At 70.6% G+C, this 114,341-nt stretch carries 104 protein-coding genes and 3 tRNA genes (1 of these 107 running past the window's edge); 81 read left to right on the top strand and 26 right to left on the bottom strand.

The annotated features are described in order from the left end of the window. The 3 genes from ASG95_RS15075 to ASG95_RS15065 form a co-directional block, all read right to left on the bottom strand. Window positions 1-932, bottom strand: the start of a protein-coding gene (locus ASG95_RS15075; protein WP_082593244.1) for a multifunctional oxoglutarate decarboxylase/oxoglutarate dehydrogenase thiamine pyrophosphate-binding subunit/dihydrolipoyllysine-residue succinyltransferase subunit. It extends 2,929 nt beyond the left edge of the window; only the first 932 of its 3,861 coding nucleotides appear in the window; its start codon is at window positions 930-932; its stop codon lies beyond the left edge, outside the window. A gap of 251 nt (window positions 933-1,183) precedes the next feature. Further along, window positions 1,184-1,993 (bottom strand): ABC transporter permease, encoded by an 810-nt coding sequence (locus ASG95_RS15070; RefSeq protein WP_056922403.1) that lies wholly within the window; start codon window positions 1,991-1,993, stop codon window positions 1,184-1,186. Beyond that, window positions 1,990-2,988, bottom strand: a complete 999-nt coding sequence (locus tag ASG95_RS15065; RefSeq protein WP_057377967.1) for an ABC transporter ATP-binding protein — start codon at window positions 2,986-2,988, stop codon at window positions 1,990-1,992. The genes ASG95_RS15070 and ASG95_RS15065 overlap by 4 nt, the downstream gene beginning before the upstream one ends. 89 nt (window positions 2,989-3,077) lie before the next feature. Here ASG95_RS15065 and ASG95_RS15060 point away from each other — a divergent pair, with 89 nt between their 5' ends. Together ASG95_RS15060 and ASG95_RS15055 are read left to right on the top strand one after the other, a co-directional pair. Then, window positions 3,078-4,493 (top strand): hemolysin family protein, encoded by a 1,416-nt coding sequence (locus ASG95_RS15060; RefSeq protein ID WP_057377966.1) that lies wholly within the window; start codon window positions 3,078-3,080, stop codon window positions 4,491-4,493. Beyond that, on the top strand, window positions 4,490-5,524 hold the full coding sequence (locus tag ASG95_RS15055) for a hemolysin family protein (RefSeq protein WP_056922405.1): 1,035 nt from the start codon (window positions 4,490-4,492) through the stop codon (window positions 5,522-5,524). The genes ASG95_RS15060 and ASG95_RS15055 overlap by 4 nt, the downstream gene beginning before the upstream one ends. A gap of 170 nt (window positions 5,525-5,694) precedes the next feature. On the opposite strand, the gene ASG95_RS15050 is transcribed toward ASG95_RS15055, so the two are convergent. Next, a tRNA-Arg gene (locus ASG95_RS15050) sits at window positions 5,695-5,766 on the bottom strand. A gap of 60 nt (window positions 5,767-5,826) precedes the next feature. On the opposite strand from ASG95_RS15050, the gene ASG95_RS15045 reads away from it, so the two are divergent. The 14 genes from ASG95_RS15045 to prmC all read left to right on the top strand — a co-directional run bounded on the left by ASG95_RS15045 (window position 5,827) and on the right by prmC (window position 22,719). After that, a complete protein-coding gene (locus tag ASG95_RS15045) occupies window positions 5,827-6,231 on the top strand; it encodes a response regulator (protein ID WP_057378939.1) in 405 nt (134 codons plus the stop codon). A gap of 10 nt (window positions 6,232-6,241) precedes the next feature. Further along, window positions 6,242-7,888, top strand: coding sequence for an arginine--tRNA ligase (gene argS, locus ASG95_RS15040; protein WP_057377965.1), 1,647 nt, complete (start codon window positions 6,242-6,244; stop codon window positions 7,886-7,888). A 3-nt stretch (window positions 7,889-7,891) separates the two neighbouring features. Further along, window positions 7,892-9,328, top strand: coding sequence for a diaminopimelate decarboxylase (gene lysA / locus ASG95_RS15035; RefSeq protein WP_057377964.1), 1,437 nt, complete (start codon window positions 7,892-7,894; stop codon window positions 9,326-9,328). A 111-nt stretch (window positions 9,329-9,439) separates the two neighbouring features. Beyond that, complete coding sequence (locus ASG95_RS15030; protein ID WP_235543911.1) at window positions 9,440-10,807, top strand: homoserine dehydrogenase; 1,368 nt, start codon at window positions 9,440-9,442, stop codon at window positions 10,805-10,807. Next, complete coding sequence (gene thrC / locus ASG95_RS15025; RefSeq protein ID WP_057377963.1) at window positions 10,807-11,892, top strand: threonine synthase; 1,086 nt, start codon at window positions 10,807-10,809, stop codon at window positions 11,890-11,892. The genes ASG95_RS15030 and thrC overlap by 1 nt, the downstream gene beginning before the upstream one ends. Then, complete coding sequence (locus tag ASG95_RS15020; RefSeq protein ID WP_057377962.1) at window positions 11,892-12,839, top strand: homoserine kinase; 948 nt, start codon at window positions 11,892-11,894, stop codon at window positions 12,837-12,839. Before thrC ends, ASG95_RS15020 begins: the two co-directional genes overlap by 1 nt. A gap of 235 nt (window positions 12,840-13,074) precedes the next feature. Beyond that, window positions 13,075-15,159 (top strand): transcription termination factor Rho, encoded by a 2,085-nt coding sequence (gene rho / locus ASG95_RS15015; RefSeq protein WP_057377961.1) that lies wholly within the window; start codon window positions 13,075-13,077, stop codon window positions 15,157-15,159. A 192-nt stretch (window positions 15,160-15,351) separates the two neighbouring features. Beyond that, window positions 15,352-15,753 (top strand): response regulator transcription factor, encoded by a 402-nt coding sequence (locus tag ASG95_RS15010; protein WP_056922412.1) that lies wholly within the window; start codon window positions 15,352-15,354, stop codon window positions 15,751-15,753. Beyond that, window positions 15,750-16,802 carry a HEAT repeat domain-containing protein gene (locus ASG95_RS15005; protein ID WP_056922413.1) on the top strand — a complete coding sequence of 351 codons (1,053 nt, stop codon included), beginning with the start codon at window positions 15,750-15,752 and terminating at the stop codon, window positions 16,800-16,802. Before ASG95_RS15010 ends, ASG95_RS15005 begins: the two co-directional genes overlap by 4 nt. Next, window positions 16,799-18,247, top strand: a complete 1,449-nt coding sequence (locus ASG95_RS15000; RefSeq protein WP_082592658.1) for a glycosyltransferase family 2 protein — start codon at window positions 16,799-16,801, stop codon at window positions 18,245-18,247. Before ASG95_RS15005 ends, ASG95_RS15000 begins: the two co-directional genes overlap by 4 nt. Continuing rightward, window positions 18,244-20,313 carry an ATP-binding protein gene (locus ASG95_RS14995; protein ID WP_057377960.1) on the top strand — a complete coding sequence of 690 codons (2,070 nt, stop codon included), beginning with the start codon at window positions 18,244-18,246 and terminating at the stop codon, window positions 20,311-20,313. Before ASG95_RS15000 ends, ASG95_RS14995 begins: the two co-directional genes overlap by 4 nt. Before the next feature lie 110 nt (window positions 20,314-20,423). Beyond that, complete coding sequence (rpmE, locus tag ASG95_RS14990; protein WP_056922415.1) at window positions 20,424-20,648, top strand: 50S ribosomal protein L31; 225 nt, start codon at window positions 20,424-20,426, stop codon at window positions 20,646-20,648. Window positions 20,649-20,779: 131 nt separating this feature from the next. Then, window positions 20,780-21,865, top strand: coding sequence for a peptide chain release factor 1 (prfA, locus tag ASG95_RS14985; protein ID WP_056922416.1), 1,086 nt, complete (start codon window positions 20,780-20,782; stop codon window positions 21,863-21,865). Further along, window positions 21,862-22,719 (top strand): peptide chain release factor N(5)-glutamine methyltransferase, encoded by an 858-nt coding sequence (gene prmC, locus ASG95_RS14980; protein WP_057377959.1) that lies wholly within the window; start codon window positions 21,862-21,864, stop codon window positions 22,717-22,719. Before prfA ends, prmC begins: the two co-directional genes overlap by 4 nt. Before the next feature lie 88 nt (window positions 22,720-22,807). Here the strand turns inward: prmC and ASG95_RS14975 are convergent, their stop codons facing one another. Next, complete coding sequence (locus ASG95_RS14975) at window positions 22,808-23,878, bottom strand: bifunctional 2-polyprenyl-6-hydroxyphenol methylase/3-demethylubiquinol 3-O-methyltransferase UbiG (protein WP_057378938.1); 1,071 nt, start codon at window positions 23,876-23,878, stop codon at window positions 22,808-22,810. Between the two features lies 1 nt (window position 23,879). Then, a complete protein-coding gene (locus ASG95_RS14970; protein ID WP_056922418.1) occupies window positions 23,880-24,605 on the bottom strand; it encodes a helix-turn-helix domain-containing protein in 726 nt (241 codons plus the stop codon). A 232-nt stretch (window positions 24,606-24,837) separates the two neighbouring features. On the opposite strand from ASG95_RS14970, the gene ASG95_RS14965 reads away from it, so the two are divergent. The 5 genes from ASG95_RS14965 to ASG95_RS14945 all read left to right on the top strand — a co-directional run bounded on the left by ASG95_RS14965 (window position 24,838) and on the right by ASG95_RS14945 (window position 29,286). Then, on the top strand, window positions 24,838-25,662 hold the full coding sequence (locus tag ASG95_RS14965) for a class I SAM-dependent methyltransferase (RefSeq protein WP_056922419.1): 825 nt from the start codon (window positions 24,838-24,840) through the stop codon (window positions 25,660-25,662). Window positions 25,663-25,690: 28 nt separating this feature from the next. Further along, entirely contained in the window at window positions 25,691-25,927 is a 237-nt protein-coding gene (locus tag ASG95_RS14960) for a hypothetical protein (RefSeq protein ID WP_056922420.1), read from the top strand. A gap of 111 nt (window positions 25,928-26,038) precedes the next feature. Beyond that, window positions 26,039-26,875 (top strand): L-threonylcarbamoyladenylate synthase, encoded by an 837-nt coding sequence (locus ASG95_RS14955; protein WP_056922421.1) that lies wholly within the window; start codon window positions 26,039-26,041, stop codon window positions 26,873-26,875. After that, window positions 26,865-28,145, top strand: a complete 1,281-nt coding sequence (glyA, locus tag ASG95_RS14950; RefSeq protein WP_056922422.1) for a serine hydroxymethyltransferase — start codon at window positions 26,865-26,867, stop codon at window positions 28,143-28,145. The genes ASG95_RS14955 and glyA overlap by 11 nt, the downstream gene beginning before the upstream one ends. Window positions 28,146-28,170: 25 nt before the next feature. Then, the gene (locus ASG95_RS14945; protein WP_056922423.1) at window positions 28,171-29,286 is read left to right on the top strand and encodes an MraY family glycosyltransferase; all 1,116 of its coding nucleotides are present in this window, start codon (window positions 28,171-28,173) and stop codon (window positions 29,284-29,286) included. 79 nt (window positions 29,287-29,365) lie between these two features. Here the strand turns inward: ASG95_RS14945 and ASG95_RS14940 are convergent, their stop codons facing one another. Further along, window positions 29,366-29,989 carry a GNAT family N-acetyltransferase gene (locus tag ASG95_RS14940; protein WP_056922424.1) on the bottom strand — a complete coding sequence of 208 codons (624 nt, stop codon included), beginning with the start codon at window positions 29,987-29,989 and terminating at the stop codon, window positions 29,366-29,368. Window positions 29,990-30,190: 201 nt separating this feature from the next. Here ASG95_RS14940 and ASG95_RS14935 point away from each other — a divergent pair, with 201 nt between their 5' ends. The 11 genes from ASG95_RS14935 to ASG95_RS14885 all read left to right on the top strand — a co-directional run bounded on the left by ASG95_RS14935 (window position 30,191) and on the right by ASG95_RS14885 (window position 38,794). Next, window positions 30,191-30,640 carry a hypothetical protein gene (locus ASG95_RS14935; RefSeq protein ID WP_057377958.1) on the top strand — a complete coding sequence of 150 codons (450 nt, stop codon included), beginning with the start codon at window positions 30,191-30,193 and terminating at the stop codon, window positions 30,638-30,640. 18 nt (window positions 30,641-30,658) lie between these two features. Then, on the top strand, window positions 30,659-30,916 hold the full coding sequence (locus ASG95_RS21825; RefSeq protein WP_200961920.1) for an AtpZ/AtpI family protein: 258 nt from the start codon (window positions 30,659-30,661) through the stop codon (window positions 30,914-30,916). Between the two features lie 103 nt (window positions 30,917-31,019). Next, on the top strand, window positions 31,020-31,832 hold the full coding sequence (gene atpB / locus ASG95_RS14925; RefSeq protein ID WP_057377956.1) for a F0F1 ATP synthase subunit A: 813 nt from the start codon (window positions 31,020-31,022) through the stop codon (window positions 31,830-31,832). Between the two features lie 121 nt (window positions 31,833-31,953). Next, window positions 31,954-32,184, top strand: coding sequence for an ATP synthase F0 subunit C (gene atpE / locus ASG95_RS14920; RefSeq protein ID WP_057377955.1), 231 nt, complete (start codon window positions 31,954-31,956; stop codon window positions 32,182-32,184). Between the two features lie 65 nt (window positions 32,185-32,249). Beyond that, on the top strand, window positions 32,250-32,825 hold the full coding sequence (locus ASG95_RS14915; protein ID WP_056922710.1) for a F0F1 ATP synthase subunit B: 576 nt from the start codon (window positions 32,250-32,252) through the stop codon (window positions 32,823-32,825). Beyond that, window positions 32,825-33,637 carry a F0F1 ATP synthase subunit delta gene (locus ASG95_RS14910; protein ID WP_056922429.1) on the top strand — a complete coding sequence of 271 codons (813 nt, stop codon included), beginning with the start codon at window positions 32,825-32,827 and terminating at the stop codon, window positions 33,635-33,637. Before ASG95_RS14915 ends, ASG95_RS14910 begins: the two co-directional genes overlap by 1 nt. 121 nt (window positions 33,638-33,758) lie before the next feature. Further along, window positions 33,759-35,396 (top strand): F0F1 ATP synthase subunit alpha, encoded by a 1,638-nt coding sequence (gene atpA, locus ASG95_RS14905; protein WP_057377954.1) that lies wholly within the window; start codon window positions 33,759-33,761, stop codon window positions 35,394-35,396. A gap of 136 nt (window positions 35,397-35,532) precedes the next feature. Continuing rightward, window positions 35,533-36,432, top strand: a complete 900-nt coding sequence (locus ASG95_RS14900; protein WP_057377953.1) for a F0F1 ATP synthase subunit gamma — start codon at window positions 35,533-35,535, stop codon at window positions 36,430-36,432. Window positions 36,433-36,450: 18 nt separating this feature from the next. Next, window positions 36,451-37,908, top strand: coding sequence for a F0F1 ATP synthase subunit beta (gene atpD, locus ASG95_RS14895; RefSeq protein WP_057377952.1), 1,458 nt, complete (start codon window positions 36,451-36,453; stop codon window positions 37,906-37,908). Window positions 37,909-38,034: 126 nt separating this feature from the next. Further along, entirely contained in the window at window positions 38,035-38,304 is a 270-nt protein-coding gene (locus tag ASG95_RS14890; RefSeq protein WP_056922433.1) for a F0F1 ATP synthase subunit epsilon, read from the top strand. A 61-nt stretch (window positions 38,305-38,365) separates the two neighbouring features. Beyond that, on the top strand, window positions 38,366-38,794 hold the full coding sequence (locus ASG95_RS14885) for a DUF2550 family protein (RefSeq protein ID WP_057377951.1): 429 nt from the start codon (window positions 38,366-38,368) through the stop codon (window positions 38,792-38,794). Here ASG95_RS14885 and ASG95_RS14880 read toward each other — a convergent pair whose 3' ends face one another. Beyond that, window positions 38,795-39,424 carry a cob(I)yrinic acid a,c-diamide adenosyltransferase gene (locus tag ASG95_RS14880; protein WP_056922435.1) on the bottom strand — a complete coding sequence of 210 codons (630 nt, stop codon included), beginning with the start codon at window positions 39,422-39,424 and terminating at the stop codon, window positions 38,795-38,797. It abuts the gene before it with no gap. A gap of 80 nt (window positions 39,425-39,504) precedes the next feature. On the opposite strand from ASG95_RS14880, the gene murA reads away from it, so the two are divergent. The 4 genes from murA to ASG95_RS14860 all read left to right on the top strand — a co-directional run bounded on the left by murA (window position 39,505) and on the right by ASG95_RS14860 (window position 47,498). Then, window positions 39,505-40,788, top strand: a complete 1,284-nt coding sequence (gene murA / locus ASG95_RS14875; RefSeq protein WP_056922436.1) for a UDP-N-acetylglucosamine 1-carboxyvinyltransferase — start codon at window positions 39,505-39,507, stop codon at window positions 40,786-40,788. Between the two features lie 128 nt (window positions 40,789-40,916). After that, window positions 40,917-41,282 (top strand): STAS domain-containing protein, encoded by a 366-nt coding sequence (locus ASG95_RS14870; RefSeq protein WP_057377950.1) that lies wholly within the window; start codon window positions 40,917-40,919, stop codon window positions 41,280-41,282. A 216-nt stretch (window positions 41,283-41,498) separates the two neighbouring features. Continuing rightward, window positions 41,499-43,493 carry a protein meaA gene (locus tag ASG95_RS14865; RefSeq protein ID WP_056922711.1) on the top strand — a complete coding sequence of 665 codons (1,995 nt, stop codon included), beginning with the start codon at window positions 41,499-41,501 and terminating at the stop codon, window positions 43,491-43,493. A gap of 285 nt (window positions 43,494-43,778) precedes the next feature. Further along, entirely contained in the window at window positions 43,779-47,498 is a 3,720-nt protein-coding gene (locus tag ASG95_RS14860) for a S8 family serine peptidase (RefSeq protein WP_235544222.1), read from the top strand. A gap of 154 nt (window positions 47,499-47,652) precedes the next feature. Here ASG95_RS14860 and ASG95_RS14855 read toward each other — a convergent pair whose 3' ends face one another. Further along, entirely contained in the window at window positions 47,653-48,855 is a 1,203-nt protein-coding gene (locus ASG95_RS14855; RefSeq protein ID WP_082592652.1) for an N-acetylglucosamine-6-phosphate deacetylase, read from the bottom strand. Next, a complete protein-coding gene (locus ASG95_RS14850) occupies window positions 48,852-49,763 on the bottom strand; it encodes an SIS domain-containing protein (protein ID WP_056922439.1) in 912 nt (303 codons plus the stop codon). Before ASG95_RS14850 ends, ASG95_RS14855 begins: the two co-directional genes overlap by 4 nt. Before the next feature lie 277 nt (window positions 49,764-50,040). On the opposite strand from ASG95_RS14850, the gene ASG95_RS14845 reads away from it, so the two are divergent. From ASG95_RS14845 to ASG95_RS14810, 8 genes are all read left to right on the top strand, one after another. Continuing rightward, window positions 50,041-51,309, top strand: a complete 1,269-nt coding sequence (locus ASG95_RS14845; protein ID WP_235543909.1) for an extracellular solute-binding protein — start codon at window positions 50,041-50,043, stop codon at window positions 51,307-51,309. Between the two features lie 134 nt (window positions 51,310-51,443). Continuing rightward, the gene (locus ASG95_RS14840; protein ID WP_056922714.1) at window positions 51,444-52,319 is read left to right on the top strand and encodes a carbohydrate ABC transporter permease; all 876 of its coding nucleotides are present in this window, start codon (window positions 51,444-51,446) and stop codon (window positions 52,317-52,319) included. Continuing rightward, window positions 52,316-53,200 carry a carbohydrate ABC transporter permease gene (locus ASG95_RS14835; protein WP_056922440.1) on the top strand — a complete coding sequence of 295 codons (885 nt, stop codon included), beginning with the start codon at window positions 52,316-52,318 and terminating at the stop codon, window positions 53,198-53,200. The genes ASG95_RS14840 and ASG95_RS14835 overlap by 4 nt, the downstream gene beginning before the upstream one ends. Further along, on the top strand, window positions 53,197-54,009 hold the full coding sequence (locus ASG95_RS14830) for a DeoR/GlpR family DNA-binding transcription regulator (protein WP_235543908.1): 813 nt from the start codon (window positions 53,197-53,199) through the stop codon (window positions 54,007-54,009). Before ASG95_RS14835 ends, ASG95_RS14830 begins: the two co-directional genes overlap by 4 nt. A gap of 17 nt (window positions 54,010-54,026) precedes the next feature. Beyond that, window positions 54,027-54,929 carry an ROK family protein gene (locus ASG95_RS14825; RefSeq protein ID WP_082592650.1) on the top strand — a complete coding sequence of 301 codons (903 nt, stop codon included), beginning with the start codon at window positions 54,027-54,029 and terminating at the stop codon, window positions 54,927-54,929. Next, window positions 54,926-55,849: a 1-phosphofructokinase family hexose kinase gene (locus ASG95_RS14820; RefSeq protein WP_057377949.1), complete on the top strand. Its 924-nt coding sequence runs from the start codon at window positions 54,926-54,928 to the stop codon at window positions 55,847-55,849. Before ASG95_RS14825 ends, ASG95_RS14820 begins: the two co-directional genes overlap by 4 nt. A 1-nt stretch (window position 55,850) precedes the next feature. Continuing rightward, on the top strand, window positions 55,851-56,684 hold the full coding sequence (locus ASG95_RS14815; RefSeq protein ID WP_057377948.1) for a class II fructose-bisphosphate aldolase: 834 nt from the start codon (window positions 55,851-55,853) through the stop codon (window positions 56,682-56,684). Between the two features lie 90 nt (window positions 56,685-56,774). Next, window positions 56,775-57,398 carry a histidine phosphatase family protein gene (locus ASG95_RS14810; protein ID WP_057377947.1) on the top strand — a complete coding sequence of 208 codons (624 nt, stop codon included), beginning with the start codon at window positions 56,775-56,777 and terminating at the stop codon, window positions 57,396-57,398. A gap of 44 nt (window positions 57,399-57,442) precedes the next feature. Here ASG95_RS14810 and nucS read toward each other — a convergent pair whose 3' ends face one another. Further along, the gene (gene nucS, locus ASG95_RS14805; RefSeq protein WP_056922445.1) at window positions 57,443-58,138 is read right to left on the bottom strand and encodes an endonuclease NucS; all 696 of its coding nucleotides are present in this window, start codon (window positions 58,136-58,138) and stop codon (window positions 57,443-57,445) included. 80 nt (window positions 58,139-58,218) lie between these two features. Here nucS and ASG95_RS14800 point away from each other — a divergent pair, with 80 nt between their 5' ends. The 4 genes from ASG95_RS14800 (at window position 58,219) to ASG95_RS14785 (ending at window position 61,362) form a co-directional block, all read left to right on the top strand. Continuing rightward, window positions 58,219-58,623, top strand: a complete 405-nt coding sequence (locus ASG95_RS14800; protein ID WP_056922446.1) for a hypothetical protein — start codon at window positions 58,219-58,221, stop codon at window positions 58,621-58,623. A gap of 142 nt (window positions 58,624-58,765) precedes the next feature. Beyond that, complete coding sequence (locus tag ASG95_RS14795; RefSeq protein WP_056922447.1) at window positions 58,766-60,544, top strand: 3-hydroxyacyl-CoA dehydrogenase family protein; 1,779 nt, start codon at window positions 58,766-58,768, stop codon at window positions 60,542-60,544. A gap of 51 nt (window positions 60,545-60,595) precedes the next feature. Beyond that, window positions 60,596-60,895 carry a hypothetical protein gene (locus ASG95_RS14790; RefSeq protein ID WP_056922448.1) on the top strand — a complete coding sequence of 100 codons (300 nt, stop codon included), beginning with the start codon at window positions 60,596-60,598 and terminating at the stop codon, window positions 60,893-60,895. A gap of 107 nt (window positions 60,896-61,002) precedes the next feature. Further along, window positions 61,003-61,362 (top strand): hypothetical protein, encoded by a 360-nt coding sequence (locus tag ASG95_RS14785; protein WP_056922449.1) that lies wholly within the window; start codon window positions 61,003-61,005, stop codon window positions 61,360-61,362. A 2-nt stretch (window positions 61,363-61,364) separates the two neighbouring features. Here the strand turns inward: ASG95_RS14785 and ASG95_RS21425 are convergent, their stop codons facing one another. The 4 genes from ASG95_RS21425 to mce form a co-directional block, all read right to left on the bottom strand. Continuing rightward, a complete protein-coding gene (locus ASG95_RS21425) occupies window positions 61,365-61,901 on the bottom strand; it encodes a hypothetical protein (RefSeq protein WP_157582114.1) in 537 nt (178 codons plus the stop codon). 102 nt (window positions 61,902-62,003) lie between these two features. Next, window positions 62,004-63,362 carry an AI-2E family transporter gene (locus ASG95_RS14775; RefSeq protein ID WP_057377945.1) on the bottom strand — a complete coding sequence of 453 codons (1,359 nt, stop codon included), beginning with the start codon at window positions 63,360-63,362 and terminating at the stop codon, window positions 62,004-62,006. 48 nt (window positions 63,363-63,410) lie between these two features. After that, window positions 63,411-64,751, bottom strand: a complete 1,341-nt coding sequence (ccrA, locus tag ASG95_RS14770) for a crotonyl-CoA carboxylase/reductase (protein ID WP_057377944.1) — start codon at window positions 64,749-64,751, stop codon at window positions 63,411-63,413. A gap of 178 nt (window positions 64,752-64,929) precedes the next feature. Then, complete coding sequence (gene mce, locus ASG95_RS14765; RefSeq protein WP_056922453.1) at window positions 64,930-65,370, bottom strand: methylmalonyl-CoA epimerase; 441 nt, start codon at window positions 65,368-65,370, stop codon at window positions 64,930-64,932. Window positions 65,371-65,588: 218 nt separating this feature from the next. Between mce and gatC the strand changes: the two genes are divergently transcribed. From gatC to gatB, 3 genes are all read left to right on the top strand, one after another. Further along, window positions 65,589-65,885, top strand: a complete 297-nt coding sequence (gene gatC, locus ASG95_RS14760) for an Asp-tRNA(Asn)/Glu-tRNA(Gln) amidotransferase subunit GatC (protein WP_056922454.1) — start codon at window positions 65,589-65,591, stop codon at window positions 65,883-65,885. Between the two features lie 64 nt (window positions 65,886-65,949). Further along, the gene (gene gatA / locus ASG95_RS14755) at window positions 65,950-67,467 is read left to right on the top strand and encodes an Asp-tRNA(Asn)/Glu-tRNA(Gln) amidotransferase subunit GatA (RefSeq protein ID WP_056922455.1); all 1,518 of its coding nucleotides are present in this window, start codon (window positions 65,950-65,952) and stop codon (window positions 67,465-67,467) included. 2 nt (window positions 67,468-67,469) lie between these two features. Continuing rightward, the gene (gatB, locus tag ASG95_RS14750; RefSeq protein ID WP_057377943.1) at window positions 67,470-69,005 is read left to right on the top strand and encodes an Asp-tRNA(Asn)/Glu-tRNA(Gln) amidotransferase subunit GatB; all 1,536 of its coding nucleotides are present in this window, start codon (window positions 67,470-67,472) and stop codon (window positions 69,003-69,005) included. 107 nt (window positions 69,006-69,112) lie between these two features. Here the strand turns inward: gatB and ASG95_RS14745 are convergent, their stop codons facing one another. Together ASG95_RS14745 and ASG95_RS14740 are read right to left on the bottom strand one after the other, a co-directional pair. After that, on the bottom strand, window positions 69,113-69,685 hold the full coding sequence (locus ASG95_RS14745) for a DUF937 domain-containing protein (RefSeq protein WP_057377942.1): 573 nt from the start codon (window positions 69,683-69,685) through the stop codon (window positions 69,113-69,115). Between the two features lie 79 nt (window positions 69,686-69,764). Then, window positions 69,765-70,949 carry a sorbosone dehydrogenase family protein gene (locus ASG95_RS14740; protein ID WP_057377941.1) on the bottom strand — a complete coding sequence of 395 codons (1,185 nt, stop codon included), beginning with the start codon at window positions 70,947-70,949 and terminating at the stop codon, window positions 69,765-69,767. Between the two features lie 62 nt (window positions 70,950-71,011). Between ASG95_RS14740 and ASG95_RS14735 the strand changes: the two genes are divergently transcribed. After that, window positions 71,012-71,938 carry a 2-hydroxyacid dehydrogenase gene (locus tag ASG95_RS14735; RefSeq protein ID WP_057378937.1) on the top strand — a complete coding sequence of 309 codons (927 nt, stop codon included), beginning with the start codon at window positions 71,012-71,014 and terminating at the stop codon, window positions 71,936-71,938. 2 nt (window positions 71,939-71,940) lie between these two features. On the opposite strand, the gene ASG95_RS14730 is transcribed toward ASG95_RS14735, so the two are convergent. After that, complete coding sequence (locus ASG95_RS14730) at window positions 71,941-72,750, bottom strand: glycoside hydrolase family 16 protein (protein WP_057377940.1); 810 nt, start codon at window positions 72,748-72,750, stop codon at window positions 71,941-71,943. Window positions 72,751-72,802: 52 nt separating this feature from the next. Between ASG95_RS14730 and ASG95_RS14725 the strand changes: the two genes are divergently transcribed. Together ASG95_RS14725 and ASG95_RS14720 are read left to right on the top strand one after the other, a co-directional pair. After that, window positions 72,803-73,912 carry a sialidase family protein gene (locus ASG95_RS14725; RefSeq protein WP_057377939.1) on the top strand — a complete coding sequence of 370 codons (1,110 nt, stop codon included), beginning with the start codon at window positions 72,803-72,805 and terminating at the stop codon, window positions 73,910-73,912. After that, entirely contained in the window at window positions 73,909-74,193 is a 285-nt protein-coding gene (locus tag ASG95_RS14720; RefSeq protein WP_057377938.1) for a MoaD/ThiS family protein, read from the top strand. Before ASG95_RS14725 ends, ASG95_RS14720 begins: the two co-directional genes overlap by 4 nt. A 74-nt stretch (window positions 74,194-74,267) precedes the next feature. Here the strand turns inward: ASG95_RS14720 and ASG95_RS14715 are convergent, their stop codons facing one another. After that, window positions 74,268-75,377: a PLP-dependent cysteine synthase family protein gene (locus ASG95_RS14715; protein WP_057377937.1), complete on the bottom strand. Its 1,110-nt coding sequence runs from the start codon at window positions 75,375-75,377 to the stop codon at window positions 74,268-74,270. Window positions 75,378-75,526: 149 nt separating this feature from the next. Here ASG95_RS14715 and ASG95_RS14710 point away from each other — a divergent pair, with 149 nt between their 5' ends. The 6 genes from ASG95_RS14710 to serA all read left to right on the top strand — a co-directional run bounded on the left by ASG95_RS14710 (window position 75,527) and on the right by serA (window position 83,537). Then, window positions 75,527-76,051 carry a histidine phosphatase family protein gene (locus ASG95_RS14710; protein ID WP_057377936.1) on the top strand — a complete coding sequence of 175 codons (525 nt, stop codon included), beginning with the start codon at window positions 75,527-75,529 and terminating at the stop codon, window positions 76,049-76,051. Window positions 76,052-76,143: 92 nt separating this feature from the next. Continuing rightward, window positions 76,144-77,871, top strand: a complete 1,728-nt coding sequence (ilvD, locus tag ASG95_RS14705) for a dihydroxy-acid dehydratase (protein WP_057377935.1) — start codon at window positions 76,144-76,146, stop codon at window positions 77,869-77,871. A gap of 328 nt (window positions 77,872-78,199) precedes the next feature. Then, a complete protein-coding gene (locus ASG95_RS14700; protein WP_082592647.1) occupies window positions 78,200-80,086 on the top strand; it encodes an acetolactate synthase large subunit in 1,887 nt (628 codons plus the stop codon). Between the two features lie 5 nt (window positions 80,087-80,091). After that, entirely contained in the window at window positions 80,092-80,604 is a 513-nt protein-coding gene (gene ilvN / locus ASG95_RS14695) for an acetolactate synthase small subunit (protein ID WP_056922718.1), read from the top strand. 47 nt (window positions 80,605-80,651) lie between these two features. Beyond that, the gene (gene ilvC / locus ASG95_RS14690) at window positions 80,652-81,680 is read left to right on the top strand and encodes a ketol-acid reductoisomerase (RefSeq protein WP_056922465.1); all 1,029 of its coding nucleotides are present in this window, start codon (window positions 80,652-80,654) and stop codon (window positions 81,678-81,680) included. 270 nt (window positions 81,681-81,950) lie between these two features. Further along, window positions 81,951-83,537, top strand: a complete 1,587-nt coding sequence (serA, locus tag ASG95_RS14685; protein ID WP_056922466.1) for a phosphoglycerate dehydrogenase — start codon at window positions 81,951-81,953, stop codon at window positions 83,535-83,537. Window positions 83,538-83,632: 95 nt separating this feature from the next. Here the strand turns inward: serA and ASG95_RS14680 are convergent, their stop codons facing one another. Beyond that, window positions 83,633-84,172, bottom strand: coding sequence for a GNAT family N-acetyltransferase (locus ASG95_RS14680; RefSeq protein WP_056922467.1), 540 nt, complete (start codon window positions 84,170-84,172; stop codon window positions 83,633-83,635). Between the two features lie 545 nt (window positions 84,173-84,717). On the opposite strand from ASG95_RS14680, the gene ASG95_RS14670 reads away from it, so the two are divergent. From ASG95_RS14670 to ASG95_RS14615, 12 genes are all read left to right on the top strand, one after another. Then, window positions 84,718-85,785, top strand: coding sequence for a 3-isopropylmalate dehydrogenase (locus ASG95_RS14670; RefSeq protein ID WP_057377934.1), 1,068 nt, complete (start codon window positions 84,718-84,720; stop codon window positions 85,783-85,785). 105 nt (window positions 85,786-85,890) lie between these two features. Then, window positions 85,891-87,000 (top strand): branched-chain amino acid aminotransferase, encoded by a 1,110-nt coding sequence (locus ASG95_RS14665; protein WP_057378936.1) that lies wholly within the window; start codon window positions 85,891-85,893, stop codon window positions 86,998-87,000. A gap of 158 nt (window positions 87,001-87,158) precedes the next feature. Then, entirely contained in the window at window positions 87,159-88,751 is a 1,593-nt protein-coding gene (locus ASG95_RS14660) for an amino acid permease (protein WP_057377933.1), read from the top strand. Beyond that, window positions 88,748-89,653, top strand: a complete 906-nt coding sequence (locus ASG95_RS14655) for a choline/ethanolamine kinase family protein (protein ID WP_057377932.1) — start codon at window positions 88,748-88,750, stop codon at window positions 89,651-89,653. The genes ASG95_RS14660 and ASG95_RS14655 overlap by 4 nt, the downstream gene beginning before the upstream one ends. Beyond that, on the top strand, window positions 89,650-92,121 hold the full coding sequence (locus tag ASG95_RS14650; RefSeq protein ID WP_057377931.1) for an FAD-dependent oxidoreductase: 2,472 nt from the start codon (window positions 89,650-89,652) through the stop codon (window positions 92,119-92,121). The genes ASG95_RS14655 and ASG95_RS14650 overlap by 4 nt, the downstream gene beginning before the upstream one ends. A 62-nt stretch (window positions 92,122-92,183) precedes the next feature. Next, window positions 92,184-92,915 carry a FadR/GntR family transcriptional regulator gene (locus tag ASG95_RS14645; protein ID WP_369820386.1) on the top strand — a complete coding sequence of 244 codons (732 nt, stop codon included), beginning with the start codon at window positions 92,184-92,186 and terminating at the stop codon, window positions 92,913-92,915. Between the two features lie 70 nt (window positions 92,916-92,985). After that, window positions 92,986-94,353 carry a glutamine synthetase family protein gene (locus ASG95_RS14640; RefSeq protein WP_057377929.1) on the top strand — a complete coding sequence of 456 codons (1,368 nt, stop codon included), beginning with the start codon at window positions 92,986-92,988 and terminating at the stop codon, window positions 94,351-94,353. Further along, a complete protein-coding gene (locus ASG95_RS14635; protein ID WP_057377928.1) occupies window positions 94,350-95,738 on the top strand; it encodes an aldehyde dehydrogenase in 1,389 nt (462 codons plus the stop codon). Before ASG95_RS14640 ends, ASG95_RS14635 begins: the two co-directional genes overlap by 4 nt. Before the next feature lie 27 nt (window positions 95,739-95,765). After that, the gene (locus ASG95_RS14630; RefSeq protein ID WP_057377927.1) at window positions 95,766-96,533 is read left to right on the top strand and encodes a 3-oxoacyl-ACP reductase; all 768 of its coding nucleotides are present in this window, start codon (window positions 95,766-95,768) and stop codon (window positions 96,531-96,533) included. A 7-nt stretch (window positions 96,534-96,540) separates the two neighbouring features. Next, window positions 96,541-97,278: a gamma-glutamyl-gamma-aminobutyrate hydrolase family protein gene (locus ASG95_RS14625; protein WP_057377926.1), complete on the top strand. Its 738-nt coding sequence runs from the start codon at window positions 96,541-96,543 to the stop codon at window positions 97,276-97,278. A gap of 331 nt (window positions 97,279-97,609) precedes the next feature. After that, a complete protein-coding gene (gene cimA, locus ASG95_RS14620) occupies window positions 97,610-99,190 on the top strand; it encodes a citramalate synthase (protein WP_057378935.1) in 1,581 nt (526 codons plus the stop codon). Window positions 99,191-99,327: 137 nt separating this feature from the next. After that, window positions 99,328-101,637, top strand: a complete 2,310-nt coding sequence (locus ASG95_RS14615; RefSeq protein ID WP_057377925.1) for a bifunctional diguanylate cyclase/phosphodiesterase — start codon at window positions 99,328-99,330, stop codon at window positions 101,635-101,637. Window positions 101,638-101,686: 49 nt separating this feature from the next. On the opposite strand, the gene ASG95_RS14610 is transcribed toward ASG95_RS14615, so the two are convergent. After that, window positions 101,687-102,370: an RNA polymerase sigma factor gene (locus ASG95_RS14610; protein ID WP_057377924.1), complete on the bottom strand. Its 684-nt coding sequence runs from the start codon at window positions 102,368-102,370 to the stop codon at window positions 101,687-101,689. An 86-nt stretch (window positions 102,371-102,456) separates the two neighbouring features. Continuing rightward, window positions 102,457-103,875, bottom strand: coding sequence for an argininosuccinate synthase (gene argG, locus ASG95_RS14605; RefSeq protein WP_056922480.1), 1,419 nt, complete (start codon window positions 103,873-103,875; stop codon window positions 102,457-102,459). A gap of 251 nt (window positions 103,876-104,126) precedes the next feature. Here argG and ASG95_RS14600 point away from each other — a divergent pair, with 251 nt between their 5' ends. Beyond that, a complete protein-coding gene (locus ASG95_RS14600; protein WP_235544220.1) occupies window positions 104,127-104,819 on the top strand; it encodes a PadR family transcriptional regulator in 693 nt (230 codons plus the stop codon). Here ASG95_RS14600 and ASG95_RS14595 read toward each other — a convergent pair. Together ASG95_RS14595 and ASG95_RS21420 are read right to left on the bottom strand one after the other, a co-directional pair. Continuing rightward, the gene (locus ASG95_RS14595) at window positions 104,756-105,688 is read right to left on the bottom strand and encodes a hypothetical protein (RefSeq protein ID WP_057377923.1); all 933 of its coding nucleotides are present in this window, start codon (window positions 105,686-105,688) and stop codon (window positions 104,756-104,758) included. The genes ASG95_RS14600 and ASG95_RS14595 overlap by 64 nt on opposite strands. Before the next feature lie 45 nt (window positions 105,689-105,733). Further along, a complete protein-coding gene (locus ASG95_RS21420) occupies window positions 105,734-105,910 on the bottom strand; it encodes a hypothetical protein (protein WP_157582110.1) in 177 nt (58 codons plus the stop codon). Between the two features lie 82 nt (window positions 105,911-105,992). On the opposite strand from ASG95_RS21420, the gene ASG95_RS14590 reads away from it, so the two are divergent. The 5 genes from ASG95_RS14590 to ASG95_RS14570 all read left to right on the top strand — a co-directional run bounded on the left by ASG95_RS14590 (window position 105,993) and on the right by ASG95_RS14570 (window position 109,914). After that, entirely contained in the window at window positions 105,993-106,946 is a 954-nt protein-coding gene (locus ASG95_RS14590) for a GlxA family transcriptional regulator (protein ID WP_057377922.1), read from the top strand. 76 nt (window positions 106,947-107,022) lie between these two features. Beyond that, window positions 107,023-107,799, top strand: a complete 777-nt coding sequence (locus ASG95_RS14585) for a fumarylacetoacetate hydrolase family protein (protein WP_056922484.1) — start codon at window positions 107,023-107,025, stop codon at window positions 107,797-107,799. Window positions 107,800-107,979: 180 nt separating this feature from the next. Beyond that, on the top strand, window positions 107,980-109,503 hold the full coding sequence (gene gltX / locus ASG95_RS14580) for a glutamate--tRNA ligase (RefSeq protein WP_057377921.1): 1,524 nt from the start codon (window positions 107,980-107,982) through the stop codon (window positions 109,501-109,503). Between the two features lie 155 nt (window positions 109,504-109,658). Continuing rightward, window positions 109,659-109,730: transfer RNA gene (locus tag ASG95_RS14575), tRNA-Gln, on the top strand. A gap of 108 nt (window positions 109,731-109,838) precedes the next feature. Further along, window positions 109,839-109,914, top strand: a tRNA-Glu gene (locus ASG95_RS14570). A gap of 63 nt (window positions 109,915-109,977) precedes the next feature. Here ASG95_RS14570 and ASG95_RS14565 read toward each other — a convergent pair. Together ASG95_RS14565 and ASG95_RS14560 are read right to left on the bottom strand one after the other, a co-directional pair. Then, window positions 109,978-110,574 (bottom strand): MerR family transcriptional regulator, encoded by a 597-nt coding sequence (locus ASG95_RS14565; RefSeq protein ID WP_057377920.1) that lies wholly within the window; start codon window positions 110,572-110,574, stop codon window positions 109,978-109,980. A gap of 102 nt (window positions 110,575-110,676) precedes the next feature. Then, window positions 110,677-111,420, bottom strand: a complete 744-nt coding sequence (locus ASG95_RS14560; RefSeq protein ID WP_056922488.1) for an IclR family transcriptional regulator — start codon at window positions 111,418-111,420, stop codon at window positions 110,677-110,679. 119 nt (window positions 111,421-111,539) lie between these two features. Between ASG95_RS14560 and leuC the strand changes: the two genes are divergently transcribed. From leuC to ASG95_RS14545, 3 genes are all read left to right on the top strand, one after another. Further along, the gene (gene leuC, locus ASG95_RS14555; RefSeq protein ID WP_056922489.1) at window positions 111,540-112,991 is read left to right on the top strand and encodes a 3-isopropylmalate dehydratase large subunit; all 1,452 of its coding nucleotides are present in this window, start codon (window positions 111,540-111,542) and stop codon (window positions 112,989-112,991) included. Next, complete coding sequence (gene leuD, locus ASG95_RS14550) at window positions 112,991-113,584, top strand: 3-isopropylmalate dehydratase small subunit (RefSeq protein WP_057377919.1); 594 nt, start codon at window positions 112,991-112,993, stop codon at window positions 113,582-113,584. Before leuC ends, leuD begins: the two co-directional genes overlap by 1 nt. A gap of 393 nt (window positions 113,585-113,977) precedes the next feature. Continuing rightward, a partial coding sequence (locus ASG95_RS14545; protein ID WP_162259411.1) for an HU family DNA-binding protein occupies window positions 113,978-114,341 on the top strand: 364 nt, incomplete at its 3' end.

The raw sequence follows: 114,341 nt of genomic DNA, 5'->3' as shown, positions 1-114,341 counted from the left end.
CCCGGGTTGGTCAGCGTGAGGGTGGTGCCCTGGAAGTCCTCGACGGTGAGCTTGCCGCCGCGCGCCTTGCGCACGATGTCCTCGTAGGCGGTCCAGAAGTGCGCGAAGTCCATCGACTCGGCCGACTTGATCGAGGGCACCAGGAGCTGGCGGGTGCCGTCGGGCTTGGCCATGTCGATGGCCAGCCCGAGGTTGACGTGGCCCGGGATGACCAGGGCGGGCTTGCCGTTCTCCTCGGTGAACCCGTTGTTCATCTCCGGCATGTGGCCCAGCGCCTTGACCAGGGCGTAGCCGATCAGGTGGGTGAACGACACCTTGCCGCCGCGGGAGCGCTGCAGGTGGTTGTTGATCACGACCCGGTTGTCGATGAGCAGCTTGGCCGGCACGGCGCGGACGCTGGTCGCGGTGGGGACGGTCAGCGAGCTCTCCATGTTGGTCACCGTGCGGGCGCTGGCGCCACGCAACGGCTTGACCTGGTTCTCGTTGGTGGCCTCGGTCTGCTTGGGGGCCTGGGGCTCGCGCGGCTTGGGAGCCTCCTTGACGCCGCCGGTCTCGCCGCCGGTACTGGCCTCCTTGTCCTCGGGCTTGTCGGCCACCGCCTTGTCGGTGCTGCCGTCCGGCTTGTCGGTGGTCTGTCCGGAGGTGGTCGACGGCGCGGCCGGGGCTGCGGCCGGGGCCGGCGTGGCGGCCGGGGCCGGGGCAGCAGCGGGAGCCGGCGGGGTGGCAGGGGCGGGCGCGGCCGCGGACGCGACCGGAGCGGCAGGGGCGGAGGTCGGGCTCCCGTTGGAGCCGGACCCGTTGGTCGTGGAGCCGTCGGACGGCTGGTAGTCCTCGAACAAGGACCACCACGCCTTGTCCACGGAGTTCTTGTCCTTCTGGAACTTCTCGTACAGCTCGTCCACGAGCCACTCGTTCGGCCCGAAAGCCGCCATGGGGTCGTTGGTCGGGGACTGGTCGGGCACGGCGGATACGCCTCTTTCGTAGCGTCGACAATGACGGGCAAATAGGTGCTCCCAGCCTATCCCCGTGCGTCGCGCCGCGCTGCGGCGGGCGAGAGGTTTCCGGAGCGACCTTCGCCACGTCGCTCGCCGGCCCTCCCGCAGGCGCTCCAGCGCCCGGCCCGGGTATGCCGCGGGGCCGGGTTCCGTGCTGGAACCCGGCCCCGCGGCATACCCTTGGCGACCTAGCTGATGTCGCTCCGGATGGTGCGCCACGAGCCGAACCCGGCAAGCACCGCGGCATAGGCGGCCAGGACGAGCGCGCCGGCCCACCAGGCGAGCGGCGTCACGGCGTTCTCGCCGCCCTGGTTGACCCCGTTGACCATGGCCTGCGTCGCCGCAGAGGGGAGGTACTGGACGATGTGGTCCCGACCCCAGTCCCAGAACGACAGCCCGAAGCCCGCCAGGGGCTCGACGATCCAGGCCACGCCGACCGAGATCAGCAGGGCCGCGACCTGGTTGGGGATGAGGATCCCCGCACCGAGCCCGATCAGGGCCCACAGGCCGAGGACGAGCAGGCTCAGGGCGAGCGTCCGGAACACGCCGGACGTCGGGAACGGTGCGAACCCGCGTGCGTTCAGGACGATGGCCCCGGCGATGATCGACCCGGCCAGCGAGATCAGCCCGTAGATGGCGCCGATGCCGAGCAGGGCGATGACCTTCGCGCCCATCACCTTGGCTCGCTTGGGGGTGCCGAGGAAGGTGCTCGTGATGGTCTTGTGGCGGTACTCGGAGCCGATCTGCATCACGCCGATGGTCAGGGTGAGCAGGTAGCCGATGCTGAGGCCGCTCGTGTAGACGCTGTTGGCGACCTGCTCCGGCGTGCCGGTCGGGACGCCTTGGCCGGGCGCGGCGCTCGGGTCGGGGGCCTGGGTGAAGAGGAAGCCGAAGAGGACGGCGAGGCCCGCCCCCGCGACGAACATGGCGATGGCCAGCCCCCACCACATGCGCGTGGTGAAGAACTTGCGGAACTCGGCCTTGATGGCGTTGGTCATTCGTTGCCCCCTTCCTGTCCGGCGATGGCATCCCGCTCGGCAGCCGCCGTCGGCCCGGAGGCTCCGTCGCCGAGGTTGCGGTTGGTGCCCTCGGTGAGCTCGAAGAAGAGTGCCTCGAGGTCGGTGGTGGCCTGGCGCAGCTCGTAGATCGGCAGGCCGGCGCGCAGGGCGACGTCGCCGATCAGGCGCAGGTCGTGCGTCTCGGCGAGCAGGGTGCCGTCCTCGACCGTGCTGGTGACGTCGGCGACCCGCAGGGCCCCCGCCAGGGCGTCGAGGTCGGTGCTGCGGACGATGGTGTGGGCCTCGCCGTGCAGGTCGTCCATCGCCCCCTGCTTGATCAGCCGGCCGTTGTTGATGATGACGACGTCGTCGACGGTCTGCTCGACCTCCTGGAGCATGTGGCTCGAGATCAGGACCGTCTTGCCCTGGGCGGACAGGTGGCGCAGGAACCCGCGCAGCCACCGGATGCCCTCGGGGTCGAGGCCGTTGGCCGGCTCGTCGAGGATGAGGACCTGGGGGTCGCCCAGCATCGCGGCGGCGAGGCCAAGCCGCTGGCGCATGCCCATCGAGTAGCCCCCGGCCCGCTTGCGTGCGGCGGCGGGGATCCCGACCAGCTCCAGCATCTCGTCGACGCGCTGGGCTCCGACCCCGGCCGTGTCGGCCAGGACGCGCAGGTGGTCGCGACCGGTGCGGCCGGGGTGGAAGTTGGTGGCCTCCAGCGCCGACCCCACGACCGACATCGGCTGCGTGATCTCCTGGTAGCTGCGCCCGCCGATGGTCGCGACACCGCTGGACGGGTTGACCAGGCCGAGCAGCATGCGCAGCGTGGTCGTCTTGCCCGCCCCGTTGGGGCCGAGGAAGCCGGTGATCCGGCCGGGCTCGACGGTGAAGGAGAGGTTGTCGACGGCGGTGAAGCTGCCGAACCGCTTGGTCAGGTCACGCACCTCGATGCGGGCGCCCTCGGTGGGGCGCGGCGGTGCTGTGGTCGTGGTCATCGTTCCCCCGGAATCGGTGTCATGACGGCATCCTGCCAACTGACGTGGGGTCAGGGTCAACCGGGTTGCGGCCCTAGGATGACCGGACTATGACCGAATGGTTGCTGGTCCTGACCGGCGTGGGGCTGACGATCGGTACGGCCGTCTTCGTGGCCACCGAGTTCTCGCTGGTCGCGCTCGACCGGCCGACCGTGCAGAAGGCCGTGGACGCGGGGGACGCCCGCGCCGAGGTGGTGCTCGGGTCGCTGCGCCGGCTCTCGACACAGCTCTCCGCGGCCCAGGTCGGCATCACCTTGACCACGCTGATCCTCGGGTTCCTCGCCACCCCTTCGCTCGGGGTGCTGCTCGAGACCCCCCTGAGGGCCGTTGGCCTCAGGGGCTCCACGCTGGACTCGGTCGCCGCCGCCGTCGCCCTGCTCATCGCCACGGTGTTCTCGATGGTGTTCGGCGAGCTGCTGCCGCAGTTCCTCGGCATCTCGGCACCGCTCGCCACGGCCAAGGTCGTGGCCATGCCGGTGCGGGGCTTCGCGCTGGTCGCGAGGCCGCTGATCTTCGTGCTCAACGGTTCGGCCAACCTCTTCCTGCGGGCGCTCGGCATCACCCCACGGGAGGAGCTGTCCGGCGCCCGGACCCCGCAGGAGCTGGCCTCGCTGGTCCGCCGCTCCGCCGAGGCGGGCACGCTCGACGAGGGCACCGCCCGGCTGGTCACCAAGTCCCTGGGCTTCGGTGAGCAGACCGCGGCCGACGTCATGAGCCCCCGCGCCCGGGCGTCGTCCATCGAGCGCACGGCCACGGCCGAGGACGTCGTCCGGCTGGCCCGGCGCACCGGGCACTCGCGCTTCCCGGTGACCGGCGAGGACTGGGACGACATCGACGGCGTCGTGCACGTGAAACGGGCCATCGCGGTCCCGCACGAGCGCCGCGACGACGTGCCGGTGTCGGCGCTCATGGTGCCGCCGCTGCTGGTGCCGGAGACGATCCGGCTCGACCCGCTGCTGCTGATGCTGCGCGAGCACGGTCTCCAGCTGGCCATCGTCGTCGACGAGTACGGCGGCACCGCCGGCATCGTGACCCTCGAGGACGTCGTCGAGGAGATCGTCGGCGAGGTGTCCGACGAGCACGACGTCTTCCGCACGACCGGGCGTGAGTTCACCGACGGTTCGTGGACGGTGCCAGGCCTCTGGCGTCCCGACGAGGTGCGGGAGCGGCTGGGTGCCGTCGTGCCGGACGGCCCCGCCTACGAGACCACCGGTGGCTTCGTGATGGCCGAGCTCGGCCGGATCCCGACCGTGGGCGACACCGTCAACATCCCCGGTTGGGCGATCACGGTCCTCGCCATGGACGGCATGCGAGCCGACCGGCTGCGGTTCGTCCCGACCGACGAGGGCGACGACTCGCACGAGGGGACCTCGGTCGAGGGTTCCCCGCGGGGCCAGGCCGCACCAGGTCGTGACAGCGGTCGCTCGGTGACTGCCGGCGGCCGCGACGCGGAGGGCGCGAAGTGAGCGCCGGTGCCGTCTGGGTCACGGTCCTGCTCCTGCTGCTCAACGCGTTCTTCGTGGGGGCCGAGTTCGCGGCCATGGCGGCGCGCCGGTCGACGCTGGAACCCCTGGCCGCCAACGGGTCCCGCCGCGCGCAGGTCTGCCTCGACGCCCTCGAGCAGATGGGCTCGCTGCTCGCCTGCGCCCAGCTCGGCATCACGGTCTGCTCGGTGCTGCTGGGTGCCATCTCCGAGGCCGCCCTGCACCACGCGCTCGAACCCGTCGTCCACCACCTCGGGCTGCCCGAGGGGGTGACCGACGGCCTGGCGCTCGCGCTGGCCCTGCTCGTGGTGGTCTACCTGCACGTGGTCGTCGGCGAGATGATCCCGAAGAACCTGGCCCTCGCGGGACCCGAGCGGTCCGCGCTGATCCTCGTGCCCGTGCTGCTGTTCATCACCCGGGCCCTGCGCCCGATCATCTCGGTCATGGAGTCGCTCGCGAAGTCGCTGGTGCGGCTGTTCCGGGTCGAGCCCAAGGACGAGATCACCTCGACCTTCACCGTCGAGGAGGTCGAGCACATCCTCGCCGAGAGCCGCCACGAGGGACTGATCGAGGAGGGCCAGCACGGGCTGGTCGGGGCGGCGTTGGAGTTCAGCGACAAGGACGCCGTCGATGTCGCCGTCGCCCTGTCCGACCTCGTGACCCTGCCGCTGACGGCCACCCCCGACGACGTCGAGCGCCTCGTGGCCAAGCGCGGCTTCTCGCGCTACCCCATGCTCGACAAAGCCGGTGAGCTCACCGGCTACCTGCACCTCAAGGACGTCCTCTACGCCGACGACACCGAGCGTGACATCGCGGTCCCGGTCAAGCGGGTCCGCAAGCTGGCCACGGTGCAGGCCGCGGACGAGGTCGAGGAGGTGCTGCGGACCATGCAACGCACCGGCTCGCACCTCGCCCGCGTGGTAGACCCCGAGGGCGCCGACATCGGCGTCGTCTTCCTCGAGGACGTCATCGAGGAGCTCGTCGGCGAGGTCACCGACGCCTCCCAACGCTGACCCCGCGGCATACCTGTCCCAACTTTATCGGGTCAGGCAACAAGGTTGACCTTCGCACGACTTCAGAACCGGTGTCAGGGTCAACGTTCCTGCTAGACCCGATAAAGCTGGGGTAGGTCGGAGACGAAAAGATGGCCTGGCGCTTGACGCCAGGCCATCTCGACCGTGGGTGCCCCCGGCAGGATTCGAACCTGCGCTCCCGCCTCCGGAGGGCGGTGCTCTATCCCCTGAGCTACGGGGGCCGACACGTGCGCTTCCGTGAAGGAGGCGCCCGCAGAGGTTAGCAGCCTAGGGTGGCCCCCATGGAACGCGGGGGACTCGTCTACGTCTGCGACGACACCGAGCAGATCAGGCGCCTCATCCGGGTCAACCTCGAGCTCGAGGGCTACGAGGTGCGTGAGGCGCGGGACGGCGAGGAGCTGATCGCCGCCCTGCACCAGCTCGACCCGCTCCCGGGGGTCGTCACGATCGACGCCCAGATGAGCCCGCGCGACGGCTGGTGGACGATCTCCCAGATCCGGGCCGACCCGAGGCTGGCGGACATTCCGGTCATCATGGTGACGGCGTCGGTGCAGCAGCACGACCGGGTCCAGGCGCAGGGTTCGGGACTCGACGCCTTCGTGTCCAAGCCGTTCGATCCCGACCACCTGATCGAGCTCGTCTCGGGCTTCATGGCCGACGGACGGCAGCACTCACCGGCGCCCTAGACTTGACCGGGTGACTCCCGAAGAGCTCTCCGAAGCCATCCGCACCGCCCTCACCGAAGCCGTCGCCGCCGACGAATTCGCCGTGGACGTGCCCGCGGAGATCCGCGTGGAGCGACCGAGGAACCGGGACCACGGGGACTGGTCCACGAACGTCGCGCTCCAGCTGGCCAAGGGAGCCGGTATGCCGCCGCGTGACGTCGCGACGCGGCTCGCCGAGCGCCTCGGCCGGGTCCCGGGTGTCAAGGCCGTCGACATCGCCGGACCGGGCTTCCTCAACATCACCCTCGACGCGGCGTCGGCCGGGGAGCTGGCCCGCAGCATCGTCGAGGCCGGGGCCGCCTACGGTCGCAACGACTCCGAGGCCGAGCACGTCATCAACGTCGAGTTCATCTCGGCCAACCCGACCGGGCCGCTCCACCTCGGCCACACCCGGTGGGCCGCGCTGGGCGACGCCATGAGCCGCCTGCTCAAGACGTCGGGTGCGACGGTCACGACCGAGTACTACATCAACGACGCCGGCGCCCAGATGGACAAGTTCGCCGCCTCGGTCCTCGCGAGCGCGAAGGGGGAGCCCACCCCCGAGGGCGGGTACCCCGGCGCGTACATCGACGACCTCGCTGCCCAGGCGCTCGCCGCCCGTCCCGACCTGCTCGAGCTCCCGGCCGACGAGGCCCTGGCCGCGGCGCGCTCGGTGGCCTACGACGCGCAGCTGCAGGACATCAAGGACACCCTCGCCGACTTCGGCGTGCACTTCGACGTGTGGTTCTCCGAGGCTGCCCTGCACGACTCCGGCGCGGTCGAGCAGGCCGTCGAACGGCTTCGGGAGCAGGGGCACGTCTTCGACGAGGGTGGCGCGATCTGGTTGCGCACGACCGACTTCACCGACGACAAGGACCGCGTCCTCATCAGGGCCAACGGGGAGCCCACCTACTTCGCCGCCGATGCCGCCTACTACCTGTCGAAGAAGGACCGCGGCTTCGACGAGAAGATCTACCTCCTCGGTGCCGACCACCACGGCTACATCAACCGGCTCAAGGCGATCGCGGCGTGCGCGGGCGACGACCCCGAGCACAACATCGAGGTCCAGATCGGCCAGCTGGTCAACCTCGGCGGCGCCAAGCTGTCCAAGCGGGCCGGCAACATCATCGAGCTTCGCGACCTGATCAACTGGATCGGCACCGACGCGATCCGCTACTCCCTGTCGCGCTACCCGGCCGACAGCCCGCTGTCCCTCGACGGCGAGGAGCTGCGCAAGCAGACCAACGACAACCCGGTCTTCTACGTGCAGTACGCCCACGCCCGCACCTCCAACGTGGCCCGGCTGGCGGGGGAGGACGGTGTCGACCGCGGCGACGGCTTCGACCCGTCGCTGTTGACCGACCCGACCGAGGCGTCGCTGCTGGCCATCCTCGGCGACTTCCCCCGCGTCGTCGCCCAGGCGGCCCACCTGCGCGAGCCGCACCGGGTGGCCCGCTACCTCGAGGACCTCGCCGGTCACTTCCACAAGTGGTACGACACCTGTCGCGTGCGCCCGATGACCGCCGACGAGGAGATCACCGACCTGCACCGGACCAGGCTGTGGCTCAACGACGCCACCCGCCAGGTCTTGGCCAACGGACTGGACCTCCTGGGAGTCTCCGCACCCGACAGGATGTAGCCCATGCGCGCGCACGAGGCGGGAGCCCTCCACGCTGAGGGGTACGGCGGACCACCCCACTGGCTGCCCTGGCCCACCGACGTCATGGAGCTGCTGCCGCAGCTGTGGCCGCAGACGGTCGACCGTGACGACGAGGGTCGCCTGACCGTCGGTGGGCTCGACGTGGTGAGCATCGCCCGCGAGTTCGGCACCGCGGCATACGTGGTGGACGAGGCTGACTTCCGCGCCCGGGCGCGGGCGTTCCGGGACGAGTTCGGCGCCCCCTTCGCGGCCCTCGGTGGGGTCGACGTGTTCTACGCCGGGAAGGCCTTCCTCTGCACCGAGGTGGCCCGCTGGGTGGCCGAGGAGGGGCTGTGCCTCGACGTCTGCTCCGGCGGTGAGCTCGCCGTGGCGCAGCGCGCTGGGTTCCCCGCGGCGCGGATCGGCCTGCACGGCAACAACAAGTCCCTCGCCGAGATCCGTCAGGCCCTGGCTTATGGCGTGGGGCGGATCGTCGTCGACTCCTTCGAGGAGATCGACCGGGTGGCCGCGGTCGCCGACGAGCTCGGGGTGCGCGCCCCGGTCATGGTCCGCGTCACGGTGGGCGTGGAGGCACACACCCACGAGTTCATCGCGACCGCGCACGAGGACCAGAAGTTCGGGTTCTCCCTGGCCGGCGGCCAGGCCGCGGAGGCGGTCGCGCGCATCGTCGAGCGGAGTGCCCGGCTCGACCTGCTCGGGCTGCACTCCCACATCGGCAGCCAGATCTTCGACACGTCGGGGTTCGAGGTGTCCGCGCGACGGCTGATCGGGCTGCACGCGGAGGTGGCCCGGGTGCACGGGATCCACATGCCCGAGCTCGACCTCGGGGGCGGCTACGGCATCGCGTACACCTCGGAGCACACGCCCCTGCACCCTGGCGAGCTCGGCGAGCAGATGGCCGACCTGGTCGAGCGCGAGCTGAAGGCCGTCGGCGACGGTGGTCAGGACACCCCGACCCCCCGGATCTCGATCGAGCCCGGCCGCGCCATCGTCGGACCGAGCACGTTCACCCTCTACGAGGTGGGCACGGTCAAGGACGTCGACCTCGGCGGGGGAGCCAAGCGCACCTACGTCTCGGTGGACGGCGGCATGAGCGACAACATCCGCACCGCGCTCTACGACGCCGACTACTCCTGCACGCTGGCCAGCCGGCACTCCGACGCGGCGCCGCGGCTGGCCCGCGTGGTCGGCAAGCACTGCGAGAGCGGCGACATCATCGTCATGGACGAGTACCTGCCGGACGACATCTCGGCCGGCGACCTCGTCGCCGTGCCGGGCACCGGTGCCTACTGCCGGAGCATGGCCAGCCAGTACAACCACACTCCGCGGCCGCCGGTCATCGCGGTCCGGGACGGGCGGGCGAGGGTGCTGGTGCGCCGCGAGACGGTGGACGACCTGCTGGCCCTCGACGTCGGCTGACGCGATGACCGGGCTAAGGTCCGGATGGCGGAACAATGGCGTCCACGAAGTGGTCACCCGTCACGATGGTCCGGACCGTGAGACAGCCCCACGAGGGCGCGAGGAGCAGGTGTGAGTGAGAGCCAGCAGGTGACGGCGGGAGAGCCCCTGAGGGTGGCCCTGCTCGGGTGCGGGGTCGTCGGCTCGTCCGTGGCCCGGATGCTCACCGAGCACGCCGACGACCTCGCCGCACGGGTGGGCAGGCCCCTCGAGCTGATCGGCATCGCGGTGCGCCGGCCCGGCAAGGACCGCTCCGACCTGCCGGTCGACCCCGCCCTGTTCACCACCGATGCCGAGTCGATCATCACCCGGGCCGACATCGTCATCGAGGTCATCGGTGGCATCGAGCCGGCCCGCAGCCTGATCGAGCTCGCGATGAAGAGCGGCGCCTCCGTGGTGTCGGCCAACAAGGCGCTGCTCGCCGAGGCCGGTCCGGCGCTCTACGCCGAGGCCGCCGAGCACGGGGTCGACCTCTACTACGAGGCGGCCGTGGCCGGGGCGATCCCCATCCTGCGCCCGATCCGCGAGTCGCTCGCCGGCGACGAGGTGCGCAAGGTCATCGGGATCGTCAACGGCACCACCAACTACGTCCTCGACAAGATGGACACGACCGGCCAGGGCTTCGCCGAGGCGGTCGAGCAGGCCCAGGCGCTCGGCTACGCGGAGGCCGACCCGACCGCCGACGTCGAGGGCTTCGACGCCGCTGCCAAGGCCGCGATCCTCGCCTCCCTGGCGTTCCACACCCGGGTGTCGAGCGACCAGGTCTACCGCGAGGGCATCACCGAGGTGAGTGCCGCCGACGTACAGGCCGCGCGCGAGATGGACTGTGTCGTCAAGCTGCTCGCCATCTGCGAGCGCACCGAGACGGTCGGTGCCGACGGCACGACGACGGCCGGGGTCAGCGTCCGCGTGCACCCGGCGATGATCCCGCGCTCGCACCCGCTCGGTGGCGTGCGTGACGCGTTCAACGCCGTCTTCGTCGAGGCCGACGCCGCGGGCCAGCTGATGTTCTACGGCAAGGGCGCGGGCGGCGACCCCACGGCCAGCGCGGTCCTCGGAGACGTCGTCGCGGTGGCCCGTCACCGGGTCGGCGGTGGTCGGGGGCACGGTGAGTCCGCCTACGCCGACCTGCCCGTCCTCGAGATGGGCCAGGCGCTGACGCGCTACCACATCAGCCTCGACGTGGCCGACCGTCCGGGCGTCCTGGCCCAGGTCGCGACGTCGTTCGCCGAGCACGGGGTGTCGATCGAGACGGTGCGCCAGCACATCATCGCCGCGGAGCCCGAGGGCCCGGACGGCGAGGTCGGCGAGACCCGTGCGAACCTCATCGTCGTGACCCACACCGCCCCCGACGCCGCGCTGTCCGCCACCGTCCAGGCCCTCGTGCGGCTCGACACCGTCCGCGAGGTCGTGTCCGTGATGCGGGTGGAGGGCGCCTGATGGCCACCCTCTGGCGCGGCGTGATCCGTGAGTATGCCGACCGCCTTCCGATGCTCGCGGGTGCACCGGTGGTGACGCTCCAGGAGGGTGGCACCCCGTTGATCCCGGCAGCGCACCTGTCGGAGCTGACCGGGGCAGACGTCTTCGTGAAGTACGAGGGGCTCAACCCGACGGCGTCGTTCAAGGACCGCGGCATGACAGCGGCGATCTCGATGGCGGCCAAGAACGGTGCCAAGGCGGTGATCTGCGCGTCGACCGGCAACACCAGTGCCAGCGCCGCGGCATACGCCACCAAGGCAGGCATGGCCTGCGCGGTCCTCGTCCCCGACGGCAAGATCGCCATGGGCAAGCTCAGCCAGGCCATCGCGCACGGCGCGACCCTCCTGCAGGTGGACGGCAACTTCGACGACTGCCTCACCCTGGCGCGCAAGCTCGCCGAGTCCTACCCGGTCGAGCTGGTCAACTCGGTCAACCCGGCCCGCATCGAGGGGCAGAAGACGGCCTCGTTCGAGGTCGTCGACGCGCTCGGTGACGCTCCTGACATCCACTGCCTCCCGGTCGGCAACGCCGGCAACATCACGGCCTACTGGAAGGGCTACCGCGAGTACCACCGCGGCAGCGAGCAGCCCGGTCCGGCGACGAAGCTCCCCCAGATGTGGGGCTTCCAGGCGGCCGGCGCGGCGCCGATCGTCCTCGGCCACCCGGTTGACGACCCCGACACCATCGCCACAGCCATCCGCATCGGCAACCCCGCCTCGTGGAAGCAGGCCGAGGCGGCCCGGGACGAGTCCGGTGGCCGCATCGAGTCCGTCACCGACGAGCAGATCCTCACCGCCCACCGCATCCTCAGCGCCCGCGAGGGCATCTTCGTCGAACCCGGCTCCGCGGCCTCGGTCGCGGGTCTGTTGCAGGCCGCAGAGGCGGGCCAGGTCCCGCGCGGCGCCACGATCGTGTGCACCGTCACCGGACACGGCCTGAAGGACCCGCAGTGGGCGCTGCGCAACGCCGACGGCTCCGACGTCACCCCGACGCGGGTCCAGGTCGACGCGTTCACGGCGGCGCAGGCGCTGGGTCTGCAGGACTGATGGCCGAGCTCGTCGTCGGCAGCTCCGTCACGGCGCGGGTGCCGGCCAGCAGCGCGAACCTCGGGCCGGGCTTCGACTCGGTCGGCCTCGCCCTCGGGCTCTGGGACACCTGCGTCGCCACGGTCACCGAGGAGCCGGGCATCACGGTCGACGTCGAGGGGGAGGGGGCCGCAGACGTCCCGCGGGACGCCACCCACCTCGTCGTGCGCACCATGCTCCGAGCTTGGGACGAGCTCGGCGTCGCGCCGCCGCGCGGCCTGCACCTGAGCTGCGTCAACGAGGTGCCGCACGGCCGCGGCCTCGGCTCGTCGGCGACCGCGATCGTGACCGGAATCGTTGCGGCACAAGGACTTCACCAGGTATGCCGCGGGGTCACCGACGGTCCCGACCTCACCTTCGCCAACGACCTCGCGGCCCGCCTCGAGGGGCACCCCGACAACTCGTCGGCCTCCGTCTATGGCGGGCTCACCCTCTCCTGGTCCGACTCGCCGGACGACGGGACGCGCACCCTGCGGCTCCGTCCACACCCCGACCTGCACGCGCTGGTCCTGGTGCCGGCGACCCAGCTCTCGACGGCCAAGGCCCGGTCGGTGCTGCCGACCCAGATCCGGCACGGTGATGCCGCGCTGAACTCGGCCCGCGCCGCCCTGCTCGTGCAGGCGCTGACCAGCCACCCGGAACACCTGCTGGACGCGACCCGCGAGTGGCTCCACCAGGAGGCCCGACGCGACTCCTTCAGCGCGTCGATGGACCTCGTCGACAGGCTGCGCGGCGCCGGCCACGCGGCCGTGATCTCCGGGGCCGGGCCGTCGGTGCTGGTGCTCACCCGCGGTGACGCGTCAGCCGCCATCAGGTCCCTGACGAGCAACGACTGGACGGTGCTGGACCCGGGCATCCCGGCGACCGGGGCGCAGCTCAGCGACCTGGTGCGCGGCGAGGACACGTGACGGCGATCTGGCCACAGTGGACTGACCCAGCACCCAACGGTGTTACATTGTGAGCGCACTCGCAGCCGATGCCTCCTCTTGCGCATCCAGCAGCGATCTGCACCCACCACATGTCGGCGGCCTCGGCGCTGCCACGCCTCGCTGTGCTGCATGTGGCTCCATTGGTCAGCACCTCTGACCCAAGCACCGGTCCGGGATCTGAACACCGGCCGCGAACGAGGGGGAAGGATCCTTCGTGACAGACACCACCACTCTCGACACTGCGGGTACGCAGGACGAGAAGCCGCGTCGCTCCGGCGCGCTGGGCACCATGAAGGTGGCCGAGCTCCAGGGCTTGGCCGCGAGCATGGGCATCACCGGCACCGCCAAGATGCGCAAGGGTGACCTCGTCACCGCCATCAAGGACCGCCAGTCCGGAGCAGGGGCGCCCGCCCGCCGCAGCGCACCGCAGCAGGAGCGCCCGGCGCAGGCCGAGGCACCCGCCGCCACCGAGCCGCAGCAGTCCCGTGGCGACCGCCAGGACCGCGCCCAGCGTGCCGAGCGGGCTGACCGTGCGGTCCGCGAGCAGGTCGACCAGGCCGAGGGCCGGGCGGCGGAGGCTCGCGAGGCCGGCGCGGACGACGCGCGGCAGGACCGCGGCGACCGTCTGCAGGGTGACCGCCAGAACCGCACCCGGGCCGACCGCCAGCAGGACCGCCAGGACCGGCAGGACCGGCAGGACCGGCAGCAGGGCGAGCGTTCGCTGCGCGACCAGCAGGACCAGGCCGCGTCGGACCGGGACGACCGCCAGCAGGACCGCCAGCAGGGCGACCGCCGCGAGCGCCAGAACCGCGACGAGCGCCAGCCGGACCGGCAGGACCGGCAGGACCGCCAGCAGGGCGACCGCCAGAACCGCGACGACCGTCCGCAGCACGACCGGGACGACCGCGACGACCGGGACGAGCGTGGCGGCCGCACCCAGGGCCAGGGCAACCACAGCGCCCAGGGCCAGCAGGGCGGCCAGAACCAGCAGGGTGGCCAGGGCGGTCAGGGCTACGACGACGACGGTGAGGGTCGTGGCGGACGCCGCCGCAACCGCAACCGCAACCGCAACCGCGACAAGCGGGGCCAGCGCGGCGACTACGGCAGCGACTACGAGAACGAGCCCATGGTCGAGGAGGACGACGTCCTCGTGCCGGTGGCCGGCATCCTCGACGTGCTCGACAACTACGCCTTCGTCCGCACCTCCGGCTACCTCCCGGGTCCGGGTGACGTCTACGTCCCCCTGGGCATGGTGAAGAAGAACGGCATGCGCAAGGGCGACGCAGTCACCGGCGCCGTCAAGGCCCAGCGCGAGGACGCCCAGCAGAACCAGCGGCAGAAGTTCAACGCGCTGGTCCGCCTCGACACCGTGAACGGCATGTCGCCCGACGACGCGCGTAAGCGGGTCGAGTTCGGCAAGCTCACGCCGCTCTACCCGCAGCAGCGGCTGCGGCTCGAGACCGACCCCAGCATCCTGACCACCCGGGTCATCGACCTGGTCGCCCCGATCGGCAAGGGCCAGCGCGGCCTCATCGTCGCGCCCGCCAAGGCCGGCAAGACCATGGTCATGCAGGCCATCGCCAACGCGATCACGACGAACAACCCCGAGTGCCACCTCATGGTCGTCCTGGTGGACGAGCGGCCCGAAGAGGTCACCGACATGCAGCGGGCGGTCAAGGGTGAGGTCATCTCGTCGACCTTCGACCGCCCTGCCGAGGACCACACCACGGTGGCCGAGCTGGCCATCGAGCGGGCCAAGCGGCTCGTCGAGATGGGGCACGACGTCGTGGTGCTGCTCGACTCGATCACCAAGCTGGGGCGCGCGTACAACCTCTCGGCCCCGGCGAGCGGCCGGATCCTGTCCGGTGGCGTCGACTCCGCGGCGCTCTACCCGCCCAAGAAGTTCTTCGGCGCGGCGCGCAACATCGAGAACGGCGGCTCGCTCACGATCCTCGCGACCGCCCTCGTCGAGACCGGCTCGCGGATGGACGAGGTGATCTTCGAGGAGTTCAAGGGCACCGGCAACATGGAGCTCAAGCTCGACCGTGGCCTGGCCAACCGCCGGATCTTCCCCGCGGTCGACATCAACAACTCGGGCACCCGCAAGGAGGAGATCCTCCTGTCCGGCGACGAGCTCAAGATCATGTGGAAGCTCCGCCGGGTGCTGGCCGCCCTCGACCAGCAGCAGGGCATCGAGCTGCTGATCGACCGGATCAAGAAGACCAAGAGCAACATCGAGTTCCTCATGCAGGTCCAGCAGAACTCCTCGATCCGCATCGACGACGAGGACAAGGACTGACGTCCGACCCTGATCCGATCCGAGCGGGGGCCCGGCGCCGAACAGGTGCCGGGCCCCCGTCGTGTCGTCCGCCCTGTGGGACGACTGGCAGCGGGAGGTCCGTGGGTTTGCTGAGCAGTGCCGTCGGAGTGCCCGATGAGCGCGAAGAACGGGTCCCGAGCCCGTACATTTGGTCCAGGCTCATCCATTTGCATGACGAGAGGACTGGCAGTGACCGCGGCTGAGGGAATCCGAGTGCTCGTCGCCGACGACGACCCGGACATTCGCGACCTGGTGGAGTTCAAGCTCACCCAGGCCGGGTATGCCGTGGAGGCGGTGGGTGACGGCCTGAGCGCCTGGGAGGCGTTCCAGACGGAGCCACCGGCGCTGGTCATCCTCGACGTGATGATGCCCGGGCTCTCCGGGATCGACGTCCTGCGCAAGATCCGCGAGAGCGGCGCGGCCACGGTGCCGGTCCTGATGCTGAGCGCCAAGTCGCGCGACAGCGACGTGGACACCGGTTTCGCGGTGGGAGCCGACGACTACGTGATCAAGCCCTTCAGCCCCCGTGAGCTCCTGCACCGCGTCAACGGGATCCTGGCCCGCGTCAGGTGAGCGCCCGCGGCATTCTCTGGGGCTCCACCGCCCTGGTCCTGCTGGCGTGCCTGGTCCTCGTGCTGCTGATCGTCGCCACGAAGGTGACGCGCACGCTGCGTGACCGGCGGACCTCGGCCCTGGTCGCCCCCCACCGAGCCGACCTGCTCGCCGTCGGCTCCGGCGAGGACGAGGACGGCACCCACCGTGACGCGCTGATCGCCGTGGAAGGACCGGCGCGTGAGGCGTTGGACGACGCGCTGGTCGACCTGCTCGCCAAGGTGCGCGGCGTCCCCGCCGAGGAGCTCGCGGCGGTTCTCCTGGCCCACGGCGCCGTCGACCGGGCGCCCCACGACCTCAAGCACCGGAGCACCGTCCGCCGGGCCCGCGCGGCCCACCTCCTCGGGCTCTGCCACGTGGGTGCGGCCCTGCCCCTGGTCGTCGACGCCCTGCGTGACCCCGCCGCGGAGGTGCGCGTCGCGGCGACCCGGGCCCTCGGCCTCCTCAGGGAGCCCAGCGCCGCACCCCCGCTCCTCGCCGCGGTCGGCGCGGACCGCGCCGTCCCCGCCGGCCCGGCCGGCGACGCCTTGGAGCAGCTGGGAGTCGGCATCGCCGACGCGCTGCGCGACGGACTCCTGGCGACCAGCCCCACGACCCGCACCGTCGCGGCATACCTCAGCGGTGAGGGGACCTTCACGCGGTCCATCGACCTGCTGCGGCTCTCGCTGAGGACCGACGAGGACCCGGTCGTCCGGGCCACGGCGGCCGTCGCCCTCGGACGGATGGGGCGCACCGCCGACGTCGCCGTGCTCCTGGAGGGCACGCAGACCCATCAGCCCATCGAGCTGCGGCGCGCCTGTGCGGCGGCACTGGGTGACCTCGGCGACCCGTCGGCCGTCGACGGGCTGCGTGCCCTGCTGGCCGACCCTGACCCGCGGATCGCCGAGATCGCCGCCACCTCGCTGCTCAGGCTGGGGCCGATCGGCCGCGCGGCGGTGGACGGCGCGCCCACGAACGCCTCGATCGAGAGCGCGCGGGCCGTGGCCCGGCTGCAGGGGAGCCTGTCGTGAGCTGGGACGGCCTCGTCGACGGGCTGCGGTCGACCGTGGCGTGGCTCATGCACATCACGTCGACGCCGATCCTCATCTACTTCACGGTCATCAACCTGTCCTACCTGGCGCTGATCGTGCTGGCCTTCGTCGACTTCCGGGCGCAGCACCGACGTCGAGAGGCGATCGTCGAGACCTTCGGCGGTGCGCTGACCCCCGGGGTGTCGCTCGTCGTGCCCGCCTACAACGAGGAGGCCGGGATCGTCACGGCCGTGCAGGCGCTGCTCTCCCTGCGCTACCCGCGGCACGAGGTCGTGGCGGTCGACGACGGCAGCACCGACGCGACCTTCGAGCGGCTGCGGGACGCCTTCGACCTCGTCCCCATCCCGCGCGAGATCCCGCAGGACGTGCCCACCCGAGCCCGGGTCATCGACGTGCACGTGCCTCGCGACGGCCGCACCCGGCTGATCGTCGTGCGCAAGGAGAACTCGGGGCGTTCAGAGGCCATCAACGTCGGGGTCAACGCCGCGACCGAGCCCTTGGTCACGATGGTGGACGCCGACTCCATCCTCGAGCCCGACGCGCTCCTGCGCGTCACCCAGCCGTTCGTCGACGACCCGAACCGGATGGTCGCGGCAGGTGGCGCGATCCGCCCCGTCAACGGGAGCCGGGTGGTGTCGGGCCGCATCGTCAAGGTCCAGATGCCCACGTCGTGGCTGGCCAGGATCCAGGTCGTCGAGTACCTGCGGGCGTTCCTGCTCGGGCGCACCGGGTGGGCCCGGTTCGGCGCCCTGATCCTGATCAGCGGGGCCTTCGGCATCTTCCGTCGCGACGTCATCGTCGAGGTGGGTGGGCTCGACCCCGACAGCATCGGCGAGGACTTCGAGCTGGTCCTGCGGATCCACCGCAGACTGCGCGACGAGGACCGTGACTACCGCGTGGCATTCGTGCCCGAGCCGGTGCTGTGGACCGAGGTCCCCTCGACCACCTCGGTCCTGCGCAGCCAGCGCCGGCGCTGGCACCGGGGCCTGTGGGAGACCTTGTGGGCCTACCGCGGCATGCTCTTCCGGCGGCGCTACGGGCGGGTCGGGTTCGTCGCGCTGCCGTACTTCTGGATCTTCGAGCTGTTCGCGCCCCTGCTGGAGATGTTCGGCATCATCATCGTCCCGCTGGCCCTCGCCCTCGGGGTCGTGAACGTCCCCTACGGCATCCTCTTCCTCGTGCTGGCCTACGGCCTGGCCGTCCTCGTGACGCTGTCGGCCATGGCTGCCGAGGAGTGGGCTTTTCACCGGCACGAGCGCTGGCGTGACCTGGGCCTGAGCCTCGCGGCCTCGGTCCTGGAGAACTTCGGCTACCGGCAGCTCACCGTGTGGTGGCGGCTGGAGGGCTGGTGGGCCAGCCTGCGGCGCAAGAAGCAGGTGTGGGGTGTCATGACCCGGACCGGCTTCGACGAGGCTGGCGGGTGACCAAGCTCGCGAGCCGATCGGTCTCCGGCCAGCTCAAGGTCCTCGGTCTGGCGCTGGTGGTGTTGATCCCTGTCGTGGCCGCGGCATCGCTGTGGAACCTCACCGGCCAGAGTAGGGACATCCACGTGCTGACGACCTCATACAGCCCGGCCCTCGACGCCAACAACGCCGTCCTCATCGACATGACCGGGGCCTATGTGACGTGGAGCCAGCTCCTGGGCGGCTCCGCCCCACTGACCAGCTACCGCGGCACGCAGAACCGGGTTTCCGTGGAGCTCGCCACCATGGAGCGTGCCCTGACCTCGAGCTCGCTCCCGGCCGAGGACCGCACCCGGTATGCCGCCCTGCTGGACACCCAGCGAACGGCCATCGCCGCCTGGTTCAGGTCGGCAGAGGCCGCGGACGACGGCATGCGGCGCAGCCAGCCGCAGCGCGAGGTCCTCGAGACAGACGCGATGGACCGGTTCCGTGCCTTCCGCGACAGCAACCGCGGCCTGTACGACGTGCTCCGGCTCGAGCGTGACGCGGCCCGCGACAGGGCGCGGCGCTCCGTCCAGCTGCTCGTTGGCACCGCGGCCGCCACGGTGCTGCTGGCGATGGTCATCGTGCTCAGGGGGTGGCGGCTGCTGGCGCGCTCGGTCAGTGGTCCGCTGGAGCGGCTCCGTTCGGTCGTCGAGCGTCAGCGTGACGGTGACCGCGACGCCCAGGCAGACACCGGGACGGGGGCCGCGGAGATCCGGGCGCTGGCGGCCGACTTCAACGGCCTGACCCGCTCCAACCAAGTGCTCCAGGAGCAGCAGTCGGTCGTCCTGCTGGCGCACCAGCTCGCCCTGGACGTCGCCCGGGTGGTGCACGGGGCGCCCGACATCGACACCGCCCTGCACACGGTGTGCACGATGCTCGGGGAGGGTCTGTCGGTCGACCGGATCATCCTCTACACCCACGACGAGTCGGGGGTGATCGACCAGCGGACCCAGTGGCATCGTCACGACCTTCCCGACCTGCCGGTCCTCCCACCCTCGCTGGCCGGTGAGGTCAAGGACGTGGGCGACGAGCTGCGGCGTCAGGCGACCTTCTTCGTGGTCTCGGACTTCCTCGCCCCGGAGGTGCAGGCCCAGGACCGGGCCCAGCGCTTCTACCGCGCGACCGGCGCCACGTCGCTCCTCATGGTGCCCGTGGGCATCGGCGAGCAAGGGCTCGGCGTGTTGTCGCTGATGACCGTCGACGGCCCGCGTCGGTGGCGTCGCTACGAGATCCAGGCCGTGCAGCAGTGCGCCGGCTACGTCGCCCAGTCGATCGTCGACCTGCGGCTCCGCGAGATGCGCGAGGCCCAGGTCGACCAGCTGACCGCGCTGGACCGGCAGAAGACCGACTTCATGGCGACCGTGTCGCACGAGCTGCGCACCCCGCTGACCTCCATCAACGGCTACCTCGAGCTGCTCCAGGACGGCGACTACGGAGACCTCACGAGCAGTCAGCGCGGCGCACTCGACATCATCGGTCGCAACGCCCACCGGTTGCGTGGCCTCATCGAGGACCTCCTGGTCCTCAACAAGATCGAGGTCACCGGCCTCCAGTCGTCGACCGAAGAGGTCGAGGTCGTCTCCCTCGTCGCCGGCGTCGCCGACCTGCTCCGCCCCGTGGCCGACGCCGCGGGGGTGTCCCTCGTGGTCGACGCCGTCGACCCGGAGCTGACCATCCGGGTCGACCGCGGCCAGCTCGAACGCAGCCTGATCAACCTCGGTTCCAACGCCGTGAAGTTCACCCCCGCGGGCGGCCGGGCGACGATCGCCGCCAAGCAGGTCGACGGCCGGGTGGTGATCACGGTGACCGACACCGGTATCGGGATCCCCGAGAAGGACCTGCCCGACCTGTTCGACCGGTTCTTCCGTGCCTCCAACGCCACGGCCGCCGCGATCCCCGGCACCGGGCTGGGCCTGGCGATCGTGCGAGCGATCGTCGAGGGCCACGGCGGAGAGCTCCAGGTCGACTCGGTCGAGGACCAGGGAACGGTGATGACGGTGGTGCTCCCGGCGGGGAATGGCACGGCGGTCCACGCCGTTTAGGAGATGTGCGCCGCTCTCTGGCACACTTGACTGCTGACCGGTTCACGGCATGGACACCTCCAGGGCAGCCCGCCCAGCCGACCCGGCCACATTGACTCAAGGAGCACGCTTTGCAGAAGGACATCCACCCCGAGTACGTCGAGACCACGGTGAGCTGCACCTGTGGGTCCACGTTCACGACTCGCAGCACCGCGACCTCCGGCGTCATCCGCGCCGAGGTGTGCTCGCAGTGCCACCCGTTCTACACCGGCAAGCAGAAGATCCTCGACACCGGTGGCCGCGTGGCCCGGTTCGAGGCCCGCTACGGCAAGAAGGCCGCTGCCGAGAGCAAGTAGCTTTCCCGATGCGCCGGTCCTGACCCCCTGGGGTCGGGGCCGGCGCACTGCTTTCCCCGCCCCAGGGCACCACCCCCGCGCCACCCCCGCGCCACCCCCGCGCCACCCCCGCACCACCTCAGGGAGCCCTCATGTTGGAGTCCGCCGCAGCCCTCGTCCAGGAGCACGCCGACCTCGAGAAGCAGCTGGCCGACCCCGAGGTGTTCGGCGACCAGGACCTCGTCCGCAAGCTGAACAAGCGGTATGCCGCGCTGGCACCCACCGTCGCGGCATACCACGCGTGGCACGCGGCGACGGACGACCTGGCGGCCGCCCGCGAGCTCGCCACCGAAGACGCGGGCTTCGCCGCGGAGGTGCCCGGTCTGGAGGCCCGGCTGGCCGAGACCGAGGACGTGCTCCGGCGCCTGCTCATCCCACGCGACCCCGACGACGACCGCGACGTGATCCTCGAGGTCAAGGCGGGGGAGGGTGGCGAGGAGTCGGCGCTGTTCGCCGGTGACCTGCTGCGGATGTACCTGCGCTACGCCGAGCGACGGGGCTGGAAGACCGAGGTCATCGACGCGACCGAGTCCGACCTCGGTGGCTACAAGGACGTCCAGGTGGCCGTGAAGGCCAAGGGCACCCCCCAGCCGGGCGACGCCCCATGGGCACGGCTCAAGTACGAGGGCGGCGTCCACCGGGTGCAACGCGTCCCCGTGACCGAGAGCCAGGGGCGCATCCACACCTCGGCGGCAGGCGTGCTGGTGATGCCGGAGGCCGAGGAGGTCGAGATCACCATCGACCCCAACGACCTCAAGATCGACGTCTACCGCTCGTCCGGCCCCGGTGGCCAGTCGGTCAACACCACCGACTCGGCGGTGCGGATCACCCACCTGCCCACCGGAGTGGTGGTCTCGTGCCAGAACGAGAAGAGCCAGCTCCAGAACAAGGAGTCGGCGATGCGCGTGCTCCGGGCCCGGCTGCACGCCCTGGCCAAGGAGGCCGCCGACGCCGAGGCCAGTGCCGCCCGTCGGTCGCAGGTCCGCACGGTCGACCGCAGTGAGCGGATCCGCACCTACAACTTCCCGGAGAACCGCATCTCCGACCACCGCACCGGCTACAAGTCCTACAACCTCGACACCGTGCTCGACGGCGACCTCGAGGCGGTCGTGCAGTCCGCGGTCGACGCCGACGAGGCCGCGCAGATGGCGGCAGTCGCCGAGGGCACCGGTCAGTGACGACCCTCCGTTCGGAGGTCGTGCGGGCCACCGGGGCGCTCGCTGGGAGCGGGGTGCCGTCCCCCGAGGCGGACGCCCTCGCCCTCGCGGCGTTCGCCCTCGGTAGCGACGTCGCCGACGTCCGGCGCCGCATGGTGATGCTCGACGAGGCCGACGTTGCCTTCCTCGATCGCTACGCGGACCTCGTCGCGGAGCGTGCGGCGCGGATTCCCTTGCAGCACCTCACCGGTCGCGCCGGGTTCCGCAGGCTGGAGCTGAGCGTCGGGCCGGGGGTCTTCGTGCCGCGGCCCGAGACCGAGTTCGTGGCCGGGCTGGCGATCGAGGCTGCGCTGGGCCTCGAGGCGCCGGTCGTGGTCGACCTGTGCACCGGCTCGGGTGCCATCGCCCTCGCGGTCGCCGACGAGGTGCCGAGCGCGACGGTGTATGCCGTGGAGCTGGGACGTGAGGCGCACGCCTGGGCCGTCCGCAACGTCACCGACTCGGGGCTCCCCGTGGAGCTGCGGCTCGGCGACGCCACCGAGGCCTTCCCGGAGCTGGAGGGTGAGGTCGACATCGTCGTGTCGAACCCGCCGTACATCCCGGCGGGGATGGTGCCGCTCGACCCCGAGGTGCGCGACCACGACCCGGAGCTCGCGCTCTTCGGCGGAAGTCCGGATGGGCTCGCCATCCCGCTCGCCGTCGCGCGACGGGCCGCCCAGCTGTTGCGTCCCGGCGGCCTGCTCGTGATGGAGCACGCCGACAGCCAGGGGGCCAGCATGCCGCACGGACTCGGCCGCACCGGCGAGTGGACCGAGATCCTCGACCACGACGACCTGACCGGACGACCGCGCGCCACCACCGCCCGGCGCGCCTGAGCCCGCCCCCTCCCCGGGTCTTTGACGGGTCGACCACGCCAGGGCGGGGTCAACCCGTCAAAGACCCGGGCTCGGCGTCCGGGCCGGGTCAGCTCAGCAGATAGAACCGCCAGAAGCCGAACTCCTCGATCGGGAGCACCTCGAACCCGGTGAAGCCGGCCTCCTGCGCGTAGCGACGCAGGGTCGCCGGGCGCATCACGGTGCCGGTCCCCACGCTGCCTGGAGCCGACATCCCGTCGGGCAGGCAGACCAGCAGGCTGAAGCCGTACATGACCCGCTCGAGCTCGTCGCCGTGCGGAGCGAAGTCCTCCGCGACGGCCTCGTCCATGACGACCATGAACGCTCCCGGTGCCAGTGAGGCGCGGGCCGCCCTGAGCACCCCGACGGGGTCGGGCATGTCGTGCACGCACTCGAAGGCGAACGCGGCCGCGAACCGGCCGGACGGCATACCTGCCGCATCGCCCCCGGTGAAGCGCACCCGGTCGTCGACGCCCTGCGCCGCGGCGTTTGCCGTGGCCATCGCGACCGAGGGTGCGTCGATGTCGAAGCCCTCGACCGTGGCGTCGGGGTAGGCCTTCGCGAGGGCGATGCTCGACCAGCCCGCCCCGCACCCGACGTCGGCGATCACTGCTCCCGGCGCGGACAGCGCCTCGTGCACCTGCGGGACGCCGGCGAGGGCTTCGGCCAGCCGGTGCTGGTACCACGGCCGGTTGCCATCGGCCTGGGACTCACGTGCCTCGGTGCCGAGCTGGTCCCAGCTCACCCCACCGCCGGTGCGGTAGGCCCCGAGCAGGTCGGGCAGCTGCGGACCGACGGCGGCGAACATCCGGGCGAAGGGGGCGAGGTAGCTGAGGCTGGTCTCGTCGGTCATCACCTCGGCGGTGGCCGACGGGATCGAGTAGACCCTCGCGTCGGGGTCGTCGTCAGGGTGGTCGAGGGCGAGGAAGCCGGTGACCGCCTGCTGCTCCAGCCACTCGCGGGCGTAGCGCGCATGGGTGGCGGTGCGGTCGGCGAGCTCGAGTGGGGTCGCCGGCCCGTCGGAGGCCAGGCTGCGGTACCACCCGAGGCGGTCGCCCAGGAAGACCGACAGGATGTCGACCGTGCCCAGGAGGGCGCCGAAGATCCGTTCGGCCAGCTCGTCCGTGGTGGGGGCAGCCATCTCAGCCGGCTGTTGCCGCGACGGACAGCGCACGCTGGCGCCGGTGGTCGGCACGGCGGAAGTCCTCGATGAAGTAGCTCATGTCGAACCACGAGGCGAAGGCGCGGCCCAGCCGACTCGGTCCCAGCACCCGAGCGTCACCCCGGCGGACCAGCTCGGCGAAGGAGGTGCGGCCCAACAGCCAGCGGTGCATCTGCGCCGTGTCGGCCTCGATCGCGAGGTCGACGTCGTGACCCTGGTCGTCCTTGCAGACGGTCGCACCCGACCGGCTCAGCTCGAGCCAACCCTCAGCCGCACCGTGGCCGGTGAGGACGATGTGCACGATCGTCCGCTCGACGGGCAGCTTGCTGGGGATGGCGTGCTGGTGGAGCCGCCAGATCAGCGACAGCCCGTCGCAGTCGGCCTCGCTGGGGTCGCCGAAGACCCACTCCGCCGCCCAGTGCCCCATCGCCCAGACGACCGGTGTCAGGCCGTGGCCCGCCTCGGTCAGGTGGTACCCGCCCGGGCGTCCGCGCGGCCCGACGGTGCGCTCGACCAGACCCATCCGCTCGAGCAGGCGCAGGCGCTGGGCGAGCAGCGTGCGGCTGACTCGGGGGATGCCGCGGTGGATCTCGTTGAAGCCACTGGCGCCGACCATCAGCTCCCGGATGACCAGGGGCGTCCACCGGTCGCCGAGCACGTCGACCGCCATCGAGATCGGGCAGTAGTCCCCGCCCCGTTCACTCATGGACCCATGGTGCACCGACGGTGCGCGCGAGGGTAGTACGAACTTTGTACCCGTCACCGTGCGTGGGATCCCGTCGTCGAGTCGGGTTTGCCCTGTTCTGCGGCGCCCGGATGGGCAGCGAAAGGCCCTCCGGGCGGTACGAGATCGCCACTCGTTGCGGCCCTTGCGGTCCACGCATCCTCGATGCAGACGACGGCACGGTGCCGTCGCACGACGAAGGAGCAACACCACCATGTCTACAACCACCACCCTGGTCGATCTGGCGGCAGTCAAGGCGAAGCAGCAGAAGACCTGGTCCAGCGGCGACTTCTCCGTGGTCGCCTCCCGCATCGTCCTGGTGAGCGAGCAGCTGGCCGAGACCGCGGACCTGCGCGCCGGCTGGAGCGTGCTCGACGTGGCCTGCGGCAACGGCAACGCGACGTTGGCCGCAGCGCGGTCCGGAGCCCACGCCATCGGCGTCGACTACGTGCCGGCGCTGCTGGAGGACGGGCGGGGCCGGGCCTTGGCCGAGGGGCTCGATGTCGAATTCCGGGACGGCGACGCCGAGGCGCTGCCGATCCAGGACCACTCGGTCGACGCGGTCCTCAGCGTGTTCGGGACGATGTTCGCGCCCGACCACCAGCGCACCGCCGACGAGGTGGTGCGCGTGACCAAGCCGGGTGGCACGGTCGCGCTCGCCTCTTGGACGCCGGGAGGCTTCATCGGGCAGATGTTCCGGGTGATCACCTCGCACGTCCCTGCACCGGCCGGAGTCGCCTCGCCCCTCCTGTGGGGGACCGAGGAGCACCTCGTCGAGCTCTTCGGCACGGCGGTCGACACGATCGAGTCGCGGGAGCGCGAGTGCGTCTTCCGCTTCACGACGGCCGAGGAGTTCGTGACGTTCTTCCGACGCTGGTACGGCCCCACCCTCAAGGCCTTCGAGGCCCTCGACGAGACGGGGCAGGCAGCGCTGGCAGCCGACCTCGCGGAGCTGGCCGGCCGCTACGACCGCAACCAGGACGGCGGCAGCGTCAGCATCCCGTCGACCTACCTCGAAACGGTCATCTCGCTGCGCTGAGGCGCCGGTAGACGAAAGGAGAGAAGACATGACGATGGTCACCTTCCAGGTCCTGGGCGGCGTCGCGATCGTGCTGGGCCTGCTGGGCACCTGGGTGGCGGCCAGGAGGCGCAGCGGCTGGCTGCTCTGCATCGCCTCAGCCGGACTGTGGGCCCCGACCCTGGTGTCGGGCGAGCAGTGGGTCGCGGTGGCGAACTGCTGCCTCACGGTCGGGATCTGCGTGCGGAACTTCCGCGCGCAGGACGACAGCGCCACAGCAGCCTGACCTGCAGTCCTCCTCACCCGAGTCTTTGCGTGATCCAACGGCCCCTGGCCCGCCGGATCACGCAAAGACTCGGGTGAGAGGGCTGTCAGCGGGGGTCCTAGGCTGGCCACCATGAGCCCGGTCTACGACTGCAGCACCGACGAGGGTCGCCGCGAGGGGGTGGCGAAGGCGGTCGAGGCCGTCCGCGCCGGCGAGATCGTCGTCCTGCCGACCGACACCGTCTACGGCGTGGGCGCCGACGCCTTCTCCGCCGAGGCCGTCGCCTCGCTGCTGGCCGCGAAGGGCCGGGGACGCGAGATGCCGCCACCCGTGCTGGTCCCGAGCGTCCGCACGGTCGACGGCCTCGCCACCGACGTACCGGCTTGGGCCCGCGACCTGATCCGCGAGTTCTGGCCCGGGCCGCTGACCCTGGTCTTCAAGGCACAGACCTCGTTGATGTGGGACCTCGGGGAGACCAACGGCACCGTCGCCCTGCGCATGCCACAGGACGACATCGCGCTCGCGGTGCTGAGCGAGGTGGGCCCGATGGCCGTGACCAGCGCCAACCTCACCGGCCAGCCCGCGGCCACGACGGCCACGGATGCCGCCTCACAGCTCGGTTCGGCGGTGTCGGTCTACCTCGACGGCGGGCCGACCACCAGCACGGAGGTGTCGACGATCGTCGACTGCACGGGCGAGGAGTTCGTCGTGCTGCGGGCCGGGGCGGTCACCGAGGAGCAGCTCCGGGCCGCCCTCGAGCCCAAGGAGCCCGAGCGGCCCGCTGAGCCCGATCAGCCCGAGCAGCCCGGCGAGGCCGAGACCACGGACGAGGCCACCACCCTGCCCGGCGAGGCGTCGGGCACCCCCGAGACCGACGGGACGCAGGCAATAGAGTTGCCCGCGGATCCCGCCACTGACCGCAACGACGGCACCGACAGCACCCTCCCAGGAGACCCGCATGAGCGCTGACACCTTCTACGGCTCCGACTTCGGCGCCCTCGAGTCGTTCGACCCCGAGATCGCGGGGGTGCTCGTCTCCGAGCTCGACCGCATCCGCGGCGGCCTCCAGCTGATCGCCTCGGAGAACATGTCCAGCCCCGAGGTGCTCACCGCCCTCGGCTCGACGCTGTCGAACAAGTATGCCGAGGGCTACCCCGGACGCCGCTACTACGGCGGCTGCTCGGAGGTCGACAAGGCCGAGACGCTCGCGATCGAGCGGTGCAAGTCGCTCTTCGACGCCGACCACGCCAACGTCCAGCCGCACTCGGGAGCGAGCGCCAACCAGGCCGTCTACGGCGCGTTCATGCAGCCCGGCGAGACGATCCTCGCGATGGCCCTGCCGATGGGTGGCCACCTGACGCACGGCACCAAGGTGTCCTTCTCGGGCAAGTGGTTCAACGCCGTGCACTACGGCGTCGACAAGCAGACCGAGGACATCGACTACGCCGAGGTGGAGCGGCTCGCCAAGGAGCACCGCCCGAAGGTGATCCTCGCCGGCGGGTCGGCGATCCCGCGGCTCATCGACTTCGAGTTCTTCCGCAAGCTGGCGGACGAGGTCGGGGCGATCTTCTGGGTCGACGCTGCGCACTTCATCGGCCTCGTGGCCGGCAAGGCCATCCCCAGCCCGGTGCCCTACGCCGACGTCGTCACGTTCACGACCCACAAGGTGCTGCGCGGCCCCCGCTCCGGAGCGCTGGTCTGCAAGGAGGAGCACGCCGCCAAGCTCGACAAGGCGGTCTTCCCGATGATGCAGGGCGGCCCCCAGATGCACACCATCGCGGCCAAGGCGGTGAACTTCAAGGAGTGCGCCACTGCTGAGTACCAGGACTACGCCAAGCGGGTCGTCGAGAACGCCTCGGTGCTGGCTACCGCCTTGGGGGAGAAGGGCATTCGTCCCACCACCGGCGGCACCGACACCCACCTCTCGCTGCACGACCTCCAGGGCGTCGGCGTGACCGGTGCCGACGCGGAGGCTCGGTCCGACGCGGCCGGCATCGTCCTCAACAAGAACGCCATCCCGTTCGACCCGCAGAAGCCCAACATCGCCAGCGGCATCCGGGTCGGCACTCCCTGCGTCACCACCCAGGGCATGGGCACCGACGAGATGCGCGAGGTCGCCGAGCTCATCGCCACGGCGGTCATCCGCGGAGACGCGGACCCCGACCACGCCGTCTCCAAGGAGGTCCGCGCGGGGGTCACGGACCTCGTGACCCGCTTCCCGGCATACCCTCGAGGCTGAGTCCCCCACTCGAGAGGCGCCATAAGTGCGCGAGTACCTCCTCGTCCTGATGGTCGCCGCGGTGATCACGTATGCCGCGACGCCCCTGATGCGTGCCGTCGCCGTACGCACGGGCGCGTTCACGCCGGTCCGTGACCGCGACGTCCACTCGACGCCGATCCCGCGCCTCGGGGGAGTAGCGATCTACCTCGGCTTCGCGGCCTCTATGATCGCGGCGAGCCACCTGCCGTTCCTGGGCCAGGTGTTCAGGCTCGGCCCGGAGCTGCAGGGGGTGCTGGTCGGCGCCGGCATCGTCTGCCTGATCGGCGCGATCGACGACATCCGCGAGATGGACTGGCTGACCAAGATGGGCGGCCAGATGATCGCCGCCGGGATCATGGCGTTCAGCGGGGTGTTGCTCTACCAGCTGCCGATCGGCGGCGTGACCGTGCTGCCGCAGCCGATCATGGTGGGGCTCACCGTGTTTGCCGTGGTGCTGTTCACCAACGCGGTCAACTTCATCGACGGCCTCGACGGTCTCGCGGCCGGCGTCGTGGTGATCGCGGGCACGGCGTTCTTCATCTACAGCTACGGCATCTCGCGCACCTTCGACCCACCGAACGTGTTCTCGTCGGCGACCCTCATCTCGGCCGCCCTGATCGGCTGCTGCGTGGGCTTCCTGCCGCACAACTACCACCCGGCCCGGCTCTTCATGGGTGACTCCGGGGCCTTGCTGCTGGGCCTGCTGCTCGCCGCTGCGACGATCTCGACGACCGGCAACGTGACTCCAGCGCAGGTCAGCACCAACCCGGTCGCCGCGACCCTGCTGCCCCTCGTCGTGCCGGCCGCGATCATCCTGCTCCCGCTGGTCGACATCCTCCTGGCGGTGGTCCGGCGGACCGCGCGCGGGGAGCGCCCGTGGCACCCCGACAAGCAGCACCTGCACCACCGGATGCTCCAGCTCGGTCACGGCCACCGACGGGCCGTGCTGCTCCTGTGGCTCTGGGCGGCGGTCGCGGCGCTCGGCTCGGTGAGCTTCATCTTCGTGGACGACGCGCGAGTGGCCGGCGCGGGCGTGCTGGCCGCCGTCGTGGTGATCGGCGTGCTCACGCTGTGGCTGCCGCGCTGGTCGGTCCCGGGCCACCGCCCGCGCTCACACTGACCGGGCCCGCGGCGCAGCTGTCGGCTTCGGGCGCAGACATGACTGCGCCCACGGCCAACGACTGCGCCACCGCTCGGCTTCAGCCGTCGCCGAGGCCGATCCGCTCGCGGAGGCCGGCCCGCACGGTGGGCCACTCGTCCTTCAGCACGCTGAAGACCACGGTGTCGCGGAAGCTGCCGTCCGCCCGCCGGGTGTGCCGCCGCAGGACACCCTCGCGGGTCGCGCCCAGCTTGGCGATCGCGGCCTGCGAGCGCTCGTTCACCGCGTCGGTCTGGATCTTGACGCGCCCGAAGCCGCAGTCGAAGGCGTGCCCCAGCAGCAGCAGCTTGCACTCGGGGTTCACCGGGGTGCCCCACCACCGCGAGCCGTACATGGTCCAGCCGAGGTGGATCCGCTCGTTCTCGAGGTCGACGTCGCCGAGCGACGAGGTGCCCACGACGGTGCCCGCGTCACCGAGGCCGCCCTCGCCAGTGAGCCGGACCGTGTATGCCGTGCGGCCCCTGGCGCCGGCCGCGATGTCGTCCTCGGTGTTGGCGCGCGTGGCAGCGAGGTTCTCCGGCGGCGGGCGCATGATGAAGCCCTGCGTGTAGACGGCCGGGTCGGTGTAGACCGCGTGCAGGCCGGGGGCGTCCTCCATGGTCATCACGTCGAGCCGGACGAACCGGCCCCTCAGGGGCGCGCCGGTCGGGGGAGTGGCTGGCATGGCGGAAGGCTACCCGTGCCCGAATTTCCGCTTTCCCGGTCCTGGCGGCAGGGTCGTCCGACCCCCGGTGGCGGGGCTTTCGGTACCCCCGGTGGCACCGCCCAAACCGCTTGTGATACCTTTCACAAGCACCCCAAGGTGGGTGCAGACCACCCCGTTCGCCAGGCACCGCAGCCCCGACGAATCAGGCAGGCCAGACCGATGAGCGCAACTCCGCACACCGACCGCGACCCGTTCGCGGTGATGCTGCGTGGAGCCTTCCTCCCCACCGTCGCGGTGGGTCCGGTCGCCGTGGTCGTGGCCGCGATCTTGGGTGGCGGCAAGGCCGCCCTGGGTGCCGCGCTCGGCTTTGTGATCGCCCTGGCCTTCTTCGCCCTCGGCCTGATCATCATGCGCAAGCTCGGGGGTGCCTCCGACCCGTTCCGCTTCCTCGCCAGTGCGCTGGCCGTCTTCATGGGCCAGATGATCTTCCTGCTGTTGGTCATCATCGCGCTGCAGGGTGCGAGCTGGCTCGACGGCACGGCCTTCGGCCTGACCATCCTGGCTGTCGCTCTCGTGTGGCAGGTGTTCCAGGTGATCGCCTTCGTCCGCTCTCGTCGCCTTGCTTTCGACGAGCCGCAGGAAACGCGGCAGGATGGGGGCTCGGCCTGATGACCATTGGAGCTCACCGTGACCACACCGTCCTCGCGACCGTCGCCGGAGGCCCGGCAGACGCCGTTGCAGAAGGCCGACTCGGGTCATCAGCGGCTCGACGAGGCGAGGATGTGGAACGTCGTGTCCTACCTCATCACGGGACCGGCGATGTTCGGCGCCGTGGGCTGGGGACTCGACCACTGGCTGGGCACGACCTGGCTCGTCGCGGTGGGGATCGTGGGCGGGATGGCACTGTCGCTGTACCTCGTGTGGTTCCGGTACGGTACGCAATGACTTCCGCAGGTCAGCTCCCCCCTCTGTACGCCGGGCCCACGTGTATGGGTGCTGCCCCCGTTGGCCCGTGGACTGTTTCGAACGCAAAGCTCAAGGAGAACCTGTGAGTCTGAACGTGCTGGGCGCCATCAGCCTGGCTGCCGAGGGCGGCGAAGGCGAGGGCTTCCACGCCCCCGAGCCGTCCGAGTTCTACCAGCCGCTGATCGGCCACGGTGACTTCGCGATCACGCGCCCGATGGTCGTCCTGGCCATCTCCGTCGCCCTCATCGCCTGGTTCCTCGTCGCGACCACCAAGCGCGCGGCGGTCGTCCCGGGCAAGGGCCAGTGGGTCACCGAGAACGCCTACAACTTCGTGCGCAACGGCGTGGCCCGCGACATCATCGGCAGCCACGACTTCCTCAAGTTCGTGCCCCTGCTGTTCAGCATGTTCATGCTGATCCTGGTCAACAACCTGTTCGGCATCATCCCGCCGATCCAGTACCCGACCATGAGCCGCATCGGCTTCCCGATCGCGTTGACCTTGTTGGTCTTCGTGATCTACCACGCCGTCGGCATCAAGAAGAGCGGTGCTTGGGGACACATCAAGCACATGATCCCGCCGGGCCTGCCCAAGGGCATCTACGTGCTGATCATCCCGCTCGAGCTGCTGACCTACTTCGTCACCCGCCCGCTCACCCTCGCACTGCGACTCTTCGGCAACATGTTCGCCGGACACATGCTCCTGCTGCTGTTCATCACCGGTGGCGAGTACATGGTGATCCACGGCGGGCTCGGCCTGAAGGTCGCCGGCGTCGGCTCGTTCGGCATGGCCTTCGTGCTGACCGCCTTCGAGGCACTGATCGAGTTCCTGCAGGCCTACATCTTCACGCTGCTGGCAGCGACCTACATCGCCGGCTCCCTGGCCGACGAGCACTGAGACGTCCGGGTCCCGCAAGGGCCCGGTGCTGGATCGCTACACCCACAACTGAATACACACCCGAACTTCCGGACGGCGTTGGGCCGCTCGGATCACTGAAGAATCGAAAGAGGACCCTCCCATGGAAGGCACCATCAACATCGGTGGCAACATCGCCATCCTCGGCTACGGCCTGTCTGCGATCGGCCCCGGTGTCGGCATCGGCCTGATCTTCGCCGCCTACATCAACGGTGTCGCGCGTCAGCCCGAGGCCCGTGGCGTGCTCCAGGGCATCGCCATCCTCGGCTTCGCCCTCGCCGAGGCGCTGGCCATCTTCGGTCTGGTGCTCGCGTTCGTCTTCCGTAGCGCCTGACGATCTGCCACCAGCCCACCCCGGCACCACAGCACTAGGAGAACCCCGTGCAGCACTTCACCGGCATCACGCAGGTGGTTGTCGCGGCCGCCGCCGAGGACAAGACCGGCGAACGCCTGCCGATCCTGCCCCTCTGGGGCGAGCTGATCTTCGGCATCATCGCGTTCGCGATCCTGTACTGGGTCGTGGCCACCAAGGTCGTGCCCAACCTCGAGAAGGCGTACGCCGAGCGCACCGCCGCGATCGAGGGCGGGATGCAGCAGGCCGAAGAGGCCCAGCAGCAGGCCCAGGCTGCCCTGGAGCAGTACCAGGCCCAGCTGACCGAGGCCCGTGCCGAGGCCGCCCGGATCCGCGAGGAAGCTCGCGAGCAGGGTGCGGCCATCGTCGTGGAGATGCGCGGACACGCGCAGGCCGAGGCGGCCCGCATCACCGAGGCGGCCCACAAGCAGATCGAGGCCGAGCGCCAGCAGGCGGTCGTCTCGCTCCGCTCCGAGGTGGGTCGCCTGTCGACCGACCTGGCCAGCCGCATCGTGGGTGAGTCGCTGCACGAGGAGACTCGTCAGAAGGGCATCGTCGACCGCTTCCTGGCCGAGCTCGAGGCCGGCGAGATCCAGCCCGAGAAGGTCGGGGAGGACGCCTGATGCGTGGGTCCTCGCGCGCGGCCGCGATCGCCGGAGGCAAGGCGCTCGACGCCGCGCTCGCCGGTGGGGTCGACCGTCGCGTGCTCGGTGACGAGCTGCTGGCTGTCGTGGCCGTCATCGACGGCTCGGCCACCCTGCGCCGCGCCCTCGCCGACCCGTCCCGGGAGGGCACGGAGAAGCAGGCCCTCGCCGAGGGGCTGCTCGGCGGCAAGGTCTCGGCCGAGGCGATCGTCGTGGTCAAGAACCTCGTCGGTCAGCGCTGGGCCACCGAGCGCGACCTCTCCGACACCCTGGAGGACCTGGCCGTCACGTCGATCCTCGCCGGTGCCGAGAAGGCCAACCGGATCGACCGGGTCGAGGACGAGCTGTTCCGGTTCGAGCGGATCGTCGCCGGCAACCCCGAGCTGCGGGACCGCCTGACCAACCGCCAGGGTGACGTCGACGCCAAGGCCGGCGTCGTCAGCGAGCTGCTGGAGGGCAAGGCCTCCGAGGAGACGGTGCGGCTGGCCCGCCAGGCCGTGCTGGCCCCGCGGGGTCGCAAGCTCGACCGCACCCTCGAGCGCTACCTCGGCCTCGCGGCCCAGCGGCGCGAGCAGATCACGGCGGTCGTCACCGCCGCCACCGAGCTCACCCCGCAGCAGCGGGAGCGGCTCGCCGCAGCCCTGCAGGGCATCTACGGCAAGCCCGTCCTGCTCCAGGTCGTCCTCGAGGACCAGGTCCTCGGCGGTATCCGGGTGCAGGTGGGCGACGAGGTCGTCGACGGCACCGTGCTGCGACGCCTCGACGAGGCCCGTCGGCACATCGCCGGCTGACCGCCGGCACCCAGCCACACGGCACCAGCAGCAGGGCACGCGCACCACAACTGAAGATGCAGGACCACACCACAGACTTCGGTTCGACTCATCGGGCCGGTTATCGAGGAGAAGAGATCAGATGACGGAGCTTTCGATCCGTCCGGAGGAGATCCGGGACGCGCTGGACAACTTCGTTCAGTCCTACGAGCCCGGCACGGCCTCCCGCGAAGAGGTCGGCCGCGTCAGCGACGCCGGAGACGGCATCGCCCACGTCGAGGGCCTGCCCTCGTGCATGACCAACGAGCTGCTCGAGTTCGAGGACGGCACGCTGGGCCTCGCGCTCAACCTCGACGTCCACGAGATCGGCGTCGTCATCCTCGGTGACTTCTCCAAGATCGAGGAGGGCCAGGAGGTCAAGCGCACGGGAGAGGTCCTCTCCGTGCCCGTCGGTGACGCGTTCCTCGGCCGCGTGGTCAACCCGCTCGGCCAGCCGATCGACGGCCTCGGCGAGATCGACACGTCCGAGCGTCGCGCCCTCGAGCTGCAGGCCCCCACGGTGGTCCAGCGCAAGTCGGTGCACCAGCCGCTGCAGACCGGCCTCAAGGCCGTCGACGCCATGACCCCCATCGGTCGCGGCCAGCGCCAGCTCATCATCGGTGACCGCCAGACCGGCAAGACCACGGTCGCGGTCGACACGATCATCAACCAGAAGCAGAACTGGGACTCGGGCGACCCGGAGCAGCAGGTCCGCTGCATCTACGTCGCCATGGGCCAGAAGGGCTCCACCATCGCTGCCGTCCGCGGCACCCTGGAAGAGGCCGGCGCGCTCGAGTACACGACCATCGTCGCGGCCCCCGCGTCCGACTCGGCCGGCTTCAAGTACCTCGCGCCCTACACCGGCTCGGCCATCGGCCAGCACTGGATGTACCAGGGCAAGCACGTCCTCATCGTGTTCGACGACCTGTCGAAGCAGGCCGAGGCCTACCGCGCCGTGTCGCTGCTGCTGCGTCGTCCGCCGGGCCGCGAGGCCTACCCCGGTGACGTGTTCTACCTGCACTCCCGTCTGCTCGAGCGTTGCGCCAAGCTCTCCGACGACCTGGGCGCGGGCTCGATGACCGGCCTGCCGATCATCGAGACCAAGGCCGGTGACGTCTCGGCGTACATCCCGACCAACGTCATCTCCATCACCGACGGCCAGATCTACCTCCAGGCCGACCTGTTCAACGCCAACGTGCGTCCCGCGATCGACGTGGGTGTCTCCGTCTCCCGAGTCGGTGGCGCCGCGCAGATCAAGGCCATGAAGGACGTCTCCGGTCGTCTGAAGCTCGACCTCGCGCAGTTCCGCGCGATGGAGGCCTTCGCCATGTTCGCCTCGGACCTCGACCCGGCCTCGCGGGCCCAGCTCGCCAAGGGTGCCCGGCTCGTCGAGCTGCTCAAGCAGAAGCAGGCCGCGCCGTTCCCGGTGGAGGAGCAGGTCGTCTCGATCTGGGCCGGCACCAGCGGCCAGCTCGACTCGGTCGCCGTGGAGGACGTCTCCCGCTTCGAGACCGAGTTCCTCGACTACCTGCGCCGCGAGAAGTCCGGTCTCCTGGACGCGATCCGCGAGTCCAAGAAGTTCGAGGACGAGACCCGCTCCGGCCTCGAGGAGGCCGTGGGCAAGTTCAAGGAGCAGTTCGCAGCGTCCGGCTCGGAGAAGACCCCGGTCGGCCACGAAGCGGACCCGGGTGCCCTCGAGCACGACGTCGCGCAGGAGAAGATCGTCAAGCAGAAGCGCTGACCGGTATGCCGGGTGCCCACCTCGGTGGGCACCCGGCACCGCAGCGAACGTGCCGGCCACACGGCATACCCACAGCGCCCAACCAAGGCGCGCAGCACACCACAACGTAGAAACAGACTGAGAGAGGCGGCTTCATATGGGAGCGCAGATGCGGGTCTACCGCCAGCGCATCCGGTCCGTCCAGGCGACCAAGAAGATCACGCGCGCGATGGAGCTCATCGCAGCCTCTCGCGTGGTCAAGGCGCAGCAGCGGGTGCGGGAGTCCTCGCCCTACGCGCGTGCCCTGACCAGGGCGGTCTCGGCCGTCGCGACCTTCTCGAACGTGGACCACCCGCTGACCACCGAGCACGACGACGTCCGTCGCGCCGCGGTCCTCGTGGTGACGTCCGACCGCGGGCTGGCCGGCGCCTACAGCTCCTCCGTCCTCAAGGAGAGCGAGCGTCTGATCGGCGACCTGCGCTCCGCCGGCAAGGAGGTCGTCCCCTACCTCGTGGGTCGCAAGGCCGTGGGGTTCTACAAGTTCCGCAAGCGCGAGTACGCGGACGAGTGGACCGGGTTCACCGACCAGCCGACCTTCGACGCCGCCCGCGAGATCGGTGAGGCCCTGGTCGCCGCGTTCAACCGCGACTACGAGGACGGTGGCGTGGACGAGGTCCACATCGTCTTCACGCGGTTCGTGAACATGGTGACCCAGGAGCCCGACGTCATCCGCATGCTGCCGCTCGAGGTCGTGGAGGGCGAGGACGCGCCCGCCGAGGACGACGTCCTGCCGCTCTACGAGTTCGAGCCGAGTGCCGAGCAGGTGCTCGACGCGCTGCTGCCCAAGTACGTCACGGCGCGCATCTACAACTGCCTGCTGCAGGCCGCCGCGTCCGAGCTGGCGTCGCGCCAGCGGGCCATGAAGTCGGCGACGGACAACGCCGAAGAGCTCATCAAGAAGTACACCCGGCTGGCCAACCAGGCTCGCCAGGCCGAGATCACCCAAGAGATCAGCGAGATCGTGGGCGGCTCCGACGCCCTCGCCGACGCCAGTTGAGAAGGTAGAGAGAAACCAATGACTGCCACTGTCACTGAAGAGACCAAGGCCGCCACCCCCGGTGGCATCGGCCGCATCTCCCGCATCATCGGCCCGGTCGTCGACGTCGAGTTCCCCGCGGACGCGATGCCCGAGCAGTACAACCTGCTCACCACCAGCGTCGAGCTGGCCGGCGAGAAGAAGAACATCAACCTCGAGGTCGCCCAGCACATCGGCGACAACATGGTCCGGGCCATCTCGCTGCAGCCCACCGACGGCCTGGTCCGCGGCACCCAGGTGCAGGACACCGGTGGCCCGATCTCGGTGCCCGTCGGCGACGTCACGCTCGGCAAGGTCTTCAACACCACCGGTGAGGTCATGAACCTCGCCGAGGGCGAGAAGTTCGAGGTCAACGAGCGCTGGGGCATCCACCGCAAGGCGCCGGCCTTCGACCAGCTCGAGTCCAAGACCCAGATGTTCGAGACCGGCATCAAGGTCATCGACCTGCTGACCCCCTACGTGCAGGGTGGCAAGATCGGCCTGTTCGGCGGCGCCGGCGTGGGCAAGACGGTCCTCATCCAGGAGATGATCGCCCGTGTCGCCCGCGACCACGGTGGTGTGTCGGTGTTCGCCGGTGTCGGTGAGCGCACCCGTGAGGGCAACGACCTCATGGTCGAGATGGAGGAGGCCGGGGTCCTCGGCCAGACCGCCCTCGTCTTCGGCCAGATGGACGAGCCGCCGGGCACGCGTCTTCGCGTCGCGCTCTCCGCGCTGACCATGGCGGAGTACTTCCGCGACGTGCAGAAGCAGGACGTGCTGCTCTTCATCGACAACATCTTCCGCTTCACCCAGGCCGGTTCCGAGGTCTCGACCCTCCTCGGCCGCATGCCGTCCGCCGTGGGTTACCAGCCCACCCTCGCCGACGAGATGGGTGTGCTCCAGGAGCGCATCACCTCCACGCGTGGTCACTCGATCACCTCCATGCAGGCGATCTACGTGCCGGCCGACGACTACACCGACCCGGCCCCGGCCACCACGTTCGCCCACCTCGACGCGACCACCGAGCTGTCCCGTGAGATCGCCTCGCTGGGCATCTACCCGGCCGTGGACCCGCTCACGTCGACCTCGCGCATCCTCGACCGCCGCTACATCGCCGAGGACCACTACAACACCGCGGTGCGCGTCAAGCAGATCCTCCAGCGCAACAAGGAGCTGCAGGACATCATCGCCATCCTCGGCATCGACGAGCTCTCCGAAGAGGACAAGATCCTCGTCAACCGCGCTCGTCGCATCCAGCGCTTCCTGTCGCAGAACACCTACGTCGCCAAGCAGTTCACCGGCATCGAGGGTTCGACGGTCCCGCTGGTCGACAGCATCGAGGCGTTCACCAAGATCGCCGACGGCGAGTACGACCACGTGCCCGAGCAGGCGTTCTTCATGTGCGGTGGGCTCGACGACGTCGAGCGCCAGGCCGCCGAGATCGAGAAGAACCTCTGAGCAGGCGCACCACCGCGTGACCCGTGGGGCCGGCCGGACACGGCTGGCCCCACGGCATACCACCGGCCCGCAGGGCACCACCCCGCAGGCCGATAGACTGCAAGCACCGCACCACTGGAGGACACCGTGAGCACCCTGCAGGTTGAACTCGTCGCAGCAGACCGCAAGGTCTGGGAGGGCGAGGCCGACATGGTCGTCGCCCGTACCGTCGACGGCGAGCTGGGCATCCTGCCCGGGCACACGCCGCTGCTCGGGGTCCTCGTGGAGGGTGAGGTCAGGATCAAGTCGGGGGAGGGCTCCCAGAGCGCCACCATCGACAGCGGTTTCCTGTCCGTCGACCGCGACAAGGTGATCATCGTCGCCGAGGCGGTCGACGCCTCGCAGTTCTCGGCCTAGCCGCGGGCTGGTCGCGGCAGGCCCACGACCAGCTCACGGCTACCTTTCGAAAGGGGTGAGCATGTCGCCCGTCGTCTCCGCGGAGATCGTCGCTGGCGCCCTCATCCTGCTTGCGCTCCTGGCGCTGACGTACATCTTCGTGCGCCGGCGCCTGCTCGCCTCCGGAGCACCGCTCATGCTGTGTGCCCTCCAGCCCCACGGTCGGTCCCAGTACCGCCTGGGGCTGCTGCGGTTCTCGGGCAGCGCGCTGGAATGGTTCACCCTGATCGGGCCCTCGCCCCGCCCTGCCCGCACCTGGGAGCGCCCCCGCCTCGAGCTGGGTCCGCCGGGGCTGCCCCACGCGGCCATCGCCGGTCTCCCCGAAGCGGTGACCGTCGACTGCCACTACGGCAGCGACACCTTCTCGCTCGCCCTGGCGCCCTCGGCCTACACCGCGATGCGCAGCTGGCTGGAGAGCTCGCCCCCGGGCTTCAACGTCAACGTCGCGTAGCTAGCTGCTGCGGCCGGGAGGTCCTTCGGCGCGCCCGCCCCCGGGCTGCCAGAGGACGTCGCCACCGATCGGCAGGTTGGCCACGCGGGCCAGCACGAACAGCAGGTCCGAGAGCCGGTTGAGGTACTTCGCGGTGAGCAGGTTGACGCCGCCCTGGCCCTTGGCGGAGCCGGGCTGGTCGCCGTAGGCCTCGATGGCCGACCAGGCCTGTCGCTCGGCGCGGCGGACGACCGTGGTGGCCACGTGCAGGTGGGCCGACCCGACGGTCCCGCCGGGGAGGATGAACGAGCGCAGCTTCTCGACCCGTGCCAGGTAGCGGTCGCAGTCGGCCTCGAGCTCGTCGATCCAGGCCGCTTCGACCCGCAGCGGCGGGTAGTCGTAGCTCTCCTGCAGCGGCGTGCACAGGTCTGCGCCGACGTCGAACAGGTCGTTCTGCACGCGCAGCAGGGTGGTCCGCAGGTCGTCCGGCAGGTCACCCGCCGCCAGGGCCACGCCGATCGCGGCGTTGGCCTCGTTGACGTCGGCGTACGCGAGCAGCCGGACGTCGGTCTTGCTGGTGCGGCTCATGTCCCCGAGGTGGGTCTGGCCGTCGTCACCCGTGCGGGTGTAGATGCGCGTGAGGTTGACCATGCCACGAGGGTATGCCGCGGGGTGCGCGGGCGTGCCGGTGGTGTGTCAGGGGTCTCCGCGAGCCTCGATAGGGTGGTGCGGTGGCTGAACGTTTCCGGGTCGTCGGAGGGACCGCGCTGCACGGTGAGGTCGCCGTGTGGGGCGCCAAGAACAGCGCCCTCAAGCTCATGGCGGCGGCCCTGCTCGCGGTGGGCCGCACCCGGCTGACCAACGTGCCGGCCATCCTCGACGTGACGATCATGGCCGAGCTGCTGCGCAGGCTCGGCTGCACCGTCGACTACGACGCCCCGAGCGGGGTCGTGGAGATCGACGTGCCGGAGCAGATCGGCCACCGGGCCGACTACGACCTGGTCCGGGCCCTGCGCGCGTCCACGGCGGTGCTCGGTCCGCTCGTCGCCCGGTGCGGCGCCGCCGACGTGGCCGTCCCGGGCGGTGACGCGATCGGCTCACGGGGGCTCGACCTGCACGCAGCAGGCCTGGAGGCCCTGGGGGCCCGGGTGCACGTCACCCACGGGTTCCTCGTCGCCGAGGCCCCGAGAGGGCTCGACGGTGCCGAGATCCGACTCGAGTTCCCGAGCGTCGGGGCGACCGAGAACGTCCTGACCGCCGCGGTCCTGGCCCGGGGCGTCACCCGGCTGGAGAACGCCGCCCGCGAGCCCGAGATCGTCGACATCGCGGAGATGCTCATCTCGATGGGCGCGCGGATCACCGGTGCGGGCTCGTCCGTGGTCGAGATCGAGGGCGTCGACCGGCTGGCCCCCACCGAGCACGCCGTGGTCCCCGACCGGATCGCCGCGGGCACCTGGGCGTTCGCAGCGTCCGCCACCCGGGGTGACGTCGAGGTGGTGGGAGCCCGCCCGGAGCACCTCACCAGCGCGCTCGAGCTGGTGCGGGCCAGCGGTGCCACCGTGACGACGACCGAGCGCGGCTTCCGGGTCGACTCCGGTGGCCGCCGCCCCAAGGCCTTCGACGTCGCCACGCTGCCCTACCCGGGTTTCCCGACCGACCTGCAGCCGTTCGCCCTCGCGTGCAACGCCGTCGCCGACGGCTCGGCGATGATCACCGAGAACCTCTTCGAGGCCCGGTTCCGCACCGTCCAGGAGCTGAACCGGCTCGGGGCGGAGACCAGGATCGACGGTCACCACGTGATGGTCCACGGGGTGGAGACGCTCTCCGGGGCCCCGGTCGAGGCGAGTGACATCCGCGCCGGTGCCGCCCTGGTGATCGCCGGGCTGGTGGCCGACGGGATCACCACCGTCAGCGGGGCCCAGCACATCGACCGTGGCTACGCAGGGTTCGCCGAGAGCATGCAGGGACTCGGTGCCGACGTCACCCGCGAGCCCGACGACGCCCCGTTCCTCTGAGCCGGACCGCCGGCCGGCCCCAACCCCCGCGCAGACCTTTATCAGATCTTGATCTGGACGCCGACAACCGAAACCCCCATCCCGTGCGTCCGTGTGAGTGAATGTCTGTCACGGACGAGGGGGTTCGCATGTCGATCAGCACCATCGGGGCTCTGCCCGTGCAAGTGCTTGCCACGCACACGGGGCAGGAGGTCGCGATCATCGGCCGGATCGACGTGCACACCGTCCCGGATGTGCGGCTCCTCCTCCACGAGATCATCGACACCGGCTGTGGTGACGTGCACATGCGGCTCGCCGGGGCCGAGATCGGCGACGCCACGGGGCTCGGGGTCCTGGTCGAGGCCTACAACCGGGCCCGGCGCGCGGGCCGCCGACTGGCCGTCATCGACATGACGGAGCGCACCGGGCGGCTGTTGCGTGCATCACGCCTCGACCGCGCGCTGGTGCTCCGGGAGGACGTCGCGGCGTCGACTGTGGCGGCTGTCACCGCCTGAACGCCTGCCTGACCCTGCTCCTGCGCAGGTACCTTCGGCCCTATGGCCGAGCACACCGACGTCCAGGCGCCTGACCTCGCCACGCCCGCCGCCACGGAAGCCGTCGCGGAGCCGGTCGTGGACGCCGTCCCGGCGCCCGTCACGGAGGCGGCCGCACCGGTGCCCGTCACGGAGGCGGCCGCGCCCGCGCGCCCGGAGCGCGACCGCCCGTGGGTGATGCGCACGTATGCCGGTCACTCCAGTGCCGCGGCGAGCAACGAGCTCTACCGCCGCAACCTCGCCAAGGGACAGACCGGGCTCTCGGTCGCCTTCGACCTGCCGACCCAGACCGGCTACGACCCGGACCACCCGCTCGCGCGGGGCGAGGTCGGCAAGGTGGGGGTGCCGATCTCGCACCTCGGCGACATGCGTGCGCTGTTCGACCAGATCCCGCTCGACCAGATGAACACCTCGATGACCATCAACGCCACGGCGATGTGGCTGCTGGCGATGTACCAGGTCGTCGCAGAGGAGCAGGCCACCGCGGCCGGCGCCGATCCCGCCGAGGCCGTCCGGGCGCTGGCCGGGACGACCCAGAACGACATCATCAAGGAGTACCTGTCGCGCGGGACCTACGTCTTCGCACCGGGGCCGTCGCTGCGGCTCATCACCGACATGGTCGCCTACACCGTCTCGGACATCCCGAAGTGGAACCCCACCAACATCTGCAGCTACCACCTGCAGGAAGCCGGGGCCACGCCGGTCCAGGAGATCGCCTACTCGATCTGCACGGCGATCGCCGTCCTCGACGCCGTCCGCGACTCCGGGCAGGTGCCACCCGAGCGGTTCGGTGAGGTGGTCGCCCGGATCTCGTTCTTCGTCAACGCCGGCGTGCGGTTCGTCGAGGAGATGTGCAAGATGCGCGCCTTCGTCCAGCTGTGGGACGACCTGACCCGGGAGCGCTACGGCGTCACCGACGCCAAGCAGCGTCGGTTCCGGTACGGCGTGCAGGTCAACTCGCTCGGGCTGACCGAGGCCCAGCCCGAGAACAACGTGCAGCGGATCGTGCTCGAGATGCTCGCGGTGACGCTGTCCAAGGACGCCCGCGCCCGCGCCGTCCAGCTGCCCGCCTGGAACGAGGCGCTCGGGCTCCCGCGTCCGTGGGACCAGCAGTGGTCGCTGCGGATGCAGCAGGTGCTCGCCTTCGAGTCCGACCTGCTCGAGTACGACGACCTGTTCACGGGGTCGAGGGTCGTGGAGGCCAAGGTGGCCGAGCTCGTCGCCGGCGCGCAGGCCGAGATCGCCCGGGTGCAGGAGATGGGCGGTGCCGTGCCCGCCGTGGAGAGCGGCTACATGAAGTCCGCGCTGGTGGCGTCGCACTCGTTGCGGCGCCAGCGGATCGAGTCCGGCGAGGACGTCGTCGTCGGCGTGAACCGGTTCGAGACCACCGAGCCCAACCCGCTCACCGCCGACCTCGATGCCGCCATCCAGACCGTCGACCACGACGTCGAGGCCAAGGCCGCCGCAGCCGTGCGCGCGTGGCGCGACCGACGCGACGCCGACCCCGAGGGCCGCGAGCGGGCAGCAGCAGCGCTCGCCGCCCTGACGGCTGACGCGCGCAGCGGCACCAACCTCATGCCGGCCTCCCTCGAGGCCGCCCGGGCCGGGGTCACGACGGGGGAGTGGGCCCAGGCCCTGCGCGAGGAGTTCGGGGAGTTCCGGGCGCCGACCGGCGTCTCCGGGTCGGTCGGTGTCGCCAGTGGCGGCAGCGACGAGCTCCAGGCCGTGCGGGCGGAGGTCCGTCGCACGGAGGAGGAGCTGGGGGAGCGACTGCGCGTGCTGGTCGCCAAGCCGGGTCTCGACGGGCACAGCAACGGTGCCGAGCAGGTCGCCGTCCGCGCTCGCGACGCCGGCTTCGAGGTCGTCTACCAGGGGATCCGGCTGACCCCGGAGCAGATCGTGGCCGCCGCGGTGGCCGAGGACGTCCACCTGGTCGGGATCTCGATCCTCTCCGGCTCCCACATGGAGCTGGTGCCCGAGATCCTCGCGGGGCTGCGCGACGCCGGTGCTGGTGACGTCCCCGTCATCGTCGGCGGGATCATCCCGGACACCGATGCCCGCGCCCTGCGCGAGCGCGGCGTGGCCGCGGTCTTCACCCCGAAGGACTTCGGGCTCAACGACATCATGGGCCGGTTCGTCTCGATCATCAGGGCGTCGCGCGGGCTGGCCTGAGACCGGACGGACTCCGGCGCCGGCCTCACCTTGGCTGGGTCGAGCCCGCCCGGACGGGCGGGGAGATCCCCCGTCAGGGGCGGCAGAGCCATTTCGGGGGCAAACACCCGAAACCTAGGCAAATTTCTGGTTCTGGTCTCGGCGAATCCCTGTCCATCCCGGCCCGGGATGGCTTACCTTCAGCGACGGCGTGGTGAACCGGTGGGGGAGTGTTTCCTCCGCGAGCCTCGGGCGATCCCCGAGGCGAGTGGTTGTGCGGCCACGTGCGAAGGAGACCTCGTGTCGATGGAATCTCGGGGAAGGCGTCGTCGGGGCTACACAGCCGTCGTCGGAGTCAGCGCCCTGTCGATCGTGGCGGCAGCTGCAATGAGTGCAGCGCCCGCCATCGCGAGCACCACGCCGAGCCCGGTCAAGCACCGCGGCAAGGCCTTCACCGCCCCCGAGGGTCTGACCGGTGGTGGATCCTTCCGGCTGGGCACCCAGCGCTCGCAGGCGGAGAAGGTCGACCGGTCGCTCGAGGGTGTCAAGGGCGCCGTTGACGTGATGATCGAGCTCGACGCCGTTCCCGCGTCGACCGCCTACACCCGGGCCAAGGCCCGCGGCGGTGCGGCAGCGACGCTCGCGTCCCGCAACCAGACGGCCACGATCAAGCGCGCCCAGGCGGCCGTCGAGGCCCGGTTCGGCGCCTCGGCGACCAGGGCCCAGACCCTCTACCGCGCCCACGCCCTCTACTCGGGTGTCGCCGTCCGCACCGACGCGAGCAAGCTTCAGGCACTGGCAGCGATCCCGGGCGTCAAGGCGGTCCACCGGATCACGCCCAAGTCCCCGTCCAACTCCTCCTCGGTGCCGCTGATCGGCGCCCCCGCCGTCTGGAAGGCCAAGGGCGAGACCGGCCAGGGCGTCCGGGTCGGCGTGATCGACACGGGGATCGACTACACCCACGCCGACTTCGGCGGCCCCGGCACGACCGCGGCATACAACACCGCCAAGGCCTCCAACACGTTCACCCCCACCGCCAAGGTGGTCGGTGGCTACGACTTCGCGGGTGACGCGTACAACCCCAGCGAGGGCGTCACGAAGCCGGTGCCGGACCCGAACCCGCTCGACTGCGAGGGCCACGGCTCCCACGTCGCCGGCACCACCGCGGGCCTCGGTGTCACCAAGGCCGGTGCCACCTACACCGGCGGCTACAACGTGACCATCAACCCCGCGAACATGGCCATCGGGCCCGGTGTCGCGCCGGGCGCCAAGCTCTACGCCCTCAAGGTGTTCGGCTGCGAGGGTGACACCAGCGTCGTCGGCCAGGCACTCGACTGGGCCGCCGACCCCAACGGTGACGGCAACCTCTCCGACCGCCTCGACGTGGTCAACATGTCGCTCGGCTCCAGCTACGGCTCCCCGGACGACCCGGACTCGGTGGCCTCCAACAACCTCGCCGCCCTCGGCACCGTCGTCGTCGCCTCCATGGGCAACAGCGGCGACGTCTACGAGGTCGGTGGCGCTCCCGGCAACGCCACCCGCGTGCTGGCCGTGGCCGCCTCCGACGACCGTGACTCGGTCGTCGACGGCCTCAAGGTCGACAGCCCCACCGGCATCGAGCCGGCCAACACGGTCGACAAGACGCAGGACAACATCTTCGCCGCGCTGAAGTCGGTGGCCTACGACTGGGCGACCAAGCCCGGCCTGACCGACACCGACGTCGTCACGATCGGTGACTGGAGCCAGGCAGCCAGCCCGACCAACAACACCGACGCGTGCTCGACCCTGTCGGTGGGCGACGCGGCCAAGGTGGCCGGCAAGATCGTGATGACCAAGTGGTTCGACGGCACGGGACGTCGCTGTGGCTCGGCCGCTCGCGCCCAGCTCGCCGAGGACGCCGGCGCCATCGGCGTCATCTACGGCAGCGACGTGAACTCGTTCTCGGCCGGCGTCACCGGTGACGCGGACATCCCCGCGATGCTGACCGTCAACCAGGCCACCGTCGCCATCAAGGCCCAGCTGGACAACAGCGTGCCGGTGAAGGTCACCATGACCAACGCCCTGCGCAACAGCGTGACCGTCGTCAACTCCGGTGCGATCGACCAGGTCGCCGGCTTCTCCTCGCGGGGTGTCGGCATCGCCAACAACGTCAAGCCTGACGTCGCGGCCCCCGGTGTGACCACCTTCTCCGTCGCCGTCGGCACGGGCAGCGAGGGCATCGCCGAGAGCGGCACCTCGATGGCCTCGCCGCACGTTGCCGGTGAAGCCGCCCTCGTGCGTGGCGCCCACCCCAACTGGACCTCCGAGGAGGTCAAGGCCGCCATCATGAACACGGCGACCCAGGACGTCTTCGTCGGTGCGAGCCACACGGGTGACGTCTACGGTCCGGAGCGGGTCGGCTCGGGTCGCGTCAAGGCCGACGCGGCTGTCGACACGACCACGCTGGCCTACGTCAAGGACACCCCGGGTGCCGTCAGCGTCTCGTTCGGTCCGGTGGCCGTCACGGCGGCGACCACAACCCTGACCAAGACGGTCAAGGTCGTCAACAAGCGCCCGACCGGCACGTCTTCGTACACGATCGCCTACAAGGCGGCCCACCCGACCCCGGGTGTGACGTACTCGTTCACCCCCAGCCAGATCAGCCTCCCGGCTGGTGGCTCGGCGGACGTCAAGGTCACGGCGACCATCACGCGTTCGTCGCTCCGGGCGGTCACCGACCCGACCACGCCGACCGACCCGCTCGGACTCGAGATCCAGACGAACCACCGCGCTGACGCCAGCGGCCGCATGGTCCTGACGCCGGCCGGCACCACCCCGGGCTCCAAGCTCCGGGTGCCGGTGTGGTCGGCTCCGCGTCCGGCCTCGGTGATGAAGGCGGCCGCCACGGCCACCGTCACGGGTGGGACGGTCAAGACCGGCTCGCTCGCGCTGTCCGGCACGGGTGTCTCGCAGGGCAGTGGCAACACCGGCTACGAGTCGTCGGTGTCCACGTTCCAGCTGCAGGGCAACAGCCCGAAGATCCCGAGCTGCTCGTCCACCCTGGTGGTCAAGTGCATCGCGTTCGCCGACGACCGTTCTGCCGACCTGCGTTTCGTCGGCACCGGCTCGGACGCACCGAAGTACGCGGCCGCGGACCTGGACCACTCGTTCATCAGCTTCGGGGTCACCAGCTTCGGACCCTGGCGCACGCCGGCGTCCTACACCGAGTTCGACGTCTGGCTCGAGACGGACGCGACGAAGCCGGGACCCGATGCGGTCGTCTACAACACCCGGTTCGTCACCACGGACGACTACGACTACTTCCTCTCGGAGCTGGTCGACCTTCGCCCCGGTGTCGACCAGTACTCGGTGATCGATGACCAGCTGCTCAACGGCATCGACGGCTCCTTCGACACCAACGCCTTCAACAGCGACTCACTGGTCCTCCCGGTGTCCGTCGGTGTGCTGCAGGACGCGGGTCTCATCACGGGTGCCGCGCCGAAGATCAAGTACTGGGTCGAGTCCTCCACCGCGGAGGCCGGTCTGGTCGACACGGTGGGCTCGCAGGCCGCTCCGTTGACGCTCAGCGTGGCTTCGCCCGCGCTGGCCGCCTACGGCGACTACCTGACGATGCTCAACACCGACCTCCCGGGTGCGAAGCTCACGGTCCGTCGCGCCGACGCGTCGATGGCGTCGGACAAGCCGCAGGGGCTGCTGCTCATCCACCACCTGAACACCAATGGTGCTCGGGCCCAGGTGGTGCCGGTCCGGCTCCCGACCAAGACCACGATCACCGCCAACGACCGCGACTTCAGGTACGGCTACCGCCCGACCTTGACTGCCACGGTCAGCCCGTCCGCCGCGACTGGATCGGTGACGTTCCTGGACGGCAGCCGGGTGCTCGGGTCCGCCACGCTCAGCAACGGCAAGGCGGTCCTGAAGGCGCCCGTCCTGTCCAAGGGCACGCACAAGCTGACGGCGAGGTACACCGCTTCGACGGCGTACGCTCCGTCGACGTCGGCGGCCATCACGGTGGTCGTGCGCTGAGCCTGATCCACCCTGCGTGACCTCTGGGCCCCTGCCATCCGGCAGGGGCCCAGAGTCGTTCCCGCCGACTTCTGGCCACCCATGCCCCCTTGGCACCGACATCCCGGGCCTGCGTGCGGCACCGGTGGCCAGAAGTCGGGGAAGGGGGGTGGGGTCAGAGCCAGCTGCCGTGGCGCAGGACCCGCTGCAGGACCAGCTGGGAGTCGACCACCAGCAGGTCGGCGTGCTGTCCGGGTGCCAGGCTTCCCGACCCCGCCAGGGCGAGGGCCCGGGCCGGCGTGGCGGAGGCTGCCGCCACCGCGTCGACCAGGGGGATGCCGAGGTCGTGGACCAGCCACCGCACCTGGTCGAGCAGCGTGCTCACCCCACCGGCCAGGCTGCCGTTGCCGGTCAGTCGCACCGCCCGACCGCTGAGTGTCACGTCGAGCCCACCGAGGGTGTAGGCGCCGTCGGGCAGGCCGCTCGCGGACATCGCATCGCTGACCAGGGCGAGGTGCTCGGGGCCGACCGTGTCGAAGAGCATCCGCACCGTGCCACCGTCGAGGTGCACTCCGTCGGCGATCACCTCGACGACCGCCCGGCCGCGGGCTGCGGCAGCGATCGCGGCACCCGCGGGGCCCGGGGAGCGGGACAGCAGCGGCGGCATACCGTTGAAGAGGTGCGTCGCGAGGGGCAGGCCACCCCGCACGCCGGACGCGGCCACCGCGTCGAGGGCTCGGGCGGTGGCGTCGAAGTCGGCGTCGGTGTGACCGACCGCCCCCACGGCGCCGACAGCAGCGAGGGCCGCCGGCACCTCGTCCCCGCCGGCCCGCTCCGGGGCCCAGGTCATCTGCGCGAAGGCCCCGTCGCCCGCGGCGTCAGCGAGGGCGTCGATGAGCGCGACGTCGGCGTCGACCAGCGCGGCGGGGTTCTGCGCCCCGCACCGCGCGGTCGAGAGGAACGGCCCTTCGAGGTGTATGCCGGCCAGCTCGCCGCTGCGCACGAGGTCACCGAGCGTCCGGGCACCCTCGAGCAGCGTGGTCGCCGGCGCGGACACGAGGGAGCCCACGATCGTGGTGGTGCCGTGTTGGTGGTGGTGCCGGGCGGCCCGGTGCGCGCTCGCAGGGTCGGGACCGAACTCGCCTCCGTTGCCTCCGTGGCAGTGGAGGTCCACGAGCCCGGGCAGCAGGGTCAGGCCGGCCTGCCAGCCGTCCGGCTCGGCCACGTCGACCCACGCCGGGGGCAGCGAGGCCCGGGCACCGGCATACGCGACGCGGGCGCCCTCCACCGCGACCGCCCCGTCCCCGACGACCCCCTCGGGGGTGACGACTCGCCCGGTCAGGAGCAGTCGGCGGGGGTCGGCAGCGGAAGGGGTCACGTGAGGATGATGGACCGAGACAGGTGTCGGGGTCGATCCGGGTCCACGCCGGCCTGCTCGGCCTTGGCCAGGCAGAGCCGGTGCACCCGCAGCAGGTCGGCGAGCGGGTCGATGGCACGGTGCTCGAAGTGTGCGCCGGTCGCCCGGACGTCCTCGTCCAGGCCGGCAGGGACCTCACCGAAGGCCCACGTCGCCCGCCCGGTCGTCGCGATGCTGATCGGGCCGTGCCGGTACTCCATCGCGGGATAGGACTCCGTCCAGAACTGGGCCGACTCGCGCAGCTTCAGGGCGGCCTCGTGGGCCAGGCCCACGGTCCAGCCCCGGCCGACGAAGGTGACCTGCTCGGCCTCGCGGACACCCTCGAGCGCCGTGGAGCCGTCCTCGGCGAGCACGGCCTCGGCGTCGGCGATGGCGGCGCTGAGGTCCTCGCCCAGCGTGGCTCGCAGCAGCGCGAGGGTCGTGGTGGCGAACCGGGTCTGCACCACGGAGTGCTCGTCGACCTCGGGGAGCAGGAGCGCGTGGGTGGCCAGGTCGGGGATGGCGGTGCCCGCCGTGGCGACGAGGGCCGTGGTGGTCGGGCCGTCGGAGCGCTCACGCAGCCGTTCGAGCAGGTCGATGACCTCGGTCGTGGTGCCCGAGCGCGAGATGGCCACGACGTGGTCGTAGTCGCGCCCGAGCGGGTACTCGCTGGCCGCGAAGGCATCGGTGGGGCCGGTGCCGGAGGTCTCTCGCAGCGTGGCGTAGGCCTGCGCCATGTAGAAGGACGTGCCACAGCCGGTGACGGCCACCCGGGCACCGCGGGGTGGGAGGACGGCCAGCGCCTCGTCGACGCGGGCCAGCACGGCCCGCCAGTCACCCGGCTGGGTGGCGATCTCGGCGGCCAGGTGGGCAGCGGGGCGGTCAACCACGACATGACTCCTTGGATGAGTGAAGACGACTGTTACGAATCTTTAACCATCAGATTCGATCAGTCAAGACCAGGCCGGTTTGATCCGCATTTCGCCCGGTTGATCAGGGCAACTGCACGAAAATGTCGCTGCAGACCCCTTGACGAGCGCCGATCACCGGGGCCACTGTGGCTGTCGAACCTCGCAGTTGTGAGCGAACAACGCGGCAACCGCTACGAAACGATCACGGCCACGAGGCCGGGTCGACACGAGAACCGACAGAGATCGAGGTAGACACGTGAGCACGAGACGACACCTCCGGGGAGCGGCGCTGGTCGCGGCGACCGCGGCAGCCGGCCTTGGGCTGGCTGCCTGCGGCGGCGGGCAGGGAGCCGGTACCGCCGACGGCGGCGGATCGGGGGGCAAGGCCACGACCATCAAGCTGGTCGCGGCCGAGTACTCCAAGGACCACACGAAGGCCTTCTGGGACCAGTTCGCCCAGGCCTACAAGACCAAGACGGGCAACACCCTGCAGGTGCAGATCGTCAGCTGGGACGACATCGACCAGCAGAGCTCCACCATGGTCCAGAACAACAACCCGCCGGACATCCTCAACCTCAACGCCTACGCGAGCTACGCGAAGGACGACCTCCTGTACAGCTCCGACGAGGTGCTGTCCGACTCGGTGAAGTCCGACCTGCTCGAGGCCTTCGTGAAGTCGGGCACCTACAACGGCAAGATGTACGGCATGCCCGACCTGAGCTCCGCCCGGGCCATGTTCTACAACAAGACCCTCTTCAAGGAGGCCGGCATCGCCGAGCCGCCGAAGACGTGGGCCGAGTTCGAGGCCGACGCCCAGAAGATCAAGGACCTGGGCAAGGGCAACATCGGCTACGGCCTCCCGCTGGGCCCCGAGGAGGCGCAGGGCGAGTTCTCCATCTGGCTGTTCAACAACGGCGGTGACTGGAAGAAGGACGGCAAGTGGTCGATCAACAGCCCTGAGAACGTCGAGACGCTGACCTTCCTCAAGACCCTGGCCGCCAAGAAGCTCACCCAGAACAACCCCGGCAAGACCAACCGCCAGGACGCCTTCGACCTGTTCGCGTCAGGCAAGGTCGGCATGGTCGTCGGCTTCTCTCCGCTCGCGGGCACCCTCGACAAGGACAAGAAGGTCGACTACGGCGTCGCCCCGATGCCGACCAAGGCCGAGGGCGGCGAGCCGCAGACCTTCGGTGTCACCGACTACCTGATGGCCTTCAAGAAGAAGGGGAACCAGGACGCGGTCAAGGCGTTCTACGACCTCTACTACCAGAAGGACCAGGTCAACCAGTTCATCAAGGCCGAGGGGTTCTTGCCGGTCACCAAGTCCGGCATCCAGGAGTTCTCCTCCGACGCCGCGCTCAAGACCTACCTCGAGACCCTGCCGAACGCGCACCTGACGCCCACCGACGACCCCACGTGGGACAAGGTGAAGCTCGCCGTGCAGCAGAACCTCGGCACGGCCATCACCGGTGACCCGAAGGCGGTGCTGGACAAGCTGCAGCAGTCCGCCGAGGCCGGCGGCTGAGCGTGACCCAGCCCATCGGCGCAGGGGCGGGTGCGGTCGGAGGTCCGGCCGCACCCGCCCCGGCGGCCCCCTCCTCGCCGGCCGAGCCGGTCGGTGGCCGGCGACGCACAGCGCGGCGGCGACACACCTCCGGCGTGTCCGGGTGGATCGCCCTGCTCTGGCTGGCCCCGGCACTCGCGCTGGTCCTCGGCGTGGTCGTGTGGCCGGCGGTCGAGCTGGTCCGTGCCTCCCTGTCGCGCTACTCGATCACCGGGCTGCGCAAGGGCGACGCCGGCCTCGACAACTTCCGCAACGTCCTGGCCAACGACAGCCTCACCACGGTGCTCACCAACACGGTCGTCTGGGTGGTCGCGGTGGTCGCGCTCACGATCCTCATCAGCCTGGGTGTCGCCCAGTTCCTCACCAAGGAGTTCTGGGGACGGCGCATCGTCAGGTGGGCGGTGATCGTGCCCTGGGCCGCGTCGCTCGTGATCACCGCCCGGCTGTTCAGCCTGATCTACAGCTACTACTACGGCACGCTCAACGCCGTGCTCCTCAAGCTGCACGTCATCGACACCCCGATCGACTTCATCGGCAGCGACCGGCTGATCATGCCGTCGATGATCGTGGTGGGGGTGTTCGTCTCCATCCCGTTCACCGCCTACGTCTTCGTCGCCGGGCTCAACGCGATACCTGGCGACGTCTACGAGGCGGCGCGCATCGACGGTGCCTCGGCCTGGCAGACCTGGCGGCAGATCACGCTGCCCCTGCTGCGACCCGCGATCCTCGTCGCGACCGTCCTGAACATGATCTACGTGTTCAACAGCTTCCCGATCATCTACACGCTCAACGAGTCCAACCCCGGGTTCGGTCACGACACGACGATCACGTTCATGTACAAGCTCGCCTTCAAGAGCGCCGAGAAGGACGTGGGCCAGTCCGCGGCAGCCGGGTTGTTCAACGTGTGCCTGATCCTGGTGGCGGTGCTCGTCTACCTCCGGGTGTCCAGCTGGCGCGAGGAGGAGTCATGAGCAGCACGTCCACCGGCCTGCCGGCCGCCCCCACCGTCCGTCGTCCGCGACCGGGTGGGTGGCGGGGCGTCCGGCCGTGGGTCATGCCGATCATCGGCCTGGTCGTCGCCTTCGCCTTCCTGTGGCCCTACCTCGTGATGCTGCTCGACGCGTTCCGCCCGAGCAGCGACGTGGTGAAGACGCCGCCGTCCCTGCTCCCGGAGCAGTGGAAGTGGACGACGTTCTCCGAGGTGCTCGGTGACGAGCGCTTCCTCGCCTGGCTGAAGAGCTCGCTGGTGATCTCGCTGTCCTCGACCGCCATCGTCGTGGTGGTGGCGATCCCGGCGGCCTACTTCACCGCGCGGTTCCGGTTTCGCGGCCGGATGGCGTTCCTGTTCCTCGTGCTCGTGACCCAGATGTTCGCCCCTACCTCGCTGGTCGTGGGCATCTACCGCGAGTTCTACGCCCTCACCCTGGTCGACACCTACCAGGCGCTGATCCTCACCAACGCCGCCTTCAACCTGGCTTTCGCGATCTGGATCCTGCACGGCTTCTTCGCCTCGATCCCGCGCGAGATCGAGGAGGCCGCCGAGCTCGACGGTGCGGGCCGGCTCGGTCGGCTGTGGCGGGTCATGCTGCCACTGACGCTGCCGGGCCTGGTCACGGCGACGATCTTCACGTTCATCGCGGCCTGGAACGAGTACGTCGTCGCGCTCACCCTGATGCTCAGTGACGACAAGAAACCCCTGACCGTCGGCATCAACTCCTACGTCACCGGCTATGAGCAGAACTGGGACCAGCTGTTCGCCGCCTCCATCGTCGCGATCGTCCCGGTCGTGGTGTTGTTCGCGGTCATCGAGAAGCACCTCGTCGGCGGGCTCACGTCGGGGGCGGTCAAGTGAGCGAGCTCGAGGTGCGCGGCGGCATGGATCGCGGCGCCCGCTGGGGTGCCCTGCTCGCCCTCCTCGCCGAGCACGGCCGGCTCAGCGTGGCCCAGGTCGTGGAGGCGCTCGGTGTCTCGGAGGCCACGGTGCGGCGCGACTTCGGCGAGCTCGCCGCCCAGCAGCTGGTGACCCGCACCCACGGCGGGGTCGTGGCCAGCGCGGTGGCGTACGAGCTGCCGGCCCGCTACAAGCTCGCGGGGAGCGACTCGGCCAAGGAGCGGGTCGCAGCCCATGCGGCCGACCTCGTGCCGGAGGGCACCGTGGTGGGCTTCAACGGGGGCACGACGACCAGCGCGACCGCGCGACGGCTCGCGGCCCGAGCCGACCTCGCGGCCAGCTCGAGGCGCCCCGCGGTCACCGTCGTGACCAACGCGCTCAACATCGCCACCGAGATGGTGCTGCGACCCTTCATCCGCTGCGTGTCGCTGGGGGGCGTGGCGCGGCAGGAGTCCTACGAGCTCTCGGGTCCGCTCGCCGCCATGGTGCTGGGCGAGCTGTGGCTCGACACAGTCGTCCTCGGCGTCGACGGGGTCTCCAGCGCGGGCGGGGCCACCTGCCAGCACGAGGGGGAGGCCGGCATCAACTCGCTCATGGTCCAGCGCGCGGACCGGGTCGTCGTCGTCGCGACGGGCGACAAGGTCGGCCGCCGGGCGTTCGCGCGGATCTGCCCGACCGAGCGGATCTCGTTGCTGGTCACCGATTCCAGCGCTCCCGACGATGCTGTCTCCGACCTGCGGGCCGCGGGTGTCACGGTGCAGGTGGTCTGAGGGTGGATCGTCCTGTCGTGGCCGCGATCGATGTGGGCGGCACGCGGATCAAGTCAGCCCTGGTGACCCGCGAAGGAGTCGAGGTCGTGGCCCTCACTCGACCCACTCCCGAGCGCCTCGACGTCGACGGCGCCCTGGTGGACGCCGCGGTCGACACCGTGGGCGCGCTGCGGGACGCCGCGACCCGGGACGGCCACGAGGTCGCCGTCGCCGCGGTGGGACTGGTCGTGCCGGGGATCGTCGACGACGGCAGGGGCCTGGCGCGATGGTCGGCCAACCTGGGCTGGCGCGACCTGCCCGTCGCCGAACCGCTGGAGCGGGTCCTCGCGCTCCCGGTCGCGTTCGGCCACGACGTGCGTGCCGGGCTGGTGGCCGAGGCCAGGTTCGGCGCCGCCCGGCTCGCCTCGAACGCCGTCTTCGTCGCGATCGGCACGGGAGTGGCCGGCGCGCTCCTGCTCGACGGACGGGTCATCTCGGCCGACGGCTGGAGCGGCGAGCTGGGTCACCTGGTCGTCGAGCCCGGCGGTCCCCGCTGTGGCTGCGGAGGGCGGGGATGCCTCGAGGCCGTCGCGTCGGCCGCAGCGGTCGAGTCGGCCTACGCGGCCAGCACCGGCACCCGGCGTGACGCCGCTGCCGTCGCGGAGCTCGTGGCGGGCGGAGACCTGCCGGCCACCAGCGTGTGGCAGGGGGCCGTCGACGCGCTGGCCCGGGCGGTCGTCGCGACGGTCACCCTGACCGGGGTCGAGCGAGTCGTCGTGGGTGGCGGACTGAGCCGCAGCGGTGAGGTGCTGCTGCGCCCGCTGCGCAGCGCGGTCGAGTCCGCCCTCACGTTCCAGCGGCGCCCCACCATTGTGCAGGCCGCGCTCGGGGACCGCGCCGGATGCCTGGGCGCCTCCTGCCTGGCGTGGGATCGCACGTGATCGTCACCGTCACGCCCAACCCGGCCCTTGACGTCACGTATGCCGTCGAGCGCCTCACGGTCCACCGCAGCCACCGCGTGCTCGAGGTCCGCGAGGTGGCGGGCGGCAAGGGGCTGAACGTCTCGTCGGTTCTCACCGGCCAGGGACAGCCGGTGCTGGCGGTGGGCCTGGTCGGGGGAGCCGCCGGCGAACGGCTGCTCGCCGACCTCGACGCACGCGGCATACGGCACTCGTGCCTGACGAGCCCGGTCGAGACCCGGCGCACGGTCACCGTCGTCTCGCGGGCCGACGGCGAGGCGACCGCCTTCAACGAACCCGGTGCGCCCTGCGCCCCCGGCCAGTGGGACTCGGTCGTCGCGCACACCGGTCGGGTGCTCGTCGAGCACGGTGCCGCGGTGCTGGTCGCCTCCGGCAGCGTCCCACCGGGCTTTCCGCCCGACGGGTACGCCCAGCTCGTGGCGGCCGGTCACGCCGCCGGCTGCCGGGTGGTCCTCGACGCCTCCGGCGACGGGTTGCTCGGTGGGGTCGCCGCTGGTCCGGACGTGGTCAAGCCCAACCGCGACGAGCTCGCCGAGGCGACCGGGAGCGACGACCCGGTCGCGGGTGCCCGTCTGCTCCAGGACCGCGGGGCCGGGGACGTGCTGGTCTCGCTGGGGCCGGACGGCATGGTCTGGGTCCCAGCGCAGGGTCCGGTGCTGCGGGCTGCACTCCGCCACGCACTGCGCGGCAACCCCACCGGGGCCGGCGACGCCGCCGTGGCCGCGGTGGCCGCGGGCTTGTTGGCGGGGGAGCCGCCCGAGCTGGTGCTGCGCAACGCCGTGGCCTGGTCCGCGGCGGCGGTGCTGCAGCCTGTCGCGGGCGTCGTGTCGGCCGATGACGTCGCCCGCCTGGGTTCCGACGTGACGATCTGGAGGGACTGACGTGCTGGCTGATCTGGCAGGGGTGCTCGCGGAGGCGCGGGCGCAGGGGCGCGGGGTGGCGGCCTTCAATGTCATCCACCTCGAGCATGCGCAGGCCCTGGTCGGGGCGGCCGAGGACGTGGGCCTGCCCGTCGTCCTGCAGGTCAGCGAGAACACCGTGCGTTTCCACGGAGCCCTGGCCCCGCTCGCGGCGGCGGCCCGCGTGCTGGCCGAGGCGGCCACCGTCCCCGTGGTGCTCCACCTCGACCACGCCGTGAGCACCGACCTGGTCGAGGAGGCGCTCGGTGCGGGCTTCACGTCGGTGATGTTCGACGGGTCGACCCTCGAGGACAGCGAGAACCGTGCCGTCACGCGGGCGGTCGTCGACCGCTGCCACGCCGCGGGGGTGAGCGTCGAGGCAGAGCTCGGCGAGATCGGGGGCAAGGACGGCGTGCACGCCCCGGGAGTCCGGACGCGACCGGACGAGGCGGCCCAGTTCGCCCGCGACACCGGCGTGGACGCGCTGGCGGTGGCCGTCGGGTCCTCCCACGCGATGACCCACCGCACCGCGGTCCTCGACCTCGACCTGATCGCGGCGATCGCGGCGCAGGTGCCCGTCCCACTGGTGCTGCACGGCTCGTCGGGGGTGCCTGACGACGGGATCCGGGCGGCGGTGCGCGCGGGAATGACCAAGATCAACATCGCGACGCACCTGAACGCCGTCTTCACCGCAGCCGTGCGTGAGCGGCTGGCGGCCGACGACGCACTGGTCGACACCCGCAAGTACCTCGGGCCGGCGCGCGCTGCCGTGCGCGCCGAGGCGGCCCGGCTGCTGGTGCTGGTCGCGCTGCGCTGACGGGTGTCCGCGGCACGGCGAACCCGCCGCACGGCGCGAACGGCCCGGCCGCGCGGCAGGGAACGGGCTTGCCCGGCATACCCTCGACGCATGAGTGACCTGCAGTGTGCCGCCACGCTCCTCGTCGCCCGCCACGGCGACGCGGAGTACGGACACCCCTCGGTGCTGTCCGACGAGGGAGGGTGGCTGTCGCCCAAGGGGATCGAGCAGACCACTGCCCTGGCCGAGTCCCTGGTCGGCCGAAGGGTGGCCGCGGTCCGCACCAGCCCGCTGGTGCGCGCCGTCCAGTCCGGCGCGGTCGCGGCCGAGGTCCTGGGGGTCGACTCGCGCGCGGTCGAGGGGCTCGAGGAGTTCTCGGTCGGTGCCCTGGCGGGCCGGCCGCACGACGACCCCCAGCTGCACTCGGTCTTCAAGGCCTGGCTGCACGGCGACACCAGGCGCTGCATCCCCGGCGGGGAGACGGGGGAGGAGGTCCTCACCCGCTACCGGGAGGCGCTGCTGTCGATCGCCGACCAGTTCCGCGGCGAGACCGTCCTGGTCTTCTCGCACGGTGGCGTCATGTCGTTCGCCCTGCCGCGGCTGTCCAGCCACCTCCGCGGGGACCTCGCCGGCGCCAAGTTCCTGCCCAACTGCGGGGTGGCCGAGGTGGCGGTCGACGGTGACGGCTTCGACGTCCGTACCTGGCCGGGCTCGACCGACCGCGCGGTCGTCTGACCCCGGCGCCACCTGCACAGGGTGTGCCAGCGCCGCCCCGACGACTAGAACAGCCGGTGCTCGCTGTTGTCGATGCCCTTGAGCGCGTCGTAGTCCAGCGTCACGCAACGGATGCCCCGGTCGGTCGCCAGCGTGCGCGCCTGCGGCTTGATCTCCTGCGCCGCGAAGACCCCGGTCACCGGTGACAGGTGCGGGTCGCGGTTCATCAGCTCGAGGTAGCGGGTGAGCTGCTCGACGCCGTCGATGTCACCCCGCCGCTTGATCTCCACGGCCACCGAGGCCCCGGCGGCATCACGGCACAGGATGTCGACCGGTCCGATGGCGGTCATGTACTCGCGACGCACCAGGCTCCAGCCGTCGCCGAGGGTGTGGATGTGCTCGGCCAGGAGCTTCTGGAGGTGGGCCTCGACCCCGTCCTTGACCAGCCCGGGGTCGACCCCGAGCTCGTGCGACGAGTCGTGCAGCACCTCGTGGATGAGCACCCGGAGCCGGTCCTCCGACTTGGCGTGCTGCACCAGCCAGACGGCCGTGACGCCGTCCGCGGTCTCGTGCTCCTCGGGGGACACCTCGGCCATCGCGCACGGAGGAGACATCCAGTTGAGCGGCTTGTACGAACCACCATCGCTGTGGACCAGCACCGACCCGTCCGCCTTGACGAGGAGCAACCTCGTCGCCAGGGGGAGGTGGGCCGTCAGCCGGCCCTCGTAGTCCACCGAACACTTCGCTATGACCAGCCGCACGAGGGGTCACTCTACGGGCAGCCAACCGTTGCGTCGTGCGGGGTCGGTGGCGCACACTCGGAGCACAGAGGTGAGCTGGTATGCCGAACGTCCTGGGCAACGTCGCCGGTCTCGTCCTCGTGATGGGCACCCTCGTGAGCGGGGTGCGTTGGCTCACGACGGGCCAGCCACCCCGGCTCGTGCAGCCAGCCGTCACGAGGTACCAGGCACGGCGCGACCTGCGGCGCCCTGTGCCCGAACCCATCCCGCCCATCCTGCTGGCCATGGAGCTGAGCCGGCTGGCCGCGCACATCCGCCGCGTCGAGGCGGGCGACCAGCCCCGCAAGGCGGAGCGGCTGATGGCGGCCAGGCTGGCCTACGACCACGCGCTGCGGGACTACTGCCGGGCCGTCGGCATCCCGGTGCCCGTGGCGATCCGCGGCCTGTCCCGCGAGCAGCGGTTCCACATGGAGTCCGCCCTGATCGGCGCCGGCCACGACTGGTGACCCGGCTTCCCGCAGGTCTTTGATGGGTTGGCCACACCAGGGTGTGGTCAACCCATCAAAGACTCGGGCTTCGGGGCCGGGGTGGTGACCGTCACGCTGCCCAGGGGTCCACGCGGCATACCCGCTCTGCCAGACTCGCCGCATGGCTCGTGAGTTCAGCAAGGTCGGAGTGATCGGTCTCGGCACCATGGGTGCCGGCATCGTCGAGGTGTTCGCCCGCAACGGCATCGACGTCGTCGCCGTCGAGGTCGACGAGGCGGCGGTCGAGAAGGGCCGTGGGGTGCTCGAGCACTCCACCGGCCGGGCCGTCAGCCGCGGCAAGCTGAGCGAGGAGGACCAGGCGGCGCTGCACTCGCGCGTGCTGTTCACCTCGAGCCTCGACGACCTCGCGGAGTGTGAGCTGGTCGTCGAGGCCGTCCCGGAGCACCTCGACCTCAAGAAGGACGTCTTCGGCAAGCTCGACGCGATCGTCGGCCCCGACGCCATCCTCGCGACCAACACCTCGTCGCTGTCGGTCACCGAGATCGCGGTGGCCACCGGCAACCCCAAGCGGGTCGTCGGCATGCACTTCTTCAACCCCGCGCCCGTGCTGCAGTTCGTCGAGGTCATCCGCACGGTCGTCACCGAGGACGAGGTCTTCGAGGACGTCAAGGCCCTGGCCCTGCGGCTCGGCAAGCAGCCGGTCATCGTCGGCGACAAGGCCGGGTTCATCGCCAACGCCCTGCTCTTCGGCTACCTCAACCACGCCGTCTCGATGTTCGAGTCGCGCTATGCCAGCCGCGAGGACATCGACGCGGCGATGAAGCTCGGCTGCGGCTACCCGATGGGACCGCTGGCGCTGATGGACCTCATCGGCCTGGACACCGCCTACGAGATCCTCGACACGATGTACAAGCAGGGCCGGGACCGGCTGCACGCCCCCAGCCCGGTCATCAAGCAGATGGTCAGCGCCGGCCTCAAGGGCCGCAAGAGCGGGCGCGGGTTCTACACCTACGCCGAGCCGGGCAGCAGCCAGGTCGTCGACGACTCCCTCACGCCGCGCCCCGCAGGTGACGCGGGCGTGGCCCTGCGCGAGGTCCGCACGGTCGGGGTCGTGGGCTCCGGCACCATGGCCACCGGCATCATCGAGGTCTTCGCCAAGGCCGGCTACGACGTCACCTACGTGACCCGCAGCCAGGCCAAGGTCGACGCCGTCACCGCGGCGATCACCAAGTCGCTCGAGAAAGCGGTGCAGCGCGGCAAGCTCGAGGAGTCGGCCCGCGCCGAGGCGCTGTCCCACCTCACCGGCACCACCTCGCTGGACGCCCTGGCCACCGTCGACCTCGTGGTCGAGGCGGTCGTCGAGGACCTCGCCGTCAAGAAGGCGTTGTTCGAGAACCTCGACGAGATCTGCAAGCCGGGCGCGATCCTGGCCACCACCACCTCGTCGCTGCCCGTCGTCGACTGCGCGGCCGCCACGACGCGGCCCGAGGACGTCATCGGGATGCACTTCTTCAACCCGGCCCAGGTCATGAAGCTCGTCGAGGTCGTCCACACCGTCTCGACCGCCGCCGACGTCGTGGCCACCATCCAGGACGTGTGTGCCAAGGTCGGCAAGCATGCCGTGACCTGCGGTGACCGCTCGGGCTTCATCGTCAACGCGCTGCTGTTCCCCTATCTCAACGACGCCGTGAAGATGCTCAGCGCCAACTACGCCACCGCCGACGACATCGACACCGCCATGAAGACCGGCTGTGGCCTGCCGATGGGGCCGTTCGAGCTGCTCGACGTGGTCGGCAACGACGTGTCCCTGGCGATCCAGCGCGAGCTCTACCTCGAGTTCCGCGAGCCCGGGTTCGCCCCGGCGCCGCTGCTCGAGCACATGGTCACGGCCGGCTACCTCGGTCGCAAGACCGGTCGCGGCTTCCGCACCTACGCCTGAGCCGGGTCGGGTGCGGCCTTCGGGCCGTGCGGCCTCTGGGAGACTGGACCCATGCCCCGCGCCAACCGGCGTCGCCGTGACGACGCCCCGCTGAACCTCGACCGAGCGGTCGGGGGCACCGCGCGGCGGGAGCTGTATGCCGGTGCCGAGTGGTTCGTGCGCCGCGTCACCGGCAGTGGGGCGAGCCGGGCGTACCTGTGCCCGGGTTGCCAGCAGAACATCCCGATCGGCACGCCCCACGTGGTCGCCTGGCCGGCTGAGGGCATGGGCGGTCTCGACGACCGACGGCACTGGCACACGCCCTGCTGGGAGGCCCGCGACCGCCGCCACACCCGCGGCGCCACCCGCTGACCGCTGACTCGGCGCGCCAGGGGGGCCAGCCGCGCGGCACGCGTGCCCAATGACGACTCGGCGCGAACCTGTTTCGCGGGGACCGACGTGCGGAGGATGCTGGCTCCATGAGAGTGGCGGCGGCGGTCTGTTCGCTCGTGCTCGGCCTGGGGTTCGGCCTCCCCGGCGTCTTCGGCGCGCTGCACCTTGCCCGCACCGGTGAGGTCTGGACGTTCGTCGGTTTCCCGACCTACGGTGGCGGCCCGTTCGAGCGCTGGGGCATCCCAACCTCGGTGGCGCTGGTGGTGGGCTTCGTTCTCGTGTGCGCTGCCGAGGTGGTGCTGGGCGTCCTGATCCTGGCTGACGCCCCCGGCGCGAAGGCCCTGTCGATCGCCCTCCTGCCGTTCGAGCTCGCCTACTGGGTCGGGTTCGCGTTGCCCTTCGGCCCACCCCTCGGCATCGCCCGCACTGTCCTGCTGTTCCTCTGAGGTCAGCCCGGCGCGCCACCGCCCGCCTCGACGAGGACCTTGACCCTGGTCACGTACGCGTCGAGCGCCTCCTGGAGCTTGGTCCCCACTTTCCGAGTGAAGCCGACGGGGACCTTTGACTCGAAACGGACGACATAGCGGCACCCGCCGGCTGCGTCGGTCAGTTCGTGACGTTCGATCGTCGACACCCGTTCGGTCCGTGACCGGCGGACGGACAGGCTCGGCGGGAGCTGGGTCAGGACATCCGACTCGAGCACGGCAAGCTGTCCCTGATCGGTCGTGCGGAACACGAAGAGGGTCCTGTCGTGACCGTCCACGGCCGTGCCAGGGACGGTGAACAGCTTCACGCGATGGCCCTCCAGGAGAAGCGCTTCAACGCCGTCTGCCTCGACCAGATCCCAGACGGCTTGACCGGTGGCACGGATGTGAACCTCGGACTGCGCCTCGAAGAGCTCGCCGAAGAGCTCGTCGTCGCGCCGCTCGTCCTGCCGTCGTGACCAGCGCTGCTCAAGACGCCCCAAGAACCCCGTCCCCTGCATCCAGCCAGTATCACTGACGGCGCCAGGTCGCGAGTGGCATTGGTCTCAAGGGGCGATCAGTGGCTGTGGTGGCGCAGATGCCCGCGGGCCCGTCGCTTCAGGTCAGTGGCGGCGCTGGCGGGGCAGCAGGACCTCTTCGTAGAGGAGCAGCAGGCCGGCGGCGACCGGGATCGCCAGCAGCGCGCCGAGCACGCCGAGCAGCGTGCCGCCGGCGAGGGCGGCGACGACCGTCACCGCGCCAGGCACCGAGACCGTGCGCTGCATGATCCTCGGTGCCACGACGTAGTTCTCGAGCTGCTGGTAGACGACGTAGTAGATGAGGGCGATGACCGCCTTCTTGGGCTCGTCGAAGATCGCCACCAGGCACACGACGGCCGCGCCGGCGGTCGCACCCACCATGGGGATCAGGCCGAGGAAGCCGACCGCGACGGCCAGCACCGCGGCATACGGGATGCCGACGATCATCATCATGATCCACGAGCAGATGGCATTGATCGTCGCGACGGCGACCTGGCCGATGGCGTAGGAGCCGGTGCGTCGCATGATCTCCTCGGACAGCGAGATCACCCGCGGACGACGCGAGGCGGGGACGATCGCGTAGGCGCCCTGCTTCACGCGGGGGAACGACGCGAGCAGGAACAGCGTGAGGACCAGCACCGTGAAGGCCTGGAAGATCCCGCCGATGACGGCCGCGCCGACGCCGAGCACGCCGCCGAAGACCTGGCTGAGGAAGTTGCCGTCGGTGATCCGCTTGTTGAACTCGGCCTGGATCTTGTCGACCACGCCGTAGTGCTGGTCGAGGTCCTTCACGAAGCGGCTCTGGAGGATCTGGTCGAGGTAGTCGGGCGCCTTCTGGGCGAGGTCGGTGCCCTGCGAGATGACCGGCGGCACCACGACGAGCCCGAGGAGCGTGAACACCGCCACCACCCCGGCGAAGACCAGGGCGACCGCACCTGCGCGGTTGAGCCCGTGGCGGGTGAGGAACTCGACGAGCGGGTTGAGCGTGAGGGCCAGGAAGAACGCGATGACGACGAGGGTCAGGACGGTGGTCAGCCGGCCGAGCGTGTGCCAGAGGAGCACGGCCGTGAGCACGCCGATCGCGCCGACGAAGCCCATGTAGAACGGCGACTGGCGGTTGAGGGGGCGCCCGGCGCGCCCGTAGCGACGGCCGTCGTCATCGGGCGAGCGCTCGGCGTCGTCCTCGCGCTCGCGGACTCCCACGCCCAGGTCGGCGTGGCCCGATGGGGACGTCGTGCCGTCGGTGGGCACCCCGTCGGGCTGGTCGCCGGGCTCGCTGGCCGCGCCGGTCGCTCCCGCTGGCTGACGGCGCGAGGGCAGGATGTCGGCGAGCAGCTCACCCCACTCGCCGGACTGCTCGGAGCGGTCGTGGGGGTGGTTGCTGGCCCGCAACGCGTCCCGCTGGGCGCGCCGGAACTCTCTCCACCGGTCGAGCACTGACATGCGACGACCCTATGGCACCGACACCCGCCCAGCCCGCGAAGGCGCAGGTCAGGCGTTGCGGAAGCGGTTGATCTGCGGGAGCAGGGCCGCGCGCTTCTCGGTGTCCGTGACGCCGAGGCCAGCCTCGGGCGACAGGGTGAGGACGCCGACCTTGCCCTGGTGGGCGTTGCGGTGGACGTCGAGGGCCGCCTGGCCGACCTCGTCCATGCCGTAGGTCTTCGACAGCGTCGGCTGGATGAGCCCGCGGTTGATCAGCTCGTTGGCCTCCCACGCCTCGCGGTAGTTGGCGAAGTGGCTCGAGATGATCCGCTTGAGGTTCATCCACAGGTAGCGGTTGTCGTACTCGTGCATGTATCCGGAGGTGGACGCACAGGTGACGATCGTGCCGCCCTTGCGTGCGACGTAGACGCTCGCACCGAAGGTCTCCCGGCCGGGGTGCTCGAAGACGATGTCGACGTCGTGGCCGCCGGTCAGCTCGCGGATCTTCTTGCCCAGCCGCTGCCACTCCCGCGGGTCCTGCTGGGTGTTGCCGTCGTTCCAGAACCGGTAGCCCTCGGCGTTGCGGTCGATGATGAGCTCGGCACCCATCTCGCGGCAGATCTGGGCCTTCTCGGGCGACGAGACGACGCAGATGGGGGTCGCCCCGCCGGCCAGGGCCATCTGGGTGGCGTAGGACCCGAGGCCGCCGGAGGCGCCCCAGATGAGCACGCGGTCGCCGAGCTTCATCGCCGCGCCGTTCTTGGAGATCAGCTGGCGGTAGGCCGTGGAGTTCACGAGCCCGGGGGAGGCCGCCTCCTCCCACGACAGGTGGGCGGGCTTGGGCATCAGCTGGTTCGACTTCACGATGGCGAGCTCGGCGAGGCCGCCGAAGTTGGTCTCGAAGCCCCAGATGCGCTGCTGCGGGTCGAGCATCGTGTCGTTGTGGCCGTCGGCGTCCTCGAGCTCGACGGACAGGCAGTGCGCCACGACCTCCTGGCCTGGCGTCCACTTGGTCACCCCGGGGCCGGTGCGCAGGACGACGCCGGCCAGGTCGGAGCCGACCACGTGGTAGGGCAGGTCGTGCCGCTTGGCGAACTCGGAGGTGCGGCCGTAGCGCTCGAGGAAGCCGAAGGTCGACACCGGCTCGAAGATCGAGGTCCACACGGTGTTGTAGTTGATGGCGCTGGCCATGACGGCCACCAGGGCCTCACCCGGCGCGAGCTCGGGCACCGGCACGTCGTCGAGGTGCAGCGACTTGCGGGGGTCCTTGTCCTTGCTGGCCAGGCCCTCGAACATCTCGACCTCGTCCTTGTGCACCGTCACGGCGCGGTAGGACTCGGGGATGGACAGCCCGGCATACGTCTCCTGGGTGCGGTCCCCGGAGAGGATGGCGTCGCGGATTTCCTGCATCGGTGTGGCTCCTCGGCGTCGTCGGCACGTGCAGCCGAAACTACTGCTGGGTAAGGCGATCCGGGGCCCGGTGAGACTCCGGTCACGCGGTGACCTACCTCACCCGCCGCCTGCCTCGGCGGGCTCACGGACCGGGTATGCCGCGTGGGCAGTCCCAGCCTTGGGTCCCCGCTGGCGGTCAGTGCGTCTCGTGCGCGGGCTGGACCAGCTCCACGAGGATGCCGCCGGCGTCCTTGGGGTGGATGAAGTTGACGCGGGAGTTCGAGGTCCCCCGTCGCGGCTCGTCGTAGAGCAGGCGCAGGCCCCGGTCACGCAGCACCTGGCTGACGGCTTCGACGTCCTCGACCCGGTAGGCGACCTGCTGCACGCCGGGGCCTGAGCGGTCGAGGAACTTGGCAATCGTCGACTCCGGGGAGAGCGGCGCGAGCAGCTGGATGTGGGAGCCGCTGCCGCCCACGGCCATCATCGCCTCGCGCACGCCCTGCTCCTCGTTGACCTCCTCGTGCGCCAGCGTCATGCCGTAGGTGTCGCGGTAGAAGGCGATCGCCTCGTCGAGGTCGCGCACCGCGACCCCCACGTGGTCGATGGCCGTGAACAGGTCGATCGGCAGGCGGGTCATGCCACCACCGTAGGCACCCGGCCGCCTGGCAGACAGGGGTGAGTCGTGTGGTGGTCGCCACGAGGGGTGACCCGGCAGGCCCGGATCGGCGACGGCCCGCCGGGTCACGGTGGTGGTGTGGTGGTGCCCCCACGGGACAGGCCCGGAGCCTCCCGCGGGTGCCGGCCGAGCACGCCCGGGGACGGTTCGTCGTGCGCGAGGCCCCTAGACTGGCGCCCATGTCCGCACTGTCCCGGGACGACGTCGCGCACCTTGCCGGCCTCGCCCGCATCGACCTGTCCGACGCCGAGCTCGACCGCATGGTCGGCGAGCTGGGCGTCATCCTCGAGTCCGTGGCCAAGGTGCAGGAGGTGGCCGCCGACGAGATCGAGCCGATGTCGCACCCGCTGCCCCTGACCAACGTCACGCGTCCCGACGAGGTCCGCCCGTCCCTCGGTGCCGAGGCCGCCCTGGCTGCTGCTCCCGAGAAGGAGCAGCAGCGCTTCTCGGTGCCCCGCATCCTGGACGAAGACTGAGCGACCGCGCCGAGCGCGCGTCCCACCCAGCGACAGACCCTGCGACAGACCAAGGACGACCCTCGTGAACACCGACCCCACCCGCCTCAGCGCCGCTGAGCTGGCTCATGCCATCGCCTCGAAGGAGCTCAGCTCCGTCGAGGTCGTCCAGGCCCACCTCGACCGGATCGCCGCGGTCGACGCCGACGTGCACGCGTTCCTCCACGTGGACGGCGCAGGCGCGCTCGACGCGGCCCGGGCCGTCGACGAGCGCCGGGCGTCCGGCGAGGACCTGCACGTCCTCGCCGGCGTCCCGATCGCCGTCAAGGACGTCATGGCGACGAAGGGCCTGCCGACGACGTGCGGCTCCAAGATCCTCGAGGGCTGGATCCCGCCCTACGACGCCACGCTCGTGTCGCGGCTCAAGGCAGCCGGCATGCCGATCCTCGGCAAGACCAACATGGACGAGTTCGCGATGGGGTCCTCGACCGAGCACTCGGCCTACGGACCCACCCACAACCCCTGGGACCTCACCCGGATCCCCGGCGGGTCGGGAGGTGGTTCCTCGGCCGTGGTCGCGGCATACGAGGCACCGCTGGCGATCGGCACCGACACCGGTGGGTCGATCCGCCAGCCGGCCTCGGTGACGGGCACCGTCGGCGTGAAGCCGACCTACGGTGGTGTCTCGCGCTACGGCCTCGTGGCCCTGGCCTCGAGCCTCGACCAGGCCGGTCCGTGCACGCGGACCGTGCTCGACGCCGCGCTGCTGCACTCGGTCATCGGTGGCCACGACCCGATGGACTCCACCTCGATCAACGCCCCGGTGCCCTCGGTCGTCGAGGCCGCACGGCGCGCCGACGTCAAGGGGCTCAAGGTCGGCGTCATCAAGGAGCTCGGGGGAGAGGGCTACCAGGCCGGCGTGCGCGCCCGGTTCGACGAGTCGGTCACCCTGCTCCAGGAGGCCGGGGCCGAGGTCGTCGAGGTGTCCTGCCCGAGCTTCGACTACGCGCTGGCCGCCTACTACCTGATCCTGCCGAGTGAGGCGTCCTCGAACCTCGCGAAGTTCGACGCCATGCGCTACGGCCTGCGGGTGCTGCCCGAGGGGATTGAGGACCCGAGCGCGGAGCAGGTCATGGCGGCCACGCGTGACGCCGGCTTCGGCGACGAGGTCAAACGCCGCATCATCCTCGGCACCTACGCCCTGTCGAGCGGCTACTACGACGCCTACTACGGTCAGGCCCAGAAGGTGCGCCGGCTCATCGCCAACGACTTCTCCACCGCCTTCGAGCAGGTCGACGTGCTGGTGAGCCCGACGGCCCCGACCACCGCGTTCAAGCTCGGCGACAAGCTGGACGACCCGATGTCGATGTACCTCCAGGACGTCGCCACCATCCCGGCCAACCTCGCGGGCGTGCCCGGCATGTCGCTGCCCAGCGGTCTGGCCGACGAGGACGGGCTGCCCACCGGCATCCAGATCCTCGCCCCAGCGACCCAGGACGAGCGTCTCTACAACGTGGGTGCCGCGCTCGAGAAGATGCTCGTCGACCGATGGGGTGGGCCGTTGCTGGCCAAGGCGCCCCAGCTGACCGCGAAGGGAGCGTGACCATGAGCAGCGCCACGTCCGTTGCCGAGGAGATCGTCGACTACGACGAGGCCCTCGAGCGCTACGACCCCGTGATGGGGCTCGAGGTGCACGTCGAGCTCAACACCGCGACGAAGATGTTCTGCGGGTGCGCGACCGGGTTCGGGGCCGACCCCAACAGCCAGGTCTGCCCCGTCTGCCTCGGCCTGCCCGGGGCCCTGCCGGTGGTCAACGAGAAGGCCGTCGAGTCGGCCATCCGGATCGGCCTCGCGCTCAACTGCGAGATCGCCGAGTGGTGCCGGTTCGCCCGGAAGAACTACTTCTACCCGGACATGCCGAAGAACTTCCAGACCAGCCAGTACGACGAGCCGATCGCCTTCGAGGGCCACCTCGACGTCGAGCTCGGGGACGGCACGACCTACCGCGTCGAGATCGAGCGCGCCCACATGGAGGAGGACACCGGCAAGTCGCTGCACATCGGCGGCGCGACCGGTCGCATCCACGGTGCCGACCACTCGCTGGTCGACTACAACCGCGCTGGCATCCCGCTCATCGAGATCGTGACGAAGCCGCTGACCGGCGCGGGGAAGCGTGCACCCGAGGTCGCCAAGGCCTACGTCGGCGCCCTGCGTGAGCTGCTCCGAGCCCTCGGGGTCTCCGACGTGAAGATGGAGCAGGGTTCGCTGCGCTGCGATGCGAACGTCTCCCTGCGCCCGCGCGCGACCGGCGACCAGTCGCAGGACGACGTGCCGCTCGGCACGCGCACCGAGACCAAGAACGTCAACTCGCTGCGCAGCGTCGAGCGGGCCGTCCGCTACGAGATCACCCGCCACGCGGCGATCCTCGACAGGGGCGACAAGATCACCCAGGAGACGCGGCACTGGCACGAGGACACCGGCGTCACGACCAGCGGTCGCGAGAAGTCGGACGCCGAGGACTACCGCTACTTCCCTGAGCCCGACCTGGTGCCCGTGGCCCCGACCCGCGAGACCGTGGAGACGCTGCGGGGCACCCTGCCCGAGCCTCCCGGTGAGCGTCGGCGCCGCCTCCAGAACGACTGGGGCTACAGCGATCTGGAGATGCGCGACGTGATGAACGCCGGCGCGGTCGCCCTCATCGAGGAGACCGTGGCCGCTGGCGCCACGCCGGCCGGGGCGCGCAAGTGGTGGACCGGTGAGCTGGCCCGCCGCGCCAACGTCGAGGGCCGGAGCGTCGAGGAGTTCGGCGTCACCCCCGCCCACATCGCCGAGCTCGACGGGCTGGTCCGGGACGGCCGGCTCAACGACTCGATGGCCCGTCAGGTGCTCGAGGGCGTGATCGCCGGCGAGGGCGCACCGACCGAGGTGGCGGACGCCCGCGGTCTGGAGCTCGTGCAGGACGACGGTGCGCTCGAGGCCGCCGTCGACAAGGTCATCGAGGCCAACGCCGAGGTCGCCCAGAAGGTGCGCGACGGCAAGGTCCAGGCGGCTGGTGCGCTCATCGGTCAGGTGATGAAGGAGATGAAGGGCCAGGCCGATGCCGGCAAGGCCCGCGAGCTGATCCTCGCCAAGCTGACCTGACGTCCGCTCACCGCACCCGCTGAGCCTCTGTTGGAAGTGGAACTACCGGATATCCGGTAGTTCCACTTCCAACAGACGTGGTCGCGAGACGTGGTCGCGAGGCGGGGTCAGCGGCGGCCGGCGCCGAGCAGGCCGCCGAGCACGTCGGTGATGATCGACCCGGTGTCGACCCCGCCGGACTGCGTGCCCTTGGTCGCCCCGCCGAGGACCTGACCGAGGATGTCGCCGAGCCCGCCGCCGCCCGCGCTCGCGGACGGCGACCGGGAGGCGTCGGCCGCGCCCCCGAGCACCTTCTTGGCCAGCCAGGACAGCACGATGGGCGCGAGGATCGGGATCAGCTTGGCGACGATCCCCTTGCCTGCTGACCCGCTGACACCCCCGAGCTGGCTGACCACCTGGTCGCGGTTGTCGCCGAAGATGTGCTGGGCGATCTTGTCGCCCTCGGCCGGGTCGACCTGGCCGAGGTCGACGCCGCCCTCGACCAGCGCCGGGTCGTGCTGGCCCAGCGCCTCGGCGAGCGAAGCCGCACCTGCCGGGTCGGCCGCGTTGGCGTCGAGGCCCCCGAGCAGGGCCGGTAGTGCGGTCCTGGCAGCCTGCTCGACGTCCGCGGGGTCGGCCCCCACCTGCTGCGCGAGCTGGTCGAGGTCGACCTGCGACAGGATCTCGTCCACTGCTGACATGGGTGCCCCCTTCTGAGGTGGTCGGCCGCCATGGCCGCGCCTGGCGTCAAGGTACCGCGCCGCCGTCCGCGGGGCAGGCCTAGAAGTCGTCGAGCGACAACGCGACGACCCGGTCGTCGTCGGCGGCAGGGGTGCCACGGAAGGTGTTGCTGGTCAGCACCCACAGCCGACCGTCGGGCGCCGTCACCGCATCACGCAGTCGGCCGTACCTGCCCTCGAGCAGCCGGTCGGGCCTGCCGACCCCGTTGGTGGTCAACGGGACCCGCCACAGCGACTCGCCCCTGAGGGCGGCCATCCAGACGGCGCCCTCGGTCACGGCGATCCCGCTCGGTGAGGCGTCGGAGGTCGCCCACTGGACGAGGGGGTCGGTGAAGCCCGAGCGTCCGGCCCTGCCCTCGACGACCGGCCAGCCGTAGTTGCGGCCGGGCTGGATGAGGTTGAGCTCGTCCCACGTGTTCTGGCCGAACTCGCTGGCGAACATCCGCCCGTCGGGTGCCCACGCGATGCCCTGCACGTTGCGGTGCCCGTAGCTCCAGACCGGGGAGGCGCCGAAGGGGTTGCCGGGAGCGGGCTTGCCGTCCTTGGTGATCCTGAGGATCTTGCCGCCGAGGGCCTCCTTGTCCTGCGACCGGTCCGACTTCCCCGCGTCACCGGTCGTGACGTAGAGGTAGCCGTCGGGACCGAAGGCGAGTCGCCCGCCGTTGTGGTGGCCGGCCTTGGGTATGCCGCGCAGCACCACAGTGGGCCGGGTCGCGGCGCCGTCCGCGAAGGTCAGCCGCACGACGCGGTTGTCGTCGGCCGCCGTGAAGTAGACGAAGATGCTCTGGTCGGTGGCGAAGTCGGGGGAGACCGCGACGCCGAGCAACCCGCCCTCGCCGTCCGGGGTGACCCCGGGGACCTCGCCCAGGACCCTCGGAGCCTGGCCGGCCCGGACCTGCAGGAGCCGCCCCTCGTCGCGCAACGTGACGAGGGCCGACCCGTCGGGCAGGAACGCCAGGCCCCACGGGACGTCGAGGTCCTTGGCGATGGTCGCGGTGGCGGCAGCACTCGTCGGACTCGCGGTCGTCGACGGGCTCGTGGTCGTCGAGGCGCTCGAGGTCGCGGAGGTGCTGATCCGGGGAGCCGAGACCGTTCCCGTCGGGCCGGGGTCGTCGCCCGAGCAGCCGCTGACGAACAGCACACCGACGACCACGGAGGCGGTTGCGGCCCCGGCGGAGGTGCGCCCTGGACCCTTGCGCCTCGGATGGACTGGTGCACGCGGCATACCCCATTGTGCGGGATGGGGTCCCTGCGAACGCCGATGGAGACGGGGCTACCGTGCTGGACATGACTCTCGTGACCCTGCCCGGACCGGAGTGGGTCGATGCCGTGGGCCCGGTCTCCGGCATCGAGCTGGCGGTCTGGGACCTCGACGGTGTGCCCGACCGTGCCGACGAGGTCAGGGTGGTCGTGCCGCCCTACATCGGTGCCGGCGAGCGGCTCGCGGTCCTGTCACAGCTGCCGCACCTCGAGCTGGTGCAGCTGCTCACCGCCGGCTACGACAACGTCCTCGCCGTGCTGCCCGACGGCGTGCGGCTGGCCAACGCCACGGGGGTCCACGACGCCTCGACCGCCGAGCTCGCAGTAGCGCTGACGCTGGCGAGCCTGCGCGACTTCCCGGACTTCGTTGCGGCGCAACGGGAGCGGACCTGGCTGCCCTCGGTGTTCCACGAGTCGTTGGCCGACAAGCGGGTTCTCGTGCTCGGGTACGGCTCGATCGGTCGAGCGGTCGCGGCCCGGCTGACACCGTTCGAGGTGCAGGTGACCGCCGTCGCCAGCCGCGCCCGGGCGGGCGACGAGCTGGTGCGTTCGGTGCACGGGGTCGACGAGCTGCCGGAGCTGCTGCCACACCACGACGTGGTGGTCGTGATCGTGCCCCTGAGCGACCAGACGGCCGGGCTGGTCGACGACGAGTTCCTGGCGGCGATGCCCGACGGGTCGTTGCTGGTCAACGTCGCCCGTGGTGGGGTGGTCGAGACCGACGCGCTCGTGCGGCACGCGACTGCCGGCCGGATCCGGGCCGCCCTCGACGTCACCGACCCCGAGCCGCTGCCCGCCGACCACCCCCTGTGGGGACTGCCGGGCGTGTTCATCACGCCCCACGTGGGTGGTGCGTCGACGGCCTTCATGCCGCGGGCGGCCCGGCTGCTCCAGGAGCAGCTCGGCGCGTATGCCGCAGGTCGGCCCCTGCGCAACCTCGTCGCGCGCGACTGACCTCAGTCGGACGGGGTCTGGTCAGGCGCCATCCCGATGCGGTCGACGACCAGGGCAGGCACGTGGGCGGCCTGGTCCGCATCGTCGGGGTCAGCACGGTCGGGGAAGTCGAAGACCGCGACCATCGACTGCATCGGGTAGTCGGGCACGACGTCGGCGGTCCGGATCACCAGGCCGTCGATCGCGAAGCTCGCGCCGTCGGGCGTCCAGTCGACGCTGTAGGTGTGGAACTCGCTGACGTCGATCGGCACGCGCGGAGCGTCGAAGTCGTCGACCAGCCGAGGGTCGCGGAACGGGTGCACCCCCATCCCCACTGCGGCGCCCTCTGCGGTGATCGCGTCGCCGAAGACCTCCACGACGCAGAGCTCCCCACACCGGTCCGGCTGGTCGTCGAGGCCGACCAGCCACCAGGCGGCCATCGACCGTGACGTGAGGTCCATCCGCGCCCGCATCTCCAGGCGGCCGAAGCGGGGCGTCCAGCCCCACATCGTCGGCTGGGCCTCGCGCACCACGGCGCCCGCGCGGACCGGCTGCTGGCCGATGGTGCTCCCGACCGGGCCCGCGAAGACGCCGGACTGCACTCCGGACACGCGCAGCGGTCCGTGGTCGTCGGGGCACCACAGGCCGTGCTCGGGCGGGATGGTGAGGTGCAGGCACGAGTCGCGCACGGCATACGTGGCCGCGCTGGCGGCTCGGGAGCTCCACTGGGGGAGGTAGGACGGGACCCACACCGAGAGGTCGAGGTCGGGGCCCGCGAAGTCGTCGACGAAGAGCTGGTGGCCCGGGTCGTCCTGGGCGCGGTCGGCGGTCATGTCCCCATCGTGACGGGTGCCACCGTCAGACGTCAGTGCCATATTGGGAGCCATGGGAGACACGGCTGAGCGCACTGCTGGGGAGACCATCGTCGGGATCGGGACGCGCAAGGGCCTGTGGCTGGCCCGCAGCACGGACCGGCGCACCTGGACGGTCGAGGGACCGCACTTCCTGATGAGCGAGGTGCTGTCCCTGTTGTTCGACACGAGGCGCGACGCCCCGAGGCTGCTGGTGGGCTTCCGGTCGTCGCACTGGGGCCCCTCGCTCCAGCACTCCGATGACTTCGGCGCCACCTGGGTGGAGCACCCCGAGGGCTCGATCCGCTTCCCCGAGGACACCGACACCGCGCTCAAGGCCACCTGGCAGCTCGTCGCCGACCCGCACGACCCCGACGTGGTCTGGGCCGGCACCGAGCCCCAGGGGCTGTGGCGCAGCGCCGACGGTGGCGAGACGTTCGAGCTCAACCGGGGGCTGTGGGAGCACCCGCACCGGCCCGAGTGGGGCGAGGGGTTCGGTGGCGGTGCGATCCACACCGTCCTGCCCAGCCCGGCCAGCCCGGACCACATGCTCGTCGCGATGAGCACCGGGGGCGTCTACAACACCCGTGACGGCGGACAGTCGTGGACCCCGGGCAACACCGGCATCCACGCCTACTTCCAGCCCCACGACGAGTGGCCCGAGTTCGGCCAGTGCGTCCACAAGGTGGTCCGCGACAGCGCCACCGCCACCCGCCTGTACGCGCAGAACCACCGGGGCGTCTACCGCTCCGACGACGACGGGGTCACCTGGACCTCGATCGAGGCGGGGCTGCCGACGAACTTCGGCATGACCGCGCTGGCCCACCCGACCCAGGGCGACACGGTGTGGCTCGTGCCCATCGCCTCGGACGGCGAGCGGATCCCGCCGGCGGCCGAGCTGCAGGTGCAGCGCACGGACGATGCCGGGGCCACCTGGCGCACCCAGCACGAGGGCCTGCCGTCGCCGTCCTACACGAACGTCCTGCGCGACGCCGCAGGTCTCGACACCCACGACGACCCCGGCCTCTACCTCGGCACCCGCAACGGCGAGGTCTACGCCTCGCTCGACGGCGGCGAGTCCTTCGACCGGGTCGTCGAGCAGCTCCCCGACGTCCTGTGCGTCCGGGCGGTCACGCTCCGATGACCGCGCGAGTCGTCCTGCCGGGTCTGTTGCGCGACCTGGCCGAGGGCGCTGCCGAGCTCCCCGTCGAGCTGTCGGCGGATGCACCCCTGGCCGAGGTGCTCGACCGGGCTTTCGAGCCGTGGCCGATCCTGGCCTCCCGCGTCCGCGACGAGCGGGGCCAGATCCGCCGCCACGTGAACGTGTTCATCGACGGCGAGGACGCCAAGCGCGCCGACGGCGTGCAGACGCGGGTGTCGCCGACCTCGACGGTCCACGTGATCAACGCCGTCTCCGGCGGCTGACCCGCGGCAGTCTTTGATGGGTTGGCCACGTCAGAGTGTGGTGGATCCATCAAGCACTCGTGGGCAAGCCCGGGTCAGGCGGTCCAGATCCCGTCGTCCCAGGCCCGCTCGAGAACGCCACGATGGGGGCCGAGGTCCCAGCCGCGCTCGGTGAGCCAGGCGTCGTTGCGGTAGGTGCCGGCATACCGCTCCGACCCGTCGCACAGCAGCGAGACGATGCTGCCGGACTCGCCACGCTCGGCCATCTCGCAGGCCAGCCGTAGTGCCCCGAAGAGGTTGGTGCCGGTCGAGGCGCCGGCGCGCAGGCCGGTGCGCTCGGTGAGGAACCGCATCGCCGCGACCGAGGCGGCGTCGGGCACCAGCAGCATGCGGTCGACGACGCTCGGGATGAAGCTGGGCTCCACTCGCGGTCGGCCGATGCCCTCGATCCGCGACCCGCAGGCCGCCGAGACGCCCTCGTCGTCACCGCAGAAGCCGGGGAAGAAGGCCGACCGCTCCGGGTCGACGACACAGACCTGGCTGGACAGGCCGCGGTAGCGGACGAACCGTCCGATCGTGGCACTCGTGCCGCCGGTCCCGGCGCCGACGACGACCCAGTGCGGCACCGGGTGCCGCTCCCTGGCCATCTGCTCGAAGATCGACTCCGCGATGTTGTTGTTGCCCCGCCAGTCGGTCGCGCGCTCGGCGTAGGTGAACTGGTCGAGGTAGTGCCCGCCACGCTCCTCGGCCAGCCGGCGGGCCTCGTCGTAGACCTCGGAGGCGTCCTCGACGAGGTGGCACCGACCGCCCTCGCGCTCGATCAGGGCGATCTTCTCCGGGCTCGTCGTGCTGACCATGACGGCGATGAACGGCAGCCCGAGCATGCGCGCGAAGTACGCCTCGGACACGGCCGTCGACCCGCTCGAGGCCTCGATGACGGTCGTGCCCTCGTGCAGCTCGCCGTTGCACAGCGCGTAGAGGAACAGCGAGCGGGCGAGCCGGTGCTTGAGGCTGCCGGTCGGGTGCGTCGACTCGTCCTTGAGGTAGAGGTCGACGTCGGGCAGGCCGGGCACCGGCACGTGCACCAGGTGGGTGTCGGCGCTGCGGTTGGCGTCGGCCTGGATGCGTCGGACGGCCTCGTCGAGCCACGCCCGGTCGGTCGGGGTGGACGTCACGGCGTCGATCAGGGTGGGCCCCTGTTCCATTGGTCATTCCTCACTGCGCAGCGAGGTATGCCGTGGCCGCTCGTCGCTGTCCCGGGTCACCTCGTCGTGTGGCACGAGGCTAGCGGCCGGGGCTGGCTGCCGGACCTGCAGGGCTGGCTGTCTGGGGCCATCAGGGCCATGCTCGGGGTATGACCCTCGCCAGTGATGACAAGGTGCTCATCCTCTTCCGCCACGCCAAGGCGGAGCAGGTCTTCGGCAAGCCCGACCACGAGCGCGAGCTGACCGGTCGGGGCGTGCGGGACGCCCGCGCGGCCGGGGCCTGGCTGCACGAGCACGAGCTCGGGCCAGAGCTCGTGCTGTGCTCGTCGGCCACCCGGACCCGGCAGACTTGGGCCGCCGCCGAGGAGGGCGGAGCCTGCGGGGAGACGGTGGAGTTCTCCGACAGCATCTACTCGGGCGGCGCCGAGACGGTGCTGCGGTCGCTGCGCGACGCGCCGGGCGAGGTGCAGGTCGTGATGGTGGTCGGCCACAACCCGACGATGGCGATGCTGGCCAGCGGGCTGTCCGAGGGCGACGGGTCGAGCGCCGCGCACGACTGCCTCGCCGCGGGCTTCCCGACGTCCTCGATCGCGGTGCTGCGCTACGCGGGACCGTGGTCGGGACTCGCGTTCGGCACGGCAGCGCTGGAACGCTGCCACGTGTCGCGCGGGTGACCACGCGGCATACCAGCGTGGCGTCCTTGCGGCGCTGGTCGGCCAGTGAGACCCGCGTCCCACCCTGTGGACCCGAGTTCTAGACTGCGGACATGACGACCACCGAGCCCACTGCGGGGGCGACCACGTCCGGCGTCGACATCAAGCCGCGCAGCCGCGACGTCACCGACGGCATCGAGAAGACCGCGGCGCGCGGGATGCTCCGCGCGGTGGGCATGGGCGACGACGACTGGGTCAAGCCACAGATCGGCGTGGCCAGCTCCTGGAACGAGATCACGCCCTGCAACCTGTCGCTCGACCGGCTGGCGAAGGCGGTCAAGGACGGCGTGCACTCGGCTGGTGGCTACCCCCTCGAGTTCGGCACGATCTCGGTCAGCGACGGCATCTCGATGGGCCACGAGGGCATGCACTTCTCGCTGGTGAGCCGCGAGATCATCGCCGACTCCGTCGAGACCGTGATGAACGCCGAGCGGCTCGACGGCTCGGTGCTGCTGGCCGGCTGCGACAAGTCGCTGCCGGGGATGCTGATGGCCGCCGCTCGCCTCGACCTCAGCTCGGTCTTCCTCTACGCCGGGTCGATCCTGCCGGGCATCGCCAAGCTCTCCGACGGCTCGGAGAAGACGGTCACGATCATCGACGCGTTCGAGGCGGTCGGCGCCTGTGCCGCCGGGTTGATGTCGCGGGCGGACGTCGACGCGATCGAGCGCGCGATCTGTCCCGGCGAAGGCGCCTGCGGCGGGATGTACACCGCCAACACGATGGCGTCCGTGGCCGAGGCGATGGGGATGTCGCTGCCCGGCTCGGCCGCCCCGCCCGCGACCGACCGTCGACGTGACGGGTTCGCCCGCAAGTCCGGCGAGGCGGTCGTCGAGCTGCTGCGTCGCGGCATCACCGCGCGCGACATCATGACCAAGGAGGCGTTCGAGAACGCCATCGCCGTCGTGATGGCCTTCGGCGGCTCGACCAACGCCGTCCTGCACCTGCTCGCCATCGCCAACGAGGCGGAGGTCGACCTGACCCTCGACGACTTCGTCCGCGTCGGCGCCAAGGTGCCGCACCTGGCCGACGTGAAGCCGTTCGGCCAGTACGTCATGACCGACATCGACCGGGTCGGGGGAGTGCCGGTCGTCATGCGGGCGCTCCTCGACGCGGGGCTGCTGCACGGCGACTGCCTGACCGTGACCGGCCGGACCATGGCCGAGAACCTCGCCGACATCGCCCCGCCCGACGTCGACGGCAAGGTCGTCCGCGCGATGGCCCAGCCCATCCACAAGACCGGCGGCATCACGATCCTCAAGGGGACGCTCGCGCCCGAAGGGGCCGTCGTGAAGTCGGCCGGCTTCGACTCCGACGTCTTCCAGGGCACGGCGCGGGTGTTCGACGGCGAGCGGGCCGCGATGGACGCGGTCGAGGACGGCTCGCTCAAGGCCGGCGACGTCGTCGTCATCCGCTACGAGGGCCCCAAGGGCGGTCCGGGGATGCGCGAGATGCTGGCCGTGACCGGCGCCATCAAGGGTGCGGGCCTCGGCAAGGAGGTGCTGCTCCTGACCGACGGCCGGTTCTCCGGGGGGACGACGGGACTCTGTGTCGGGCACGTCGCCCCCGAGGCCGTCGACGGTGGACCGATCGCGTTCGTGCAGGACGGCGACCGGATCACCCTCGACGTCGCGAACGGTGTGCTCGACGTCCACGTCGACGAGGCCGAGCTGGCCCGACGGGCGGAGGGCTTCGAGCCGCCGGCGTCGAAGTACCCGCGCGGCGTCCTGGCCAAGTACCGCAAGCTGGTCGGCAGCGCGAGCGGCGGTGCCGTCTGCGGCTAGGCCGTTCAGCTCCTGGGTCCCGTCTCTCGCGGTTCGAGGTATTCGGCGACCGGGATCCGGGCGCCGAATACCTCGAACCGGGGCTGTGGGTGAGACGACAGTCCCGGATCGTGGGACCGGTTGTCTCGTACGTTGACACCACCAGTGGACGGCGGGAGAGTTCTCGTGTGGCACGAATTCTCGTACTTCACTAGCGCGCCGGCTCCCCGAGCCAGCGCGCTGCCCTCCGTCGTCCTCACCTGAGGACTGGAGGGCTTTTTCATGAGCAGATCCAGTGGGAACACCTCCAGCCTGAGCAGTTCGAGCGAGAACCGAAAGCGGTAGTGACGTGAGCGACCTGAAACCGGCACCGAGCCCGGTCGGCAGTCCAGCCCCCAGCCCGTCCCGGCTGGCCGAGCAGGCCAAGGCGAAGGTGCCCGCCGTGGTGACCGGCGCCCAGAGCCTGGTGCTCTCGCTCGAGGCCATGGAGGTCGACACCGTCTTCGGCATCCCCGGTGGGGCGATCCTGCCGGCCTACGACCCGCTGCTCGACTCGGTCAAGGTCCGCCACATCCTGGTCCGCCACGAGCAGGGGGCCGGTCACGCGGCCGAGGGCTATGCCAGTGCCACCGGCAAGGTCGGGGTCTGCATGGCGACGTCCGGGCCGGGCGCGACCAACCTGGTCACCGCGATCGCCGACGCCTACATGGACTCGGTGCCGATCGTGGCGATCACCGGCCAGGTCGCGTCAGCCGCCATCGGCACGGATGCGTTCCAGGAGGCCGACATCCGCGGCATCACGATGCCGATCACCAAGCACAACTACCTCGTGACCGACGCGTCCCAGATCCCGCGGGTCATCGCCGAGGCGTTTCACATCGCCTCCACGGGACGTCCCGGCCCGGTGCTGGTCGACATCTCCAAGGACGCCCTGCAGGCCAAGACGACGTTCTCGTGGCCGCCGAAGTACGACCTGCCCGGCTACCGGCCCGTCGCGCGACCGCACAACAAGCAGATCCGCGAGGCGGCCCGGCTCATCGCGGCGGCCAAGCGCCCGGTCTTCTACGTCGGCGGCGGCGTGGTCCGGGGTCGTGCTTCGGACGCCCTGCGGGAGTTCGTCGAGCTGACCCAGATCCCCGTCGTGACCACCCTGATGGCGCGCGGTGCGGTGCCCGACAGCCACCCGCTCCACCTGGGCATGCCGGGCATGCACGGTTCGGTCGCGGCCGTCACCGCCCTGCAGAAGTCCGACCTGCTCATCACCCTCGGCGCGCGGTTCGACGACCGGGTCACCGGCCAGCTGTCGACGTTCGCCCCCGAGGCCAAGGTCATCCACGCCGACATCGACCCGGCCGAGATCTCCAAGAACCGCACCGCCGACGTCCCGATCGTCGGTGACGTGCTCGAGGTGATCGGCGAGCTGGTCAAGGCCGTCTCGGCCGACCACGAGGCCGGGACCAAGGGCGACTACGCAGCGTGGCGGGACCAGACCGCCGGCTGGAAGGCCACCTTCCCCCTCGGCTACACCACGCCCGAGGGCGAGGAGAACGCTGTGTCGCCGCAGCAGGTCATCGAGCGGATCGGGGCCATCAGCGGTCCCGAGTCGATCTACGTCGCGGGCGTCGGGCAGCACCAGATGTGGGCCGCACAGTTCGTCCAGTACGAGCGCCCGAACGCCTGGCTCAACTCCGGTGGCCTCGGCACGATGGGGTATGCCGTGCCGGCCGCCATGGGCGCGAAGGTCGCAGAGCCGGACCGCGTGGTCTGGGCGATCGACGGTGACGGCTGTTTCCAGATGACCAACCAGGAGCTCGCGACCTGCGTGATCAACAACATCCCGATCAAGGTCGCGATCATCAACAACAGCAGCCTCGGCATGGTGCGCCAGTGGCAGTCGCTCTTCTACGACAAGCGCTACTCCAACACCGACCTGCACACGTCGGTCGGCAACCGCATCCCCGACTTCGTCAAGCTCGCGGACGCCTACGGCTGCGTGGGCCTGCGCTGTGAGCGGCCGGAGGACATCGACGCGACGATCAAGAAGGCGATGGAGATCAACGACGTCCCGGTGATCGTCGACTTCGTGGTCCACCGCGACGCGATGGTCTGGCCGATGGTGCCGGCCGGCGTGAGCAACGACGCCATCCAGGTCGCCAAGGACACCGCCCCGCAGTGGGACCGTGAAGAGGACGAGGCCACCGAACAGCCCGAGGACGCGGACAAGGACGGGAAGTGATGACGATGAGCAAGCACACCCTGTCGGTCCTGGTCGAGAACAAGCCGGGCGTCCTGGCCCGCATCGCGGCGCTCTTCTCACGGCGCGGCTTCAACATCGACTCGCTCGCGGTCGGCCCGACCGAGCACCCCGAGATCTCCCGGATGACGGTCGTGGTCGACGTCGACGCGTTGCCGCTGGAGCAGGTGACCAAGCAGCTCAACAAGCTCATCGAGGTGCTCAAGGTCGTCGAGCTCGAGCCCACTGCGTCGGTCCAGCGGGAGATCCTGCTGGTCAAGGTCCGCACCGACATCCACAGCCGCAGCCACGTCCTGGAGACGGTGCAGCTGTTCCGGGCCAAGGTGGTCGACGTCGCCAGCGACACCCTGACCATCGAGGTCACCGGCAACCGGGACAAGCTCGCCGCCTTCCTCGAGGTCATCGAGCCGTTCGGGGTCAAGGAGCTGGTCCAGTCCGGCATGGTCGCCATCGGCCGCGGCACCCGCTCCATCACCGATCGCGCCATGCGGTCCGCCTGATTTCACTGCACACCCGAGAAGCACAGACAACCTAAGGAGTGGCCACCGTGGCCGAGATGTTCTACGACGACGATGCTGACCTGAGCGTGATCCAGGGCAAGAAGGTGGCCGTGATCGGCTACGGCAGCCAGGGCCACGCGCACGCGCTCAACCTGCGCGACTCGGGGGTCGACGTCCGCGTCGGTCTCGCCGAGGGGAGCAAGAGCCGCGCCAAGGCGGAGGCTGAAGGGCTGACCGTGAAGTCGGTCGCGGATGCGGTCAAGGAGGCCGACCTGGTCGTCATCCTCACGCCCGACCAGGTGCAGCGGACCGTCTACGCCAACGACATCGCCCCCAACCTCAAGGAGGGCGCCGGCCTGCTGTTCGGCCACGGCTTCAACATCCGCTTCGACTACATCAAGCCCGAGGCCGGCTCCGACGTGGTCATGGTGGCCCCCAAGGGCCCCGGTCACCTCGTCCGTCGCGAGTACGTCGACGGTCGCGGCGTGCCGGTGCTCCTGGCGGTCGAGCAGGACGCCTCCGGTGACGCCTGGGCCCTGACCCAGTCCTACGCCAAGGCGATCGGCGGCCTGCGCGCCGGCGGGATCAAGACGACCTTCACCGAGGAGTGCGAGACCGACCTGTTCGGCGAGCAGGCCGTCCTCTGCGGTGGCGCGTCCCAGCTGGTGCAGTACGGCTTCGAGACGTTGGTCGAGGCCGGCTACCAGCCCGAGGTGGCGTACTTCGAGTGCCTCCACGAGCTCAAGCTGATCGTCGACCTCATGGTCGAGGGCGGCATTGCCAAGCAGCGCTGGTCGGTCTCCGACACGGCCGAGTACGGCGACTACGTCTCCGGCCCCCGGGTCATCGACCCGAGCGTCAAGGAGAACATGCAGGCCGTCCTCGCCGACATCAAGAACGGCGTGTTCGCGAAGCGGTTCATCGACGACCAGGACGCGGGCGCACCGGAGTTCAAGGCGTTGCGTGAGAAGGGTGCCCAGCACCCGATCGAGGGCACCGGCAAGGAGCTGCGCAAGCTGATGAGCTGGATCAAGGAGACGGACTCCGACTACGTCGAGGGTTCCGCCGCCCGCTGACGACCACAGCAGGTCTGCCGGCCGGTCCCGTTCGAGGGGCCGGCCGGCTTCGTCGTCTTCGAGCCAGCCGGCCGGGCAGTCAGCGGGGCAGTCCGGGGGGCAGTCCGGGACGGCGTGGTGGCGGGCGCCGAGCAGCACGAGAGGTGTGATCTGCGTGTCACATGTCGAGCCACGGCATCCACATGCTGAGCCGGGTCGTATGCTGTGCGCCGGGCACAGCGTGGTGCCAGACCCCCCAATGACCATCGTGACCCACCGAAGGACTGACCCGTGAGCAAGCCGATCGTGCTGATCGCCGAGGAACTCTCGCCCGCCACCATCGATGCCCTCGGGCCCGACTTCGAGGTCCGCCACGTCGACGGAGCGTCCCGCGAGGCACTCCTGCCGGCCCTGGCGGACGTGGACGCCGTCCTGATCCGCTCGGCCACCAAGATGGACACCGAGGCCATCGCCGCCGCCAAGAACCTCAAGGTCATCGCGCGCGCTGGTGTCGGGCTCGACAACGTCGACGTCCCAGCGGCCACCCGTGCGGGGGTCATGGTCGTCAACGCCCCGACCTCCAACATCACCTCCGCGGCCGAGCTGGCGGTTGGCCTCCTGCTATCCACCGCCCGCAACATCGCGCCTGCCAACCAGGCCCTCAAGGGCGGTGCGTGGAAGCGCAGCAAGTACGGCGGCGTCGAGCTGCTCGACAAGAAGGTCGGCGTCGTCGGCTTCGGCCGGATCGGCCAGCTGGTCGCCGAGCGGCTCAAGGGCTTCGGCATGGAGATCCTCGCCTACGACCCCTACGTCTCGGCGCAGCGGGCCGGCCAGCTCGGCGCCCAGCTCGTCACGCTCGACGAGCTCCTCGAGCAGAGCGACTTCATCACCGTGCACCTGCCGAAGAACCCCGAGACGGTGGGGCTCATCGGCAAGGAGGCGCTGACCAAGGTCAAGCCGAGCGTCCGCATCATCAACGCCGCCCGCGGCGGGATCGTCGACGAGGAAGCGCTGGCCGAAGCGTTGCGTGAGGGCCGCGTGGCCGGCGCCGGCATCGACGTCTTCGCCACCGAGCCCACGACCGAGAGCCCGCTGTTCGAGCACGAGTCGGTCGTCGTGACACCTCACCTCGGGGCCTCCACCGACGAGGCCCAGGAGAAGGCCGGCGTCTCGGTGGCCAAGTCGGTGCGGCTCGCCCTCGGTGGCGACCTGGTCCCCGACGCGGTCAACGTGTCCAGTGGCGTCGTCCCCGAGGAGGTCCGTCCGGGCATCGCCCTGGTCGAGAAGCTCGGCCGGATCTTCACCTCGCTGGCCGGCTCCGTGCCGGTGCAGCTCGACGTCGACGTGCAGGGTGAGATCACCGCGCACGACGTGTCGATCTGGAAGCTCGCCGCGCTCAAGGGCCTGTTCACCGACGTGACCGAGGACCCGGTGACCTACGTCAACGCGCCGCTGCTCGCCGAGCAGCGGGGGTGCGAGGTGCGTCTGCTCACCGACCCGACCATGCAGGACTTCCGCAACGTCACGACCCTGCGCGGCACCCTCGCCGACGGGTCGACCATCAGCGTCGCCGGCACCCTCACCGGCCCTCGCCTGATCGAGAAGGTCGTCGGCGTCAACGGTTTCGACATCGAGGTGCCGCTCACCGAGCACCTCGCCTTCTTCACCTACGTCGACCGGCCCGGGGTCATCGGCACGGTCGGGCGGCTGCTGGGCGACGCCGACATCAACATCGCCGGCATGCAGGTCGCGCGCAACGAGAAGGGCGGCCAGGCACTGGTCGCCCTCACCGTCGACAGCCGCATCCCGGCCGACGTCCTCGCCGCGATCGTCACCGAGGTGGGCGCCGACGTGAGCGTCGTCGACCTCGCCGACTGAGCTCCGCGACCTGAACCACGAGGTATGCCGGTGGGTCCCCGAGGTGGGGACCCACCGGCATACCTGTCTGTGGGGGGAGGGTGCGGCGGCGCGGCTCAGCTGCGCGGTGGGCCGTCGTGGAGGACCAGGTTGAACAGGATGCTGTCGCGCCAGTCACCGTCGAGGTAGAGGAACGACGGGATCCGCCCGATCTCCTCGAACCCGCAGCGCTGCAGCACGGACTGGGACGGGAGATTCGCCACCATGGTGCTCGCCCCGAGGCGGTGCAGGCCGAGGTCGTGCCCGCGCTGCACGAGGTGCTCGAGCGAGGCGACGGCGAGGCCGCGGCGCAGGTGGGCGTGGTCGACCCAGTAGCCCACGTCGGCCCCGAGCATCGCGCCACGCACGATGTTCTGCAGGGTGGCGGCCCCCACGACGTCGGTGCCGTGCCAGAGCACCCAGGAGTCGAACAACCCGAGCTCGACCTGGCGCAGCCGACCCTCGACGACCTCGCGCTGGCCTTCCTCCGTGAAGAACGACTCGGGGCGTGCGGGCTCCCACGGACGGAGGTGGTCACGGTTGCGCTCGGCCGCGTCGGCCAGCGGGCCGGCGTCGTCGATCGAGAGGGGGCGCAGGGCGTAGCCGTCGGCAAGCACCTCGCCACCCTAGACAATCGGGTCTCGGGCACCTCGGACAGCGGTCCCTCGAGGACCTGCACACCATGAGACGCCGGTCACGTCCAGCCATGTCTCACTGCGTGGGAAACGGGTGTCAATTAGTTGGACGTCCACGTAACCTCGAAGACATGACGCGGCAGGTCGTAATTCTTATTTGCCGCGGCGAGTTCCGGTAGTCAGCCCACTCGCCGCGGAGATCCCGCGTGCGTGGCTGGCAGTGGCACCCCGTTAACCGGCGAGTGCCCAGTGCGATCACCGAGAACCACCCCAAGACCGAGCCCTGTTGTGACACAGGGAGATCCGTAGAGGAAATGATCAACATGAGCGAAGAGGCCGAGAAGGCACGTCAGGCACTGCAGGAGTCGATGGACCTTCGCGAGCAGGGTCACTCCGACGACTGACCAGCGCGACGCACACCTCCGCACCGACCGGTGCGACGACGAACGGCTCCGGGCAACCGCTCAGAGTCGTTCGTCATGTGAGACACCGGTATCAGATTGCAAGACCCTCCTTAGGCTGGTGACATGGCTTCCGTGAGCACCGGCAACGACACCGTCAACCTCGCCGTCATCGGCGGCGACGGGATCGGGCCGGAGGTCGTGGCCGAGGGCCTGAAGGTCCTCGAGACGGTCACGGCCGGCACCGGCACGAAGTTCCACGCGACCGAGTACGACCTCGGGGCGAGGCGCTGGCACGCCACCGGGGAGACCCTGCCCGACTCCGTCCTGGAAGAGCTGCGCGGGCACGACGCCATCCTGCTCGGCGCGATCGGTGACCCCACCGTGCCGAGCGGCGTCCTCGAGCGCGGGGTGCTGCTGCCGCTGCGGTTCGCCCTCGAGCAGTACGTCAACCTGCGCCCGGCCAAGCTCTACCCCGGAGTGCAGAGCCCGCTCGCGGTCGAGCGGGTCGCCCCCGACGGCATCGACTTCGTCGTCGTCCGCGAGGGCACGGAGGGTCCCTATGTCGGCAACGGCGGTGCGCTGCGCACCGGCACCCCGAACGAGATCGCCACCGAGGTCAGCGTCAACACCAGGTTCGGCGTCGAGCGGGTCGTCCGCGACGCCTTCGCCCGTGCGCAGGCGCGTCCCCGCAAGCACCTGACGCTCGTCCACAAGCACAACGTGCTCACCCACGCCGGGCACCTCTGGCGCCGCACTGTCGACGAGGTGGGCGGCGAGTTCCCCGAGGTCACGACGGCATACCAGCACGTCGACGCGGCCACGATCTTCCTGGCCACCGACCCCGGACGCTTCGACGTCATCGTCACCGACAACCTGTTCGGTGACATCATCACCGACATCGCGGCCGCGATCGTCGGCGGCATCGGGCTGGCCGCCAGCGCCAACATCAACCCCGAGCGCACGGCTCCCAGCATGTTCGAGCCGGTGCACGGATCCGCCCCCGACATCGCCGGGCAGGCCAAGGCCGACCCGACCGCGACCATCCTCTCGGTCGGCATGCTCCTCGAGCACCTCGGTCGCGCCGACGAGGCGGCCCGCGTCGAGCGCGCGGTCGAGGCCGACCTGGCGGCCAGGGGGAGTGCGGTACGCAGCACTGCAGAGGTCGGCGACGCGATCGCGTCCCTCCTCTAGACGACTGGCTACATCCGACGTCTCCTGCCCGGGTGGTTGGCCGGGCAGGTAATCTCGGCAGGAGGAACCCCGCCCCCACCGGGGGTGACCCACCAGGAGGACTCCATGAGCCAGACCACCGCCCCGCTGACCTTCGAGGTCACCCGCCGCAGCGACCCGCGGCCGGACGCGGAGCGTGAGGCGGTACTGGCCGACCCGGGGTTCGGCACCACCTTCACCGACCACATGGTCACGGCGACGTGGCGCAAGGGCGAGGGCTGGAGCGAGGGCAAGGTCGTCCCCTACGGGCCGATCACGCTGATGCCGTCGGCTGCCGTGCTGCACTACGCCCAGGAGATCTTCGAGGGCATGAAGGCCTACCGCCACGAGGACGGGTCGATCTGGACGTTCCGCCCGGAGGCGAACGCCCAGCGACTGATCCGCAGCGCCCGCCGGATGACCCTGCCCGAGCTGCCGGAGGAGGACTTCATCGCCTCGCTGCGCGCGCTGGTCGAGGTCGACCAGGCCTGGGTGCCATCGGGCGCCAGCGGGGAGTCGAGCCTCTACCTGCGTCCGTTCATGTACGCCTCCGAGGCGTTCCTCGGGGTGCGCCCGGCGTCGGAGGTCACCTACTCGGTGATCGCCTCGCCGGCCGGCGCGTACTTCAGCGGCGGCATCAAGCCGGTGACCCTGTGGCTCTCCACCGACTACGCGCGGGCCGGCGAGGGCGGCACCGGCGCCGCGAAGTGTGGCGGCAACTACGCCTCCAGCCTCGCGGGACAGCTCGAGGGCATCGAGAACGGCTGTGACCAAGCCGTCTTCCTCGACGGCTCGACGCACACCTACGTCGAGGAGCTCGGTGGCATGAACCTGTTCTTCGTCACGAAGGACAACCGGCTCGTCACGCCCGAGCTCACCGGGTCGATCCTCGAGGGCGTCACCCGTTCGTCGGTGCTGGCGCTCGCCAAGGAGATGGGCCTGGAGCCGGAGGAGCGGCGGGTGCCCATCCAGGAGTGGAAGGACGGGGCGGCCAGCGGCGACATCGTCGAGATCTTCGCGTGCGGCACCGCCGCGGTCATCACCCCCGTCGGCGAGCTGCGCTGGGCCGGGGGCTCGTGCGACCACCGACGCGGTGTCGACTACGGCGAGGTCACCCGCTCGATCCGTGAGCGGCTGCTCGACATCCAGTACGGCCGCACTGCGGACACCCACGGCTGGTTGACCCGCCTGGTCTGAGGCCTCGTGCGCCATCGGTGTGCCGCCCGCTCCCCTGGAGCGAGCGGCACACCTTTTGGTTTGGGCTCGGACTATTGGTTTGTGTTCGGACCATTGACAGGCCCAGCCCGCTGGGTGAAGCATTCGCTCACCTTCGTTGCGTGGACTAGGAGTCTGCTGTGTCCGATGTGCGATCACTGTCCGATGACGAGCGCCGCCTCGCCGAGCTCGGTTACAAGCAGGAGCTCAACCGCTCCTGGTCCGGCTTCTCGAACTTCGCGATCTCGTTCTCGATCATCTCGATCCTGGCCGGGTGCTTCACCACCTTCGGCCAGGGCTTCAACAACGGTGGGCCCGTCGCGATCTCGTGGGGCTGGCCCATCGTGTCGGCGTTCATCCTCCTCATCGGCTTCACCATGTCCGAGCTGGTCTCGGCCTACCCGACCTCGGGTGGCATCTACTGGTGGGCCAGCAAGATGGGCGGGGCGCGGGCCGGCTTCTTCACCGGATGGCTCAACCTGATCGGCCTCATCGCCGTGACGGCCTCGGTCGCCTACGGCTGCGCCACCTTCCTCGACCTCACGCTGAGCACCTTCTCGAAGGGCTACGCCGACAGCTACTCGCTCACCAGGGTGTTCTGGCTCTTCGTGATCCTGCTCGCGCTCGCCTCGGTGCTCAACATCTTCAGCGGCCACCTCATGGCGATCATGAACAACGTCTCGGTCTGGTGGCACGTCGTCGGCGCGACCATCGTGATCCTGATGCTCATCTTCATCCCCGACCACCACCAGAGCTTCTCCTACGTGTTCACCGAGCGGTTCAACAACTCCGGCTACAGCGGTGGCAGCAACAGCTCGCTCAAGTACTGGTTCCTCGTGCTGCCGTTCGGCCTGCTGCTCACGCAGTACACGATCACCGGTTTCGACGCGTCAGCCCACCTCTCCGAGGAGACCGCCTCAGCGTCCAAGGCAGCGGCGAAGGGCATCTGGCAGTCGATCTTCTACTCCGCCATCGGCGGCTGGATCCTGTTGCTGTGCTTCCTCTTCGCGGTCCCTGACAACGACAAGGGACTGCCGGACAACGCAGGGGTCGGCGGCGGTGGAGTGGCCTACATCTTCACCCACGCCATGGACAGCAAGTGGGCCGGCACGATCCTGCTCATCTCCGCAGTGGGCCAGTTCTTCTGCACCACGTCGTGCATGACCAGTGCCTCCCGGATGACGTTCGCGTTCAGTCGTGATGGCGCGATCCCGGGATCCCGGCTGTGGTCCTCGCTGTCGGGCGCCAGGGTGCCGGCCAACGCCGTGATGCTGGTGGCCGTCGTGGCCGCGCTGATCACCCTCCCCGCCCTGAAGGAGGTCAACATCGGCACGGACGAGTCGCCGCTCATCGTGCCGGTCGCCTTCTACGCGGTGGTCTCGGTGGCCGTGATCGGGCTCTACCTCGCGTTCCTCATCCCGATCTGGCTGCGCTGGCGGATGGGCGACGCGTTCCAGCCCGGCAGCTGGAACAACGGCGCGAAGTACAAGTGGATGAACATCATCGCCGTCATCGAGATCGCGATCATCTCGATCTACTTCATCCTGCCCTTCGTCCCGGCCGGCGTGCCGTTCAGCGACGGCTTCGACTGGAAGTTCGTCAACTACGCGCCCATCCTCACCATCGGCTCGCTGGTCATCCTGTGGATCTGGTGGCAGGTCTCGGCGCGGCACTGGTTCAAGGGCCCGAAGCACACCATCGACCAGGCCGTGGTGGAGGCCTTCGGGGAGTGACCTCGGGCCTCTCGCTCGACGAGGCACTCCAGAGGCTGCCCCGGCTGGGGCAGCCTCTGGAGGTCACCGAGCTCCCTGGCGGCCTGACCAACCACAACTACCGGGTCCGGACGCCGACGCACGACGTCGTCGTCCGGATCTCACCTCCCGGCACCGAGCTGCTGGCGATCGACCGCGAGCACGAGTGGCACAACAGCACCGTGGCAGCCTCGGTCGGCGTCGGCGCCCCCGTCGTCGACTACCTGCCCGGCGAGGGAGTCCTCGTCGTCGAGTTCCTCCCCGGACGCACCTACGGCCCGGACGACGTGGCCGCCAACCTCCCGCGCGTCGCAGCGGCCGCGCGCCGGCTCCACGGCGGCCCCGAGTTCGCCTCGCGTTTCGACATGTTCGAGGTGCAGCGCGGCTACCTGCGGATCGTCCGCGATCGCGGGTATGCCGTGCCCGAGGGTTACGACGCGCTGGCGCCGGCCGCGGGCCGCGTCGAGGCTGCGCTCGCCTCCCGGCCCGAGCCGCTCGTGCCGTGCCACAACGACCTGCTGGCCGCCAACGTCCTCGACGACGGGGGAGACCTGCGGTTCATCGACTACGAGTACTCGGGGATGAACGAGGCCTCCTTCGAGCTGGGGAACCTCGTCAACGAGTCGCAGCTCGACCACGACCACCTGGTCGAGCTGGTCGGGGCCTACCACGGGAGGGTCACCCCACGGCTGGTCGCTCGCGCCGAGCTGTGGGGGCTGGCCGGGCGGTGGGCGTGGACGCTGTGGGGGGCGATCCAGCACGGTGTGTCCGACGTCGACCACGACTTCTGGGACTTCGCGATGGAGCGCCACGAGCTGGCCCTGCCGCTGCTGACGAGCCGGCGGTTGGACGGCCTGCTCGACGCCGCCGGTGGTCCCGCATGAGCGGGGTCCCCGAGCGCGCCCGCGTCGTCGTCGTCGGTGGTGGGGTGATCGGCTGCAGCGTCGCCTACCACCTCACCAAGCTCGGGTGGACCGACGTCGTGGTCCTCGAGCAGGGCACCCTCTCCTGCGGAACCACCTGGCACGCAGCGGGACTCGTCGGGCAGCTCAGGGCGAGCGAGGCCGGCACCCGGCTCGTGCAGTACTCCACGGACCTCTACTCGAGGCTCGAGGAAGAGACCGGGCTGACCACCGGCTACCGCGTCTGCGGCGGCCTCACCGTCGCGCGGACGCCCGAGCGCATGGTGCAGCTGCGGCGCACCGTCGCCAGCGCCGCCGCATACGACCTCGACTGTGAGCTGCTCACCCCCGACCAGGCGCTCGACCGTTTCCCCCTCATCCGGGTCGACGACGTGCTCGGGGCCATCTGGCTCCCGGGAGACGGACGCGCCAACCCGACCGACCTCACGCAGTCGCTGGCCAAGGGCGCGCGCATGGGGGGCGCCACGATCGTCGAGCGGGTCCGCGTCACCGGTGTCACGACCCGCGCCGGCCGGGTCGCAGGGGTGTCCACCGACCAGGGCGACATCGAGGCGGAGTTCGTGGTGAACTGCGCGGGACAGTGGGCCAAGGCCGTCGGCGCGCTGGCCGGCGTGACCGTGCCCCTGCACTCCGCGGAGCACTTCTACGTCGTGACCGACCAGGTCGCCGGGGTCCACCGCGACCTGCCGATCCTGCGCGACCCGGACGGCTATACCTACGTCAAGGAGGAGGTCGGGGGTCTCCTGGTCGGTGGGTTCGAGCCGGTGGCCAAGCCCTGGGTGTCGCCCGACGAGATCCCCTATCCCTTCGAGTTCGCCTTGCTCGACGAGGACTGGGAGCACTTCGAGGTGCTCATGGACAGTGCGGTGCACCGGATCCCGGCCCTCGCCGACACGGGGATCCGCAAGTTCTACAACGGTCCCGAGAGCTTCACGCCCGACAACCAGTTCCTCCTGGGCGAGGCGCCCGAGCTGCCCGGCTTCTTCGTGGGTGCCGGCTTCAACTCGGTCGGGATCGCGTCGGCCGGCGGCGCGGGCCGGGCGCTCGCCGAGTGGATCGTCGAGGGGGAGCCCACGTCCGACCTGATCGGCGTGGACCTCCGGCGCTTCTCGGCGCTGTCAGGGAGCAACGCGTGGCTGCGAGCGCGGGTCGGCGAGGTGCTGGGGCTGCACTACGCCGTGCCGTGGCCCAACCGCGAGCTGGAGTCCGCACGGCCGCAACGGATCTCGCCGGTGCACGACCTCCTGGTCGCCCAGGGCGCCTGCCTCGGCAGCCGCAACGCCTGGGAGCGGGCCAACGTCTTCGCGCCGCCCGGGGTGGCGCCCGTCCTCGACTACGCGTGGGAGCGACCGAAGTGGGTGGACTGGTCGGTGGCCGAGCAGCGAGCCACCCGCGAGGCCGTGGCGGTCTTCGACCAGACGTCCTTCTCCAAGTACGTCGTGACCGGACCCGACGCCGTCCGGGCGCTGCAGTGGCTCTGCTCGGCCGACGTCGACGTGCCCGTGGGCCGGGCGGTCTACACGGCGATGCTCAACCAGCGCGGCACCTACGAGGCCGACCTCACCGTGACGCGGACCTCCGCGACCGACTTCTTCCTCGTCAGCAGCGCCGCGACGACGGTGCGTGACCTCGACTGGATCCGGCGACACGTGCCCGGCGACGCCCGCCTCGGCGTCGTCGACGTGACCGGCTCGTATGCCGTGTTCGGCGTCATGGGGCCGCGCTCGCGCGAGCTGCTCGCGGCCTTGAGCGCCGACCGCTTCGACGACGCGTCGTTCCCGTTCGGCACCAGTCGGGAGGTCGTGGTGGGGACAACGCTCGTGCGGGCCACCCGGATCACCTACGTCGGCGAGCTCGGGTGGGAGCTCTACGTCCCGACCGAGCTCGCGCGGTCGGTCTACGAGGAGCTGTTCCGCGCCGGCGCGGACCTCGGGGTCGTCCCGGCCGGCTACTACGCGATCGAGTCCATGCGGCTGGAGAAGGGCTACCGCGCCTTCGCCCGAGAGCTCACCACCGACACCGGCCCGGTAGCGGCGGGGCTGACCTTCGCCTGCAAGCTGCGCGGCGACGTCGACTTCCTCGGTCGGTCGGCGGTGGAGGCCTCCCGCCTCGTCCCGCCGCCCCGCCGGGTGGTGTCACTCGTGGTGGGTGACCCCACGGCATACCTCTGGGGTGGCGAGCTGCTGCTCCGCGACGGTGAGCCCGCGGGACAGGTCACCAGCGCGGCCTGGGGCGCGACCGTGGGGGCCTCCGTCGGCCTGGCCCTGGTCGGCGACCGGGCCTCCGGCACTGCTACGAAGGACTGGCTCGAGGAGGGGACGTGGACCGTCGACCTCGCGGGGGAGCGGTGGCCGGTGCGGCTGTCGCTGCGTCCGCCGTTCGACCCGGAGGGCCGCAAGCTCGGACGCGGGGGAGACGACACCACATGAACCAGTTAAAGGTCTTATCCCAGACCATTGACGTCCACCCGCCGGGGGTATTGGATCGGACGGTGAGCTCCGCCCAGCCGAGGATGTCGCTGCCCCACGTCGTCCTCCGGCCGGCGTCGGGCAACGCCTTCGAGTCGACCGTCGAGCAGCTTGCGACGGCGATCCGGCTCGGCGTCTTCACCGACGGCGAGCAGCTCCCGCCGGAGCGCGAGCTCGCCGACCGGCTGGGGGTCAGCCGGAGCACGCTGCGCGAGGCGATCGCCGCGCTGCGCGACTCGGGACTGGTCACGACGCGCCGTGGGCGAGGGGGCGGCAGCGTCGTGACCTACGCAGGGCTGGAGCCCGGCAGCCGGGCCGGGTCCGTGCCGGTGCGGACCGGTGCGGCGCTCGCGGACGCCATCGACTTCCGCCGGGTCGTCGAGCCCGGTGCGGCCGCGCTCACCGCGACGCGAGCCCTCGCCGCCGACCAGCGGGCCTGGCTGGTCGAGAGCGCCAAGGCAGCCCGCGAGGCGCCGGACAACGCGGCCCACCGGCTGGCCGACAGCCGCTTCCACCTGGCCGTGGCCACGCTGTCGGGTTCGCCGATGCTCATCGAGGCCGTCACGCGCGCCCAGGCGGCCCTCAACGAGCTGCTCTCCGCGATCCCCGTGCTGCCGACCAACATCGCCCACTCCAACGACCAGCACGACGCGGTCGTGCGGGCCATCCTCGACGGCGACGACGCCCGCGCCCGGGAGGCGATGGAGGAGCACTGCGACGCCACGGCCGCCCTGTTGAGGGGGCTGATCGGATGACCACGCGCCCGCTGACCACGCGCCCGCTGACCACGCTCACGACGACCACGCGACAGACCAGGAGACCCGCATGACCGCTCCACCGCAGCTCACCGTCGAGCAGCTCCGTGCCGACATCGCCTCCGGGGTGGTCGACACGGTCATCGTCGCGTTCACCGACATGCAGGGTCGCCTGCAGGGCAAGCGGATCCACGCCCAGTTCTTCCTCGACTCCGTGCTGGGTCACGGCACCGAGGGGTGCAACTACCTGCTGGCGGTCGACGTCGACATGAACACCGTGGACGGCTACGCCATCAGCTCGTGGGAGCGCGGGTACGGCGACATGATGTTCGACCTCGACCTCGACACCTTGCGCCGCACCCCGGGCCAGCCCTACTCGGCGACGGTGCAGTGCGACCTGTCGTGGCTGGACGGCAGCGGTCTCGTCCGGGAGTCGCCACGCTCGGTCCTCAAGGCCCAGGTCGACGCGGCCGCCGAGCTCGGCTTCGCCGCCCTCACCGGCACCGAGCTCGAGTTCATCGTCTTCGAGGACTCCTTCGACCAGGCCTGGGACCGCCGCTACCAGGGCCTCACCGGGGCCAACCGCTACAACGTCGACTACTCGATCCTCGGCGGCACCCGCGTGGAGCCGCTGCTGCGCGACATCCGCAACGAGATGTATGCCGCGGGCGTCACCGTCGAGAGCGCCAAGGGTGAGTGCAACCTCGGCCAGCACGAGATCGCGTTCCTCTACGACCACGTGGTGCGCACCTGTGACAACCACGTGGTCTACAAGACCGCGGCCAAGGAGATCGCGGCCAACCACGGCAAGTCGCTGACCTTCATGGCGAAGTACGACGAGCGCGAGGGCAACTCGTGCCACATCCACCTGTCGCTGCGCGGCACCGACGGGGGGATCGTCTTCGCGGACGACGACAAGGAGGATGGGCGCAGCGCCGTCTTCGAGCACTTCGTGGCGGGCATCCAGTCGACGATGCGCGAGCTCACGCTCCTCTACGCCCCGAACGTCAACTCCTACAAGCGGTTCCAGCCCGGGTCGTTCGCCCCGACCGCGATCGCGTGGGGCACCGACAACCGCACCTGTGCGCTGCGGGTCGTCGGCCACGGTGCCGGTCTGCGGGTCGAGAACCGTGTGCCCGGTGGTGACGTGAACCCCTACCTCGCGGTGGCGGGCATGCTCGCCGCGGGGCTGCACGGCATCCGTGAGGAGATCGCGCTCGAGCCGGCCTTCGAGGGCAACGCCTACGCGTCCGACAAGGACCGCGTGCCGTCGACCCTCGCCGAGGCGCGCGACCTGTTCGCGGCCTCGGAGTTCGCCCGCGGCGCGTTCGGCGACGACGTGGTCGACCACTACGCGCACGCCGCCGACGTCGAGCTCGCCGCCTTCAACGCCGCGGTGACCGACTGGGAGCGGGTCAGGGGGTTCGAGCGGCTGTGAGCGTGCACCAGGTCGTCAACCCTGCCACCGAAGCCGTGGTGGCGGAGGTCCCGCTGGCCGACGTCGAGCAGACCGACGCGGCGATCGCGGCGGCCGAGGCTGCCGGGCCGGCGTGGCGTGCCGTGGCGCCCGCCGACCGGGGACGCCTGCTGCGACGGTTCTCCGAGCAGGTCGACGCGCACAGCGAGGAGCTCGCGCAGCTCGAGGTGGCCAACTCCGGCCACACCATCGGCAACGCCCGGTGGGAGGCGGGCAACGTCCGCGACGTGCTGGCCTACTACTCGGCGGCCCCCGAGCGGTTGTTCGGCCGGCAGATCCCCGTGGCCGACGGACTGGACGTCACCTTCAAGGAGCCGCTGGGCACGGTGGGCATCATCGTCCCCTGGAACTTCCCGATGCCGATCGCCGGCTGGGGCTTCGCCCCGGCGCTGGCTGCGGGCAACACGGTGGTGCTCAAGCCTGCTGAGCTGACCCCGCTGACCGCGATCCGACTGGGCGAGCTGGCCCTGGAGGCCGGGATCCCCGAGGGCGTCTTCACGGTGATCCCGGGCAAGGGGTCCGTCGTCGGCGAGCGCTTCGTGACCCACCCCTCGGTGCGCAAGGTGTGCTTCACCGGGTCGACCGCCGTCGGCCAGCGGATCATGCGCGGCGCCGCCGACCAGGTCAAGCGGATCACCCTCGAGCTCGGCGGCAAGAGCGCGAACATCGTGTTCGACGACAGCGACCTCGAGACCGCGGCTGCCACGGCTCCCTACGGAGTCTTCGACAACGCGGGGCAGGACTGCTGTGCGCGCAGTCGGATCCTCGTGCAGCGCAGCGTCTTCGACCGGTTCATGGAGCTCCTCGAGCCGGCCGTGAAGGGCGTCGTGGTGTCCGATCCCGCCGACGAGGGCACCGAGATGGGACCGCTCATCAGCGCCGGCCAGCGCGAGACGGTGCGCTCCTACGTCGAGGAGGCGACCGAGGACGTCGACGTCGCCTTCCGCGGCGAGGCGCCGACCGGGGACGGGTACTGGTACCCGGCCACGGTGGTGCTGCCGAGGGCGACGACCGACCGGGTCTGGCAGGAGGAGGTCTTCGGACCGGTCGTGGCCGTCATGCCGTTCGACGACGAGGCGGACGCGGTCGCGAAGGCGAACGACACGGCATACGGGCTGTCGGGGTCGATCTGGACCCGCGACGTGGGACGCGCCCTGCGCGTGGCCCGCGGCGTCGAGGCGGGCAACCTGTCGGTCAACTCGCACAGCAGCGTCCGCTACTCCACACCCTTCGGTGGCTTCAAGCAGTCGGGGATCGGGCGCGAGCTCGGTCCCGACGCACTCGACGCCTTCACCGACGTCAAGAACGTCTTCATCTCGAGTCACAGCATTTCCACCCTGAACTGACTCAACAACTTCCTGAGAGGACATCACATGGCAGGCAGGCTCGAGGGCAAGGTGGCCGTCGTCACGGGCGGGTGCTCCGGCATCGGTCTCGCGACCGTCCGCCGGTTCGCCGAGGAGGGCGCCAAGGTCGTCGTCGGCGACCTCGACGACGCGGCGGGGGAGGCGCTGGCTGAGGAGATCGGCGGCGCCTACGTCCACTGCGACGTCGCCGCCAAGGACGACGTCGACCGCCTGTTCGCGACGGCGAAGGAGAAGTTCGGGCGGCTCGACGTCGCGTTCAACAACGCCGGAATCAGCCCTCCGGAGGACGACTCGATCCTGGACACGGACCTCGATGCCTGGCGCCGGGTGCAGGAGGTCAACCTCACCAGCGTCTACCTGTGCTGCAAGGTGGCGTTGCCCTACATGCTGGAGCAGAAGTCCGGGTCGATCATCAACACGGCGTCGTTCGTCGCGGTGATGGGCGCCGCGACGTCGCAGATCTCCTACAGCGCCAGCAAGGGCGGCGTGCTGTCCATGACGCGCGAGCTCGGGGTGCAGTTCGCCCGCGAGGGGATCAGGGTCAACGCGCTGTGCCCGGGGCCGGTCAACACCCCGCTGCTCAAGGAGCTGTTCGCCAAGGACGAGGAGCGGGCGGCCCGCCGGCTCGTGCACGTGCCGATGGGCCGGTTCGGCGAGCCGGAGGAGATGGCCAACGCGGTGCTCTTCCTGGCCTCCGACGAGTCGAGCTTCATGACCGCCTCGACGTTCCTGGTCGACGGAGGGATCTCCGCCGCCTACGTGACCCCCCTGTGAGGTCTGCGTGAGCCGACCGCTCATCGGGATCACCTGCTACGTCGAGCCGGCGAGCCGCGGTGACTGGAAGGACGTGCCGAGCGTCGTCCTGCCGCACGACTACGTCCGGCAGGTCGAGGCGGCGGGCGGGACGATCCTCGTCATCCCGCCGAGGGCCGACGCGGACGACGTGGTCGCCCGCGACATCGTGTCGCGGATCGACGGGCTGGTGATCGCCGGCGGCGCCGACGTCGACCCGGACCGGTATGCCGCGCCCGAGCGACACCCGGAGGTGCAGGAAGCGCGCCACGACCGCGACGCCATGGAGATCGCCCTGGCCACGGCTGCGGCCGAGGCCGACCTGCCCCTGCTCGGCATCTGCCGCGGCATGCAGGTGATGGCCGTCGCGGCCGGCGGTGTCCTGGAGCAGCACGTGCCCGACCGCGTCGGGCACGTCGACCACTCGCCGGGTGTCGCGGTCTACGGCCACCACGTGGTCACCACGGTCCCCGGCACCCGCATCGCGAGCCTGCTCGGAGACGTGACGGATGTGCCGAGCTACCACCACCAGTCGGTGCTGACCCACCCCGGGTACGAACCGTCGGCGTGGGCGGCGGACGGCACCCTCGAGGCGATGGAGGACCCCGCTGCGCGGTTCCGGCTCGGCGTCCAGTGGCACCCCGAGGTGGGCGACGACCCGAGGCTCTTCGACGCACTCGTGGCTGCCGCGCGCCAACACCGCGACTCCGCCTCCGAGTCGAGGTGAACACGCCCGCCATCACCGGCGGGTTCACCTCGACCCGCAGATCAGCGTGACCAGATGGCGGACCGGGGGTTCAGTCGGTGGACAGCACCTGCCACAGTGATCCCGTGACCTCCTGGCACATGGCTACCACCATGGTGATTATCGACTAGCGCGACGAGACCTCTCGTCGCGCAGACCTCCCACACCCGGGGGGTCTTTTGCTTTGTGGAGACACAGCGTTCGTGGAGACACGGACACAGGCCTCGCCGGCACACCCCAGCCGGGCAGAGGGGCGCGATGACGGGGAGAATGACCACCAGGACAGCGAATGACGACTCGGCGAGGAATGACGATGAGCGACCTGCACGTCTACGACACCACCCTGCGCGATGGCGCGCAGCAGGAGGGGCTCAACCTCTCCGTGTCGGACAAGCTCGCCATCGCCATGCACCTCGACGAGCTCGGAGTCGGCTTCATCGAGGGTGGTTGGCCGGGCGCGAACCCGAAGGACACCGAGTTCTTCGCCCGCGCCCAGACCGAGCTGCGGCTGCGCAATGCGACGCTCGCAGCGTTCGGCGCGACCAGGCGGGCCGGTGGCCAGGCGGCCACCGACCCCCTGGTGCGCGCCCTGCTCGACAGCCAGGCGCCGGTGGTGACTCTGGTGGCGAAGTCCCATGTGCGCCATGTGGAGTCGGCCCTGCGCACCACCCTCGAGGAGAACCTCGCCATGGTGCGCGACACCGTGTCGTTCCTCGCGGGGGAGGGGCGACGGGTCTTCCTCGACGCCGAGCACTTCTTCGACGGGTATGCCGCGAACCGCGACTACGCGCTCGAGGTCGTGCGGGCGGCGATGGAGTCCGGTGCCGAGGTCGTCGCCCTCTGCGACACCAACGGCGGCATGCTGCCCGACCAGGTCGCGGACGTGGTGGCCGATGCGGTCGGCGCGACCTCGGCGCGGGTCGGCATCCACTGCCACAACGACACCGGCTGCGCGGTGGCCAACTCCATGGCGGCCGTCGACGCCGGGGCGACGCACGTGCAGGGCACCATCAACGGCTACGGCGAGCGCACGGGCAACGCCGACCTCCTCACGGTCGTCAGCAACCTGCAGATCAAGCGGGGGCTGCCGCTGCTCGAGACCGACCGGCTGCGCGAGGCGACCCGGATCGCCCACTCGATCAGCGAGATCACCAACGTCCCGCCCTACTCCCGGCAGCCCTACGTCGGGGCCAGCGCGTTCGCCCACAAGGCCGGTCTCCACGCGAGCGCGATCAAGGTCGACCCCGACCTCTACCAGCACACCGACCCCCAGCACGTGGGCAACGACATGCGGATGCTGGTGTCCGACATGGCTGGACGCGCCAGCATCGAGCTCAAGGGCCGGGAGCTGGGCTACGACCTGTCCGACGACAACGACCTGCTGATCCGTGTCCTGGCCCGGGTCAAGGAGCTCGAGCTGCGGGGCTACACCTTCGACGCGGCCGACGCCTCCTTCGAGCTGCTGCTGCGCCGTGAGGTCGAGGGTGGCGGCTACGACTTTTTCGAGGTCGAGTCCTGGCGGGTCATCACCGACGCGCGTGGCGACGAGGACGCGCTGTCCGAGGCGACCGTCAAGGTCCTCGCGGGCGGCGAGCGGGTCGTGGCGACCGGTGAGGGCAACGGACCCGTCAACGCCCTCGACCACGCGCTTCGCCGTGCGCTGGCGCCCGCCTACCCCGAGCTCGACAAGCTCGAGCTGATCGACTTCCGGGTGCGCATCCTCGATGCCGCCCACGGCACCGACGCGGTCACCCGGGTGCTCATCGAGACCTCCGACGGCTCGACGTCGTGGGAGACCATCGGCGTGGCCGGCAACATCATCGAGGCCTCGTGGCAGGCCCTCGTCGACGGCGTCACGTACGGCCTGGTGCGCGCCGGGGTGCCCGTCCGCTAGGGACTCCACCGTGCGTGGGCGTCGCCGCGGCGTGCCCCTCGCCTCTCGCATCCTGGACACCGCGTAATGGGTGCTGCCCCTGGGACGTCTGGAGGCGAGACCACCCGCAGGGGACGAGTCACGAGGGACGGAGGCCCGTGGATGAACCAGGAGTAGCCGGGCTCGAGGGCATCGAGGACGAGATCTTCGGTCGACAGGTCCTCGCCGCGATGAAGGTGGCGCCACGCGCGAACCTGGCCAACGCCACGAACATCATCGTCGTGACCCTCTACATCGCCCTGCCCGGTCACCCCGTCTTTGCCCTGGTGTGGGTGGGCCTGGCCCTGCCCGCGGCTGCTCTGCGTGCGGTGGTCTGGTGGCTCGGTGAGCGAGCCTCCCCGCCCAGGCCGACCGCCGTCCTGAGGCGCCGGTACCACCGCATCTCGATGCTCGAGGTCACGCTCCAGGCCTCCCTCACCGCGATCCTGGCCGCCTACCTGCTCCCGCGGATCGACCCGGATCGACAGGTGGTCCTGGTGGCGTCGATAGCGGGGATCCTGGGGGCCGGGGCGGTGGCGCTCTCGACGGTCAGGTCGGTCGGCACGCTGTGGGTGGTCCTGCACGTGTCCACCATTGCCCCGACCTTCCTGGCGATGGACCGGACCGCCTACGACGTGCTGACGGTCCAGATGTTCGTCTACGGCGCGGTGCTGGTCGCCGGGGTGGTCTACCTGGCCGACTCGTTCCGGCGACGGACGCTGGCCGAGATCAATGCCAGACGGGAGCACCAGGTCGTCGAGCTCCTCCTCGACGACTTCGAGGACGGCTCACGCGACTGGCTGTGGGAGACCGACTCCCAAGGCGCCCTCACCCACGCGTCGGAACGGCTCGCCGAAGTGTCCGGCTACTCGGTGGAGTCGCTTCGTCGGCTGACGATGGTGGAGCTGCTGGGGCGACTCGCCCACCCGTCCGACGACGGGCGTCGATCCGTCGAGCTGCTCACCGACGCGATGGCGCGTGGGGTGGGCGTCCGTGACCACTTGCTCCACGTCCAGGTCGGCGGATCGGAGCACTGGTGGGCCATCTCGGCCAAGCCGAGGGAGGCGGCGGACGGGAGGGTCCTCGGCTGGCGAGGGGTGGGGGCCGACACCACCCAGGCCCACATCCACGGCCTCGAGATGGTGCGGCTCGCTGAGACCGACCCGTTGACGGCGCTGGCCAACCGCCGCCGGTTCCAGGAGAGCCTCGACTCCGTCCTCGACGGCGAACCGAGCGCCGGCGAGGTCCACCTCGCCATCTTCGACCTGGACAACTTCAAGGTCGTCAACGACACCCTGGGGCATTCGGTGGGCGATGAGCTGCTGGTCCAGGTCGCCCTGCGGATGGCCGCCTGCAGGGAGGACGACTTCATCGCTCGCCTGGGTGGGGACGAGTTCGCGGTCGTGACGCAACCGGCGTCGCCGCCGGACTTCGCCGAGCTGCTGTTCGCGCCCTACCAGGACGTGTTCACCGAGCCCTTCATCGTGCGGGGCAACCGGCTTCACGTGACCACGAGCGTCGGCTGCGCCCGCGCCTGGCCGGGCACCACGCGGGCCGAGGAGCTGGTCGGCAGGGCTGACCTCGCCTTGTATGCCGCGAAGGCCGCCGGGCCAAGCCGGATGAGCTCCTACACCTCGTCGATGACGATGCGGGCCCGGGAGCGGGCGTCCCTGGTCGCCGATCTGCAGCGGGCCATCACGCGAGAGGAGTTCCTCCTCTACTACCAGTCGCAGCACGACCTGCGCACCGGCAAGGTCGTGGCGACCGAGGCGCTGCTGCGGTGGCAGCACCCACGTCGCGGCCTGCTACCGCCGTCGGAGTTCCTGGAGGTGGCGGAGGCATCCGGTCTCCTCGTGCCCATCGGCGGGCTCATGCTCCGCCAGGCCTGCCGCAAGCTCGCCACCCTCGGAGGTGGGGTCCGGGTGGCCTTCAACGTGTCCCACTCAGAGCTCGACGCGAACGACTTCCTCGAGCGGCTCGAGCAGGCCCTGGACGAGTTCGGGGTCGACCCGCAACGGCTCGAGCTCGAGGTGACCGAGACCGCGGCCGGCACGCCGCGGTCGGAGTCGCTGCTCCGGGAGGTCGCGCAGCTCGGGGTCCGCATCGCGATCGACGACTTCGGCGTCGGCTACTCCTCGCTGGCTCGTCTCCAGCGCATGCCCGTCGACGTCATCAAGGTGGACCGCTCGTTCGCTGCGGCGCTCAGGGCATCGGAGCCACGGTCGACCGACGTCGCAAGGGCGATCATGAAGTCTGCGGTCGACATCGCCTCGGCCCTCGGGATCGAGGTCCTGGCGGAGGGGATCGAGACCGCCGACCAGCTTGCCGAGGTGCGCGGCCTCGGCTTCGACCTGGCGCAGGGTTACTTCGTGGCAACCCCTGCGCCCGACCTCAGCCGCCACCTGAGGCTCGTGGAGCCGCTGTCCTGAGAGGACCGTGGACCGTCCGCCATCGGGTTGCGCAGAGCTCCACCCGGCCTCACGCGGGACCGCGGACCGCCTGCTGTCGGCCGGCTTCCTCGGCGGACGGGCCCGCTTCCTCGGCGGACGTCCGCGCGAGGTACGCGGTGCGAAGTCCGCCGCGGGCGCGGAAGCTCAGGGCGGCCGCGGCGTTCGCATTGAGGCCCATCTTGGCCCCGGCGACGGCCAACGGCTCGCCGATCATGATCGTGCGCCACAGGATCTCCCGCCACCGCGGTGGCAGCGTCGAGAGCACCTCGACCACCAGGCTCTCCTCGAGGATCGTGTCGCTGTCGTCGGGCTGGAGCCGGTCCAGCGCGTCGGAGTCCCCGACGAGGAACTCCCGGGCGCCCTTGCGGACCCGGTCGACGTACAGGTGGCGGATGGTCGTCGCGAGGTAGGGCCGCAGCGAGCGGTCCGGGCCGGAGCCGTGGAGCACGGACGTGACCACCCGGGAGAACGCGTCGCTGACCAGGTCGTCGGCCAGGCCGGCACCGCCGACGGCCCGCGCGGTGCGGAGCGCTGCCGCGTAGTGGCGCTCGTAGAGCGCCGACATCGCCGACATGTCGCCCGCTCGGACGGCGGCCAAGAGCACGAGGTCGTCCTCGGCCGCAAGGTCAGACGCGGCTTCCGGACTCGCGGGGTCGTCGACCGTCGACGGGTCCGGCTCGCCGTACACCGCCGCGCCCGCAGGGACCTGCATGCCCTCCATGCGTAACGAGACGCATGGGAGAACGATGTGTGACGCGGGTCATGTCGACCCGTTTGCCCCGGGTCCGCCGGCTCCGGTCAGTCGGTGCCGGACTCCATGGCTGCCCGGTCGAGGGCGTCGTCCTCGCCGTCCTGCGCCCTCGGGTTCGACGAGATCGCCTTGGCGCCGCCGGGCTCCAGGTCTCCCACGAGGTCCTGGTGGCGCGCGACGAGCTGGCCCTGCGCGGCATACAGCTCGAGCTTGGCCCGGGAGTCGGCGATGTCGAGGTTCCGCATGGTCAGCTGCCCGATCCGGTCGACGGGGCCGAAGGCCGCACCCTCGGTGCGCTCCATCGAGAGCTTCTCGGGGTGGTAGCTGAAGGCGGGGCCGGTGGTGTCGATGATCGAGTAGTCGTCGCCGCGACGCAGCCGCACGGTGACCTCGCCGGTCACGACCGACGCGACCCAACGCTGCAGCGACTCGCGCAGCATCAGCGACTGGGGGTCGAGCCAGCGGCCTTCGTAGAGCAGGCGGCCGAGCCGGCGGCCCTCCGCGTGGTAGTTGGCGATGGTGTCCTCGTTGTGGATCGCGTTGAGCAGTCGCTCGTAGGTGATCCAGAGGAGGGCCAGGCCCGGGGCTTCGTAGATGCCACGGCTCTTGGCCTCGATGATGCGGTTCTCGATCTGGTCGGACATGCCGAGGCCGTGGCGACCACCGATCGTGTTGGCCTCGTCGACCAGTGCGACGGCGTCGGGGAAGACCTGGCCGTTGATGGCCACCGGTCGGCCCTGGTCGAAGCGGACGGTCACGTCTTCGGTGGGGATCGCCACGGACTCGTCCCAGAAGGGGACGCCCATGATCGGGTCGACGATCTCCATGCTCTCGCTGAGGAACTCGAGCGTCTTCGCCTCGTGGGTCGCGCCCCAGATGTTGGCATCGGTCGAGTAGGCCTTCTCGGTGCTGGAGCGGTAGGGCAGGTCGCGGGCCTGCAGCCACTCGGACATCTCCTTGCGGCCGCCGAGCTCGGTGACGAAGTCGGCGTCGAGCCAGGGCTTGTAGATGCGCAGCGACGGGTTGGCCAGCAGGCCGTAGCGGTAGAAGCGCTCGATGTCGTTGCCCTTGAAGGTGGATCCGTCGCCCCAGATGTCGACGCCGTCGTCCTTCATGGCCCGCACCAGCAGGGTGCCCGTGACCGCGCGGCCCAGGGGAGTGGTGTTGAAGTAGGTCTTGCCACCGCTGCGGATGTGGAACGCGCCACAGGCGATCGCGGACAAGCCTTCCTCGACCAGCGCCGAGCGGCAGTCGACGAGCCGGGCGAGCTCGGCGCCGTACGCGCCGGCCCGATCGGGGACGGTGTCGATCTCGGGCTCGTCGTACTGGCCCAGGTTTGCGGTGTAGGTGCAGGGGATCGCCCCCTTCTCCCGCATCCAGGCAACGGCGACAGAGGTGTCCAGACCGCCCGAGAAGGCGATCCCGACACGCTCACCAACAGGCAGGGACGTCAGAACCTTCGACACGGTAGGTCAGCCTACGGGCCGCCAGACCGACGCGTGCACGGGTCCGGTCCGTGGCCAGCCTCCCTGCAACCCGGGCGCCCCGTGGGGTGCTCAGGCTGCAGGCTCGGGGGTGCTGGCAACTTGACATCGATATATCGATAGGTGCATTATTCGATATATCGACAACAGACTGTCGACCGTGCGAGAGAGAGCCGCCCGACCAGAGTGACGGCCCCCGCACCACCACATTCGTAGGAGAACCCGTGAACCGCATGAACCTGAACATCCACATGTCCCACCCCCGCCGAGGGGGCCACGCCGGCCGAGGCCGGTCCATCGACGACCAGCCCGGTCGCAACCGCGGGCAGGACGGCCAGCCCGGCCACGGACACCACGGGGGACCCCGTCGTGGCCGCAGCGAGTTCGCGGGCTTCGGCGAGGGCCGTGGCCCTCGCGGCGGCGGACGCGGTCCGCGTCGCGGCCGGCGCGGTGACGTCCGCCGGGCGATCCTCGCGCTGCTCGCCGAGGAGCCGATGAACGGCTACGGCATCATCACCGCCATCGCCGAGCGCTCCGACGGCTCGTGGCAGCCCGGGCCCGGCTCGGTCTACCCCGCGCTGCGACTGCTCGACGAAGAGGGCCTGATTGCCCCGGACGAGTCCGATGACGACCCGCGCCGCAAGGTTTTCGCGCTGACCGACGACGGTCGGACCTACGCGGAGACGCACGGCGACGAGCTCGCCCAGGCGTTCGCCGACGCGACGACGCCGCAGCGGGGCTTCCGCGAGATGCGCCGGGAGATCGGCCAGCTCGTCGTCGCCGTCGAACAGGTCGTCATGGCCGGCCAGCCGACCCAGATCGAGACGGCCCAGAAGGTGCTCGCCGACGCCCGTCGCTCGCTCTACCGCATCCTGGCAGAGGACGACGAGGCGGGCGCTGAGAGCCCGACCGACCCGGTCGAGTAGCCACCGTCGACCGCGTCCAGGGCCTGCAGGAGTCGCTCCCGCAGGCCCTGTCCGCGCGTCGCGAAGTCGCGCTGGGCGGCGGCATACTCGGCCCGTCCCTGGGGGGTCTCGATGGCGACGGGCACGTAGCCGAGGGCGCTGAGGTCGTAGGGCGAGGCGCGCATGTCGAGCTCGCGGATCTCGCGGGCGAGCTCGAAGCAGTCGAGCGCGAGGCTGCTCGGCACGGCCGGCGCCAGCTTCATGCACCACTTGTAGAGGTCCATGCCGGCGTGCAGGCAGCCCGGCTGCTCGAGGGCGACCTGGTCCTCGCGGGTCGGTTGGAGGACGTTCAGGGACCGGGCCGGGGGAGTGTAGAAGCGGAAGGCGTCGAAGTGCGTGCACCGGATCTGCAGCCCGTCGACGACCTCGTCGGTGCCGGTGGGGCCGAGGCGCAGTGGCCAGGCCGAGTGCCGCACCTCGTCAGGCGACCGGCGGTAGACCATCGCCCACTCGTGCAGGCCGAAGCAGCCGAGCTGCGCCGGCCGCGAGTGGGTGGCTGTCACGAGCCGGCGCACGAACTCGACCGTGGCACCTCGCGCTTCCAGGTATGCCGCCGTGTCGAGCACACTGCCGCCGTCCAGGTCGCGGTAGAACCGCCACGACCCGCGGTCCAGCTGTGCGGCGCCGTCGAGGACCAGATCGGGTCCCGGGTGCCAGCGGCGCAGCTGCGAGGGCTTGAACGGGTAGTAGGTGAAGAGGAAGTCCTCGACCGGGTGGGCGGTGCCGGTCTGGCGACGCCCGCGGTGGCCGGCGGTGAGGGCGTCGACCCGGTCGGCGTGGTCGGCCTCCAGGGCCTGCCACACCGCCTGCTCGAGCACCCCGGCGACCATGGGCACCAAGGCTAGGCGGTCACCCTCGTGACGCGGGGAGGGTGGTCACGAGCGGGCAGCGGCGTCGTGCAGGACGCGGTCCCAGTCGTGGTCGAGGTCGCTGAAGGCGATGGTTGAGTCGGCTCCGTGCGGTGCGTGCGGGAGCGACCAGGTGCGGCGGTGGTGACGCTCGAGGGCGAAGACCAGCGCAGTGACGAAGGCGATGAGAACGATGATTTCCATGACTGAAATCATGCGCCCAACCGAATGCAGCCACGAGTGGCAGAACTGTCGCTGAGGGAGGTTTTTCTGCCATACTGTCGGCATGGCCCTGTCCACGATTGCTGCGCTGATCACCGACCCCGTCGCGATGTTCGAGACCGCCATCGCGTGCGAGGTCTTCGGGCTCGACCGCACGGACGACGGAGTGCCGCCGTTCACCTTCATGATGTGCGGCGAGACCGCCGGCCTGCCCGTGCCCACGACGAGTGGCGGCGCGCTGACACCGACGCACCAGTGGCAGGACGCACTGGACGCCGACCTCGTGGTCATGCCCGCGGGTGGCGTCCGCGACACGTACCCGGAGGAGCTGCTCGACGTGATCCGTGGTGCGCACGCCCGCGGCGCCACGATCCTGTCGATCTGCACAGGGGCGTTCATCCTCGGCGAGACCGGGCTGCTCGACGGGCTGACCGCGGTGACGCACTGGCGCTACGCGGAGTCGTTCGCCAAGCGGTTCCCCAAGACCACGGTGTCGATGGACGTGCTCTACCTCGACCACGGCCAGATCGTCACCGGGGCCGGCACCGCAGCGGGGATCGACGCGGTGCTCCACCTCGTGCGTCGCGAGCTGGGGTCGACGGTGGCCACCCGGATCGCCCGCCGGATGGTCGTGCCTCCGCAGCGCGACGGTGGCCAGCGCCAGTACGTCGAGGCGCCGCTGCCCGAGGTCGACTGCGAGAGCATGCAGCCGGTGCTCAACCACATCACCGAGAACCTCGACGCCCCCCACACCGTCCCGGACCTGGCCCGCCTCGCGATGATGTCCGAGCGCACCTTCGCCCGCCGCTTCGTCGCCGAGACGGGTACGACCCCGCACAAGTGGCTCGTCCAGCAACGCGTGCTGCGCGCTCGCGAGCTGCTCGAGTCGACCGACCTCCCGGTGGAGTCGGTGGCGTCGCACAGCGGGTTCGGGTCGGCGGCGCTGCTGCGCACCCACTTCCAGACCGTCGTGGGCACCTCGCCCCAGCGCTACCGTCGCGAGTTCTCGCGGCGCTGATCTGCCGTGGGCCGTGCAGGTTTCGTTCCAATTGGGTGAGGAACCTGCAGGGTGGGTGGCCGGATAGGCTCCTCGGGTGCGCATCGCGAGATACACCACTGGTGAGGACCCCTCCTACGGCATCGTCGAGGGGGAGCCGGGCCGTGAGTTCATCGCCCAGGTCCAGGGCGACCCGCTCTACCAGCCGGTCGTGCTGACGGGTGAGACCGTGCGGCTCGAGGACGCCCGGCTCCTGGCGCCGGTCATCCCGCGCAGCAAGGTGATCGGCATCGGTCGCAACTACGCCGACCACGCCAAGGAGATGGGCGGCGAACCGCCCGCGCAGCCGCTGATGTTCCTCGTCCCCAACACCGCGGTCGTCGGTCCGGGCGACCCCATCGTCATGCCGGCCGGGGCGCAGGAGATCTCCTACGAGGGTGAGCTGGCCGTCGTCATCGGGCGGATCGCCAAGGACGTGCCGCGGGAGCGGGTGTCCGAGGTCGTCTACGGCTACACCTGTGCCAACGACGTCACCGCGCGCGACTGGCAGCGTGGCGACGGGCAGTGGGCCAGGGCCAAGGGTTTCGACACGTCCACGCCGCTGGGACCCTGGATCACCACCGAGCTCGACGTGTCCGACCTGCGGATCCAGAGCCGGATCGACGGCGAGACCCGCCAGGACGGCCGGACCGCCGACATGATCTTCGACGTGGAGACCCTGGTGTCCTACGTCAGCGCCGCATTCACGCTCCTCCCCGGTGACGTGATCCTCACCGGCACCCCGGCCGGGGTCGGCCTCGTCGAGCCGGGTCAGCGGGTGGACGTCGAGATCGAGGGCATCGGCACGCTCAGCAACACCTTCGTGCGCCGCTGAGGCGAGGTATGCCGCGTGGCTCAGCCCGCGGCATACCCCGCCTGCGTCCCGACCTCGACTTGTTGCCACTGGTGTGGCAGGGGTGGCCCGGATCGGGGGTCTGGCGAGGTCCTGGCGGCCAGAAGTCGCGGGGGACTGGCGGAGGGGACCTGCTCGGGGGGTCCCTAGAATCGGGGCACCATGACTGAGACGCCCAGCTCCGCACCCCGCCTCCGTGTCGCGCCGTCGCCCACTGGCGACCCGCACGTCGGCACCGCCTACATGTCGCTGTTCAACCTGGCCTTCGCGCGCCAGCAGGGCGGGTCGTTCGTGCTGCGCATCGAGGACACCGACCGGGCGCGGTTCAGGGAGGACAGCGAGCAGCAGGTCTTCGAGACGCTGCACTGGCTGGGGCTGCAGTGGGACGAGGGGCCGGACGTGGGTGGGCCCTTCGCGCCCTACCGTCAGTCCGAGCGGCTCGACACCTACCGCCCGTACGTCGAGCGGCTGCTGGCCGATGGTCGTGCCTACCACTGCTGGTGCTCGACCGAGCGTCTCGCCCAGATGCGTTACATGCAGCAGAAGCTCAAGCAGCCCACCGGCTACGACCGGCTCTGCCACGGCAAGACGCGCGAGGAGCGGGCCGAGCTGCCGGGCTTCAACGAGACCCCAGTGGTGCGGATGCTGATCCCCGACGACGTCGAGCTGACCTTCGACGACCTCATCCGTGGTCGCGTGTCAGCACCGCGTCCCGACGACCAGGTGATCCTCAAGGGCGACGGCTTCCCGACCTACCACCTCGCTGTCGTCGTCGACGACCACGAGATGGGGATCACCCACGTCGTGCGTGGTGAGGAGTGGATCTCCAGCACCCCCAAGCACATCCAGCTCTACAAGGACCTCGGGCTCGAGCCGCCGAAGTTCGCGCACATGCCGCTGCTGCGCAACACCGACAAGTCGAAGATCTCCAAGCGCAAGAACCCCGCGGCCCGCCTGACCTGGTTCAAGGAGCAGGGCTACCTGCCCGAGGCGCTGGTGAACTTCCTTGCGCTGCTTGCCTATCCGCCGAAGGAAGGCGCCGCCGGCGAGGACGTCGAGGTCTTCACCTTCGAGGAGTTCAGCGAGGACTTCGACTGGAAGAAGGTCAACCCGGTCGGCCCGATCTTCGACCTGAAGAAGCTCGACTGGCTCAACGGCGTCTACATCCGTGGGCTCGAGGTGGGTGAGCTGGCCTCGCGGTTGCTGCCGTTCCTGCAGGCCGACGGAGTGCTGGGTGACAACCCGAGCCTGGGCCAGCTGGCCCGGCTGAAGAAGGTCACCGAGCTGATCCAGACCCGCATGGTCCTGCTCACCGAGGCGAGCGCCCTGGTGCGCCCGTTCTTCCTCGGCGACGACGAGATCGAGGTCGCCGAGGACGCGCGGGCCCAGCTCAAGGACGACTCCGGTGCGGTCCTGGCCGCGGCGACCAAGGCGCTCGAGGACGTCGACGACACCCGCTCGGGGGTGCTCGGGTCCGAGAGCGGCTGGAGCGCCCCCGCCATCGAGGCGGCCCTGCGCTCGGCTATCGTCGAGGAGATGGGCATCAAGCCCAAGTTCGCGTTCGGGCCGCTGCGCACCGCCGTCTCCGGCCAGCGGATCAGCCCGCCGTTGTTCGAGTCGATGGAGATCCTCGGCAAGACCTCGACCCTGGCGCGCCTGCACCGGCTGCACGACGACCTCGCCTGAGGGTCGGGGGCGTCGAGCAGGTCGTCGGGGCCTGCCGGCGACACGTAGCAGGCAACACTCACGGCCGATTTGGGAACGCGACCGAGGGGCCGGTAGTATCGCGTCTCGGTTCACTCCCATGAAGGCCTTCGGGCGCGCTGGAAGTGATACCCCCTTGGGGTATGGTGTAATTGGCAACACTACGGTTTCTGGTACCGTCATTCTAGGTTCGAGTCCTGGTACCCCAGCTCAGGCGCAAGCCCTTGTGGCACACGCCGATTCGGAGAAATCCACTTCCTGCCGGTATGGTTCTCTCCGCTGCCCGCGCACTGCAGAGTGCACGGGCAACCAGCTAGGGCCCCGTTGTGTAGCGGCCTAGCACGCCGCCCTCTCAAGGCGGTAGCGCGGGTTCGAATCCCGTCGGGGCTACCAGTAGAAGCCTCCGTCCACGGACGGGGGCTTCTCCCATGTCCGGCTCCGGACGGGTGAGCCAGCCTAGGAGGATCCGCTGCTGACGTGCTCCTGGGCGAGCCTGCGCAGCGCCGCCAGGACCGGGTCGACCAGGACCGTGCCGGCCACCACCCGGTGCAGGGCGGCGGTGAGGTCGTCGCGCGGCACCGCGGCCACGTCGACCGCGGCGATGCCCTCGGTGGCCCGCGCGTAGCCGGTCAGCGACTCCGGCTCGAGCGGCACGCCGGCCGACCTCGCCGCGGCGATGGCGCCGGTCAGCGAGCGGAGCGCCGGCGAGTCGGGTGACACCTGCCAGCCGAGCCCGGCCACCAGGTCGGTCACCTCGGCACTGACGGCGACGTCGGGGTGGCTGGCGGGCAGCGCGTACTGCGCCTTGCCGAGGAGGTCGTGCCGGGAGGTCGGGGGAGAGTCGAGGGTCTCGACCACCCGCTTGCTCTGGGCGACGGAGACACCCGCGTCGATCAGCGCGCGGACCAAGCGCACCCGCTGGAGGTGCGCCTCGGAGTAGTCGGCCCGGGTGGCGCCGAGGCTCTCCCCGGCCGGGACGAGTCCCTCACGCAGGTAGTACTTGAGGGTCGCCACCGTCGTGCCGCTGCGCTCCGAGAGCTCCGACATCTTCATGGATAGTCACACTACCCACGGCCAGCGGAGCGAGGTATGCCGCGTGGCCGGCTGGGCCACGCGGCATACCTCGTCGTCGTGGGCGCGCGTGGAGCGCTCGCGTCAGGCGTGGTTCTGCTGCTGTTGCTGCGCGTGGTGGCGCGCGAGCACCTCGGTGAGCTTGTTGGCGCCGGCGATGACGGTGGCGGCGTGCAGCCGGCCGGGCTGGCGGGAGAGCCGCTCGATCGGGCCCGAGATGGACACCGCGGCGACGACACGACCGGACGGGCCACGCACGGGTGCCGACACGGAGGCGACGCCGGCTTCCCGCTCGCCCACGCTCTGCGCCCACCCGCGGCGGCGCACGCCGGAGAGGGTGGTCGCGGTGAACTTGGCGCCGTGCAGCCCGCGGTGGAGCCGGTCGGGCTCCTCCCAGGCGAGCAGCACCTGGGCCGCCGAGCCGGCCAGCATCGACAGCGTCGCGCCGATCGGGATCGAGTCACGCAGACCGACGGGGCGCTCGGCCGCGGACACGCAGATGCGGTGGTCGCCCTGGCGCCGGAAGAGCTGCGCGCTCTCGTTGGTGTGGTCGCGCAGCGCGCCGAGCACCGGGCCGGCAGCGGCCAGGAGCCGGTCCTCGCCGGCGGCGGCGGCGAGCTCGGCCAGGCGTGGGCCGAGCACGAAACGGCCCTGGAGATCGCGGGTGACCAAGCGGTGATGTTCGAGGGCGACGGCCAGCCGGTGAGCCGTGGGGCGGGCCAGCCCGGTCGCGGTGACCAGCTGGGCGAGGGTCGACGGACCGGCCTCGAGGGCGCCGAGGACGATGGCTGCCTTGTCGAGAACGCCGACTCCACTGGTTGTGTCCATGGCTTGATATTGACGTCTCATTCGCTGAGACGCAAATCCGTGGGCGTGTCTCGCGTGCGAACCTCGGATTGCAGCACAGCGCCGTGCTCACGACAGGGCACGGCCAGGCCGTGCCCGCGATGGGCCGCAACCAGGACAAGAGGGTGGAAGACGTGTCAGGAACGCTGGCCGAGAAGGTCTGGGAAGCGCATGTGGTTCGGCGCGCCGAGGGCGAGCCGGACCTGCTCTACATCGACCTCCACCTGATCCACGAAGTCACCTCACCCCAGGCCTTCGACGGGCTCCGGCTCGCGGGCCGCCAGGTCCGCCGTCCCGACCTCACCCTCGCGACCGAGGACCACAACGTCCCGACCACGCCCGGCCCGATCACCGACCTCGTGAGCAAGACCCAGGTCGACACGCTGCGCCGCAACTGCGAGGAGTTCGGGGTCCGGCTCTTCCCCATGGGCCACGCCGAGCAGGGCATCGTCCACGTCGTCGGTCCCCAGCGCGGCCTCACCCAGCCGGGCATGACGATCGTCTGCGGCGACTCGCACACGTCCACGCACGGAGCGTTCGGCGCGCTGGCGTTCGGGATCGGCACGTCCGAGGTCGAGCACGTGCTGGCGACGCAGACCCTGCCGCTCAAGCCGTTCCGCACCATGGCGGTCAACGTCGAAGGTGAGCTCCAGCCCGGGGTCACGGCCAAGGACATCACCCTGGCGGTGATCGCGAAGATCGGCACCGGCGGTGGCCAGGGTTACGTCCTGGAGTACCGGGGGAGCGCGATCCGGGCGCTGTCCATGGAAGCCCGCATGACGGTGTGCAACATGTCGATCGAGGCCGGCGCCCGCGCGGGCATGATCGCCCCCGACCAGACCACGTTCGACTACCTCCAGGGTCGCGAGCACGCGCCGACAGGTGCCGACTGGGATGCCGCGGTCGCCGACTGGAGCACGCTGCGCAGCGACGACGACGCGGTCTTCGACGCAGAGGTCGACCTCGACGCCAACACGCTCACGCCGTTCGTCACGTGGGGCACCAACCCCGGCCAGGGTCTTCCGCTCAGCGAGTCGGTGCCCGACCCCGAGACGATGGGCGACGACAACGAGAAGGCGGCCGCCCAGCACGCCCTCGACTACATGGGTCTGACCGCGGGCACGCCCCTGCGCGAGATCCGGGTCGACACGGTCTTCGTCGGCTCGTGCACCAACGGCCGGATCGAGGACCTGCGCGCCGCCGCCGACATCGTCAAGGGGCGCAAGGTTGCCGACGGCGTCCGCATGCTCGTCGTGCCCGGATCCGCGCGGGTGCGGCTGCAGGCCGAGGAAGAGGGTCTCGACCAGGTGTTCACCGAGGCGGGTGCCGAGTGGCGCCTCCCCGGTTGCTCGATGTGCCTGGGCATGAACCCCGACCAGCTCGCCCCCGGTGAGCGCAGCGCCTCCACGTCCAACCGCAACTTCGAGGGCCGGCAGGGCAAGGGCGGTCGCACCCACCTCGTGAGCCCGCTCGTCGCCGCCGCCACCGCCTTGCGCGGCACGCTGTCCAGCCCGGCAGACCTCGTCGACGCCACTTCCGAGGGGAGCAAGTGATGGATGCCTTCACCACCCACACCGGCATCGGTGTGCCGCTGCGTCGCAGCAACGTCGACACCGACCAGATCATCCCGGCCGTCTACCTCAAGCGGGTGACCCGCACCGGCTTCGAGGACGGCCTGTTCGCGGCGTGGCGCAAGGACGAGACGTTCATCCTCAACAACCCCTCGTACGCCGCCGGGTCGGTGCTCGTCGCGGGTTCCGACTTCGGGACGGGCTCCTCACGCGAGCACGCCGTCTGGGCGTTGCTGAACTACGGCTTCCGCGTCGTCCTGTCGTCGCGGTTCGCGGACATCTTCCGCGGCAACAGCGGCAAGCAGGGGCTGCTCACGGCGCAGCTGGCCCAGGACGACATCGAGCTGATCTGGAAGTACCTCGAGAACGAGCCGGGCGCCTCTGTGACGGTCGACCTCGTGTCGCGCACCGTCACCGCCGGTGACATCGTCGCTCCGTTCGAGGTCGACGACTACACGCGCTGGCGGCTTCTCGAGGGCCTGGACGACATCAGCCTGACCCTGCGCCACGAGCAGGACGTGACCGAGTTCGAGACTCGCCGACCGGCATACAAGCCCTCCACGACGGTGGCCTGACGCGCGCGGCGCGCCGACGAGCACAAATTCCCCGAAAGTCGCCTTCCGGCGCCTGCCGGAGAGACCCCCGATGCTCCGCGTCGGGGGTCTTCTGGCGTCCCGCACCGTTGCGGAATCGTCATGCGTTTGCGAAAACCATTGACCTGCAACGCTTTCCGGCACTCGCGCTCATCGGGGCCCGGAATGCCCCACGGAAGGTCGACGACCTGCTGCGGCCGCGCCAGCGGCCTCGAATCGCGCCGCAATCCGTTGCGACACAACAGATCGGGCGCCGAGATGGTGGACTCACGCGCGCAACCGCCCTAACGTCGGACCCAAGTCGGGCACTGGCTCGGCCGCTCACCCTCGTCGGACTAAGGGGTCCGGCGTCACCAACCCTATGAAGGGGAAGACGTGAACAAGGCAGAACTGATCAAGGAGCTGGAGAGCCGCCTCGGCAGCCGGAAGGCAGCCAGCGACGCACTGACGGCCGTCGTGGACGTGATCATCCGCGAGGTGGCCAAGGGCGGCAGCGTCGCCATCACCGGCTTCGGAACGTTCGAGCAGGCCGCCCGGGCCGCGCGCACCGGCCGCAACCCGCGCACCGGTGCCAGCGTGAAGATCAAGAAGACCGTGGTGCCGAAGTTCCGCGCCGGCTCGGCCTTCAAGGATGTCGTCAAGAACCCGCGCTCGCTGCCCAAGGCAGCTGTCGCCGGTGCCCGTGCCGCTGCAGGGACGGCCACCAAGGCCGCCGCGGCCGGCGCCAAGAAGGCGGCGC

It is taken from the genome of Phycicoccus sp. Soil803 (assembly GCF_001429685.1).
Taxonomy (GTDB): Bacteria; Actinomycetota; Actinomycetes; order Actinomycetales; family Dermatophilaceae; genus Pedococcus.
Note: the sequence above shows the minus strand (reverse complement) of the source record. Positions and strands in the feature narration are given on the sequence as shown.

Bases quoted from the DNA above. Each gene is read 5' to 3' on its own strand.
- ASG95_RS15070 (WP_056922403.1), bottom strand. From the start codon at position 1,993: ATGACCAACGCCATCAAGGCCGAGTTCCGCAAGTTCTTCACCACGCGC.
- ASG95_RS15065 (WP_057377967.1), bottom strand. From the start codon at position 2,988: ATGACCACGACCACAGCACCGCCGCGCCCCACCGAGGGCGCCCGCATC.
- ASG95_RS15060 (WP_057377966.1), top strand. From the start codon at position 3,078: ATGACCGAATGGTTGCTGGTCCTGACCGGCGTGGGGCTGACGATCGGT.
- ASG95_RS15045 (WP_057378939.1), top strand. From the start codon at position 5,827: ATGGAACGCGGGGGACTCGTCTACGTCTGCGACGACACCGAGCAGATC.
- lysA (WP_057377964.1), top strand. From the start codon at position 7,892: ATGCGCGCGCACGAGGCGGGAGCCCTCCACGCTGAGGGGTACGGCGGA.
- thrC (WP_057377963.1), top strand. From the start codon at position 10,807: ATGGCCACCCTCTGGCGCGGCGTGATCCGTGAGTATGCCGACCGCCTT.
- ASG95_RS15020 (WP_057377962.1), top strand. From the start codon at position 11,892: ATGGCCGAGCTCGTCGTCGGCAGCTCCGTCACGGCGCGGGTGCCGGCC.
- ASG95_RS15010 (WP_056922412.1), top strand. From the start codon at position 15,352: ATGACGAGAGGACTGGCAGTGACCGCGGCTGAGGGAATCCGAGTGCTC.
- prfA (WP_056922416.1), top strand. From the start codon at position 20,780: ATGTTGGAGTCCGCCGCAGCCCTCGTCCAGGAGCACGCCGACCTCGAG.
- ASG95_RS14975 (WP_057378938.1), bottom strand. From the start codon at position 23,878: ATGGCTGCCCCCACCACGGACGAGCTGGCCGAACGGATCTTCGGCGCC.
- ASG95_RS14970 (WP_056922418.1), bottom strand. From the start codon at position 24,605: ATGAGTGAACGGGGCGGGGACTACTGCCCGATCTCGATGGCGGTCGAC.
- ASG95_RS14965 (WP_056922419.1), top strand. From the start codon at position 24,838: ATGTCTACAACCACCACCCTGGTCGATCTGGCGGCAGTCAAGGCGAAG.
- ASG95_RS14960 (WP_056922420.1), top strand. From the start codon at position 25,691: ATGACGATGGTCACCTTCCAGGTCCTGGGCGGCGTCGCGATCGTGCTG.
- ASG95_RS14955 (WP_056922421.1), top strand. From the start codon at position 26,039: ATGAGCCCGGTCTACGACTGCAGCACCGACGAGGGTCGCCGCGAGGGG.
- glyA (WP_056922422.1), top strand. From the start codon at position 26,865: ATGAGCGCTGACACCTTCTACGGCTCCGACTTCGGCGCCCTCGAGTCG.
- ASG95_RS14940 (WP_056922424.1), bottom strand. From the start codon at position 29,989: ATGCCAGCCACTCCCCCGACCGGCGCGCCCCTGAGGGGCCGGTTCGTC.
- ASG95_RS14935 (WP_057377958.1), top strand. From the start codon at position 30,191: ATGAGCGCAACTCCGCACACCGACCGCGACCCGTTCGCGGTGATGCTG.
- atpE (WP_057377955.1), top strand. From the start codon at position 31,954: ATGGAAGGCACCATCAACATCGGTGGCAACATCGCCATCCTCGGCTAC.
- ASG95_RS14910 (WP_056922429.1), top strand. From the start codon at position 32,825: ATGCGTGGGTCCTCGCGCGCGGCCGCGATCGCCGGAGGCAAGGCGCTC.
- atpA (WP_057377954.1), top strand. From the start codon at position 33,759: ATGACGGAGCTTTCGATCCGTCCGGAGGAGATCCGGGACGCGCTGGAC.
- ASG95_RS14900 (WP_057377953.1), top strand. From the start codon at position 35,533: ATGGGAGCGCAGATGCGGGTCTACCGCCAGCGCATCCGGTCCGTCCAG.
- atpD (WP_057377952.1), top strand. From the start codon at position 36,451: ATGACTGCCACTGTCACTGAAGAGACCAAGGCCGCCACCCCCGGTGGC.
- ASG95_RS14885 (WP_057377951.1), top strand. From the start codon at position 38,366: ATGTCGCCCGTCGTCTCCGCGGAGATCGTCGCTGGCGCCCTCATCCTG.
- ASG95_RS14880 (WP_056922435.1), bottom strand. From the start codon at position 39,424: ATGGTCAACCTCACGCGCATCTACACCCGCACGGGTGACGACGGCCAG.
- ASG95_RS14870 (WP_057377950.1), top strand. From the start codon at position 40,917: ATGTCGATCAGCACCATCGGGGCTCTGCCCGTGCAAGTGCTTGCCACG.
- ASG95_RS14865 (WP_056922711.1), top strand. From the start codon at position 41,499: ATGCGCACGTATGCCGGTCACTCCAGTGCCGCGGCGAGCAACGAGCTC.
- ASG95_RS14860 (WP_235544222.1), top strand. From the start codon at position 43,779: ATGGAATCTCGGGGAAGGCGTCGTCGGGGCTACACAGCCGTCGTCGGA.
- ASG95_RS14835 (WP_056922440.1), top strand. From the start codon at position 52,316: ATGAGCAGCACGTCCACCGGCCTGCCGGCCGCCCCCACCGTCCGTCGT.
- ASG95_RS14810 (WP_057377947.1), top strand. From the start codon at position 56,775: ATGAGTGACCTGCAGTGTGCCGCCACGCTCCTCGTCGCCCGCCACGGC.
- ASG95_RS14800 (WP_056922446.1), top strand. From the start codon at position 58,219: ATGCCGAACGTCCTGGGCAACGTCGCCGGTCTCGTCCTCGTGATGGGC.
- ASG95_RS14795 (WP_056922447.1), top strand. From the start codon at position 58,766: ATGGCTCGTGAGTTCAGCAAGGTCGGAGTGATCGGTCTCGGCACCATG.
- ASG95_RS14790 (WP_056922448.1), top strand. From the start codon at position 60,596: ATGCCCCGCGCCAACCGGCGTCGCCGTGACGACGCCCCGCTGAACCTC.
- ASG95_RS14785 (WP_056922449.1), top strand. From the start codon at position 61,003: ATGAGAGTGGCGGCGGCGGTCTGTTCGCTCGTGCTCGGCCTGGGGTTC.
- ASG95_RS21425 (WP_157582114.1), bottom strand. From the start codon at position 61,901: ATGCAGGGGACGGGGTTCTTGGGGCGTCTTGAGCAGCGCTGGTCACGA.
- ASG95_RS14775 (WP_057377945.1), bottom strand. From the start codon at position 63,362: ATGTCAGTGCTCGACCGGTGGAGAGAGTTCCGGCGCGCCCAGCGGGAC.
- ccrA (WP_057377944.1), bottom strand. From the start codon at position 64,751: ATGCAGGAAATCCGCGACGCCATCCTCTCCGGGGACCGCACCCAGGAG.
- mce (WP_056922453.1), bottom strand. From the start codon at position 65,370: ATGACCCGCCTGCCGATCGACCTGTTCACGGCCATCGACCACGTGGGG.
- gatC (WP_056922454.1), top strand. From the start codon at position 65,589: ATGTCCGCACTGTCCCGGGACGACGTCGCGCACCTTGCCGGCCTCGCC.
- gatB (WP_057377943.1), top strand. From the start codon at position 67,470: ATGAGCAGCGCCACGTCCGTTGCCGAGGAGATCGTCGACTACGACGAG.
- ASG95_RS14745 (WP_057377942.1), bottom strand. From the start codon at position 69,685: ATGTCAGCAGTGGACGAGATCCTGTCGCAGGTCGACCTCGACCAGCTC.
- ASG95_RS14740 (WP_057377941.1), bottom strand. From the start codon at position 70,949: ATGCCGCGTGCACCAGTCCATCCGAGGCGCAAGGGTCCAGGGCGCACC.
- ASG95_RS14735 (WP_057378937.1), top strand. From the start codon at position 71,012: ATGACTCTCGTGACCCTGCCCGGACCGGAGTGGGTCGATGCCGTGGGC.
- ASG95_RS14730 (WP_057377940.1), bottom strand. From the start codon at position 72,750: ATGACCGCCGACCGCGCCCAGGACGACCCGGGCCACCAGCTCTTCGTC.
- ASG95_RS14725 (WP_057377939.1), top strand. From the start codon at position 72,803: ATGGGAGACACGGCTGAGCGCACTGCTGGGGAGACCATCGTCGGGATC.
- ASG95_RS14720 (WP_057377938.1), top strand. From the start codon at position 73,909: ATGACCGCGCGAGTCGTCCTGCCGGGTCTGTTGCGCGACCTGGCCGAG.
- ASG95_RS14715 (WP_057377937.1), bottom strand. From the start codon at position 75,377: ATGGAACAGGGGCCCACCCTGATCGACGCCGTGACGTCCACCCCGACC.
- ASG95_RS14710 (WP_057377936.1), top strand. From the start codon at position 75,527: ATGACCCTCGCCAGTGATGACAAGGTGCTCATCCTCTTCCGCCACGCC.
- ilvD (WP_057377935.1), top strand. From the start codon at position 76,144: ATGACGACCACCGAGCCCACTGCGGGGGCGACCACGTCCGGCGTCGAC.
- ilvN (WP_056922718.1), top strand. From the start codon at position 80,092: ATGAGCAAGCACACCCTGTCGGTCCTGGTCGAGAACAAGCCGGGCGTC.
- ASG95_RS14670 (WP_057377934.1), top strand. From the start codon at position 84,718: ATGGCTTCCGTGAGCACCGGCAACGACACCGTCAACCTCGCCGTCATC.
- ASG95_RS14665 (WP_057378936.1), top strand. From the start codon at position 85,891: ATGAGCCAGACCACCGCCCCGCTGACCTTCGAGGTCACCCGCCGCAGC.
- ASG95_RS14650 (WP_057377931.1), top strand. From the start codon at position 89,650: ATGAGCGGGGTCCCCGAGCGCGCCCGCGTCGTCGTCGTCGGTGGTGGG.
- ASG95_RS14640 (WP_057377929.1), top strand. From the start codon at position 92,986: ATGACCGCTCCACCGCAGCTCACCGTCGAGCAGCTCCGTGCCGACATC.
- ASG95_RS14630 (WP_057377927.1), top strand. From the start codon at position 95,766: ATGGCAGGCAGGCTCGAGGGCAAGGTGGCCGTCGTCACGGGCGGGTGC.
- cimA (WP_057378935.1), top strand. From the start codon at position 97,610: ATGAGCGACCTGCACGTCTACGACACCACCCTGCGCGATGGCGCGCAG.
- ASG95_RS14610 (WP_057377924.1), bottom strand. From the start codon at position 102,370: ATGCAGGTCCCTGCGGGCGCGGCGGTGTACGGCGAGCCGGACCCGTCG.
- ASG95_RS14600 (WP_235544220.1), top strand. From the start codon at position 104,127: ATGAACCTGAACATCCACATGTCCCACCCCCGCCGAGGGGGCCACGCC.
- ASG95_RS14595 (WP_057377923.1), bottom strand. From the start codon at position 105,688: ATGGTCGCCGGGGTGCTCGAGCAGGCGGTGTGGCAGGCCCTGGAGGCC.
- ASG95_RS21420 (WP_157582110.1), bottom strand. From the start codon at position 105,910: ATGGAAATCATCGTTCTCATCGCCTTCGTCACTGCGCTGGTCTTCGCC.
- ASG95_RS14590 (WP_057377922.1), top strand. From the start codon at position 105,993: ATGGCCCTGTCCACGATTGCTGCGCTGATCACCGACCCCGTCGCGATG.
- gltX (WP_057377921.1), top strand. From the start codon at position 107,980: ATGACTGAGACGCCCAGCTCCGCACCCCGCCTCCGTGTCGCGCCGTCG.
- ASG95_RS14565 (WP_057377920.1), bottom strand. From the start codon at position 110,574: ATGAAGATGTCGGAGCTCTCGGAGCGCAGCGGCACGACGGTGGCGACC.
- ASG95_RS14560 (WP_056922488.1), bottom strand. From the start codon at position 111,420: ATGGACACAACCAGTGGAGTCGGCGTTCTCGACAAGGCAGCCATCGTC.
- leuC (WP_056922489.1), top strand. From the start codon at position 111,540: ATGGGCCGCAACCAGGACAAGAGGGTGGAAGACGTGTCAGGAACGCTG.
- leuD (WP_057377919.1), top strand. From the start codon at position 112,991: ATGGATGCCTTCACCACCCACACCGGCATCGGTGTGCCGCTGCGTCGC.